This window comes from Streptomyces sp. NPDC042201, from assembly GCF_055582185.1.
The window spans coordinates 1-112,743 of record NZ_JBVJDS010000013.1 but is presented as its reverse complement, the minus strand read 5'-3'; the positions used below and the strand labels follow the sequence as shown (position 1 = coordinate 112,743).

The 112,743-nt window shown below is 70.7% G+C and carries 106 protein-coding genes, 2 pseudogenes and 2 riboswitches (1 of these 110 only partly in view); of the genes and pseudogenes, 54 read left to right on the top strand and 54 right to left on the bottom strand.

Annotated features, from left to right (window positions below; translation table 11 throughout):
* On the top strand, positions 1 to 941 hold the 3' portion of the coding sequence (locus ACZ6MZ_RS28130; RefSeq protein ID WP_469355112.1) for a DUF8017 domain-containing protein. 103 nt of this gene lie to the left of the window's left edge; only the last 941 of its 1,044 coding nucleotides appear in the window; its start codon lies off the left edge, out of view; it ends in the stop codon at positions 939 to 941.
* Positions 942 to 1,026: 85 nt separating this feature from the next.
* Positions 1,027 to 2,352: an MFS transporter gene (locus ACZ6MZ_RS28125; protein ID WP_386878884.1), complete on the top strand. Its 1,326-nt coding sequence runs from the start codon at positions 1,027 to 1,029 to the stop codon at positions 2,350 to 2,352.
* Here ACZ6MZ_RS28125 and ACZ6MZ_RS28120 read toward each other — a convergent pair.
* The 3 genes from ACZ6MZ_RS28120 to ACZ6MZ_RS28110 form a co-directional block, all read right to left on the bottom strand.
* Positions 2,314 to 3,159 (bottom strand): spermidine synthase, encoded by an 846-nt coding sequence (locus ACZ6MZ_RS28120; protein WP_469355110.1) that lies wholly within the window; start codon positions 3,157 to 3,159, stop codon positions 2,314 to 2,316. The two genes, ACZ6MZ_RS28125 and ACZ6MZ_RS28120, sit on opposite strands and share 39 nt — an antisense overlap.
* 140 nt (positions 3,160 to 3,299) lie before the next feature.
* Entirely contained in the window at positions 3,300 to 4,484 is a 1,185-nt protein-coding gene (gene tuf / locus ACZ6MZ_RS28115) for an elongation factor Tu (protein WP_384180729.1), read from the bottom strand.
* 89 nt (positions 4,485 to 4,573) lie between these two features.
* Positions 4,574 to 4,765 (bottom strand): hypothetical protein, encoded by a 192-nt coding sequence (locus ACZ6MZ_RS28110; RefSeq protein ID WP_469355108.1) that lies wholly within the window; start codon positions 4,763 to 4,765, stop codon positions 4,574 to 4,576.
* A 190-nt stretch (positions 4,766 to 4,955) separates the two neighbouring features.
* Here ACZ6MZ_RS28110 and ACZ6MZ_RS28105 point away from each other — a divergent pair, with 190 nt between their 5' ends.
* Positions 4,956 to 5,660 (top strand): TVP38/TMEM64 family protein, encoded by a 705-nt coding sequence (locus ACZ6MZ_RS28105; protein WP_469355106.1) that lies wholly within the window; start codon positions 4,956 to 4,958, stop codon positions 5,658 to 5,660.
* 7 nt (positions 5,661 to 5,667) lie between these two features.
* Here ACZ6MZ_RS28105 and ACZ6MZ_RS28100 read toward each other — a convergent pair whose 3' ends face one another.
* Positions 5,668 to 6,750 carry an enoyl-CoA hydratase/isomerase family protein gene (locus ACZ6MZ_RS28100; RefSeq protein WP_469355104.1) on the bottom strand — a complete coding sequence of 361 codons (1,083 nt, stop codon included), beginning with the start codon at positions 6,748 to 6,750 and terminating at the stop codon, positions 5,668 to 5,670.
* 258 nt (positions 6,751 to 7,008) lie between these two features.
* Positions 7,009 to 7,216: riboswitch (cobalamin riboswitch) on the top strand.
* 170 nt (positions 7,217 to 7,386) lie between these two features.
* Between ACZ6MZ_RS28100 and metE the strand changes: the two genes are divergently transcribed.
* Entirely contained in the window at positions 7,387 to 9,699 is a 2,313-nt protein-coding gene (gene metE, locus ACZ6MZ_RS28095; protein WP_469355102.1) for a 5-methyltetrahydropteroyltriglutamate--homocysteine S-methyltransferase, read from the top strand.
* An 81-nt stretch (positions 9,700 to 9,780) separates the two neighbouring features.
* Here metE and meaB read toward each other — a convergent pair whose 3' ends face one another.
* From meaB to ACZ6MZ_RS28080, 3 genes are read right to left on the bottom strand one after another with little or no spacing between them, the layout of a single operon-like run.
* Entirely contained in the window at positions 9,781 to 10,767 is a 987-nt protein-coding gene (meaB, locus tag ACZ6MZ_RS28090) for a methylmalonyl Co-A mutase-associated GTPase MeaB (RefSeq protein ID WP_384180739.1), read from the bottom strand.
* Between the two features lie 4 nt (positions 10,768 to 10,771).
* Positions 10,772 to 12,973, bottom strand: a complete 2,202-nt coding sequence (gene scpA / locus ACZ6MZ_RS28085) for a methylmalonyl-CoA mutase (protein WP_469355101.1) — start codon at positions 12,971 to 12,973, stop codon at positions 10,772 to 10,774.
* Positions 12,973 to 14,850, bottom strand: coding sequence for a methylmalonyl-CoA mutase family protein (locus ACZ6MZ_RS28080; RefSeq protein ID WP_469355099.1), 1,878 nt, complete (start codon positions 14,848 to 14,850; stop codon positions 12,973 to 12,975). Before ACZ6MZ_RS28080 ends, scpA begins: the two co-directional genes overlap by 1 nt.
* Before the next feature lie 323 nt (positions 14,851 to 15,173).
* Here ACZ6MZ_RS28080 and ACZ6MZ_RS28075 point away from each other — a divergent pair, with 323 nt between their 5' ends.
* From ACZ6MZ_RS28075 to ACZ6MZ_RS28050, 6 genes are all read left to right on the top strand, one after another.
* Positions 15,174 to 16,046 (top strand): undecaprenyl-diphosphate phosphatase, encoded by an 873-nt coding sequence (locus ACZ6MZ_RS28075; RefSeq protein ID WP_389785412.1) that lies wholly within the window; start codon positions 15,174 to 15,176, stop codon positions 16,044 to 16,046.
* Positions 16,047 to 16,152: 106 nt separating this feature from the next.
* On the top strand, positions 16,153 to 16,323 hold the full coding sequence (locus ACZ6MZ_RS28070) for a hypothetical protein (protein WP_384180747.1): 171 nt from the start codon (positions 16,153 to 16,155) through the stop codon (positions 16,321 to 16,323).
* A gap of 263 nt (positions 16,324 to 16,586) precedes the next feature.
* A complete protein-coding gene (locus tag ACZ6MZ_RS28065; protein WP_469355098.1) occupies positions 16,587 to 17,741 on the top strand; it encodes a polyprenyl synthetase family protein in 1,155 nt (384 codons plus the stop codon).
* The gene (locus ACZ6MZ_RS28060) at positions 17,738 to 19,276 is read left to right on the top strand and encodes a phytoene desaturase (RefSeq protein WP_469355097.1); all 1,539 of its coding nucleotides are present in this window, start codon (positions 17,738 to 17,740) and stop codon (positions 19,274 to 19,276) included. The genes ACZ6MZ_RS28065 and ACZ6MZ_RS28060 overlap by 4 nt, the downstream gene beginning before the upstream one ends.
* The gene (locus tag ACZ6MZ_RS28055; protein WP_469355095.1) at positions 19,273 to 20,274 is read left to right on the top strand and encodes a phytoene/squalene synthase family protein; all 1,002 of its coding nucleotides are present in this window, start codon (positions 19,273 to 19,275) and stop codon (positions 20,272 to 20,274) included. Before ACZ6MZ_RS28060 ends, ACZ6MZ_RS28055 begins: the two co-directional genes overlap by 4 nt.
* On the top strand, positions 20,271 to 21,290 hold the full coding sequence (locus ACZ6MZ_RS28050) for a DUF5914 domain-containing protein (protein WP_469355093.1): 1,020 nt from the start codon (positions 20,271 to 20,273) through the stop codon (positions 21,288 to 21,290). The genes ACZ6MZ_RS28055 and ACZ6MZ_RS28050 overlap by 4 nt, the downstream gene beginning before the upstream one ends.
* Before the next feature lie 9 nt (positions 21,291 to 21,299).
* On the opposite strand, the gene ACZ6MZ_RS28045 is transcribed toward ACZ6MZ_RS28050, so the two are convergent.
* From ACZ6MZ_RS28045 to ACZ6MZ_RS28010, 8 genes are all read right to left on the bottom strand, one after another.
* Positions 21,300 to 22,829, bottom strand: a complete 1,530-nt coding sequence (locus tag ACZ6MZ_RS28045) for an FAD-dependent oxidoreductase (RefSeq protein WP_469355092.1) — start codon at positions 22,827 to 22,829, stop codon at positions 21,300 to 21,302.
* 101 nt (positions 22,830 to 22,930) lie between these two features.
* A complete protein-coding gene (locus tag ACZ6MZ_RS28040) occupies positions 22,931 to 24,118 on the bottom strand; it encodes a lycopene cyclase family protein (protein ID WP_469355091.1) in 1,188 nt (395 codons plus the stop codon).
* 216 nt (positions 24,119 to 24,334) lie between these two features.
* Complete coding sequence (locus tag ACZ6MZ_RS28035; RefSeq protein ID WP_384180760.1) at positions 24,335 to 24,610, bottom strand: hypothetical protein; 276 nt, start codon at positions 24,608 to 24,610, stop codon at positions 24,335 to 24,337.
* A 145-nt stretch (positions 24,611 to 24,755) separates the two neighbouring features.
* Positions 24,756 to 25,481 carry a glycosyltransferase family 2 protein gene (locus tag ACZ6MZ_RS28030; RefSeq protein ID WP_469355089.1) on the bottom strand — a complete coding sequence of 242 codons (726 nt, stop codon included), beginning with the start codon at positions 25,479 to 25,481 and terminating at the stop codon, positions 24,756 to 24,758.
* Entirely contained in the window at positions 25,478 to 26,095 is a 618-nt protein-coding gene (locus tag ACZ6MZ_RS28025; protein WP_469355087.1) for an SAM-dependent methyltransferase, read from the bottom strand. Before ACZ6MZ_RS28025 ends, ACZ6MZ_RS28030 begins: the two co-directional genes overlap by 4 nt.
* Positions 26,092 to 26,871: a PIG-L deacetylase family protein gene (locus tag ACZ6MZ_RS28020; RefSeq protein WP_469355085.1), complete on the bottom strand. Its 780-nt coding sequence runs from the start codon at positions 26,869 to 26,871 to the stop codon at positions 26,092 to 26,094. The genes ACZ6MZ_RS28025 and ACZ6MZ_RS28020 overlap by 4 nt, the downstream gene beginning before the upstream one ends.
* Positions 26,872 to 26,942: 71 nt before the next feature.
* Entirely contained in the window at positions 26,943 to 27,977 is a 1,035-nt protein-coding gene (locus tag ACZ6MZ_RS28015) for an acyl-CoA dehydrogenase (RefSeq protein WP_389785454.1), read from the bottom strand.
* Positions 27,978 to 28,114: 137 nt separating this feature from the next.
* Entirely contained in the window at positions 28,115 to 28,894 is a 780-nt protein-coding gene (locus ACZ6MZ_RS28010; RefSeq protein ID WP_469355083.1) for an Fpg/Nei family DNA glycosylase, read from the bottom strand.
* Between the two features lie 179 nt (positions 28,895 to 29,073).
* Between ACZ6MZ_RS28010 and ACZ6MZ_RS28005 the strand changes: the two genes are divergently transcribed.
* Positions 29,074 to 30,279 (top strand): cysteine desulfurase-like protein, encoded by a 1,206-nt coding sequence (locus ACZ6MZ_RS28005; protein WP_469355081.1) that lies wholly within the window; start codon positions 29,074 to 29,076, stop codon positions 30,277 to 30,279.
* Between the two features lie 130 nt (positions 30,280 to 30,409).
* Here the strand turns inward: ACZ6MZ_RS28005 and ACZ6MZ_RS28000 are convergent, their stop codons facing one another.
* Positions 30,410 to 30,796, bottom strand: a complete 387-nt coding sequence (locus ACZ6MZ_RS28000) for a hypothetical protein (protein WP_389785388.1) — start codon at positions 30,794 to 30,796, stop codon at positions 30,410 to 30,412.
* Positions 30,797 to 31,057: 261 nt separating this feature from the next.
* Between ACZ6MZ_RS28000 and ACZ6MZ_RS27995 the strand changes: the two genes are divergently transcribed.
* Positions 31,058 to 31,654 (top strand): flavin reductase family protein, encoded by a 597-nt coding sequence (locus ACZ6MZ_RS27995; protein WP_469355079.1) that lies wholly within the window; start codon positions 31,058 to 31,060, stop codon positions 31,652 to 31,654.
* Positions 31,655 to 31,687: 33 nt separating this feature from the next.
* Here ACZ6MZ_RS27995 and ACZ6MZ_RS27990 read toward each other — a convergent pair whose 3' ends face one another.
* Together ACZ6MZ_RS27990 and ACZ6MZ_RS27985 are read right to left on the bottom strand one after the other, a co-directional pair.
* The gene (locus ACZ6MZ_RS27990) at positions 31,688 to 32,128 is read right to left on the bottom strand and encodes a pyridoxamine 5'-phosphate oxidase family protein (protein ID WP_469355219.1); all 441 of its coding nucleotides are present in this window, start codon (positions 32,126 to 32,128) and stop codon (positions 31,688 to 31,690) included.
* Positions 32,120 to 32,518 (bottom strand): annotated as a pseudogene (locus tag ACZ6MZ_RS27985) (arsenate reductase ArsC); the annotation flags it as partial. The gene ACZ6MZ_RS27990 and the pseudogene ACZ6MZ_RS27985, both read right to left, overlap by 9 nt.
* Positions 32,519 to 32,653: 135 nt before the next feature.
* Between ACZ6MZ_RS27985 and ACZ6MZ_RS27980 the strand changes: the two are divergent.
* Positions 32,654 to 32,968: an ArsR/SmtB family transcription factor gene (locus ACZ6MZ_RS27980; RefSeq protein WP_469355077.1), complete on the top strand. Its 315-nt coding sequence runs from the start codon at positions 32,654 to 32,656 to the stop codon at positions 32,966 to 32,968.
* Positions 32,965 to 34,080 carry an ACR3 family arsenite efflux transporter gene (arsB, locus tag ACZ6MZ_RS27975; RefSeq protein ID WP_469355075.1) on the top strand — a complete coding sequence of 372 codons (1,116 nt, stop codon included), beginning with the start codon at positions 32,965 to 32,967 and terminating at the stop codon, positions 34,078 to 34,080. Before ACZ6MZ_RS27980 ends, arsB begins: the two co-directional genes overlap by 4 nt.
* A gap of 4 nt (positions 34,081 to 34,084) precedes the next feature.
* On the opposite strand, the gene ACZ6MZ_RS27970 is transcribed toward arsB, so the two are convergent.
* Both ACZ6MZ_RS27970 and ACZ6MZ_RS27965 read right to left on the bottom strand, forming a co-directional pair.
* Positions 34,085 to 34,591, bottom strand: coding sequence for a GNAT family N-acetyltransferase (locus ACZ6MZ_RS27970; RefSeq protein WP_469355073.1), 507 nt, complete (start codon positions 34,589 to 34,591; stop codon positions 34,085 to 34,087).
* A 73-nt stretch (positions 34,592 to 34,664) separates the two neighbouring features.
* Entirely contained in the window at positions 34,665 to 35,018 is a 354-nt protein-coding gene (locus ACZ6MZ_RS27965; RefSeq protein ID WP_384180788.1) for an ArsR/SmtB family transcription factor, read from the bottom strand.
* A 133-nt stretch (positions 35,019 to 35,151) separates the two neighbouring features.
* Between ACZ6MZ_RS27965 and ACZ6MZ_RS27960 the strand changes: the two genes are divergently transcribed.
* The 3 genes from ACZ6MZ_RS27960 to ACZ6MZ_RS27950 all read left to right on the top strand — a co-directional run bounded on the left by ACZ6MZ_RS27960 (position 35,152) and on the right by ACZ6MZ_RS27950 (position 38,864).
* Positions 35,152 to 36,522: an NAD(P)-binding domain-containing protein gene (locus ACZ6MZ_RS27960; protein WP_469355071.1), complete on the top strand. Its 1,371-nt coding sequence runs from the start codon at positions 35,152 to 35,154 to the stop codon at positions 36,520 to 36,522.
* A gap of 135 nt (positions 36,523 to 36,657) precedes the next feature.
* On the top strand, positions 36,658 to 37,671 hold the full coding sequence (locus ACZ6MZ_RS27955) for a sporulation protein (RefSeq protein ID WP_469355069.1): 1,014 nt from the start codon (positions 36,658 to 36,660) through the stop codon (positions 37,669 to 37,671).
* Positions 37,672 to 38,051: 380 nt separating this feature from the next.
* The gene (locus ACZ6MZ_RS27950) at positions 38,052 to 38,864 is read left to right on the top strand and encodes an eCIS core domain-containing protein (RefSeq protein WP_469355067.1); all 813 of its coding nucleotides are present in this window, start codon (positions 38,052 to 38,054) and stop codon (positions 38,862 to 38,864) included.
* Between the two features lie 67 nt (positions 38,865 to 38,931).
* Here the strand turns inward: ACZ6MZ_RS27950 and ACZ6MZ_RS27945 are convergent, their stop codons facing one another.
* On the bottom strand, positions 38,932 to 40,266 hold the full coding sequence (locus ACZ6MZ_RS27945) for a COG1470 family protein (protein ID WP_469355065.1): 1,335 nt from the start codon (positions 40,264 to 40,266) through the stop codon (positions 38,932 to 38,934).
* A 214-nt stretch (positions 40,267 to 40,480) separates the two neighbouring features.
* On the opposite strand from ACZ6MZ_RS27945, the gene ACZ6MZ_RS27940 reads away from it, so the two are divergent.
* From ACZ6MZ_RS27940 to ACZ6MZ_RS27925, 4 genes are all read left to right on the top strand, one after another.
* Positions 40,481 to 41,110, top strand: a complete 630-nt coding sequence (locus tag ACZ6MZ_RS27940) for a helix-turn-helix transcriptional regulator (RefSeq protein WP_384180798.1) — start codon at positions 40,481 to 40,483, stop codon at positions 41,108 to 41,110.
* A gap of 263 nt (positions 41,111 to 41,373) precedes the next feature.
* Positions 41,374 to 43,365 (top strand): HYR domain-containing protein, encoded by a 1,992-nt coding sequence (locus ACZ6MZ_RS27935; protein ID WP_469355063.1) that lies wholly within the window; start codon positions 41,374 to 41,376, stop codon positions 43,363 to 43,365.
* Between the two features lie 34 nt (positions 43,366 to 43,399).
* Complete coding sequence (locus ACZ6MZ_RS27930) at positions 43,400 to 44,191, top strand: Pvc16 family protein (RefSeq protein WP_469355061.1); 792 nt, start codon at positions 43,400 to 43,402, stop codon at positions 44,189 to 44,191.
* Positions 44,188 to 46,335 carry an ATP-binding protein gene (locus ACZ6MZ_RS27925; protein WP_469355058.1) on the top strand — a complete coding sequence of 716 codons (2,148 nt, stop codon included), beginning with the start codon at positions 44,188 to 44,190 and terminating at the stop codon, positions 46,333 to 46,335. The genes ACZ6MZ_RS27930 and ACZ6MZ_RS27925 overlap by 4 nt, the downstream gene beginning before the upstream one ends.
* A 124-nt stretch (positions 46,336 to 46,459) precedes the next feature.
* Here the strand turns inward: ACZ6MZ_RS27925 and ACZ6MZ_RS27920 are convergent, their stop codons facing one another.
* A complete protein-coding gene (locus ACZ6MZ_RS27920) occupies positions 46,460 to 48,091 on the bottom strand; it encodes a serine/threonine-protein kinase (RefSeq protein WP_469355056.1) in 1,632 nt (543 codons plus the stop codon).
* A gap of 141 nt (positions 48,092 to 48,232) precedes the next feature.
* Here ACZ6MZ_RS27920 and ACZ6MZ_RS27915 point away from each other — a divergent pair, with 141 nt between their 5' ends.
* The 6 genes from ACZ6MZ_RS27915 to ACZ6MZ_RS27890 all read left to right on the top strand — a co-directional run bounded on the left by ACZ6MZ_RS27915 (position 48,233) and on the right by ACZ6MZ_RS27890 (position 52,365).
* Positions 48,233 to 48,877, top strand: coding sequence for a dihydrofolate reductase family protein (locus ACZ6MZ_RS27915; protein ID WP_384180810.1), 645 nt, complete (start codon positions 48,233 to 48,235; stop codon positions 48,875 to 48,877).
* Positions 48,878 to 49,098: 221 nt separating this feature from the next.
* Entirely contained in the window at positions 49,099 to 49,278 is a 180-nt protein-coding gene (locus tag ACZ6MZ_RS27910) for a hypothetical protein (protein WP_469355053.1), read from the top strand.
* Positions 49,278 to 49,808: an HAD family hydrolase gene (locus tag ACZ6MZ_RS27905; RefSeq protein WP_469355051.1), complete on the top strand. Its 531-nt coding sequence runs from the start codon at positions 49,278 to 49,280 to the stop codon at positions 49,806 to 49,808. The genes ACZ6MZ_RS27910 and ACZ6MZ_RS27905 overlap by 1 nt, the downstream gene beginning before the upstream one ends.
* 320 nt (positions 49,809 to 50,128) lie before the next feature.
* Entirely contained in the window at positions 50,129 to 51,013 is an 885-nt protein-coding gene (locus ACZ6MZ_RS27900) for a hypothetical protein (RefSeq protein WP_469355049.1), read from the top strand.
* An 81-nt stretch (positions 51,014 to 51,094) separates the two neighbouring features.
* Positions 51,095 to 51,715 carry a hypothetical protein gene (locus ACZ6MZ_RS27895; protein WP_389785451.1) on the top strand — a complete coding sequence of 207 codons (621 nt, stop codon included), beginning with the start codon at positions 51,095 to 51,097 and terminating at the stop codon, positions 51,713 to 51,715.
* A 26-nt stretch (positions 51,716 to 51,741) separates the two neighbouring features.
* A complete protein-coding gene (locus ACZ6MZ_RS27890) occupies positions 51,742 to 52,365 on the top strand; it encodes a hypothetical protein (protein ID WP_469355047.1) in 624 nt (207 codons plus the stop codon).
* Between the two features lie 151 nt (positions 52,366 to 52,516).
* On the opposite strand, the gene ACZ6MZ_RS27885 is transcribed toward ACZ6MZ_RS27890, so the two are convergent.
* The 3 genes from ACZ6MZ_RS27885 to ACZ6MZ_RS27875 form a co-directional block, all read right to left on the bottom strand.
* On the bottom strand, positions 52,517 to 52,882 hold the full coding sequence (locus ACZ6MZ_RS27885; RefSeq protein WP_469355045.1) for a hypothetical protein: 366 nt from the start codon (positions 52,880 to 52,882) through the stop codon (positions 52,517 to 52,519).
* Between the two features lie 738 nt (positions 52,883 to 53,620).
* Positions 53,621 to 54,079: a GNAT family N-acetyltransferase gene (locus ACZ6MZ_RS27880; protein WP_469355043.1), complete on the bottom strand. Its 459-nt coding sequence runs from the start codon at positions 54,077 to 54,079 to the stop codon at positions 53,621 to 53,623.
* Positions 54,080 to 54,168: 89 nt separating this feature from the next.
* The gene (locus tag ACZ6MZ_RS27875; protein ID WP_469355217.1) at positions 54,169 to 54,675 is read right to left on the bottom strand and encodes a transposase; all 507 of its coding nucleotides are present in this window, start codon (positions 54,673 to 54,675) and stop codon (positions 54,169 to 54,171) included.
* 121 nt (positions 54,676 to 54,796) lie between these two features.
* On the opposite strand from ACZ6MZ_RS27875, the gene ACZ6MZ_RS27870 reads away from it, so the two are divergent.
* On the top strand, positions 54,797 to 55,141 hold the full coding sequence (locus ACZ6MZ_RS27870; protein WP_469355041.1) for a DUF6980 family protein: 345 nt from the start codon (positions 54,797 to 54,799) through the stop codon (positions 55,139 to 55,141).
* Between the two features lie 26 nt (positions 55,142 to 55,167).
* Positions 55,168 to 55,392 (top strand): annotated as a pseudogene (locus ACZ6MZ_RS27865) (IS5/IS1182 family transposase); the annotation flags it as partial.
* 111 nt (positions 55,393 to 55,503) lie between these two features.
* Here the strand turns inward: ACZ6MZ_RS27865 and ACZ6MZ_RS27860 are convergent.
* Together ACZ6MZ_RS27860 and ACZ6MZ_RS27855 are read right to left on the bottom strand one after the other, a co-directional pair.
* Positions 55,504 to 56,091 (bottom strand): hypothetical protein, encoded by a 588-nt coding sequence (locus tag ACZ6MZ_RS27860; RefSeq protein ID WP_469355039.1) that lies wholly within the window; start codon positions 56,089 to 56,091, stop codon positions 55,504 to 55,506.
* Positions 56,091 to 59,762 carry a phage tail protein gene (locus ACZ6MZ_RS27855; protein ID WP_469355037.1) on the bottom strand — a complete coding sequence of 1,224 codons (3,672 nt, stop codon included), beginning with the start codon at positions 59,760 to 59,762 and terminating at the stop codon, positions 56,091 to 56,093. The genes ACZ6MZ_RS27860 and ACZ6MZ_RS27855 overlap by 1 nt, the downstream gene beginning before the upstream one ends.
* A 233-nt stretch (positions 59,763 to 59,995) precedes the next feature.
* On the opposite strand from ACZ6MZ_RS27855, the gene ACZ6MZ_RS27850 reads away from it, so the two are divergent.
* From ACZ6MZ_RS27850 to lnt, 15 genes are all read left to right on the top strand, one after another.
* Positions 59,996 to 61,543, top strand: a complete 1,548-nt coding sequence (locus tag ACZ6MZ_RS27850) for a phage tail sheath family protein (RefSeq protein WP_469355035.1) — start codon at positions 59,996 to 59,998, stop codon at positions 61,541 to 61,543.
* An 82-nt stretch (positions 61,544 to 61,625) separates the two neighbouring features.
* Positions 61,626 to 62,069, top strand: coding sequence for a phage tail protein (locus ACZ6MZ_RS27845; protein WP_384180823.1), 444 nt, complete (start codon positions 61,626 to 61,628; stop codon positions 62,067 to 62,069).
* Positions 62,069 to 62,533 carry a hypothetical protein gene (locus tag ACZ6MZ_RS27840; protein WP_469355032.1) on the top strand — a complete coding sequence of 155 codons (465 nt, stop codon included), beginning with the start codon at positions 62,069 to 62,071 and terminating at the stop codon, positions 62,531 to 62,533. Before ACZ6MZ_RS27845 ends, ACZ6MZ_RS27840 begins: the two co-directional genes overlap by 1 nt.
* On the top strand, positions 62,530 to 62,673 hold the full coding sequence (locus tag ACZ6MZ_RS27835; RefSeq protein WP_389678131.1) for a DUF6760 family protein: 144 nt from the start codon (positions 62,530 to 62,532) through the stop codon (positions 62,671 to 62,673). The genes ACZ6MZ_RS27840 and ACZ6MZ_RS27835 overlap by 4 nt, the downstream gene beginning before the upstream one ends.
* A gap of 31 nt (positions 62,674 to 62,704) precedes the next feature.
* Complete coding sequence (locus ACZ6MZ_RS27830) at positions 62,705 to 64,483, top strand: hypothetical protein (RefSeq protein WP_469355030.1); 1,779 nt, start codon at positions 62,705 to 62,707, stop codon at positions 64,481 to 64,483.
* Positions 64,484 to 64,581: 98 nt separating this feature from the next.
* The gene (locus ACZ6MZ_RS27825; RefSeq protein ID WP_384180831.1) at positions 64,582 to 65,019 is read left to right on the top strand and encodes a phage tail protein; all 438 of its coding nucleotides are present in this window, start codon (positions 64,582 to 64,584) and stop codon (positions 65,017 to 65,019) included.
* A gap of 5 nt (positions 65,020 to 65,024) precedes the next feature.
* On the top strand, positions 65,025 to 65,816 hold the full coding sequence (locus tag ACZ6MZ_RS27820) for a CIS tube protein (RefSeq protein WP_384180833.1): 792 nt from the start codon (positions 65,025 to 65,027) through the stop codon (positions 65,814 to 65,816).
* A 6-nt stretch (positions 65,817 to 65,822) separates the two neighbouring features.
* Entirely contained in the window at positions 65,823 to 67,709 is a 1,887-nt protein-coding gene (locus tag ACZ6MZ_RS27815) for a VgrG-related protein (RefSeq protein WP_469355027.1), read from the top strand.
* Positions 67,710 to 67,791: 82 nt separating this feature from the next.
* Positions 67,792 to 68,073 (top strand): PAAR domain-containing protein, encoded by a 282-nt coding sequence (locus tag ACZ6MZ_RS27810; RefSeq protein WP_469355025.1) that lies wholly within the window; start codon positions 67,792 to 67,794, stop codon positions 68,071 to 68,073.
* A gap of 5 nt (positions 68,074 to 68,078) precedes the next feature.
* Complete coding sequence (locus ACZ6MZ_RS27805; RefSeq protein ID WP_384180839.1) at positions 68,079 to 68,489, top strand: GPW/gp25 family protein; 411 nt, start codon at positions 68,079 to 68,081, stop codon at positions 68,487 to 68,489.
* On the top strand, positions 68,486 to 70,438 hold the full coding sequence (locus tag ACZ6MZ_RS27800) for a putative baseplate assembly protein (RefSeq protein ID WP_469355023.1): 1,953 nt from the start codon (positions 68,486 to 68,488) through the stop codon (positions 70,436 to 70,438). Before ACZ6MZ_RS27805 ends, ACZ6MZ_RS27800 begins: the two co-directional genes overlap by 4 nt.
* Before the next feature lie 3 nt (positions 70,439 to 70,441).
* On the top strand, positions 70,442 to 71,020 hold the full coding sequence (locus ACZ6MZ_RS27795; protein WP_469355021.1) for a phage tail protein: 579 nt from the start codon (positions 70,442 to 70,444) through the stop codon (positions 71,018 to 71,020).
* Positions 71,017 to 72,201 (top strand): zinc ribbon domain-containing protein, encoded by a 1,185-nt coding sequence (locus ACZ6MZ_RS27790; RefSeq protein ID WP_469355019.1) that lies wholly within the window; start codon positions 71,017 to 71,019, stop codon positions 72,199 to 72,201. The genes ACZ6MZ_RS27795 and ACZ6MZ_RS27790 overlap by 4 nt, the downstream gene beginning before the upstream one ends.
* Positions 72,202 to 72,304: 103 nt before the next feature.
* Positions 72,305 to 72,763 carry a nuclear transport factor 2 family protein gene (locus ACZ6MZ_RS27785; RefSeq protein ID WP_469355017.1) on the top strand — a complete coding sequence of 153 codons (459 nt, stop codon included), beginning with the start codon at positions 72,305 to 72,307 and terminating at the stop codon, positions 72,761 to 72,763.
* 154 nt (positions 72,764 to 72,917) lie between these two features.
* Positions 72,918 to 74,525 carry an apolipoprotein N-acyltransferase gene (gene lnt / locus ACZ6MZ_RS27780; protein ID WP_469355016.1) on the top strand — a complete coding sequence of 536 codons (1,608 nt, stop codon included), beginning with the start codon at positions 72,918 to 72,920 and terminating at the stop codon, positions 74,523 to 74,525.
* Here the strand turns inward: lnt and ACZ6MZ_RS27775 are convergent.
* The gene (locus ACZ6MZ_RS27775; RefSeq protein ID WP_384180851.1) at positions 74,449 to 75,354 is read right to left on the bottom strand and encodes a Gfo/Idh/MocA family protein; all 906 of its coding nucleotides are present in this window, start codon (positions 75,352 to 75,354) and stop codon (positions 74,449 to 74,451) included. The genes lnt and ACZ6MZ_RS27775 overlap by 77 nt on opposite strands.
* Positions 75,355 to 75,558: 204 nt before the next feature.
* Between ACZ6MZ_RS27775 and ACZ6MZ_RS27770 the strand changes: the two genes are divergently transcribed.
* The gene (locus ACZ6MZ_RS27770; protein ID WP_469355014.1) at positions 75,559 to 76,077 is read left to right on the top strand and encodes a DinB family protein; all 519 of its coding nucleotides are present in this window, start codon (positions 75,559 to 75,561) and stop codon (positions 76,075 to 76,077) included.
* Between the two features lie 19 nt (positions 76,078 to 76,096).
* On the opposite strand, the gene ACZ6MZ_RS27765 is transcribed toward ACZ6MZ_RS27770, so the two are convergent.
* The 7 genes from ACZ6MZ_RS27765 to ACZ6MZ_RS27735 form a co-directional block, all read right to left on the bottom strand.
* A complete protein-coding gene (locus tag ACZ6MZ_RS27765) occupies positions 76,097 to 76,573 on the bottom strand; it encodes a hypothetical protein (RefSeq protein WP_384180855.1) in 477 nt (158 codons plus the stop codon).
* 116 nt (positions 76,574 to 76,689) lie between these two features.
* Positions 76,690 to 77,373, bottom strand: a complete 684-nt coding sequence (locus ACZ6MZ_RS27760; RefSeq protein WP_384180857.1) for a uracil-DNA glycosylase — start codon at positions 77,371 to 77,373, stop codon at positions 76,690 to 76,692.
* Positions 77,374 to 77,443: 70 nt separating this feature from the next.
* Positions 77,444 to 79,024, bottom strand: a complete 1,581-nt coding sequence (locus tag ACZ6MZ_RS27755) for an ABC transporter substrate-binding protein (RefSeq protein ID WP_384180859.1) — start codon at positions 79,022 to 79,024, stop codon at positions 77,444 to 77,446.
* Positions 79,025 to 79,130: 106 nt separating this feature from the next.
* Complete coding sequence (locus ACZ6MZ_RS27750) at positions 79,131 to 79,892, bottom strand: SDR family oxidoreductase (RefSeq protein ID WP_469355010.1); 762 nt, start codon at positions 79,890 to 79,892, stop codon at positions 79,131 to 79,133.
* Between the two features lie 18 nt (positions 79,893 to 79,910).
* On the bottom strand, positions 79,911 to 80,672 hold the full coding sequence (gene fabG, locus ACZ6MZ_RS27745; protein WP_389785325.1) for a 3-oxoacyl-ACP reductase FabG: 762 nt from the start codon (positions 80,670 to 80,672) through the stop codon (positions 79,911 to 79,913).
* Positions 80,673 to 80,853: 181 nt separating this feature from the next.
* Positions 80,854 to 81,237, bottom strand: coding sequence for a DUF3037 domain-containing protein (locus ACZ6MZ_RS27740; RefSeq protein ID WP_389785323.1), 384 nt, complete (start codon positions 81,235 to 81,237; stop codon positions 80,854 to 80,856).
* The gene (locus ACZ6MZ_RS27735; RefSeq protein WP_469355008.1) at positions 81,234 to 82,112 is read right to left on the bottom strand and encodes a HipA family kinase; all 879 of its coding nucleotides are present in this window, start codon (positions 82,110 to 82,112) and stop codon (positions 81,234 to 81,236) included. The genes ACZ6MZ_RS27740 and ACZ6MZ_RS27735 overlap by 4 nt, the downstream gene beginning before the upstream one ends.
* An 83-nt stretch (positions 82,113 to 82,195) precedes the next feature.
* Here ACZ6MZ_RS27735 and ACZ6MZ_RS27730 point away from each other — a divergent pair, with 83 nt between their 5' ends.
* Together ACZ6MZ_RS27730 and ACZ6MZ_RS27725 are read left to right on the top strand one after the other, a co-directional pair.
* A complete protein-coding gene (locus ACZ6MZ_RS27730) occupies positions 82,196 to 84,259 on the top strand; it encodes a prolyl oligopeptidase family serine peptidase (RefSeq protein ID WP_469355006.1) in 2,064 nt (687 codons plus the stop codon).
* Between the two features lie 75 nt (positions 84,260 to 84,334).
* Positions 84,335 to 84,781, top strand: coding sequence for a Rieske (2Fe-2S) protein (locus ACZ6MZ_RS27725; RefSeq protein ID WP_469355004.1), 447 nt, complete (start codon positions 84,335 to 84,337; stop codon positions 84,779 to 84,781).
* Between the two features lie 91 nt (positions 84,782 to 84,872).
* On the opposite strand, the gene ACZ6MZ_RS27720 is transcribed toward ACZ6MZ_RS27725, so the two are convergent.
* On the bottom strand, positions 84,873 to 85,778 hold the full coding sequence (locus ACZ6MZ_RS27720) for a LysR family transcriptional regulator (RefSeq protein WP_386878842.1): 906 nt from the start codon (positions 85,776 to 85,778) through the stop codon (positions 84,873 to 84,875).
* A gap of 38 nt (positions 85,779 to 85,816) precedes the next feature.
* On the opposite strand from ACZ6MZ_RS27720, the gene ACZ6MZ_RS27715 reads away from it, so the two are divergent.
* The gene (locus ACZ6MZ_RS27715) at positions 85,817 to 86,911 is read left to right on the top strand and encodes a DMT family transporter (protein WP_469355002.1); all 1,095 of its coding nucleotides are present in this window, start codon (positions 85,817 to 85,819) and stop codon (positions 86,909 to 86,911) included.
* Here ACZ6MZ_RS27715 and ACZ6MZ_RS27710 read toward each other — a convergent pair.
* Positions 86,902 to 88,233, bottom strand: a complete 1,332-nt coding sequence (locus tag ACZ6MZ_RS27710) for an aminotransferase class I/II-fold pyridoxal phosphate-dependent enzyme (RefSeq protein WP_469355000.1) — start codon at positions 88,231 to 88,233, stop codon at positions 86,902 to 86,904. The genes ACZ6MZ_RS27715 and ACZ6MZ_RS27710 overlap by 10 nt on opposite strands.
* 36 nt (positions 88,234 to 88,269) lie before the next feature.
* Between ACZ6MZ_RS27710 and ACZ6MZ_RS27705 the strand changes: the two genes are divergently transcribed.
* Positions 88,270 to 89,004: a pyridoxamine 5'-phosphate oxidase family protein gene (locus ACZ6MZ_RS27705; protein ID WP_469354998.1), complete on the top strand. Its 735-nt coding sequence runs from the start codon at positions 88,270 to 88,272 to the stop codon at positions 89,002 to 89,004.
* Positions 89,005 to 89,078: 74 nt separating this feature from the next.
* On the opposite strand, the gene ACZ6MZ_RS27700 is transcribed toward ACZ6MZ_RS27705, so the two are convergent.
* The 4 genes from ACZ6MZ_RS27700 to ACZ6MZ_RS27685 all read right to left on the bottom strand — a co-directional run bounded on the left by ACZ6MZ_RS27700 (position 89,079) and on the right by ACZ6MZ_RS27685 (position 92,609).
* The gene (locus ACZ6MZ_RS27700) at positions 89,079 to 90,011 is read right to left on the bottom strand and encodes a DMT family transporter (protein ID WP_469354997.1); all 933 of its coding nucleotides are present in this window, start codon (positions 90,009 to 90,011) and stop codon (positions 89,079 to 89,081) included.
* Positions 90,012 to 90,205: 194 nt separating this feature from the next.
* Positions 90,206 to 91,195: an EamA family transporter gene (locus ACZ6MZ_RS27695; RefSeq protein WP_469354996.1), complete on the bottom strand. Its 990-nt coding sequence runs from the start codon at positions 91,193 to 91,195 to the stop codon at positions 90,206 to 90,208.
* 37 nt (positions 91,196 to 91,232) lie between these two features.
* Positions 91,233 to 91,787, bottom strand: a complete 555-nt coding sequence (locus ACZ6MZ_RS27690; RefSeq protein ID WP_469354995.1) for a peptidase — start codon at positions 91,785 to 91,787, stop codon at positions 91,233 to 91,235.
* Between the two features lie 216 nt (positions 91,788 to 92,003).
* Positions 92,004 to 92,609: a PadR family transcriptional regulator gene (locus ACZ6MZ_RS27685; RefSeq protein ID WP_384192734.1), complete on the bottom strand. Its 606-nt coding sequence runs from the start codon at positions 92,607 to 92,609 to the stop codon at positions 92,004 to 92,006.
* A 233-nt stretch (positions 92,610 to 92,842) separates the two neighbouring features.
* On the opposite strand from ACZ6MZ_RS27685, the gene ACZ6MZ_RS27680 reads away from it, so the two are divergent.
* Positions 92,843 to 93,607, top strand: coding sequence for an SDR family NAD(P)-dependent oxidoreductase (locus tag ACZ6MZ_RS27680; protein ID WP_469354993.1), 765 nt, complete (start codon positions 92,843 to 92,845; stop codon positions 93,605 to 93,607).
* Positions 93,608 to 93,802: 195 nt separating this feature from the next.
* A complete protein-coding gene (locus ACZ6MZ_RS27675) occupies positions 93,803 to 94,624 on the top strand; it encodes a PhzF family phenazine biosynthesis protein (protein ID WP_469354992.1) in 822 nt (273 codons plus the stop codon).
* Positions 94,625 to 94,697: 73 nt separating this feature from the next.
* Here the strand turns inward: ACZ6MZ_RS27675 and ACZ6MZ_RS27670 are convergent, their stop codons facing one another.
* Both ACZ6MZ_RS27670 and ACZ6MZ_RS27665 read right to left on the bottom strand, forming a co-directional pair.
* The gene (locus ACZ6MZ_RS27670; protein WP_389792495.1) at positions 94,698 to 95,519 is read right to left on the bottom strand and encodes a CPBP family intramembrane glutamic endopeptidase; all 822 of its coding nucleotides are present in this window, start codon (positions 95,517 to 95,519) and stop codon (positions 94,698 to 94,700) included.
* Between the two features lie 109 nt (positions 95,520 to 95,628).
* A complete protein-coding gene (locus ACZ6MZ_RS27665; RefSeq protein WP_389792497.1) occupies positions 95,629 to 97,182 on the bottom strand; it encodes a glutamate-cysteine ligase family protein in 1,554 nt (517 codons plus the stop codon).
* A 496-nt stretch (positions 97,183 to 97,678) separates the two neighbouring features.
* Here ACZ6MZ_RS27665 and ACZ6MZ_RS27660 point away from each other — a divergent pair, with 496 nt between their 5' ends.
* Both ACZ6MZ_RS27660 and ACZ6MZ_RS27655 read left to right on the top strand, forming a co-directional pair.
* Positions 97,679 to 98,266 (top strand): hypothetical protein, encoded by a 588-nt coding sequence (locus tag ACZ6MZ_RS27660; protein WP_384192744.1) that lies wholly within the window; start codon positions 97,679 to 97,681, stop codon positions 98,264 to 98,266.
* A gap of 312 nt (positions 98,267 to 98,578) precedes the next feature.
* Complete coding sequence (locus ACZ6MZ_RS27655) at positions 98,579 to 98,785, top strand: DUF5999 family protein (protein ID WP_384192747.1); 207 nt, start codon at positions 98,579 to 98,581, stop codon at positions 98,783 to 98,785.
* A 103-nt stretch (positions 98,786 to 98,888) separates the two neighbouring features.
* Here ACZ6MZ_RS27655 and gcvP read toward each other — a convergent pair whose 3' ends face one another.
* On the bottom strand, positions 98,889 to 101,774 hold the full coding sequence (gene gcvP, locus ACZ6MZ_RS27650; RefSeq protein ID WP_389792501.1) for an aminomethyl-transferring glycine dehydrogenase: 2,886 nt from the start codon (positions 101,772 to 101,774) through the stop codon (positions 98,889 to 98,891).
* 177 nt (positions 101,775 to 101,951) lie between these two features.
* Positions 101,952 to 102,050: riboswitch (glycine riboswitch) on the bottom strand.
* A gap of 113 nt (positions 102,051 to 102,163) precedes the next feature.
* Between gcvP and ACZ6MZ_RS27645 the strand changes: the two genes are divergently transcribed.
* The gene (locus tag ACZ6MZ_RS27645; RefSeq protein ID WP_384192753.1) at positions 102,164 to 102,562 is read left to right on the top strand and encodes a PRC-barrel domain-containing protein; all 399 of its coding nucleotides are present in this window, start codon (positions 102,164 to 102,166) and stop codon (positions 102,560 to 102,562) included.
* Here ACZ6MZ_RS27645 and ACZ6MZ_RS27640 read toward each other — a convergent pair.
* The 10 genes from ACZ6MZ_RS27640 to ACZ6MZ_RS27595 form a co-directional block, all read right to left on the bottom strand.
* Positions 102,526 to 103,974, bottom strand: coding sequence for a DNA polymerase IV (locus tag ACZ6MZ_RS27640; protein WP_389792503.1), 1,449 nt, complete (start codon positions 103,972 to 103,974; stop codon positions 102,526 to 102,528). The two genes, ACZ6MZ_RS27645 and ACZ6MZ_RS27640, sit on opposite strands and share 37 nt — an antisense overlap.
* Positions 103,975 to 104,063: 89 nt before the next feature.
* On the bottom strand, positions 104,064 to 104,633 hold the full coding sequence (locus ACZ6MZ_RS27635) for a MerR family transcriptional regulator (protein ID WP_384192757.1): 570 nt from the start codon (positions 104,631 to 104,633) through the stop codon (positions 104,064 to 104,066).
* Between the two features lie 180 nt (positions 104,634 to 104,813).
* Entirely contained in the window at positions 104,814 to 105,287 is a 474-nt protein-coding gene (locus ACZ6MZ_RS27630; protein ID WP_006123076.1) for a bifunctional nuclease family protein, read from the bottom strand.
* A gap of 53 nt (positions 105,288 to 105,340) precedes the next feature.
* Positions 105,341 to 106,078: a transcriptional regulator FtsR gene (gene ftsR, locus ACZ6MZ_RS27625; RefSeq protein ID WP_389792505.1), complete on the bottom strand. Its 738-nt coding sequence runs from the start codon at positions 106,076 to 106,078 to the stop codon at positions 105,341 to 105,343.
* A gap of 17 nt (positions 106,079 to 106,095) precedes the next feature.
* Positions 106,096 to 107,058 carry an FHA domain-containing protein gene (locus ACZ6MZ_RS27620; protein WP_389792507.1) on the bottom strand — a complete coding sequence of 321 codons (963 nt, stop codon included), beginning with the start codon at positions 107,056 to 107,058 and terminating at the stop codon, positions 106,096 to 106,098.
* Between the two features lie 70 nt (positions 107,059 to 107,128).
* Complete coding sequence (locus tag ACZ6MZ_RS27615; protein WP_384337626.1) at positions 107,129 to 107,917, bottom strand: DUF881 domain-containing protein; 789 nt, start codon at positions 107,915 to 107,917, stop codon at positions 107,129 to 107,131.
* A 5-nt stretch (positions 107,918 to 107,922) separates the two neighbouring features.
* Positions 107,923 to 108,255: a small basic family protein gene (locus ACZ6MZ_RS27610; RefSeq protein ID WP_003970459.1), complete on the bottom strand. Its 333-nt coding sequence runs from the start codon at positions 108,253 to 108,255 to the stop codon at positions 107,923 to 107,925.
* Complete coding sequence (locus ACZ6MZ_RS27605; protein ID WP_469354990.1) at positions 108,252 to 109,181, bottom strand: DUF881 domain-containing protein; 930 nt, start codon at positions 109,179 to 109,181, stop codon at positions 108,252 to 108,254. The genes ACZ6MZ_RS27610 and ACZ6MZ_RS27605 overlap by 4 nt, the downstream gene beginning before the upstream one ends.
* 121 nt (positions 109,182 to 109,302) lie before the next feature.
* Positions 109,303 to 111,798 carry a sugar phosphate nucleotidyltransferase gene (locus ACZ6MZ_RS27600; protein WP_384192768.1) on the bottom strand — a complete coding sequence of 832 codons (2,496 nt, stop codon included), beginning with the start codon at positions 111,796 to 111,798 and terminating at the stop codon, positions 109,303 to 109,305.
* 112 nt (positions 111,799 to 111,910) lie between these two features.
* Positions 111,911 to 112,519, bottom strand: coding sequence for a CDP-alcohol phosphatidyltransferase family protein (locus ACZ6MZ_RS27595; RefSeq protein WP_384337622.1), 609 nt, complete (start codon positions 112,517 to 112,519; stop codon positions 111,911 to 111,913).
* Positions 112,520 to 112,743: the final 224 nt, after the last annotated feature.

Sequence of the window (112,743 nt, the reverse complement as noted above, 5' to 3'; positions counted from 1 at the left end):
AGCCCGGATATCAGCAGCCCGGTTACCAGCAGCCCGGATATCAGCAGCCGGGGTACCAGCAGCCCAACCCGTACCAGCAGCCGACGGTGCCGCAGTACGGCATACCGGGGCAACCCGGCGGACCCGGTCCTTCGCAGGACAAGAAGAAGACGACCGTCGTCGCGATCGTCGCGGCCACGGCGGTCGTGATCGCCGCCGGGGTCACCGGTTTCCTGGTGCTGAACAAGGACGACGACAAGACGGACCGGGCCGACGGTGACTCCAAGGCCTCCGCGTCCGCGAAGCCGACCGCGAAGCCGCCCGTCGACAACCCCCGGGACGGCTCGGAGAACAAGCCGCAGATCGCGGGCTGGAAGGTCGTGACCAATCCGCAGCACGGGACGCAGTTCGACGTCCCCGCGGACTGGGAGGTCGAGAACCCCGGCGTCATCTCCGGTATCGAGATCGAAGAGGAGGGGGACGGCAACCCCGTCCTCGCCTTCTCCGCCCCCGCCGCCTACAAGTCCGCGTGGTGCTCCGAGGACACCAACAAGGACGGGAAGATGGAGGACCACGGGCTGGGCCGCACCGGCACCAAGGGCGGCCAGGGCGCCACGGACACGGCGTCGGGATCGAAGAACGAGGCGGGCAGCTGGGCCTGGGCCGCGTACGCCCAGCAGGAGACCAAGGCCGTGGCCAAGCAGAAGGTGAAGGTCAGCGAGCCCGAGGCGTACACGACCACCTCCGGGCTCAAAGGACACTTCTCGACCGCCGAGACTACGGGTGTCACCAAGAGGACCAAGTGCGACACCGACGGCAAGTCGATCGCCTTCACCTTCACCAATGCCAAGGGTGACTACGCGACATGGGTGCTCTACACGAGCAGGGACGTGCCGGACGAGATCCCGGACACGACCATCAAGAAGATCCTGGGCACCGTCCGGCTGCTGGGGACCTCCTGAGACGGTCCCGCTGACCGTTTCGCTTTGAATCGGCCGGCGGCTTAACCGGTTGGCAACCAGGGGCGGCTGCGGCAATAGTCCACAGGTGACCTCTCCCACCGACGCCGGCCTCCGCCGCGCCCGTCGCCCCGCCTGGGCCGGCCGCAACTACACACTGCTGACCGCCGCGGCAATCGCCACCAACCTGGGCAGCCAGGGCGCGCTGATCGCCTCGGCGTTCGCGGTGCTGGAGTCGGGCGGCGACGCGGGCGACGTGGGGCTGGTGGCCGCGGCCCGTACGATCCCGCTGGTTCTCTTCCTGCTGGTCGGCGGCGCCTTGGCCGACCGGCTGCCCCGCCACCGGGTGATGGTCGCCGCCAACACCCTCAACTGCCTCTCGCAGGCCGCCTTCGCCGCCCTCGTCCTCACGGGCGACCCGCTGCTGTGGCAGATGATGGCGCTGGCCGCGCTGGGCGGTACCGGGCACGCCTTCTTCAGCCCGGCCTCCGAAGGCATGCTGATGTCCAGCGTCAGCGGCGAACAGGCCGGCCGGGCCTTCGCCCTCTACCGGATGTCCATGCACGGCGCCGGGATCGGCGGCGCCGCCCTGGGCGGCGCGCTCATCGCGGTACTCGGCCCCGGCTGGGTGCTCGCCATCGACTCCGCCGCCTTCCTGGTGGCGGGCTCCCTGCGCGCCTTCCTCGATGTCAGCCACATCCCGGCGCGCGCGCCCGGCGGCGGCATGCTCGCCGATCTGCGCGACGGCTGGCGGGAGTTCGTGGGCAGGCCCTGGCTCTGGACCATCGTCGTGCAGTTCGCGGTGGTCAACGCGGTGGTCGTGGCGGCCGAGGCGGTGTACGGGCCGCTGGTCGCGCGGGACGAACTCGGCGGGGCGGGGCCCTGGGGTCTGGCGCTCGCCGCCTTCGGCGCGGGCACCGTGGGCGGCGCGCTGGTGATGATGCGCTGGAAGCCGCGCCGGCTGCTGCTCGCCGGCACCCTCTGCGTGTTCCCGCTCGCGCTGCCGTCGGCCGGGCTCGCGGTGCCGCTGCCGGCCGTGGGGCTGGCGCTGGTGATGTTCCTGACGGGTCTCTCGGTCGAGGTGTTCGGTGTCTCCTGGATGACGGCCCTGCACCAGGAGATCCCGGAGGAGAAGCTCTCCCGGGTCTCCGCGTACGACATGCTCGGCTCCATCGGCATGATTCCGGTGGCCACGGCGCTGGCGGGACCGGCGGAGAGCGCCTTCGGGCGCTCCACCGCGCTGTGGGGCTGTTCCGCGCTGATCGTGCTGCTGACGGCCGCGGTACTGACCGTTCCGGACGTCCGCCGGCTGACCCGCAGAACAACGTCGAAGACGGAGCGGGCCTCGGTGGCCCCGGCCGCGGCCGCCGCCGTGTCAGCCGATGCTGAAAGCGCCGTCGGGCGGCCGGGGTGACGGCACCGCGCCGGTGTCCCGTACGACCGCCGCGTCCCCGATGAAGCGCCGCAGCGACGGGCCGTGCTGGACCCGGGCGGGAAAGACGTCCGAGGCGGTGCGGCGGGCCAGGGCCGGCGTGTCGATCGGGGTGTGCGAGGCGACCAGCACGGCGTTGCCGAAGCGGCGGCCGCGCAGTACGGCCGGCTCCGCGATCAGCGCCAGCTCCTCGAACACCTCGGCGAAGGTGGCCAGTTGGGAGCGGAGGAAGTCGAAGGGCGCCCCGTCGGCCAGATTGGCGGCGTAGACCCCGCCCGTACGCAGCACCCGCTCGGCCTGCCGCGCGTACTCGACGGAGGTGATGTGGGCGGGGATCCGGGAGCCGCCGAAGACATCGGCGATCAGGATGTCCGCCGAGCGGGCCGGGGCGGCTTCGAGCCGGTGGCGGGCGTCCGCGCCGTGCACGGTGATCCCGGCGCTCTTCGGTATCGGCAGCAGCTCGGCGACCAGCGCCAGCAGCCCCGCGTCGGCCTCCACCACCTGCTGTGAGGAGCCGGGCCGGGTGGCGGCGACATAGCGGGGCAGGGTGAACGCCCCGCCGCCGAGATGGAGCACGGTCAGCGGCTCACCCGCCGCGGCGGCGCAGTCGACGACATGGGCGAGGCGCCGCACGTACTCGAACTCCAGATGGGTCGGCTCGTCCAGATCGACGTACGACTGGGGCGCGCCGTCGACCGTCAGGAGCCAGGCCCGCTCCCGGTCCACATCGGGCAGCAATCTGGCGGTGCCGCGGTCCACGGCACGGATGACGGGGATGGGCTCGTTCACCGTCCCATTGTGCGCCGCGGGCCGGCCCGTCGCGGGCCGGGGTCGCGCACGGCCCGCGGCCCGCCCCCCTGGAGCGCGGGGAGACGGGCGCGGGCCGCCCTGGCGGGGGCGGGGTCACCCCGGGAGCGTCCCCCGGAGTGTCACAGCAGCGAGGTGACCGTGCCCGCGCCGACCGTGCGGCCGCCCTCACGGATCGCGAAGCCGAGCCCCGGCTCCAGCGGTACGTCACGGCCCAGCTCCACGGTCATGGTGACGGTGGTGCCGGGGCGCGCGACGGCCGCCTCACCGAGGTCGATGTCGCCGACCACGTCCGCCGTACGGATGTAGAACTGCGGCCGGTAGCCGCTGGCGACCGGAGTGGTACGGCCGCCCTCGCTCGCGGAGAGGACGTACACCTGCGCGGTGAAGCGCCGGCTCGGGACGACGCTGCCCGGCGCCGCCACCACATGGCCGCGCCGGACCGCGTCCCGCGCCATGCCGCGCAGCAGCAGCGCGACATTGTCCCCGGCCTCCGCGGACTCCATCGGCTTGCCGAAGGTCTCCAGACCGGTGACCGTGCTGGTCTGCGGACCCGCGTCGGCGCCGAGCACCTCCACCCGGTCGCCCACCCGGACCGTGCCGCGCTCCACGGCGCCGGTGACGACCGTGCCGCGCCCGGTGATGGTGAGGACGTTCTCCACCGGGAGCAGGAACGGCGCGTCCGTGTACCTGATGGGCATCGGCACATAGGTGTCGACGGCGTCGAGCAGCGCCTCCACGGCCGCGGTCCAGCGCGGGTCGCCCGCCAGGGCCCGCAGGCCCGACACCCGGACGACGGGCACCGCGTCGCCGCCGTAGCCGTGCCGGCTGAGCAGTTCGCGGACCTCCAGCTCGACCAGGTCGGTCAGCTCGTCGTCGCCCGCGTCGGCCTTGTTGAGTGCGACGACGATGTGGTTGACACCGACCTGGCGGGCGAGCAGGACGTGCTCGGCGGTCTGCGGCATGATCCCGTCGAGCGCGGAGACGACGAGGATCGCCCCGTCGAGCTGGGCGGCGCCGGTCACCATGTTCTTGATGTAGTCGGCGTGGCCCGGCATGTCCACATGCGCGTAGTGCCGGGTGTCGGTCTCGTACTCGACATGCGCGATGTTGATGGTGATCCCCCGGGCCGCCTCCTCCGGGGCCCGGTCGATCCGGTCGAACGGGACGTACGAGGTACCGCTGCCGGCGCGGTCGCTGAGAACCTTGGTGATGGCGGCGGTCAGGGTGGTCTTGCCGTGGTCGACATGGCCCATGGTGCCGATGTTCAGGTGCGGCTTGGTGCGCACGTATGCCGTCTTGGGCATGGTTCCTTCCAGGAACTCGAAGCGTGAGGTGGACCCCTGGGCCTTGCCGACCCTCCCCCTGTGGGGTCCGCCGGACGATCCGGGAAGGGTCAGCTTCGGGCGCCGCCGAAAGGCGCTGCCGCGGTGAATGCGGCTGCGGTGAACGCGGCAGTGGTGAGTGCGGCTGCGGTGAGTGCCGCTGTGGTGAACGCGGCTGTGGTGAACGCGGCTGTGGTGAACGCGGCAGCCTTCGGCGCGTCCGCGACTGCGGACGGCGCTGCGAGGAAGGCGTACCGGGACATGTCGCTGATCCTCGCCCACGGCCACCGTCGCGTCGAATGGTTTTCCGCGGCCCGGCGACCGGGGCGGAGGTTCTTCAAGGCGCCGCGGTTGTGGCCGGTCTGTGCGGAGAGCGTGGCGTCTTGCCGTGAATGACGGGGTTTCGCACGGTCGTCGGGACGATCACACACGCTTGTCGGTTAGTCTCCCCGAATGCTCGACACCGTCCCCAGGCCGTCCCCAGGCCTCGCTGTCCGCTGCTCCAGGGCGCTGCTCTCGCCCTGGTCGCGTCTGTCTCTGCTCGTGGTCGTGCTGGGCGCGGCGGCCGCGGCTGTGCTCCTGTACGAGCCGCAGAGACTGCTCTCGGACGGCTGGCCGACGCAGCTCAGCGGCGGCGCCGCCGTCGTGCTGTTCGCCGTGGCGTACGGGCTGTGTGCCGTCGCGTTCGTACCGCGTCCGCTGCTCAATCTCGCCGCCGGAGCGCTCTTCGGTTCGCAGCTCGGGCTTCCCGCGGCGCTCGCGGGGACGGTGCTGGGCGCGGGGATCGCCTTCGGGCTCGGCCGTTTCCTCGGGCAGGAGGCGCTGCGTCCGCTGCTGCGGGGGCGCTGGCTGAAGGCGGCCGACGGTCAGCTCAGCCGGCACGGCTTCCGGTCGATGCTGGCGGTCAGGCTCTTCCCCGGCGTGCCGTTCGCGGCGGCCAACTACTGCGCCGCCGTCTCCCGCATGGGGTGGACGCCGTTCCTGCTGGCGACGGGGATCGGTTCGATCCCCAACACCGGTGCCTATGTGGTCGCGGGCAGCCAGGCGTCGTCCCCGACCTCGCCGGCGTTCCTGCTCGCGATGAGCTTCATCGTCCTCACCGGTCTGGGCGCGGCGGTGCTCGCCTGGCGCAAGCGCCACCGCCTCGGCGGCCGCTGAGTCCGCGTCAGCCCGCGCCGAGCCCGAGGTCACCGCCGGGCGGCCGGGCGGAGAACCGCTCCACCTCCGCGTCCGTGACCTGCGCCAGCTCCTTCGGCGACCAGCGCGGCGTGCGGTCCTTGTCGATGACCTGGGCACGGATGCCCTCCAGCAGGTCAGGGGTGGTGAGCGCGGCGCACGAGGCGCGGTACTCCTGGTCGAGCACCTGCTCCAGCGTGGTCAGTCCGCGGGCCAGGCGCAGCGCGGCGAGGGTGGCCTTGAGGGCGGTGGGTGACCGGGTCAGGATCGTTTCCGCGGCCTCCTTCGACGCCGGCCGGCCGTCGCCGAGCAGCCGGTCGACGATCTCCTCCACCGAATCGGCCGCGTAACAGGCGTCGATCCAGCCCCGGTCCGCGGCGAGTTGGCCCTCCGGCGCGGAGCCCGCGTACCGGCGCACCGTCTCCCGTACGTCCGCGTCGGCGAGCGCGGCGCGCAGGTCGTCGAGCCGGTCCGAGGGGACGAAGTGGTCGGCGAGCCCGCACAGCAGCGCGTCCGCCGCGCCCACCGCCCTTCCCGTGAGCGCGAGATGCGTTCCCAGCTCGCCGGGCGCGCGGGACAGCAGATAGGTACCGCCCACATCGGGGACCAGGCCGATGCCGGTCTCCGGCATGGCGACGGCCGAGCGCTCGGTGACGATCCGTACGCTGCCGTGCGCCGAGACGCCGACTCCGCCGCCCATCACGATGCCGTCCATCAGGGCGACATACGGCTTGGGGTAGCGGGCGATACGGGCGTTGAGCCGGTACTCGTCGCGCCAGAAGGCGGTCGAGGCGTCCCCGCCGCCGGTGCGCGCGTCCTCGTGGATCGCGCGGATGTCACCGCCCGCGCACAGCCCGCGTTCACCCGCCCCGGAGATGATCACCGCGGCGACGCTCTCGTCCCGCTCCCACTCCGCCAGGGCCGCGGACATCGTCAGCACCATGGGGTGGGTGAGGGCGTTGAGGGCGCGGGGGCGGTTCAGCGTGATGTGGGCCGTGCGGCCCGCCCTGCCGGTCAGTACCGGTCCGTCCTGGCCCATGCTCTCGCTGGTTCCTTCCGTGATCCGACGCATGCGCCCCAGTATCGGACACGTCCGTTCCATGGATCTAGCTGGTCCCCGCCCCCTCCGTGGCTCTAGACGAGTCATTCCGAAGTCCCGTCTGCCCGGCGGCGCCCAGCACGCACGCACGCGGCGTTGCCGAAATGCCCTAGTAGCTCCGCTACGAGGGCACCTCGGCGCCTTGCGACCGCACGCACCGGACACCGCCGGGCCCGCCCTCCGGGCGGACGACGCTACTTCGGAACAACTCGTCTACGCTGGGGACGCAGCTGGTTCGCCCTGCCCGCCAGGCAGACGCGTCGTAAGAGGGAACCCGGTGGGAATCCGGGACTGCCCCGCAGCGGTGAGTGGGAACGACCGCCGTCATACGCACTGGACGCACCGCGTCCGGGAAGCGACGGCCAGTAGGAGCTTCGTACCCGTACGGATACGTACGGTCACGGCCACGAGGCGTGCCCATGAGTCCGAAGACCTGCCACTGCCCGTGTGCGAGCACCGCACACGGAGATCTCGGTGACCTCGTGGGCGGGTCGGCGGTTCTCGGGCGGGCATGCGCGCGACGCGGTGTGCTTCGCCCCGGCTTCCGTTCCTTCGCTTCCCACGGGTCGACCCGGGATCGTTCCCGCACGACTCGCGAAGGAGAGTCCCGTGACACCCAAGTCCGCAGCCGCGGCGTCCCGGTCCACCGTCCATGGCTACCCGCGCCAGGGCCCCGACCGTGAACTGAAGAAGGCCATCGAGGGCTACTGGAAGGGCCGGGTCACCGCGGAAGCCCTGCGGGAGACCGCCCAGGGGCTGCGCCGCGACAACTGGCGGCAGCTGGCCGGTGCCGGTCTCGGTGAAGTGCCCACGGGTGACTTCTCGTACTACGACCATGTGCTCGACACCAGCGTCATGGTCGGCGCCGTCCCCGCCAGGCACCGGGCCGCCGTCGAGGCGGACGCGCTCGACGGCTACTTCGCCATGGCGCGCGGCGCGCAGGATGTCGCGCCGCTGGAGATGACCAAGTGGTTCGACACCAACTACCACTATCTCGTCCCCGAGCTGGGCCCCGACACCGTCTTCCGCGCCGACTCGGCCAAGCAGGTCGGCGAGTTGCGCGAGGCCGTGGCGCTCGGCCACACCGCCCGGCCCGTGCTGGTCGGTCCCGTCACATATCTGCTGCTCGCCAAGCCCGCGCCGGGTGTGGCCGTCGGCTTCGAGCCGCTGACCCTGCTCGACCGGCTGCTCCCGGTGTACGCGGAGGTGCTGGCCGATCTCAGGGCCGCCGGCGCCGAGTGGGTGCAGCTCGACGAACCCGCGCTGGTCCAGGACCGTACGCCCGCCGAGCTGAACGCGACCGCGCGCGCCTACCGCGAGCTCGGGGCGCTCACCGACCGGCCCCGGCTGCTGGTGGCGTCGTACTTCGACCGGCTCGGCGAGGCGCTTCCCGTGCTGGCCAAGGCCCCCGTCGAGGGTCTCGCCCTGGACTTCACCGGTCCCGCCGCCGCCAATCTCCGCGACCTCGCGGCGGTCGGCGGTCTGCCCGGCAAGCGGCTCGTCGCCGGGGTGGTGGACGGCCGCAATGTGTGGATCAACGATCTCGCGGCCTCGCTGACCACTCTGGCCACGCTGCTCGGTCTCGCCGACCGGGTCGATGTGTCGGCATCCTGCTCCCTGCTGCATGTCCCACTGGACACGGCGGCCGAGCGGGAGCTCGATCCTCAGCTCGCGCGGTGGCTGGCCTTCGCCCGCCAGAAGACCGACGAGGTCGTCACGCTCGCGCGCGGTCTCGCCGGGGGCACAGGACCGATCGCGGCCCGGCTCTCGGCGAACCGCGCCGATCTGGCCTCCCGGGCCTCCTCGGCGATCACGCGTGATCCCGCGGTACGGGCCCGCTCCGCGGCCGTGACCGCCGCGGACGCCCGCCGGGACCAGCCGTACGCCGAGCGCACCGTCGCCCAGCGCGAGCGGCTCGGACTGCCGCTGCTGCCGACCACCACCATCGGCTCGTTCCCGCAGACCTCGGAGTTGCGCACGGCGCGCGCCGAGCGGCGGGCGGGACGGCTGGACGAGGCCGGTTACGACAAGCGGATCGAGGCCGAGATCCGTGAGGTGATCTCCTTCCAGGAGAAGGCCGGGATCGATGTCCTGGTGCACGGCGAGCCCGAACGCAACGACATGGTGCAGTACTTCGCCGAGCAGCTCACCGGCTATCTGGCCACCGGGCACGGCTGGGTCCAGTCGTACGGCACCCGCTATGTCCGTCCGCCGATCCTCGCCGGGGACATCTCGCGTCCCGCCCCGATGACCGTCGCCACGACCTCGTACGCGCAGTCGCTGACCGGCCGGCCCGTCAAGGGCATGCTGACGGGCCCGGTCACCATGCTGGCCTGGTCCTTCGTCCGTGACGACCAGCCGCTCGGCGAGACCGCGCGGCAGGTGGCGCTGGCGCTGCGGGACGAGGTCGCCGATCTGGAGGCCGCGGGGACGGCCGTCATCCAGGTGGACGAGCCCGCGCTGCGGGAGACCCTGCCGCTGCGCGCGGCGGACCGGCCCGGCTATCTGGAGTGGGCCACCGAGGCGTTCCGCCTCACGACGGCGGGCGTGCGTTCCGACACCCAGATCCACACGCACATGTGCTACGCGGAATTCGGCGACATCCTCACGGCCATCGACGACCTGGACGCCGACGTGATCAGCCTGGAGGCGGCCCGCTCCCACATGCGGGTCGCCGACGAGCTGGCCGCGGCCGGCTATCCGCGCGAGGTCGGTCCCGGTGTGTACGACATCCACTCGCCACGGGTGCCCTCGGCGGACGAGGCGGCGGCCCTGCTGGGCAAGGGACTTGAGGCGATTCCGGCGGAGCGGCTCTGGGTCAACCCCGACTGCGGGCTGAAGACGCGGGGCTGGGCGGAGGTGCGGGTGTCACTCGAGAACCTGGTGGCGGCGGCCCGGGCGACGCGGGAGCGTATGTCCTGACGCCGGTGGAACGCGGTGCCGGCGGACGGGAATCCGCCCGCCGGCACCGCGACCCGAACCGAGCGCCGGTGCCGGGGGGCGCTAGGAGAGATCCAGCGTCTCGATGATGCGTTCGGCGGCCAGGGTCGCGGTCAGCGTTCCTTCCCGTACCCGCTGTTCCAGCGCGGGCGCGACTTCCCGTACGCCGGGGTGCTCGCGCAGCCGGTCCAGGAGATGGTCACGGACCATCGACCAGGTCCAGTCGACCTGCTGGTCACGGCGCTTGCGCGCCAGCCGGCCGTCGGCTTCGAGGACCGCGCGGTGCTGTTCGAGACGCTCCCAGACGGTATCGAGGCCGCTGCCCTCGCGTGCGCTGCAACTGAGCACCGGCGGCGTCCAGGCGGCGTCCACCGGATGCATCAGCCGCAGCGCGCCCGCGAGTTCACGGGCGGCCGAGCGCGCGTCGCGTTCGTGCGGGCCGTCGGCCTTGTTGACGGTGATGACGTCCGCCAGCTCCAGGACGCCCTTCTTGATGCCCTGGAGCTGGTCGCCGGTGCGGGCGAGGGTGAGCAGCAGGAAGGAGTCGACCATGTTGGCGACGGTGGTCTCCGACTGGCCGACGCCGACGGTCTCGACGAGCACCACGTCGTACCCCGCGGCCTCCATCACGATGATGGTCTCGCGGGTCGCTTTGGCGACGCCGCCCAGCGTGCCGGCCGTGGGCGAGGGACGGACGAACGCCGCCGGGTCCACCGCCAGCCGCTCCATCCGGGTCTTGTCCCCCAGGATGGAGCCACCGGTCCTGCTGGAGGACGGGTCGACGGCCAGCACCGCGACCCGGTGGCCCAGCCCGGTGAGCAGCGTCCCCAGCGCGTCGATGAAGGTGGACTTGCCGACGCCCGGCACCCCGCTGATGCCGATCCGGCGCGCCTTTCCCGCGTACGGCAGCAGCTCGGTCAGCAGCCGCTGGGCGAGCGCCCGGTGGTCGGGCCTGGTGGACTCCACCAGCGTGATGGCACGGGCGATGTACGAACGGGAGCCGTCCAGAACGCCCTTGGCGTAGCTGTCGATGTCGATCCGTGACGGCACGCGCTCACCGCTCGTGGCCGAGGGCGGCGGCCAGCCCCGTCAGCAGGTCGTACGCGGCGTCCGGAATCACCGTGCCCGGCGGGAAGACCGCGGCGGCCCCGGCGCGGTGCAGCTCCTCGATGTCCTGCGGCGGAATCACCCCGCCGACAACGATCATGATGTCCTCCCGGCCCTCCGCCGCCAGCTCCTCGCGCAGCGCCGGTACGAGCGTGAGATGCCCGGCGGCCAGCGAGGAGACACCGACGATGTGCACGTCCGCCTCCACCGCCTGCCGCGCCACCTCGGCCGGCGTCTGGAACAGCGGGCCGACGTCGACGTCGAAGCCCAGGTCGGCGAAGGCCGTGGCGATCACCTTCTGGCCGCGGTCATGGCCGTCCTGGCCCATCTTGGCCACCAGGATGCGCGGGCGGCGGCCCTCGGCGCTCTCGAAGTCCCCGACCGCCGCGCGGGTGCGCTCCACGGCCGGGGAGGTGCCTGCCTCGTTCCGGTACACACCGGAGATCGTACGGATCTGCCCGGAGTGGCGCCCGTACACCTTCTCCAGGGCGTCGGAGATCTCCCCGACGGTCGCCATCGCGCGGGCCGCGTTCACCGCGAGATGCAGCAGATTGCCTTCCAGGCCGGGGCCCGGTCCCGCCTCCGCCGCGGCGGTGAGGGCGCGCAGCGCGTCCTGGCAGACGTTCTCGTCGCGCTCGGCGCGCAGCCGCCGCAGTTTCTCGATCTGCTGGGTGCGTACCGAGGAGTTGTCGACCTTGAGCACGTCGATCTTCTCGTCGGTCTCCACCCGGTACTTGTTGACGCCGATGACGGGCTGGCGTCCTGAGTCGATCCGCGCCTGGGTACGGGCCGCGGCCTCCTCGACGCGCAGTTTGGGGATACCGGCGTCGATGGCCTGCGCCATGCCGCCGGCGGCCTCGACCTCCTCGATGTGCTGCCAGGCACGCCGGGCGAGATCGTGGGTCAGCTTCTCGACGTACGCGCTGCCGCCCCAGGGGTCGATCACCCGGCAGGTCCCGGACTCCTGCTGGAGCAGCAGCTGGGTGTTGCGGGCGATCCGGGCGGAGAAGTCGGTGGGCAGGGCCAGCGCCTCGTCCAGCGCGTTGGTGTGCAGCGACTGCGTGTGGCCCTGGGTGGCGGCCATCGCCTCCACGCAGGTACGGGTGACGTTGTTGAAGACGTCCTGCGCCGTGAGTGACCAGCCGGAGGTCTGCGAATGGGTGCGCAGCGAAAGCGACTTGGCGTTCTTCGGGTCGAACTGCTTGACCAGCCTGGCCCACAGCAGCCGGGCCGCCCGCAACTTGGCGATCTCCATGAAGAAGTTCATGCCGATGGCCCAGAAGAAGGAGAGCCGGGGCGCGAACGCGTCCACATCGAGTCCGGCCCCGAGTCCGGCGCGCAGGTACTCCACGCCGTCGGCGAGGGTGTAGGCCAGCTCCAGGTCGGCCGTCGCGCCCGCTTCCTGGATGTGATAGCCGGAGATGGAGATGGAGTTGTAGCGCGGCATCTTCTGCGAGGTGTACGCGAAGATGTCGGAGATGATCCGCATCGAGGGCTTGGGCGGATAGATGTAGGTGTTGCGGACCATGAACTCTTTGAGGATGTCGTTCTGGATGGTCCCGGCCAGCTTCTCGGGCGGTACGCCCTGCTCCTCGGCGGCCACGATGTACAGGGCGAGTACGGGCAGTACGGCGCCGTTCATCGTCATCGACACGCTCATCCGGTCCAGCGGGATGCCGTCGAACAGCTGGCGCATGTCGTAGATCGAGTCGATGGCCACGCCCGCCATGCCGACGTCGCCCGTCACCCGGGGGTGGTCGCTGTCGTAGCCGCGGTGGGTCGGCAGGTCGAAGGCGACCGACAGGCCCTTCTGCCCGGCGGCGAGGTTGCGCCGGTAGAAGGCGTTGGACTCCTCGGCGGTGGAGAACCCGGCGTACTGCCGGATGGTCCAGGGCTGGTTGACGTACATCGTCGGGTACGGACCGCGCAGATACGGGGCGATGCCGGGGTACGTGGCGAGGAAGTCGAGGCCCGCCGTGTCCTGGGCGGTGTACAGGGGTTTGACGGCGATGCCCTCCGGGGTGTCCCAGACGAAGTCCCCGTCGGCCTTGCCGGTGTGCTCCTTGACGGCCGTACGCCACTGGTCCTCGGTGACCGCGGCCCCTTCGCCGGGTCCGAGGTCGATCTCGGAGAAGTCCGGGATCCGCATCACGCCACTCCCATCCGGTCGAGGACGGAGGTGAGAACGGCGACCGCGTCGCCGCCCGCGGCGACGAACTCGTCGACTCCGGCCCGTAGATATGTCTCACGCTGCTCGCCGGGGCGGCCGGCGAGGAACACCCGCCGGGCACCGGCGGACTTGAGTGCTTCCGCGACGGACGCGGCCCGCTCCGCGTAGAGCGCGTCGCTGGAGCAGAGGCAGGCGACGGTGGCGCCGCTGCGGGTGAAGGCGTCGGCGGCCGTGGACGCGTCGACGGACACCGGGTCATGGACCGGCTCGATCCCGCCGGCCTGGAAGAGACTGGCGGCGAAGGTGGCCCGCGCGGTGTGCGCGGCGGCCGGGCCGAGGGCGGCGAGGAAGACCCGTGGCCGCGCGCCGGTGGCGGCGAGATGGGCGTCGGAGCGGGCGCGGAGCACTTCGTACGCCTCGTCGCGGCGGACCGTGGGCAGTCCGCCCGCCGGGGCCGCCGGCGCCGCGTCGCGCTCCACCGGCGCCTGGCCGAGCTGCGGGAACTCACTGACGCCGGTGATGGGTTCGCGGCGCCGGGCCAGCTGTCCCGTACGCTCCTCCCAGGTCGCCGCGAGCCGCTCGCCGATCAGCCCGTCGCGCAGCGCGGCGCGCTGGCCTCCGGCGCGCTCGATCTCCTGGAACCACGCCCAGGCGGCGTGGGCGAGTTCGTCGGTGAGCCGCTCCACGTACCAGGAGCCGCCCGCCGGATCGATGACCCGGCCCAGGTGGGATTCCTCCAGCAGGATCGTCGAGGTGTTGCGGGCGATCCTGCGCGCGAACGCGTCGGGCAGCCCGAGGGCGTGGTCGAAGGGCAGTACGGTGACGGCGTCGGCGCCGCCCACCCCGGCCGCCAGCGAGGCGACCGTCGTGCGCAGCATGTTCACCCAGGGGTCGCGCCGGGTCATCATCACCGAGGAGGTCACCGCGTGCTGGCGCTGCGCGCCGGCCGCCGGATCCGCGCCGCAGACCTGCGCCACCCGGGACCACAGCCGCCGTGCGGCGCGGAGTTTGGCGATGGTCAGGAACTGGTCGGCGGTGGCGGCGTAGCGGAATTCCAGCTGTCCGCAGGCGGCTTCGACGGAGAGTCCGGCCGCGGTGAGGTCGCGCAGCCAGCCGACGCCGGTGGCGAGCGAACAGCCCAGTTCCTGCGCGTCCGAGGCGCCCGCCTCGTGGTACGGCAGCGCGTCCACCGTGACGGCGCGCAGGCCGGGATACTCCCGGTGACAGAGCGCGGCGAGTTCGGCGGCCTCTTCGGTGGAGCCCGCCGTTTCCCTTCCCGTACGGGCGAGTTGCCCGACGGGGTCCGCGCCGAGGGTGCCGCGGGCGTCCTGGCGCTCCACCCCGCGCTCGCGGTACAGCCGCAGCAACTCCCGCGCGGCGGGCCCGAACGCGTCACCGGCGTCGAGCGCGACGGGGGCCAGGTCGAGGTAGACCCCGTCCAGCACCGTGTCGAGAGCGGACACCGGCAGACCGCCGGCGCCGACGGTCAGCCACAGCGAGGTGGCCCCGTTCTCCAGGTCGGACAGGACGGCCTCATTGGTCCGCGCGGGATCCGGCCGCGTATGACGCTGCCGTACGTCCCAGGCGGCGACGGCGCCGCCCGCCGGTCTGCCGCCCCGGGTGAACGGCGGGAAGCCGGGGTAGCCGGCGTCGCCCGGGGCGTCGTCGGCGGTGTACAGGGGACGGGTGGCAAGCCCGTCCTGGAGCGTCGTGGAGAGCGCGTCCTCGGCCGCCGGCCCCGAGATGTCCCGACCCGACTTGCGCAGTACGCCTTCGACCAGGCTCTGCCACTGTTCGCGGGTCGCATCGGGGAACTCGGCGGCCAGGGAGAGCCCGTCGTCAGGCAGGACCGTCATGACCAGATGTTAAGACAGCTCACGGAACGAGCAGCAGGGCGCGTCCATGTGACCTTTCCCTCGCTGTACCGGCCCGGATTTAGGTCTTTCACGGCGCGTCATTCCCTACGCGACGCGCGCGCGACCCGTTGGTGGCAGGGGCCTGGCCGCAGTCGCGTCACCCGCAGACGCTACGCTGCCCACGACCGGCACGTGATCGCCATCGCTCTCGCACTGGGCACATCACCTTCGATCCCGCGCATCGACCGTCAGCCCTCAGTCCGCCACTGCGCCGGGGTTCCACCGGCCAGTGCATGATCATTCCTTGGATGGCGTAGCACCTCATGTCTTGGTTCGAATCTTTCATCCTCGGGCTCGTCCAGGGGCTGACCGAGTTCCTGCCCATCTCCTCCAGCGCGCATCTGCGGCTGACCGCGGCGTTCGCCGGCTGGCACGACCCGGGTGCGGCGTTCACCGCGATCACCCAGATCGGCACGGAGGCGGCCGTCCTGATCTACTTCCGCAAGGACATCGCCCGGATCATCTCCGCGTGGTCCCGCTCGCTGACGAACAAGGCGATGCGCGGCGACCACGACGCCAAGATGGGCTGGCTGGTCATCGTCGGCTCGATCCCGATCGGCGTGCTCGGCATCACCTTCAAGGACCAGATCGAGGGCCCGTTCCGCGATCTGCGCCTGATCGCCGTCACGCTGATCGTGATGGGCATCGTGCTCGGCATCGCCGACCGCCTCGCCGCCCGTGACGAGACCGGCGGCAAGCACCGCGCCGTCAAGGAGCGCAAGTCGCTCAGGGAGCTGGGCGTCAGGGACGGTCTGATCTTCGGCTTCTGCCAGGCCCTGGCCCTGGTGCCCGGTGTCTCCCGCTCGGGCGCCACCATCAGCGGTGGTCTGCTGATGGGGTACACCCGCGAGGCGGCGGCGCGCTATTCGTTCCTGCTCGCGATCCCCGCGGTCCTCGCCTCGGGTGTCTTCGAGCTGAAGGACGCGGGTGAGGGCCATGTGTCGTGGGGCCCGACGATCTTCGCCACACTCATCGCGTTCGCCGTGGGATACGCGGTCATCGCGTGGTTCATGAAGTTCATCACGACCAAGAGCTTCATGCCGTTCGTGATCTACCGGATCCTGCTCGGTATCGTCCTGTTCGTCCTGATCGGTACGGACACCCTGAGCCCGCACGCGGGCGAGTCGGGCGGCTGACCGACCCCGGCGGGGGCGGGGCGGGCGGCCCGGGAACGACGAGTGTGAGCAAGGACGCTCCTTGATCGGTCCTCAGAGACCCCTCCCTGCCCCTAGGGTTTGTCACATGTCCTTCACTTCCGGATCCGCTTCCTCGGCCTCCGGCGCCGTCGCGGCCAACGAACGGATCCGCGCCCTCGTCGACGCGGCCGACGGGACGTGGCCTGCCGAGGCGTACGAGGTGCTGCTCCTGGAGTGGGCCGCGGCCCTGCACGACGGCGTCGACGAGGCGGCCTGACCCTCGACGGCGGCCGCGCCTCCGCCGTACGGCTCGGCGACGACCGGGACCGGGACCGGGGCCTGACACTCACCACTTGGGCGTATCCGCCCGGACGCGCCCGCGTCGCGCGTGTCCCGCACCCATGATCGACTGAGCATGTGGTCGCAGGATCTACACATCCGGACAAATGCCCGCATCCGATCGACGCGGCGCGTGCACGCGCGACGCGCCGGACCGCAACGCCTCCGACGTGGTGTCCGGCCTGCTCCACACCGGAGACGGTGGATGTCGAAGTACCGGGCGCCGTAGGCCGCGTGCTCGACGGACTGCTGCACGGCCGGCTCGCCGAGGCCGAGGCGATCGACGCCACGTTCGCGCGCGATGTCGCCGAGCGGCTCGCCCGCTTCACCCTCGGCGGGGGCAAACGCACCCGGTCCCAGTTCCTGTGGTGGGGGCTGCGGTCCTGCGGCGACACGGCGGACGTGGACTCCGCGCTCCGGCTCGCCGCCGCACTCGAACTGATCCAGACGTGCGCGCTCGTACACGACGATGTGATGGACGGTTCCCCCACACGCCGGGGCGGACGCGCCGTACACACCGAGATCGCCGACCAGTACCAATCCGTTCCCGGCCGTCGCGAGCGCGAGTCCTTCGCCAGGAGCGCCGCCATCCTGGTCGGAGACCTGGCCCTGGCCTGGGCGGACGATCTCGTGGCCGACACCGTTCTCACCCCTGAGGTCCGCCGCCGGGTGCACGGGATCTGGCGGGCCATGAAGACGGAGATGGTCGCCGGCCAGTATCTCGACCTGCACGGCAAGGCCAACGGCTCCCGGTCGACGGCTCAGGCGATCCGTACCGCCTGTCTCAAGAGCGCCCTCTACTCGGTGGAACGGCCGCTGGCCATGGGCGCCGCCCTGGCCTCGGCCGACCGGCGCACCACCCGGGCGCTCCGCTCCGCCGGCCGCTGCGCCGGTATCGCCTTCCAGCTGCGCGACGACATTCTCGGCGTATTCGGCGACCCGGCGCGCACCGGGAAGCCGTCCGGCGAGGACATCCGCCAGGGCAAGCCCACCTATCTGGTGGCGGTCGCGCGGGCGCGCGCCGAGGCGAACGGGGACCGTGCTTCGGTCACCGTCCTCGAAAGCGCCTTCGGCGACGCGCGGTTGTCCGAGGACGGCCTCGCGCGGGTACGGTCCGTGCTCGTGGCGACCGGCGCACACGCCACGGTCGAGAAGAAGATCGCCCGGCTGCTGGCGAACAGCACCCGCCATCTGGACCGGGGCACCTTCGAACCCGCGGCTCTCCACCGGCTTCATGGACTTCTGTACACGGTCGCCGGTCTCCCCCCGGCCGTCCGCGCACCGTCCGGCCGGCTCGGCGACGGCCCGCCCGTGTCACCGCTCCTGGTCACGTCGACCGAGGCGGGGAAGCCATGAGAACGCTCACCGGACCCACCGACCACGTCGTGGTGGTGGGCGCGGGGCTCGCCGGACTGTCCGCCGCCCTGCATCTGCTCGGCGCGGGACGGCGGGTCACCGTCGTCGAACGCGGCACCCAGCCCGGGGGCCGGGCGGGCCGTATCGAGCGCAACGGCTACCGCATCGACACGGGACCGACCGTACTGACCATGCCGGACCTCCTCGACGAGGCGTTCGCGGCCGTCGGCGACTCGCTCCGCGACCGGGTGGAACTCCTCCCTCTTCACCCCGCCTACCGCGCCCGGTTCGCCGACGGCACCGCACTCGACGTGCACACGGACCCGGCGGCGATGGAAGCCGGGATCGAGCGGTTCGCGGGCGCCCGGGAGGCGATCGGCTACCGGCGGCTGCGGTCCTGGCTCGAAGAGCTGTACCGGGTCCAGATGCGCCGCTTCATCGACACCAACTTCGACTCCCCGCTGCGGCTCCTCCATCCCGACCTGGCCCGGCTGGCGGCCCTCGGCGGGTTCGGCCGCCTCGACGCGCGCGTCGGCCGCTTCCTCTCCGACGAACGGCTGCGCCGGATCTTCTCCTTCCAGGCCCTGTACGCGGGAGTGCCGCCCGCCCGCGCCCTCGCCGCGTACGCCGTCATCGCCTACATGGACACGGTCGCCGGTGTGTACTTCCCGCGTGGCGGCGTGCACGCCCTGCCACGGGCCATGGCGGACGCGGCGGCCGACGCGGGCGCCGTATTCCGTTACGGCCACGAGGTCACCCGGCTCGAACGGCGCGGCGACCGGATCACGGCCGTCGTCACCGGCCAGGAACGCGTCCCGTGCGACGCCGTGGTGCTCACCGCCGACCTGCCGGTGGCCTACCGGCTGCTCGGGCGCCGGCCGCGCCGCCCCCTGCCGCTGCGCCACTCGCCCTCCGCGGTGATCCTGCACGCCGGCACCGACCGCACCTGGCCCGGGCTGGCTCACCACACCCTCTCGTTCGGCGCCGCCTGGAAGGGCACCTTCCGCGAACTGACCCGTACCGGGCGGCTGATGACGGATCCTTCGCTACTCATCACCCGGCCGACGGCCACCGACCCCGCGCTGGCGCCTCCCGGCCGCCATGTGCACTATGTCCTGGCACCGTGCCCGAACACCGACATCGGGCCCAGCGCCCGTGACTGGCACGACCTCGCGCCCCGCTACCGCGACAGCCTGCTCGCCGAACTGGAGCGTCGCGGGCTCGCCGGCCTCGGCTCCTCCATCGAGGAGGAGTGCCTCGTCACGCCGGTGGACTGGACGGCCCAGGGACACGCCGCGGGTACGCCCTTCTCCGCCGCCCACACCTTCGCGCAGACCGGGCCGTTCCGGCCGCGCAATCTGGTGCGCGGTACGGAGAACGCCGTGCTCGCCGGATGCGGTACGACCCCGGGCGTCGGCGTGCCGACCGTGCTGATCTCCGGGAAACTCGCGGCGGCCCGTGTCACAGGGCTCCGGCCACCACGCTCCACGCCGGCCCGCGGCCCACGCTCCGCGTCGAAAGGCACCCCGGCATGACCGACCGCGAACTGGACGCCGCGGGCATCACCGAGCCCGCGCTGCGCGCCGCCTACGCACACTGCCGCCGGCTCAACGCGCGGCACGGCAAGACGTACTTCCTGGCCACCCGGCTGCTGCCGGTCGAGCGGCGGCCGGCCGTGCACGCGCTGTACGGCTTCGCCCGCTGGGCCGACGACATCGTCGACGACCTGGACAGCGGTGCGACCCCGGCCGGGCGCGCTCGCGCGCTCGACGCACTGCGACAGCGGCTGGACACCGGGCTGCGCGACGGCGTCAGCACCGAGCCGGTGGTCAGGGCGCTCGCCCACACGGCGCAGGCGTACCGCATCGATCACCGGCACTTCGCGGACTTCATGACGGCCATGCGCACCGACCTGGAGGTCACGGACTACCTGGACTACCCGGCCCTGCGCCGGTACATACACGGTTCCGCCGCGGTGATCGGCTTGCAGATACTGCCGGTGCTCGGCACGGTCGTGCCCCGGGAGGAGGCCGCCCCGCACGCGGCGGCGCTCGGCGTCGCGTTCCAGCTCACCAACTTCCTCCGGGACATCGGCGAGGACCTGGACCGCGGCCGCGTCTACCTGCCCGCCGATCTGCTCGGCTCCTGCGGGGCCGACCGCGAACTGCTGCTGTGGAGCCGGGTCACCGGGAACCGCGATCCGCGCATCACCGCCGCGCTGAAGGCCGCCGCCGCCCTCACCCGGGGCGTCTACCGGGAGGCTGTGCCGGGCATCCCGCTGCTCGATCCGGTGGCCCGGCCGTGCATCCGTACCGCGTGCGTCCTGTACGGGGGCATCCTCGACGCGGTGGAGGACGACGGCTACGCCGCGCTGCACCGCCGCGCCGTCGTACCCCGGCGGCGTCGTGCCGCCGTGGCGCTGGACGGCCTGGTGCGGGTGGCGGCGGCCAGGATGCGGGCGGGGCGGTCCAGTTGGCCGGCGCGTCATTGCCGGAAGCCGGTCACCGAGCCCGTACCGGAGGAGGCGGTATGACCGGCGGGGACCGCCGCCCGCGCCGCGGCCGCTACCCGGTGCGGCTGCGCCGCGGCCCCGTGGCCTGGGAGCGGCAGCGTCCCACCTGGCGCGAGGCGAGACCGGGCATCATCGCCGAGGCGCTGCAGCGCGCGCTGGCCCGCCCCTCCGGCAACTGGTACGTCATCGGTGCCGCGCGGGACATCACGGCCCGCCGGCCGCTCGGACGCACCGTCGCCGGGGTCGAGGTGGTGGCCTGGCGGGACGCGGCCGGTCGGCTCGTGGCCGGTCCTGGGGCCTGCCCGCACCTCGGCGCTCCGCTCAAGGACAGTCCGGTGCGCTGCGGCACGCTCGTCTGCCACTGGCACGGACTGGCCCTGGACGGTGCGCCGCTGGCCAACTGGAACCCCTTCCCGGCGTACGACGACGGAGTCCTGGCCTGGGTGCGCCTCGACCGGATCGGCGGCGAGGTGCCCCTCGAACGGCCGGTCGTCCCTGCCCGGCCGCGCCCCGCCGGGGCCGTCGAGGCCGTCTGCACGGCCGTCGGTGTCTGCGAGCCGGACGATGTGATCGCCAACAGGCTCGATCCCTGGCACGGCGCGTGGTTCCATCCGTACTCCTTCGTCGATCTCACCGTCCTCACAACACCGGACGGCGCTGCGACGGGGGACTGCGACGGCTTCACGGTCGATGTCTCCTTCAAGGTCGCCGGACGGGTGGTGGTGCCGGTCAGAGCGGTGTTCAAGGCCCCGGAGCCGCGCACGGTCGTCATGCACATCACCGAGGGCGAGGGCCGGGGCTCGGTCGTCGAGACCCATGCCACTCCGCTCGGCCCCGACGAACGCGGCAGACCGCGTACCGCGGTGGTCGAGGCGGTCGTCGCCGCCTCCGACCGCCCCGGGTTCGCTGCCGTACGCGCCGTGGCTCCTGTCCTGCGTCCCCTCATGCGCGCGGCGGCGGGACGCCTGTGGCGGGACGACCTCGCCTACGCGGAACGCCGCTGGGAACTGCGCAGCAGCGGCCGTTTCCCCGGCTGAGGACGCGCGTCAGTGCTCGCCCAGCCGTGCCAGCGCCCGCAGAGCGGCCGAACGGCCCTTCCCGGGCACCGTCCATAGGGCGTGGCCGCGTACTCCCCAGCGCTCCAGGAGAGCGTTCGCCGCGAGGAATCCGGTGGTCGCCGCGCGCTCCATCAGAGCGACCGGAAGGCCGGTGCGTACCAAGTCGCCCGCGAGCACCACGGACGGGTCCGGTGTGCGTACCGTGGGCCGGCCGGTGAAGCCTCCCACCGGGAACAGCGGGCAGTCGGCCCGCCACTCGTGCCGGGCGTCGATGATCCTCGCGTGGCGCGTCTCCGGGTAGACGCAGTGCAACTGGGCGACGAGGCGCTCCTGCTCGGCCCCGCGGTCCGCGCCCGGGTCGAGCGCGTAGGCGTGCAGTTCCACCACGGAGCCGCCGGTGCGGTGGGCCCAGCGGGCCGCCTCGCCCTCCCAGCGCTCCAGCACACTGACGTTGTCCAGCGACGCGTAGCCGCTGGTGCCGAGGAAGCCGGCCCGGTCCGGGGCCACCGGCCGGTCCAGCCACAGCCGCGACACCAGGAACGGCGGCGCGGTACGCAGCCGGGCGACGGCACAGCGCCATGGCGCGTCGCCCAATTCCGGCGAGGCGGCGACCAGCTGACGCAACCCGGCGGTGTCCAGGGCGAGGACGAGCGCGTCGTGGCGCAGTCGCCGGCCCTCGACGGTGACGGTAGGACCGCCGCCTTCGTCGGGCTCCACCCCGTCCACCGCCGTACCCAGGGCCAGCCGGGTGCCGTGCTTTTCCAGATAGCGGCCGAGCGGTTCCCACAGGGCCTGGGGGAAGGGCTCGGCCGGCACGTCGAAGAGGAGCCCCTCGCTGGATCCGAGGAAGTAGATATGGAACATCAGGACGAGCTCCGCGGCGGACAGTTCACGCGGATCGGCGAAGAAGCTGCGCGAGAAGACCTCGAAGGCCAGATGGTGGGCGGCCTCGGGGAAGCGGATCCTGGACAGGAACTCCGCGGCGCTCACCCCGTCGAGCCGCTCGTAGACGCGCGGCACCCGGACATCGAGCAGGGGCAGCGCGGCCGCCGGGTTCATCCGCAGCAGGTCCCGCCAGCCGAAGGCGGGGCTGAGGGCGACGAATCCCAGGGCGTTCCAGGGCGGAGTGCGCGGCACCCGCGCGAAACTGTCGTGCGTTCCCCCGCTGTGCCGCAGCGGGTAGTCGGGAACGCCGGTGAGCATACGCAGCTCGGGGTCCACCCGGCGCAACAGGCCCCGCAGGTTGTAGTACTGCCGGAAGAAGGCGTGGAAGCCCCGGCTCATGGTGGCCGGGGAGCCGTCGGCGAGCCGCACGGGCCAGCCCGCGAGCCGCCCGCCGAGGCTGTGTTCGCGCTCGTAGAGCGTGACGCGTACGCCGCGTTCCACCAGCGCGGTGGCGGCGGCGAGACCCGCGATGCCTGCGCCGATCACCCCGACGTGCGGCGCCGTGCCGGTGATGCGTTCCCGCCCGTACGGCGCGGGCACCCTGCGGGCCCGCCGGTCGCGTCCTCGTCTCATCGCGCCCCCTCCCCGGTCGACGCGTCGGACAGTTCATGAGCGCGCGGCAAGGTCATCCGGCCTTCTCTTCCCGGTCGGAGGGCAGGTGGAGGGGGGACTGGTCAGGGCGACGGACGCCACGGCAGGCGGGGCAGTTCCGCGACGGTGCGCAGCATGGGCGTCACCGGTGTGCGCAGGCCGATCAGGAGGTCCTCCGCTATCCGGGAGCGGCCGTCGAGGAACCGCAGCAGCCGTTTCGTCGGGACGTGCCGGAACAGCCCGGTGAAGAACTCCGCGCCGTCGACCCGCCCGGTGTCCAGGGCCCGGAGCAGGACCGCGTCCATGGCGCGGGCCCGGGCCGGATACGGCGGCCGGAGGCGGACCGGCCGGCCGGCCAGCAGATCGGCCGCCACCGCACGCGCCTCCCGCTGTACGGCGGCGAAGGTGTACCCGGTCGACGGACGGGTGGCGCCGCCCGCCGCGCCGACGCGGAACACGGACCGTCCGACGCGGCGTGGGAAGCGCGCGTCGGTCATCGGGATCACACCGTGTTCCGAGGCGGTGACGCGCATCGCGCCGAGGCCGAGGATCTCCTCGGTGTAGTGGCGCAGCGCCCTGTCGTATCCGGGCCCGTCGAGCACCTCGCGGGAGAATTCCGTGTACTCCACGAGCGCTTCGTCCTGGGCGAGGGGCAGGACATAGCCGAAGGAGAGGCCGTGCGCGGGCTGCGGTGTACGGAAGTCCATCAGGTCCGCGACCCCCGGGTCGAAGGACGGCCGTTCGGTGCGCACGAACCAGCCCCGGAAGTGCTGGAGCAGCGTCGTGCGCGCCGGCGGGAGGTGAGGCGGCGGCCGCGAGTCGAAGACCCAGCGAGCCGTCAGAGCGACCGGGCCGCCCGCCGCGTCGTGTCCGTACAGTGCGGCGCCGCCCGGTACATCCCGTACCCACTCCACCGCGGCCTCGATCCGGCGGCAGCCGTGCGGCCCGGACAGCCGCTCGCCGACCAGCGTCTCGAACGCGCGCGACCGGAGCATCTTGTACCGCAGCGGCGCGGTCCTCCCCACCGTCGTGTCCCCCCGTGGACCCCGTACGCGCAGCCGGTCCCAGGAGGCGGCCAGGACAGGGTCGTACGGACCGCCCGCCGCCTCCCAGAAGCACCAGGTGCGCTCCGGCGGCCGCAACGGGCCCCGGGGCGCGTCGACGAGAACGACCGTCAGCGCCCGGCCGCCGGGCCGCGGCTCGCACAGCCGGTACGCGAGCGACAGCCCCGCCGCGCCGGCGCCCACGATGACCACGTCCGCGTCCCGCACCGTGTCTCCTTAACCGCGCGACGGCCGGTTGCCACGTCCGCGTGGCACCGATCCTTCCGTAGTCCCCTCCCCCAGGGGGGTACGTGACGCGCGCGACGGGCCGGATTCCTTCGTGGCGGGGTGTGTCCTGAGGGCCTTCATGGCGTTCGGGGCTCCGGCTCGCTCCCGGACAGCGCGAGGCCCCCGCCTCTCGCAGGCGGGGGCCGCACGCTCAGGTCAGAGCGAGGACAGGTCGGACGGCACCTCGCTGCGCCGGGCCTCCTGCAGCGCGTCCTCCCGCTCGTAGTGGGACAGGGCAAGACCGAGGGCGAAGAACGTCGGCGCCCACTCGCCCACGAAGATTCCCCAGCGGTCGGCGCGGTCCACGCCTCCCCGGGGCTCGTACTTCAGGGAGCCCACCCATGAGACGACGGTGAGACCGATGGACGCGAAGGCGGCGGTGTACATGTGCTCGCTGCGGAGCCCTTTGCGGTGGAGCATTTTGACGATCATGACTCTCCCGGGGGATCGAGTGCACTCTCCCCTCCACGGTCACTCAGAGCGCGCCCGCCCGCATCCGGAGGTCGCGTGCTGGACGCGGCGGGTGCCGCTCAGGTGGGTGTCCGCTCAGCCAGGTGTCCGCTCAGCCGGGTTCCGCTCAGCCGGTGGTGGAGCCGCCGGCCAGGTCGCGGAGGTGGTCGCCGAATCCGCCGCGGGCCCGCGCGGCCAGCCGCGCCGAGGTGGTGACGGGGCACGCGTCGGTGCGCAGGATGCGGTGGCCGTGGCGTTCGAGCGCGGCGACCAGTGCGTGGTCCTCGCCGGTGGCGAGCGGGGGGAAGCCGCCGACGCGCACATAAGCGTGGGCGGCGACACCGAGATTGGCGCCGTGGACATGGGGGTGGCGCCACCGTCGGCCGTCGATCGGGCGCGTGGCGCCGTAGAGAGCGTGGAACCGGGCCGGGAGGCCGGGGCCGCCCTCGGCCGGCCAGCTGTCGACGGTGACGGTACCGATGACGGCGTCCCACCCCCGCCGCGCCTGAGCCTTCTGGTACGCGAGCCAGTGGGCGGGGACGGTGCCGTCGGCGTCGGTCGTCGCGATCCAGACCGACTCGGCCGGTACGCCGAGCAGGCTCAGTGCGTGTGCCGCTCCCGCGGCGCGGGCCAGGCCGGGGTTGCGGGCCGCAATCCTGATGACTCCCACTCCGGCCCGGCGTGCCACGGACTCCGTGTGATCGGTACAGGCGTCGGCGACCACGACGGTGATCACCCGCAGCCCGGCGACATCCGGATGGTGACGTGCTGTCCGCAAGGCGGCGAGCGCACGGGTCAGCAGAGGGGCGTCGTTGTGAGAGGGGACGACCACGGCCAGGGCCGCGGGCTTCACACCAGCCCCTCGGCCGCCGCCGGTGAGAGCGCGGGGGAGCCGTCCCCGTACTGACGGCCATGGATCTGGAGGACGAAGTCGGCGTCCCGCAGATCGGTCATCAGCGTCAGCCCGGGGAGCTCGGCGAGCATGCCGGCGATCTCGTCACCGGTTCGCAGATGCTCGGCCACGGGGTGATTCCAGTGAGCGGTCACCAGGGTGCCGCCGGGTTCGAGCGCGGACAGCGCGCGCTCCAGCAGCCGGTGCAGGTGCGGCTCGTCGAAGTAGTAGAGGAGCTCGGAGAGCACGATCAGGTCGAAGGAGCCGTCGGGCCACTGGTCGGGCACGACGAGCTCACGGACGCTGACGTGCGGGTGTGCGGCGTTGCGGTGGGCCGCGGTCGCCACCGGGCCGGGGATCCGGTCGCAGGCCAGCACCGCCTCGCAGCGGACGGCCAGCCGCGCGGTCAGTTCCCCGACCGAGCAGCCGGGTTCGAAAGCGGACCGGTAGCGCGGACGGGGCAGAGCGGCCAGGGTGAGGTCGTACTTGCGGTGTTCGTACCAGCGCTCACCGAGACCCCACGGGTCGGGGCCGCGGCGGTACATCTCCTCGAAGTAGGACGCCGCGGTGTTCATCGGAAGACCACCTCCATGTCCCGCGCGTGGTGGGCCAATTCCTCGGGCGGCAGCACGGCCGCGTCGGCAGCGCCGGGGCCGAGCGGGCGGATCTGGCTGGCGAACCGGTCCAGGGCGGCGGCCTTACGGGCGACGACGCCGGGCGGCAGGGGGATGCGAGCGGCTTCTTCCCAGGGGACGCGGGGGTCACCGGGCTGAGCCCAGTGCCACATCCACACGGGGTACAGATAAAGCGGCGTGCCCGTGCGGCGGGCCGCCGCACCGGCGGCGCGTCCGGCGGCTTCGTGGTCGGCGTGGACGTCTCCGGTCCAGGGGGCCACGCACAGTGCGGCGCCGGTGAGCAGCGGAACGAGTCGCGTGGTCAGCTCCGCTTCGCAGTCGGCGACGGCGGTGTCCGGCAGTCCCAGCCGGATCACTCGCGCGTGGGCGGCGCCCAGTTCGGCGAGGGCGTCGAGGGTCTCCTTGGCCCTGATCTCCGCCAGGCCGGCCGGGGTGACGAGCAGACTGCCGGGGTGTGACCTCTCGCCGTCGGTGACCGCGACGACAGTGAGGCGCACACCGGCGGCAGCCAGCAGCGCCATACCGCCACCGAAGCCCAGCACCTCGTCGTCCGGATGCGCCGCCACCACCACGACGTGGCCGCGCCGGGGCAGCACCGCCTCTGGCAGCGAGGGCAGCCCCGGCCACGAGCGCCACAGCCGCTCGTCGGTGCCCGGCGCCTCGATCGCGTTGGCGGCGTTCACCCGCGCGGGTGGCGAGGGCCGTACGGATGGCAAGGGTCGTACGGAGGGCGAAGGTCGCACGGAGGGCGAAGGTCGTACGGGTGGCGAGCACTGCTCGTCCGGCGTCATCGGCTGTCGCCTTCCGGTCCGGCGATCAGCGAGCCGAGTTCGGCCAGATTCCGTTCGGCGTGATGCTGACGGATGTAGACGGTCAGGTCGGCTACGTTGCGGGCGTGCCGCAGGTCGTGGCAGAGGGGGCCCGCCCCGGTGGCGCGGCCGACCCGTACGAGGGTGTCGGCGCAGACCGACTCGACCAGGGCCCGGACCCGGAGGCTGCGTACCCGTGCCTCGCCCTGCTGATCGAGTGGATCGCGGTCGATTTCCTGGGCCGCGCGCCGCAGAACGGTCTCGGCGGCGTGCAGCCGCATGTCGACATGGCCGAGGTGCGCCGCGAGGTGCGGGTCCGGCTTCCGTGTGTGGACGGCGCCCGCCAGGGTCCGGGCGACCGCCCTGGCACCGCCGTACCAGCAGGCGGCCACTCCGATGCCGCCGTGCTGGAAACCGGGCCGGCGCAGATACGCCTCCACGCCGCCGACCGGCTCGGCCGGCACCGCGTCGAACCGTACATCTGGTGTGTCGCTGCCGGCCATGCCGATCGCCTGCCAGCTCCCGGGCACCGGGCGGCACCGCTCCCCGGCCGCCCCGATGTCCACGGCGAACAGCCGGCGCCCGTCGTCGGCCACCGCCGTGGCCAGTACCCGGGTGCAGCTGCTCGCGCCCGAGCAGTACCGCTTCACCCCGCTGACCTGCCACGCGCCGCCCTTGCGGACAGCCGTCAGCCCCTCGCCCGGAGGCTCCGCCGCCCAGACGCCCCACCGCTCCCCCGGCCGCGGGGCCGGGCCCTTGAGCTCCGCGAGGATCGCCAGCGCGTCGGCGTGCCCCTCGGCGAGCCGTGCCACACACAGGTCCCGTTCTGCGACCGTACGCAGTGCCCGGAAACGCTCTTCGGTACGGCCCGAGCCGGGCAACGGCATATCGAGCGCACCCGACTCGGCCAACCGGGTGAACTCCTCGGCGGCCTCCCGCCGGGCGACCGCGGGAGTGAAGTCCCCCGCCTCATCGCGCCCGGGCGAGTCCCCCGCTGGTACGGCGCCAGCCATCTGCCCAACGATCTCGGACACCGGACCTCCAGATCAGCACAGGAACCTCAGGACCCTCAGCCATCGCTGAGACCGCACCGCCTCACTGTTACCGGCACGACGTGCTGACGCACCCGCGGAGCGGCGGCAAAACGAGGTCAGTCGGCCTGGCATCGGGGGCACCACACGGTGCCCCGCCCGGCGACGCGCTCCCGGCGCAGCCGCTCGCCGCAGCGCGGGCATCTCGCATCCGTGTCGTCGCGGTGTCCGGTGAGCCAGGTCCTGCGCGGGGGTACGCGGCCGGCCCGTACCGCGGAGCGCAGCGTCCGCCGCATGTCCGTGTACAGCTGTCCGCGCTGGTCCTCGGTGAGGCTGCCGGCGCGGTGGGCCGGGTACAGCCGGGCCCGCCAGAGGATCTCGTCGGCGAGCAGATTGCCGAGCCCCGCCAAGTGGGACTGATCGGTGAGGACCTTCTTGACGGTGCCGCGCCGCCCACTGAAAAGCGCGTCGAAGTCGCTTCTGTCGATCTCTGTCGCGTCAGGTCCCTGACCGTCCAGCAACCGGGCGACACCGGCTTCCCCGGCCAGCCAGAGGCCCTTGAGTTTGCGCTGGTCGCGGTAGCGCAGCTGGCGGTCGTCCCCCACCGTGAACACGACACGGTCATGAGCGTGGAGCGCGTCATCGGGCCGGCAGCAGACGAGCAGTCCGGTCATGCCGAAATGCAGGAGCAGGGTGGGCCCGTCCGTGCGTGCCAGCAGCCACTTCCCGTGCCGCTCGGGCTCGGTGAACCTCCGCCCCTCCAGATCGCGGCTCAGCCGTCGCGGGCTCACCCCGTGCAGGACACCGGCGTCGTACACCTCGACCCGCTGGATCCGTCTGCCCCGCGCGCAGGACGCGAGGGTCTTCCGGAACGCTTCGACGTCAGGCAGCTCGGGCATACGGCCCCTCCTCCGCGGCGCGGGGCATCCGCCGCCACCGCTTCCACCGCTCGGCATCGTTCATGATCCGGAAACGTCCGTTTCTCTCTTCGTCACTTCCCATGACGCCCCGCCCCGGGTGAGGCTGAGCCCAGCAGCAGGACCCGTATCCGAAGGGACTCATCAGCATGGCCTTGGACATGGCAGCGATCCGCGCGGCGTACCCCGCACTGCGCGACGGCGTCGCCTATCTCGACGGAGCGGCGGGCACCCAGACGCCGGAGACGGTGATCGAGGCCATCGCGGCCGCGTACCGCGCCGGGATCGGTAACGTCGGCGGCACCTTCCCGGCGAGCCACCGCTCGCAGGCCGTCGTCGACGCGTGCCGCCTCGCGGTCGCCGACCTGGTCGGCGGCCGGCCGGAGGGCGTGGTCCTCGGAGCCAACACCACCACGCTGATCTACCGGTTCTCCCAGATCCTGGCGGCGACATGGCGGCCGGGGGACGAGATCGTACTGTCGCGGCTGGACCACGACTCGAACGTCCGCCCCTGGGTGCAGGCCGCGGAGCGGGCGGGCGCGGTCGTGCGATGGGCCGAGGTCGACCTGGAGACCGGGGAGCTGCCGGCCGGCCAGTACGACACCCTGCTGAACGAGCGCACCCGTCTGGTGGCCGTCACCGCCGCCAGCAACGTACTGGGCACCCGTCCGGACGTCGCCGCGATCACGGCCAAGGCCCACGCGGTGGGCGCCCTGACCTACGTGGACGGGGTGCACGCCACCCCCCATGTCCCGGTCGACGTCGCCGCGCTCGGCGCGGACTTCTACGCGACGAGCGCCTACAAGTGGTCCGGACCCCACGTCGGCGCGGTCGTCGCCGACGTGGCCCTGCTGGAGACGCTGCGCCCCGACAAGCTGATCTGCTCTCCCGACGAGGTGCCCCAGCGGTTCGAGACCGGAACCGCCCCGCTGGCGGACCTGGCCGGTGTCACAGCCGCCGTGGAGCATCTGGCCTCGCTCGACGGTGCCGGCGCCGACGTCGGCACCGGTTCGCGGCGGGAGCGGCTGCTCGCCTCGATGACGGCCGTGGAAGCCTACGAGCAGCGGCTCTTCCGCACACTGCTGGGCGGACTTGAGGAGATGGCCCACGTCACCCTGTACGGAAAGCCCGCCCATCGCACCGCGACCGCCTACTTCAGGGTGGCCGGCCACACTCCCCTGGAGGTCGCCGGGCACCTCGCGGCCCGGGGCGTCAACGTCTGGAGCGGCCACAACTACGCGTGGGAGCTGACCGGGGCGCTGGGCCTGCGCGACACCGGCGGCGCGGTCCGCGCCGGGCTGGTCCACTACAACGACTCCTCGGACGTGGACCGGCTGCTCGCCGGGGTCGCCGAGCTGGCCGACTGACGGCGAAGGCGAGGGCGAGGGCGACATCGACGGCGAGGGTACGCACGCGGCTCTCGCACCGCGGCCAGGGGTGCGAGCCGACCACTCGGTGCGAGCCGCCCCCGTCATGCGGTGCCGGGAGCCGGCCGGCTCAGTGACCGGACCGGCTGGGGGGCGGGTCCTGTGGGTCCACTCCGGTGCGAGCGGAGGCGTCCTTGCTTCCGCTGGGCCGTTGCGAGCGGCCCTTGGGTCCGGTGTCGTGCATGCCTTCGCCCGGGGACTTCTTCGCCTGGTCCTCACCGCGTCGCGTCGTGCTCTCCACCGGCGTGCCCGCGGTCGACTTCTTCTTGTCCTCGTCGGAAGGGGTACGACTCGCGTCCGGCTCGGGAGCGTGCTTGTCCGGGTGGAAGGAACGATGCGCGCTGGGATTGGGCCGCTGGGACGTCTCGTCCACATCCGGCGACCACCCGTGCTGATCGGATCCTTCGAACCGGCTCGGGCCTTCACCCTGCGGCGGCTGACTGCGCTTCTTCGTCATCAGGAAAACCTTCCTGGTATGCCTCGCCGACGGCGTACGTATGCGAGGCCGCATAGTCCTCATGATACGCAAATCACCTCATAACCCCGACCCCGGCGCCGTACCGATCACTCTCAACAGAGCCCTGTACGAGAGCGGTACACCGGCGGCGACCCCCGCTTCCGCACCGCCATGCCGGAGCATCGCGTTGCGGGTCCGGTATTCCGCCGGCCTGGATCCCGCCGCTCAGAGCCGCGCCCACCGGTGGGGATACTGAGCCGTATGCGTATCGACTTCGATCCCGCCCAGTGCGACCGGGATGTCTTCTACCGGCTGCTCACCGCCACCGTCGTGCCCCGGCCGATCGCCTGGGTGTCGACGACCAACCGGGACGGCTCGTGCGACAACCTCGCCCCGCACTCCTTCTTCACGATCTCGTGCGTGTCACCGCCCGTCGTGCAGTTCACGTCGGTGGGCCGCAAGGACTCGCTGCGCAATATCGAGGACACCGGTGCGTTCGTGGTGAACCTCGCCCCCGAACCGCTCTTCGAGCAGATCAACGCGACCGCGACCGACTTTCCGCATGGGATCAGCGAGTTCGACGCGGTGGGCGTGGCACGCGAGCCGAGCGTGCGGGTCAAGCCGCCGCGCGTCGCCGCCTCGCCGGTGGCCCTGGAGTGCGAGCTGCACAGCACGCTGCGACTGGGGGACTCCACCGTGGTGTTCGGGCGGGTGGTGCACGCGGCGGTCGACCGCGCGGTCCTGACGGACGGTCACCCCGACGTGACCGCGATGCGCCCGCTGTCGAGGCTCGGGAAGGACGAATGGGCCACGATCGGCGACCTGCGGGAGATCGCCCGGGTTCCGTACACGGAGTGACAGGGCGGCGAAGCAGGGGCGCCGACCGGCTGATCAGGAAGAGCGGCGCGCCTTGACCGTGCCCATGGTCCTGGTGACGGTGATCTCGATGACGACCCGCTCGGGGTTGACCCGGGGCGGCCGATAGCGCCGGGTGTACCGCTCGACGGCGTCGGCAACGGCCTCCGGGTCCTCGTTGACGACGGCCGTCCCCTCCAAGGTCGACCAGCGCGCCCCGTCGACCTGGCTCACCGCGGCGACCGCGCCGGGGCCGCCGGCGATGATGTTGCGAGCCTTCTTGCTCGTCCTGCTGGTGATGACACGGGCGATGCCGGCCGCGTCGTCGTAGGTGACGCCGACGGGGACGAGATGGTGCGTACCGTCCGGCCGCGTCGTGGACAAGAAACCCACACGGCGCTCCTGCCAGAAGGCGAGGAACTCCGGGTCGGAGCGCGGCTGGGGCGCTGCCCGCTCGGGCCCGGACGTGGGCGCGATCTCGGCGATCAGCCTCTCGACCCGCTGCTTGATCTCGTCACGGATCGGGCGTACGGCCTCGACGCCCCGCCCCGCCGGGTCCTCCAGCGTCCAGTCGAGGTAGCGCTTGCCCGGAAAGACCGGGCACGTGTCGCCGCAGCCCATCGTGACGCAGACGTCCGACTCCTTGACCGCGTCCACGGTGAGGATCTTCGGGATCTCGGCGGAGATGTCGATACCGACTTCCCGCATCGCCTCGACCGCGGCCGGGTTCACGGCGTCGCCGGGGCTGGATCCCGCCGAGCGGACCTCCACGCGGTCTCCGGCCAGGTGGGCCAGCCAGGCGGCGGCCATCTGGGAACGCCCGGCGTTGTGGACACAGACGAACAGCACAGAAGGCTTGTCGGGCATCAGACGGTCTCTCTTGTCTCTCTGTTGTCTCACGTGTCTCACGTGTCTCACTGCGGATCAGGTGCCGGCGGCGGCAGCACCCAGGACGTCGACATCCAGTGGCATCAGCCGCCAGTGATGTGACAGTATCAGCCCATGATGACGTCAGTCGACGCTGATCTGATCCGGGTGCTGGCCGACCCGCTCAGGCTGCGGATCGTGACCCTGCTCGCCCACGAGACGCTCTGCACGACGCACCTGGTCGAGGAGACCGGCGCCAAGCAGACGAACCTCTCCAACCATCTGCGCGTGCTGCGCGAGGCCGGGGTGGTGGACACCGAGCCGTGCGGGCGGTTCACGTACTACAAGCTGCGGCCCGAGGTCCTCGAAGCCGTCGCCGGTTCCTTCAGCGGTCTCGCCGCGACCGCCCGTGCCGCGCAGGCCGCCGACGCGAAGCGGAGCTGTCCATGACCGGCACAGAACCGGCCACCGCCTCCCCCGCCAGGCCGGGAGACGACTCGGTCGTCGCGAAGCTCTCGACACTCGACCGCTTCCTCGCCGTGTGGATCCTGCTCGCGATGGGGCTCGGCCTGGGCCTCGGCCGGCTGATCCCGGGCCTGAACGACGCGTTGGCCACGGTGGAACTCGGTGGCATCTCACTGCCGATCGCCGCCGGTCTGCTGATCATGATGTACCCGGTCCTGGCGAAGGTCCGGTACGACAAGCTCGACGCGGTCACCGACGACCGCAGGCTGATGGCGTCCTCACTGGCCATCAACTGGATCATCGGCCCGGCCGTGATGTTCGCGCTGGCCTGGATCTTCCTGCCCGACCTGCCCGAATACCGCACCGGCCTGATCATCGTCGGCCTCGCCCGCTGCATCGCCATGGTGATCATCTGGAACGACCTGGCCCGCGGCGACCGCGAAGCCGCCGCCGTCCTCGTCGCCCTCAACTCCGTCTTCCAGGTCATCGCGTTCGGCCTGCTCGGCTGGTTCTACCTCGACCTCCTGCCGAACTGGCTCGGCCTCGGCGACGGCCAGAGCCTGGACATCTCGATGTGGAAGATCGCACTGAACGTGGCCATCTTCCTCGGCGTCCCCCTGCTGGCCGGCTTCCTCACCCGCCGCCTGGGCGAGCGGACGATGGGCCGCGAGAGCTACGAGGCGACCTTCCTGCCGAAGATCGGCCCATGGGCCCTGTACGGCCTGCTCTTCACGATCGTCATCCTCTTCGCCCTCCAGGGAAAGACGATCACCTCGCAGCCGCTGGACGTCGCCCGGATCGCGCTGCCGCTGCTCGTCTACTTCGCGGTCATGTTCTTCGGCACCTTCCTGCTCGGCAAGGCGCTCGGTCTCGCGTACGACCGGACCGCGACGCTCGCCTTCACCGCCGCCGGCAACAACTTCGAACTGGCCATCGCGGTCGCCATCGCCACCTTCGGGGTGACGTCGGGACAGGCGCTCTCCGGAGTCGTCGGCCCCCTCATCGAGGTGCCGGTCCTGGTCGGGCTCGTGTACGTATCGCTCGCCTGGCGCAAGAAGTTCGCCGCCACGGCCCTCACCACCCCGGTGAGGGAGTGACGGGTCACGCGACAGGGATGACCAGTTCGGGACGGTCCCACATCACGGCCGGCGGATTCGCGCTCTCGGTGCCGATCCGCTGGGCACCCACGCTGCGGTAGAAACCCTCGGCGGGCGGGTGCGCGACCACCCGCACACGGTCGAGCCCGGCGCCCCGCGCCCGGCTCACCATGTGCTCGACCAGCCGACGGCCGATGCCGAGCCCCTGCGCCTCGTCAGCGACGAACATCAGGTCGAGTTCCGGCGGAGCGAGCACGAGGGCATAGAAACCGAGCGGCCGGTCATCGGCATCAGCGGCCACGAAGACCTCATGGGCCTCGATGTAGTCGGGCCCCACCCGATACCCGGCGATCATCGGGGCGTACTGGCCCTCGTAGGCGCTGGAGCGCTGGATGATCCTGGTGAGCCGCTTGGCATCCCGCGCGGTCGCCCGCCGTATCCATACGGCCCCGCTCAGCACGACCCCGCCCCGCGCCCTGCCGCCGCCCGCACCCGTAATACGCGAAGTCATGGGGCGAGTATTACGTACACCACGGGCCACCTCGCGGCGCGGGGCCGCCCCATGACACCCCCCGTTCCGGAGCTCACGCCGCGACGCGCCCCAACAGCTGACCCATGGCGGCGAGCACGGAGGCCTCCACGCGGTAGTACACCCAGGTCCCGCGGCGTTCAGAGGTGAGCAGACCGGCCTCGCGGAGCTTCTTCAGATGGTGGGAGACGGTGGGCTGGGACACCCCGACGTCCGAGATGTCACAGACACACGCCTCGCCACCCTCGTGCGAGGCGACCAGCGAGAACAGCCGCAGCCGTACGGGGTCGCCGAGCGCCTTGAACATCGCGGCCGTCCGTACCGCTTCCTCGGCCGTGAGCGCGCGTTCGGACAGTGGCGGGCAGCAGGGCGCCACCTCCGACTCCAGCGGCACCTTCGTATTCGACATCCGTCTATGTTGACACGCATCGAACCAATGAGCGCCCTTGATTCGATGACTGTCTATGTTGACGCTTGTCGAATCAGGTGTGATCCTGGCCGGGCAAGCCATCGACAGACGTCGAATCAAAAGGGGATCCACCGTGATCGTGCCGCGTGCCGATGTACCCGCCACCGCCCTGCCCACCGTGGTGATCGGAGCCGGCCCCGTCGGGCTGGCCGCCGCCGCCCACCTCGTCGAGCGCGGCATCGAGCCCCTGGTCCTGGAGGCCGGCCCCGACGCGGGCAGCGCCGTACGGGAGTGGAGCCATGTGCGGCTGTTCTCCCCCTGGGCCGAGGTGATCGACCCCGCCGCCGAGAAGCTGCTCGCCCCCACCGGCTGGACCGCGCCCGACGGCGCCACGTACCCCACCGGCGGCGACTGGGCCGCGCGCTACCTCCAGCCGCTGGCCGACGCCCTCGGCGACACGGTCCGCTTCGGCGCTCGCGTCACGGGCGTCTCCCGCCTCGGACGCGACCGGGTCGTGGACGCCGACCGCGAGCGGCAGCCGTTCACCATCCACGTCCTGAACGCCGACGGCACCGAGCAGCGGCTGACGGCCCGCGCCGTCATCGACGCCTCCGGCACCTGGTCCACCCCCGGCCCGATCGGCGGCGACGGACTCCCCGCCCTCGGTGAGCGCGCCGCCGCTGATCGCGTCTCCTACCGCGTCCCGGACCTCAAGGACCCAGCGGTACGGGCCCGTTACGCGGGCAAGCGCACGGCCGTGATCGGCTCAGGAGCCTCCGCGTTCACCGCGCTCGCCCACCTGGCCGACCTGGCGGAAGAGGCCCCCGGCACACACGCGGTGTGGATCCTGCGGCGGGGCATCGGCGGTGCCACCTTCGGCGGCGGCGAGGCCGACCAGCTTCCCGCCCGCGGCGCGCTCGGCCTCGCGGCCAAGGCGGCCGTGGACGAGGGACACGCCGACGCCGTCACCGGTTTCCGCACCGTTTCCGTCGAGTGGGCCGGCGACCAACTGGTGCTCGTCGCCGAGGACGGCCGCAGCCTCGACCCGGTCGACGAGGTCATCGTCCTGACCGGTTTCCGCCCCGACCTGTCCTTCGTCTCCGAGCTGCGCCTCGGCCTGGACGAGCGACTCCAGGCCCCCGTCGCACTCGCCCCGCTGATCGACCCGAACGCCCACTCCTGCGGCACCGTCTACCCGCACGGCGTCAACGAGCTGGCACACCCGGAACAGGACGTCTACCTGGCCGGCATGAAGAGCTACGGCCGCGCGCCCACCTTCCTCGCCATGACCGGCTACGAGCAGGTCCGCTCCATCGCCGCCGCCCTCGCCGGAGACCGGGACGCCGCGGAACGCGTCGAGTTGACCCTCCCGGAGACCGGCGTGTGCGGCGGTTCGGGCCTGTTCGACGAGTCCGACGCCGACAAGACCCAAGAGACCACTGCCGGTTGCTGCACCGCCCCGGCCGCGCTGCCCGATATCGCACGCCGCACCGCGGGTGGCTGAAAAGGTACGAGTCCGGACCGTCCCGATGGATCTTGGGAACTCCTTTACCCTCCGCGGTAGTTCTGGCGTCGTCCCCCATCCCCTCGGGGATCAGCACAGCGAACGACAGAACCATGTGAAGGAGTGAACGCCACGATGGTGTTCAAGAAGCTGCTCGGAGCCCTCGGGGTCGGTGGCCCCTCGGTCGATACCGTGCTGGACGGCGGATCCGTGGTACCGGGTGGCACCCTGTCCGGTCATGTGTACCTGCGCGGCGGTCAGGCTGACGTGCACATCGACGAGATCACGCTCGATCTGGTCGCCCGCGTCGAGGCGGAGGGGCACGACGAGGAAACCGAAGGCACGGTCGTCTTCGACCGTCTCCTGGTCGGTGGCGGTTTCCGGCTGGCCGAGGGTACGGAACACAGCGTTCCGTTCTCGCTGACCGTGCCGTGGGAGACACCGCTGACCGAACTGTACGGCCAGCCCCTGGGTGTGGTGCTGGGGGTACGCACCGAGCTCGCGGTGGGCGGGGCAAAGGACAAGGGAGACCTCGACGCGCTCCAGGTGTCGCCCCTGCCGGCCCAGGAAGCCGTCCTGGAGGCGTTCGGGCAGCTGGGCTGGGGCTTCGCGTCGGCCGATCTGGAGCTCGGTCGCATCGGTGGCACCGGCCAGCAGCTCCCCTTCTACCAGGAGATCGAACTCACCCCGCCGGCGCGGTACGCGCACGCGGTGAACGAGATCGAGGTGACGTTCCTCGCCACGGCCGGTGGGATGGACGTCGTCATCGAGGCCGACAAGCGCGGCGGGTTCTTCTCCGAGGGGCATGACGCGCTCAACCGGTTCACCGTCTCGCACCACGACGTCCGGCAGACGGACTGGAACGCCGAGGTGGGCTCCTGGGTCGAGCGACTCGTCGCCGGCCACGGCTCACGGGCCGGCCACGACCCCGACCCGTACGGACATCGGTCCCCTCACGAGGACGGGCACCACGACGGGCATCACGGCTCCGGTCCTGGCACCGGAGCGGTAGTGGCCGGTGCCGCCGCGGGCGTGGCGGTCGGTGTGGTGGGCGGCATGGTCGCCGCCGAGGTCGTCGACGAGATCGGTGACGCCTTCGAGGGCGAGGAGGACGAAGCCGGCGAGGAGGAAGCCTTCGAGGACGAGTGACCCGCTCGGTTCCCGCGCGGTGGTTCAGGAGGTGACGGGCCGACCGGCACGGCACTCCATGTGAGTGGCCGTGCGCGGCCGGCCGGTTCGTGACGGCGGCCCCGCCGCCTTCACCACGTCCTCCCGAGCGGCTCGGGTTGCCCCAAGAGGCAGGACGCAATGCCCCTCGTCCGTGGGGCCGGGGGCTGGACGGCCCACGGGGCACGGCGCGAGGGTGGAGGGTGGAGGCCCGGGCCGTCCCGCCGCCGCGTCGTCGCCGCCGCGTCGCCGCCGTCGTACGGCCAGGGCCGGCGCGGTGCCCGGCCGGGCGGGGCGAGCGGCACGGACGGCTTCGGACAGGGCTTCGGACAGGGCGAGCGGCACGGTCAGGGGAGACGGAGATGCGCGGACACCACCATGAGCACGAGCACGACGAGTCCTTCCGGCCCGCGAAGGCAACGGACGCGCGGGAGTCCGCCGAGACCTCGCATCTCTTCAAGGCCGCGGCCGCGGGCCGGCCCGATGTGGTCGGGACGGCCGGGATGAGCAGCCTCCAGCGCGCCGTCGGGAACAGCGCCGTCGGATCGATGCTCGGCAGGGAACCGGAAGCCGAGGCGGAGCCGTCTCCCGCCACGCCGGCGGAGCGCTCACCCGTGCACGATGTGGTCTCCTCCGGGGGCGGTCAGCCCCTGGACACCGACACCCGCGCCGACATGGAGAGCCGGATGGGCGCCGACTTCTCCGACGTACGGGTGCACACCGACTCCGCCGCGCACGAGTCGGCGAAGGATGTCGGCGCGCATGCGTACACCGTCGGCAATCATGTGGTCTTCCAGCGGGACAGCTACGACCCGTCCTCGTCCGGCGGCCGTACGACACTGGCGCACGAGCTGACCCATGTGGTCCAGCAGCGCAGTGGCCCCGTCGACGGCTCGGAGGCACCGGGCGGCATTCGCGTGAGCGATCCGTCGGACCGCTTCGAGCAGGAGGCCGTCGCGAACGCCGACCGGGTGCTGTCGCAGCCGAGCCCGGCCGCCCCCGCCCCCGTCTCCGAGCCCGCGCCGGCAGCCGCCGCACCGGCCGCGGTGACTGCTCCCGCCGTACAGCGCGAGGCGGCGGAGGACGAGGACGAGGAACCGGCCGCGGTGCAGGGTTCCTTCGTCCAGCGCGCGGAGGAGGGGGCCGAGGAGGAGGAAGAGGCTCCGCCCGCCTGACCTACCGCGCGCCTGACGTACCGCTCGCCTGACCTACCGCTCGCCTGACCTACCGCCCGCCCGCGCGCTACTGCGCGTCCGCGCGCAGCGTCCCGCCCAGGAACAGCGACTGCGCGCAGCCCGACGGGGTCGGGGCCTTCACCGGCTTGCCCACCTGCCGGCAGTCGACGGTCATCGTGATCTCGCCGCCGGCCGGCACCAGGATGGGGGTGACGACGTGATAGTCGTAGTCGCGGAAGTTCTCCAGGGCCAGCCGCATCACCGGGGCGTCCTGGCTGGAGACCACCAGCGTTCCCGCGTCGCCCTGTGGGTTCTGGACCAAGATGTCGGTGAGTTCGAAGGTGCTGCCGGCCGGCACCTTGTAGGCGGATCCGCTGCCGGCGCCGCCGCCGACCGCGTCCCTGACCTCGACCCGGGCGCTGGTGGGGGCGCCCGCGCCCCGCGCCGTGCCGGATCCCGATCCGGAACCGGACCCGTTCTCCCCGCCCTCGCCGGATGCCCCGCCGTCGGCGCCGGCCGACGCGCCACCGCCGTTGGAGGCTCCCCCGTTGGCGCCACCGCCGTTGGCGCCACCGCCGTCCGGAGTCTTCGCCGCGGCGGACGCGACCACATCCGGAGTGATCGCCTCCCGGGCCGCCGACTTCACCGCCGGCCGCAGCAGCGCGTACCAGAGTCCGACCAGCGCGATCAGTACGACCGCCGCGAGGATGAGCGCCCGCGGCAGCCAGCTCGGCAGGATGGCCTGCTGCTCGTACGAGCCGTCGAGGACGACCGGCTCGTACGGCTCCTGACCCTCCGTCACCACCGGTGCCACGAAGACCTGGAACGGGTGGGTCACCGGGGTGCCGCGCCACAGCCGCTTGGCCGGCCGCACCCGTACCTTCCCGAAGTCCGCGTGCCCCGGCGGGATCACCAACTCGGATGCGACGAAGTCGACCCGGGCCCGCTCGGTGCCCGTACGGCCGCTGAGGCGCACGGTCACCGGGGCGTTCCCCCGGTTGTCCACGGCGAGTTGGTGCGTGCCGCGCCGGACACCGTTCGAGCTGCGGGGCACCAGCTCCGAGGTCACCTCGGTGAAGGGCGCTACGGTCACCTGCCCTTCGGGGACGACGGCCGCGCTCTGATCGCTCGTCGGCACCACCCGGATGCCGAAGGGCGTCTCGCCCGCGGGCACCGACGGGTCACGTGGCGGGCTCAGCCGGAGGGTGACGGTTCCGGAGGCGCCCGGGTAGAGGGACAGTGTCGCCGGCTCCACCGCCGCCCAGGCGGCGCAGGCTCCGACCACCTCGAAGCGGTACTCCTCGACCGTGCTGCCGGAGTTCAGGATCTGTAGGGGTACGTCCGTCTCCCCGCCCGGCTCGGCGGTGACAGTCGATGCGTCGAGGCTCGCCGTAACACTCATACGACGCACCGTAGGTCCGCGCATTCCTGGGAACAGCGGCCGGACAGGAACACTTTCGGGCAGATGTCGTGCCCATCGAGGGGCAATGGATTTCGCGTCCGGGCTTGTTGGGAATGGAGTAACTGCCGATGCGTGAGGCGCCGAGACCAGGCTGCCCAGGTCCATTACGGCCCGTGATGATGCCATCGGTTCGCATATGCGGAGGGGGAAATTCATGACAGACCGTACGATCGTCGGTTTACGCGCGCAAGATCCGATCTCCCAGGCCGGGGTGGCCAGCCAGCTACGGACCCGACCGGAGGTGACGCTGACCGGCTGGGACGAGGGGGAGCTCGATCCGCAGGTCGTCGTGGTGGTCGTGGACGTCATCGACGAGGAAGCACTGCGGATGCTGCGCAACATCCAGCGCAGCGGTAACGCCCGCGGTGTGCTGGTCGCCACCGAGATCGACGAGCAGAAATTGGTCAGCGCGGCGGAGTGCGGTGTCGCGGGCGTGGTCCGGCGCTCGGAGGCGACACCTGACCACCTGGTACGGGTCATTGTCGCCGTGGCGAACGGGGAGGGCCATGTGCCCGCCGACCTCCTCGGACGGCTGCTTGAGCAGGTGGGGAAGTTGCAGGGCCAGGTGCTCGGGCCGCGTGGCCTGCACTTCACCGGCCTTTCCTCGCGGGAGATCGACGTACTGCGGCTGGTCGCGGAGGGGTACGACACCGCCGATATCGCGACCAAGCTCGCCTATTCCGAACGCACGATAAAGAACGTTCTGCACGCGGTTATGACCCGGCTCCAATTGCGTAATCGCTCTCACGCGGTGGCATACGCACTGCGCCAAGGGCTGATTTGAGGCACGGTCGCCGGACCCGCTCTCCCGCTTTCGGTCCGGCTGCCCGAAAGGGCAGAACTCGGTTCCCGCAGGACTGACTCGCGCCCCGCTGTCCGCGGGGCGCGAGCAGGGGATGGTGAGGGCCGGTGTGCCGATCTGGGGAGGGTTCCGTGCCACGGTCTCAGCGATTCCGGCGCTCGGCGCGGACATGGTTCCGGCGCTCGGCGCGGACGCGGTGGAGGGCGGAGCGGACGACGCGGCGGACGGCCCGTACAGCCCTGCGTGTGCTGCCCTTCGCCCTGCTGCTCCTGGCCATGGGCGGCCTGCCCAGCTCGGCCGCCGAGCCGGACGTGGCGGCCGCCGCCCCCGAACCGTCCGTCACACCGGCCGTGGTGACGGAGAAGCTCAACCCGGGCGCGTCCACCGCCGTGGACAAGCTGGTCCGCACGCCCGCCATCCCGCCGAAGCCCGACATCGTGCTGCTGGTGGACGGCACGTACAGCATGGCTTCGTCGATCGAGAGAATTCAGCGGGACCTCCCCAAGATCACCTCCAGGGTGATCGAGGAGCAGCCCGAGTCCCGCTTCGCCGTGGCCACGTACGGCGACCAGGAGGTCGACGCCGACAACGGTGAGGTCTACACCGTCCTGCAGTCGCTGACGGACGACCTCGGCAAGGTGCAGGACGGCGTCGACCTGCTCGACACGCACCGCGGTGAGTTCAGCATGGGCCCCTCCGAGGACTGGATCAACTCGCTCTGGCAGATCGCCAACGGCAGCGATGGACAGACCGTTTTCCGTGCGGACGCGAGCCCGGTGGTCGTCCTGGTCGGCGATGCCTCGAGCCACGATCCCAGCATGGGCCACTCCCTCACCGACACGATCTTCGCGTTGCAGGCCCGGGGCGTCCGCGTGCTGGGCGTGGACATCGCGACCGAGATCGGCGACGGGCTCAACGGAAACGGTGACGCCGGCTACCCCGGCCAGATAGAGGACCCCCTGCACGAGCCGGGCCAGGCCGACAAGGTCATCGAGGCGACCAAGGGCAGACTGCTCCCCGATGTCGCCCCGGACGCGGTCGTGGACACGATCATCGACGGTCTCAGCAATCTGCGCACAACGGTCGGTTACCAACTGGACGACTGCGACCCCGCCCTCACGGTGACCCTCGACCCGCCCACGCGTGACGTCACCAGCGGCGACATCGCGGCCTTCGACGAGACGATCGAGGTCTCCGAGGACGCTCCGCAGGGTACGAGACTGACCTGCACGGTCCAGTTCCTGCTGGGCCCCGGTGTGCCCGCTGCGGGAAGCGCAGGCCCGGGAGCGGCGGCCGATCCGCAGCTGACGGAGACGATCAACATCGACGTCAATGACGTCGACGCGCCGGTGGTCACCGTGGACGACCGTACGGTGGAGACCAGCGACCCCGACGGTGCGCGCGTCGGCTTCACCGCCACCGCGGAAGACGCCAACGACGGTCCCCTGGCGGTACGTTGCACCCCGGCGTCGGGCTCGCTCTTCCCGGTCGGCAGCACCGAGATCAGCTGCTCCGCCACCGACGCGAACGGCAACACCGGCACCGACACGGCGACCGTCGAGGTGCTGGAGGCTCCGGTGCCGCCGGCCGCCGATGTCGCGGTGGATGTCCAGGTCACACCGGAGCGCACGTACACCGGTCGCGACGCGCGCGTCCGCTTCACCGTCACCAACGCCGGCCCGGACACGGCTACCGGTGTCATCCTCACCTCCGCCTGGCCCAGGACGCCCGACGCGGGCAAGCGCACCCTGGCCGGACTGTCACGGTGTACCCCGACCGCGCCGTGCACCGTCCCGGCGGGGGGCAGGATCGAGGTCACCCAGACGGCCACGTACCGGCAGGCGATCAGCGGAGACGTCCATGGGACCGTCGTCGCCACGCTGCCCGACCTGCGGGCGGACGACAACAGGGACCGGGACCGGCTCCGCGTCCTTCAGCCGAAGCTGACCGTGACCCCGGAGGTCGCCACACCGGGGCAGGTCGTCCTGGCGCGGGGCTCGGACTTCCCGCCGGGCGTGAACGTCCGGCTGAGCTGGAGCGCGGGCATCACTGCCACAGGGTCGCCGGTGGCAGTCGGCCGCGACGGCACCTTCGAGACGCAGGTACCGGTGCTGCGCAAGGACGTGCTCGGACCGCGCAGACTCCGCGCGGACGGCAGCGATCTCGACCGGCTGGAGAAACCGGTCCTGGTCGTCCAACGCAAGCTCCAGCCACCGGACTTCGCGGGGCGCGGATGAGCCCGCTCGCGGAGCCGAGGGCGGAGAAGCGGCTGTGATCCATGAGGTGGACGACGCACTGCGCGTGCTGCTCAGGGCCGAGGTCCTCGAAGGCGTCCAGATCGCCGTGGTGTTCGACGCGCCGACCCGCGATTGGGCGGCCAAGGTCAACGCGCCCACGGTCAATCTGTACCTCTACGACATCCGCGAGGACATGCGGCGGCGGGAACGCGGTCTGTACAACGAGTACGACGAGGGAGGCACGGTCGTCGCCCGCCGCCGGCCGCCGCGTTTCTTCAAGCTCTCGTATCTGATCACCGCATGGACCAAGCGCCCGGAGGACGAACACCGGCTGCTGTCCTCGCTCCTGGGCTGCCTGCTGCGGTACGAGGCGCTGCCGCCGGAGCGGCTGACGGGGACGCTCCAGGACATCGGGGTCGCCGTACCGATGACCATCGCGCTGCCGCCGCCGGAGGACCGCTCCTTCGCCGATGTCTGGAGCGCGCTCGGTGGCGAACTGAAGCCGTCGCTGGACCTGGTCATCAGCGTGCCGGTCACGGCGTCGCCGACCTATCCGGCGGGCCCGCCGGTGGGCGACGAGGGACTGCACGCCCGCTTCGGCGACCACCCGCCGCAGGACCGCGCGCGGCGGCAGACGCGGCGGATGCCGGGCGGCGCGGCGCTGCCGGTGTACGGATCCGGTCCCGCCGCACCGGACGGTACGGAGCGTCCCGGCGTACCGGACGGAACGGAGCGTCCCGCTGCACCGGACGGTACGGACACCGCGTCCGGACCCGCGCGACGGCCCGGTCTGTCGCTGCGCATCACGGAGAACCGAGGGGAATGACGAGCGCCACGGGACACGAGGGGCCGGACCGGGATCCGAATCGGGAGCCAAATCGGGATACGGAGCGGGATGCGGACCTGGATTCGCAGCGGGATCCGACCCGGGATGCGGACCTCCGCCATCTGCTGGCCCGCGCCGTCCTCGTCGAGCAGCGCGTCCGCCGCGCGGTCGAGGCCAGGCAGCTCACCGACCCCCACCCGGACGACGCTTTCCGCGGCCTGTATCTGACCGAGGAGACGATCACCCGGCTGCTCGACGAGGGCCGTACGTTCCCCGTACCCGACGAGAGCGACGCGGCCCGGCTGGCTGAGGCCGAGACCCTCACCGGCGGCGATCACCCGTCCCGACTCGCCCTGCTGGCCGAGGAGTTCGGCCTCAGCACCCTCGATGTCGAGATCCTGCTCATCGCGCTCGTACCGGACCTGGACGACCGGTTCGAGGCGTTCTACGGCTACCTCAACGACGATGTCACCCGCCGCCGCCCGACCACCGGCCTCGCCCTCGGCCTGTGCGGACTCTCCCCCGCGGACTCCGCCGCCCGCGCCCGTCTCGGACCCCGAGCGCCGCTGCGGTCCGGCGGACTCCTGCTGGTGGAGGAGGCGGACCGGCCGTTCCTGGGACGTGCGTTGCGGGTACCTGACCGGGTCACCGCGCACCTCCTCGGCGACGACACCCCCGACCCCCGGCTGGCCGATCTGCTGGCCCCGTGGCATGCCGTACCGGGCGTGGGCGACCCCGCGCCGCTCGCCCGTATCCTCGGCTCGGCCGTCCACCTGGCGTATCTCCGCGAGGACCAGGGCGGCGCCGGTACGGCGCTGGCCGCCACCGCGCTGAGCCTCGCGGGGCGCGGCGTACTCGGTCTCGACCTGTCCCGGCTGGCGGAGGACCCGACGCCGGCCGAAGCCGTACGCGCACTGGTACGGGAGGGCCGGCTGACCCGATCGGGCCTGGTGTGCGCCCCGCTGGACGCGCTCTCCCGCGACCACCCGCAGACGCTGCGCCTGCTGACCGACACCCCGCTCCCCACGGTTCTGGTGGGCCGCGCCCCGTGGGACGCCGCCTGGTCGGTCCGCCCGCCGCTGCTCCTGCACGCGCCCCGGGTGGAGCCCGCCGTACGGGCCGCGCTCTGGCACGACGCGTACGCCGCCCCCGTCCCTGCCGGTCTCGATGTCGGCGTACTGCTCTCCCCGTTCCTCCTCACCCCCGGCCAGATCGAGGGAGCGGCCCGCAGCGCCGCCCAGACGGCGCAGCTGGACGGCGGAGTTCTCGGATCCGACCACATCCGCCAGGGCGCCCGCGCCCAGAACGCCGCGGGCCTCGACCGGCTGGCCCGCCGCATCGAACCCTCCGTGACCTGGGACGACCTGGTTCTCCCCCCGGATGCCCACGCCCAACTCCGCGAACTCACCGCCCGCGCTCGCTACCGGGACCAGGTCCTGGGCGAGTGGGGCATGCGCCCCGGCGGCGGCCGCGGCCGGGGCGTATCGGCCCTCTTCGCGGGCGACTCCGGCACCGGCAAGACGATGTCGGCGGAGGTGATCGCGGCCGACCTGGGCCTCGACCTCTACACGGTCGACCTCGCCACGGTCATCGACAAGTACGTCGGCGAGACGGAGAAGAACCTCGAACGCATCTTCTCCGAGGCGGCCGGTGTGAACGGCGTCCTGCTCTTCGACGAGGCGGACGCCATCTTCGGCAAACGCTCGGAGGTGAAGGATGCCCACGATCGCTACGCCAACGTCGAGAGCGCCTATCTCCTGCAACGTATGGAGTCCTTCGACGGCCTCGCCATCCTCGCCACCAACCTCCGCGCCAACCTGGACGACGCCTTTACCCGCCGCCTCGACCTGGTCGTCGACTTCCCCATCCCGGACGCCGGACAACGCCGTCTCCTCTGGGACCGCTCCCTGGGCCCGCTCCTCCCCCGCGGCTCCGGCCTCGACCTGGACTTCTGCGCCACGTCCTTCGAACTGGCCGGCGGCAACATCCGCTCGGTGGCCGTAACCGCGGCCTATCTGTCAGCGGAATCCGGCACCCCGGTGACCATGCCCACCCTGATCCACGCGATCCAACGGGAGTACCAGAAACTGGGCCGCCTCACCCTGGCGTCGGAGTTCGGCCCGTACCTCGGCCTGCTGACCTGAGCCCTCGACCTGCTGACCTGAGCGCGGTGCGCGCGACGAGGCCGCAGGCCGTACCGCCGGGTCGGGGGCCACCGTGGCGCCGTGCCCGGGGCCAGCGTGGCGCCGGGTCGGGGGCCACCGTCGTTCAGGACCTGGGCCGGAAGTTGCTCCTGCTCGTCTCTTCCCCGGCGACCGTGGCCACACAGCGAAAGACGCGTGAGCCCCGATCGAACTCCGCCTGAGAGGGCGGGAGTACATCGACGGTCCAGCGCTCCGGTGCGACGTCGAGCGCCGCGCCCCGCCTCGACTCGGCCATCACTTCGCGGGAACACAGCCTGCGGACCACGGGGTGCTTCGCCAGTTCCTTCTGGTTGTTCGTCATGCCGTCCAGCGGCAGCGGCGCGATGGCGAAGGTCTCCCAAGGGTGCTGGACCGTACAGTCCGACCGGTTGATGGTGATGAATCCCGAGATCACCACCATGCCGCCCCAGCACTCCGCGGTCGTGGGACAGCGCGCGTCCGCGCCGGCGACGGAGGCGGCGGAACAGCCCTCAGTGACCGTCGGCACCGTGAAGTCGTGCCCGGCGGCGGCCTGCGAACCCTTGGCCGAGACGGCTGCGTCCTTCTCCGGGGAATCTTCCCCCTTGCCGAAGTCGAGGAGCGCGACGGCACCGACCGAACCGAGGCCGATCACCGCCAGCGCGGCGGCCGAGGCAATCCACAACGTGCGCCGGGTGCGCGGAGTGCGCCGGGTGCGCGGCGCGCGCGTCGTCGGCGGACCTTCCGTGGTCTGCTGCCGCACGGTGGCTCGTATTACGTGCTCTCGTACCGTCTGCGGGACGGTGTTCAGCGTGGGCAGCTCGACAGCGGCGAGGGCGTCGCGCAGCGCCGCGGCGCTGGGCAGGCGTTCGGCCGGATCGGCCGCCAGAGCTGACCTGAGTACGTCCATCAACGCGGCTGGCACACCGGGCAGATCGGCAATGGGGTCGGTGTGCCGGACGATCAGTTCCGTGACGCTGAGCTCGCCCACGTCCGGGTAGTGCGGCGGAAGGCCACGCAGCAGGGCGTAGAGGGTCGCGCCGAGCGCGTACACGTCCCCGACCGGGGTGGGATCCTCCAACCGGAACGCTTCGGGCGGTGCGTACGCCGGGGTCAGCGCCTCCCTCGTCGCGGAGAGCTCATGGCCGGGACGGGGCATCGCGGCCAGCCCGAAGTCGGCGAGGGCGACCGCGCCGAACTGATTGATCATAATGTTGCCGGGCTTCACGTCCCGGTGCAGCACCCCGGCACTGTGCGCCGCGGCGAGCGCGTCGGCGATACGCACCCCGATGTCCCGCGCCGCCTCCGGCGTGAACGCGCCGTGCTCACGGAGCCGGTCCGCGAGCGAACCGTTGGAGCACAACTCCAGCACCATGTAGGGCCGGCCGTCCCCGAGCACTCCCGCGTCGTACAGCGCGACGACATGCGGATGTCCCGACAACTGCCCCGCCGCGGTGACCTCGCGCATGAACCGCCGACGGCTCCGCTCGGACGACAGCACCCGGTCATCGATCTTGAGCGCGACCTCCCGCTGCACGGACAGCTGACGCGCCCGGTACACAGTGGCGAAGCCACCCTCGCCGAGCACGTCGGCAACCTCATACCCCGGCACTTCGGTCCGTCCGGCCCACATCGCGCTGCGTTCCCCCAGGTCCCCCTGGCTCCCCCAGGAAAGCCCGCCCAGCCGGCAGGCGAGGGCCCGACTGTAGCCCACGGTGAGCAGGGGCGGCCCGCTCACCCCAGGAGCCTGCCCAAACCGCACAAGCTCAGAGGTCAGGGCACTAGGTAGCCCAATTTTTGACCAGTCAGGGACGCAGCGATGAGTTTTCCCGGCCCGGCAGGTCTCACCACCGTTGTCGCCCCATCACAGGAGGAACGCGTGGCTCAGTTGCTGAGAGTCCAGAATTTCAATGTCTCGAGTGACGGAATCGGTGCCGGTGAGGACCAGACCCTCGAGAGGCCGTTCGGTCATGTCGAGCCGGAGAGGCTGTTCGCCTGGGCCGGCGCCACGGCGAGCTGGCCCATGCGCACCGACCCCGGGGGGAGCCGGGGCCTGGACGACTACCTCACGCGGGACTACGCCCGCAACATCGGCGCCGAGATCATGGGCCGCAACAAGTTCGGGCCCCAGCGCGGGCCCTGGCAGGACCATGAGTGGCAGGGCTGGTGGGGCGACGAGCCCCCGTTCCGCACCCCGGTATTCGTCATGACCCACCACAAGCGTCCTTCGCTCACGCTGTCCGACACCACGTTTCACTTCGTCGACAGCGACCCGGCCACGGTCCTCGAACAGGCCCGGGAGGCCGCGCAGGGCAAGGACGTCCGACTCGGCGGCGGGGCTACCACCATCCGGCAGTTCCTCGACGCCGACCTGGTCGACACCCTGCACGTGGCGGTCTCACCGATGAAGCTCGGGTCCGGAGTACGACTCTGGGAGTCCCCCGATGAACTGCTCGACCGGTTCCACCTGGATGTCGTTCCCAGCCCGAGCGGGGTGACACACCACCTGTTCTGGCGAAAGTAACCGATCCTCAGGGCTACCCCCGGGCCGGCTGTTTCGCCTCCGGGGGCTGCCCTGAGGCGGTCCGTCACCCCACCCGCCAACTCGTCGCGAAGGAAGCGAACGGCTTCCGCAGCCAGACCCTCGCCGCAGCGCCCGCCTCGTTGACCTGGTGAACACGATGGACCCCAAGCTCGTCGCCGCGGCCTTCGGAATGGACCCGCCGGCCACCCTGATCTATCTCGTTGACCACGTCGATCCGGGCCGTGAAACGGCTCTGCCAACGCGCCACCGGGCGTGATCTACTGCCGGATATGCCGCTGCTGATGCTTGACCTCGACAACACTCTGGTCGATCGCGATGCGGCCTTCCGGGACGCGACGGCCGCCTTCTTGGCCGAGCACGCACTGCCTGAATCCGAGTGATGTCCGTCGATGCCAGCGGATACACACCCAGGCAGGTTGTCGCCCAGGCCATGGCAGAGCGTTACGGAGCGTCTCTGCCAGAAAGCGCCATCCGTATCCTTCTCGATACTGGCGCCGCAGATCGGGTTGTCCTCCCCGAGGCCATCCGCGGCGCGCTCGGAAAAGCGGTCGCCGATGGCTGGACCTGCGCGATTGTCACCAACGGCCCCACTGCGCAGCAGGAAGCGAAGATTCGGAACAGCGGACTCGACAAGCTCGTCCACGGCTGGGCGATCTCCGAGGAAGTCGGCCAGAAGAGGCCTGCACCGGAGATCTTCAGAGCAGCAGCGGCAGCCGTCGGAGCGTCCCTCCATGGCGCCTGGGTAGTCGGCGACTCGCCCCAAGCCGACATCGCTGGTGCGAACGGACTGAATCTTCGAAGCATTTGGGTGTCGAGCGGTCGTCCTTGGACCGAGACGTCATACCGCCCCACCCTTGTCGCTGACGATGCCGCATCCGGGATCAACTTCATCACCAGCATGCCGACATAGCCAGCACCGACCGAGCCAACCAGCGTGTTCCAGGCCGAACTTGTAAGATTTCGATGCGATCTGGCACAGGTTCACCGGAACAAGTGCGCCTTGCCGAAGGACTCGTTGGACGCGATGGCCCTCCACACCCTCGCCCCAGGCATCGACCGCGACCGCGACGCCGTCATCGCCGGCCTGACCCTCCCCCTGGAACTCCGGCGTCGTCGAAGGCCATGTCAACCGGATCAAGATGCTCAAGCGCCAGATGTTCGGGCGCGCAGGTCTGTCAGTTCCTCCGTTCTCATGGTCTGCTCATTGATGATCCGGACCGCCGCCAGGACGTGAATCTCGCATGGATCCAGGTCGCGATCAGTGTCCTCCCGGACCCGCTCGCCAGCGAGATCCATGCATGGGTGACCCTTCTGCGCAGCCAGGGGCGCCGCGAGGGCGAGGTCCGCGATTACCGCAGCATTCGCCGTTACCTCGCTCACATTGAACCCGTCCTCACCACGTGGACTGCCGCCGACGTGACCACTCTGCGAAAGATCACGACTGACCACATTGAGGCGGTGGTATCGGGCCTGTCGGGACGAGAGCGCCAGCAGGTCGCGGTCAGCCTGCGCAGCCTGTTCAAGGCGCTCAAGCGGGAACGGATGGTGTTCCGGGATCCGACTCGCCAGCTGTCGGTCGGCCACCTCAAGGGCCTTCCGCAGTCCGTGCGCAGCGACCTCCTGGCCGGATTGATGGGTCACGCGAAGTCTCCGCTAAGCCGCCTGGTCATCGCCTTGGTGGCCGTTCACGCTCTGCCTGGTGAAGAACTTCGCACGGCTCGGACAACCGATCTCAACCTTGCCCGCAGCACCCTCGAAGTCCGCCGCGGCTTGCTGCGGCACACCCTCTACCTGGAGGAATTCAGCCACCGACTCGCCAGCGAGTGGCTCGCCTACCGCTACCACCGCTGGCCAGCATCGACGAACCCCTATCTTCTCGTCAGTCAGAAGACGGCCCTCGACCCGGATCATCCGGTGGTCAGCAGAACATTGCTTCGCAGGACCCTCCCCAAGAACGTCACGCTCGTCGGCCTGCGGCAGGACCGCATGCTCAACGAGACGTTTGCCACTGGTGATCCCCTCAAGCTGATGCGGCTTTTCGGGATCACCGCGCAGACCGCCATGCGTTATGTCGGCGCCGCCTGCCCGGAGCGCACCGCGAAACTGCCCAGGTAGCGGGCCTGCTCCGAGCCCGATGCCAGCTGAAAGCCCGTGGCGGTGTAGCAGTGGGTCCGGCATCATCCCCATGTGATTGTGATGCAACCCGTTCTGGAGATCTCCGCCGCCGACGACTTCGCGCTCTGGCCGGTTGGCGAGCAGGAATCGTATGGCTACCTCGTGCTGAACGGGGAGCTGACTCCGGCGGAGGTCGGCACGGCGGTTATGCGGATCGCCGACTGCAACGACTTCGAGCCGGAGGAGGAGCACGGGCTGTGCCCGACCGACCCGCTCGGCATATTCCTGCACGGGCTGCTCACCATGCCTGATCTGTTCGCCGCCGGAGGGTTCCGGGTGACCGAGAATGCCACCGACACCGTCTTCGTCGAGCCGGGCTGCTGCAACGGCCTGGAGACCTGGCGGGACTGGCTGGAGGTGCTCGACGGCGCCGGCTGCTCCTACTTCGGCCACGATCCGTCGTCGGTGGCCGAACGCGTTGGCGACATTGTCCGGCTGACGTTCGACGCTTACGGGACGGACGGCAGCCCGGTGATCGAGCTGTCGGTAGACCAGGCACGCAGACTCGTCGCGGGCGCCCAGCAGGATTTGCAGGACTTCCTCGGTCTTGCCGGAATCTGGGCTGAACAACACCTGCCGGCACACGCCGCCGCCGTCACTGCCGCCCTGGCACGGGCACTGGATCTGGCGCCCACACAATGACCAGCTTCCTGACCCACCGATCGCACGTGCACGACGCCCGTCTCCCCCTCCGCCGGCGGCACAGCGCGCTGCGGACCTGCATCACCCTTTTTGCTCCGTACGGCTTCCGGGCGACGTACCACCACCTCACGCTCAGCGCCGCGATCCCCCGGCGGCTGGAGGCGGACCCGGACGCGCTGGTGCGGGCGGTGGAGGAACTGCATGAGGCGCGGGTGCTGTGGCTCGCGCGAGCGGAGGAGTACGCCGCGCAACGCCGGGCGGAGAAGCGGGCGGGGCGGCGGGCTGTAGTGAACCCGCGACCGTGGTGGCTGCGGAGCTGGTGGGAGGGCCCGAACCGCGCCTGGTACGAAGACCCGTTTCGCCATCCGTCGCTGCGGCTGCCTGAGTACGTCCGGCGACAGAACGCGATTCTGGACGGCGCCGATCTCCCCGGCTGCCCCGCCTGCGGGGACGAGAGACCGCTGGTGTCGAACTCGACCGGGCACGGCTGGGTGGAGCTGTGCCGTGGGTGTGCGTGGGTGCCGGCGCCATGTCCGTGCGGGCAGCGGCACCGGTTCGTCCCGGAGACGCCGTTCAACTGGAAGGGGATCTGGCAGCGGGCGCACATGAGCGATGACGGCATGCCGAACCCACATTGGCCTGCGGGCTAGCCGGTTGGATGCGGCACGGGGGGCTTGAGTGTGGCTGATCAGCGGGGTGGCGCGCGCTCTTCAGATCGTTGCCCGCCGCGCAGGTGATCGTTGCCCGGCGCTCCTCGTAGCGAAGAGATATCGCGGACGCTGCTGGGAGGTCGCCGGCTGGTCACCACACGTCGATGGACCAGACGTCGCCCCTCTGATGTCCGTCTGGATCTGGGTCGCCTGACCCGTACGGGTCAGGGTCAGCGACGACGTGGATGCGGGCGGCGGACGCGGATACGCGGTAGTAGTCCATGTCACTCGACGTGTTGTGCTTGTCGAGTTCGATCGTGTGGCCGAGGGCCAGGATGGCGGTCTGCAGTTCCTTGAAGGGGACTCTGGGTGCGAATTCCCCGTATTCCCGCGAGAGCGGGGACGGCACGGTGCTCGGGGACTGGTCGTACAACAATCGTTGGATCTTCACGCCGAAGCCGAAGCACGACATCTGCCCTTGCCGCCCTGGCTGGTCCGGCGAGAAGTTGATTTCCACGAGCCCGTAGTCCCGCCGCAGTAGGCCACCACCGGGAACATCGAGGCACGTCGCCCCCGGGCAGCTTCCCAGGCTTCCGGGTCGGCATCGAGGCCAACTCCCAGGACCTCACCGCAAACGGCGACGTGAGCGTAGAAGTCCAAAGCGGACACCCGCCAACTCCCTCAACTATCCGGACAGGGCACCACTTGCTGATCTCCGCACAGGACAGGCGGACCAGCGCCCAGTATTCGGTGATCGTACAGAGCAGCCAGTCAGGGCAGTCGCCGGGTGAGTTCGTCGCCGTCGTCGAAGTCGAAGTCCCAGGCGGGATGTGTCTTTCAGATCAGCCGTGGTCTTCCCAATCCTCCTGGCAGAACGGGGCTTTGCTCACCATGTCCCGTCAGCTAAGCCGGAACCCGCGCGTGGGACTGCCGCAGCCATCAGCTGGCATGCAGGTTCTGGCTTACCAACGTTCAGGATTCCGGGAACCTGCGCGCTTCCGAGGCCGACCGCCCCAAGGTCCTGGCCCACTTGTCCGGCCGCCGCGGCGCCCGCCAGGCAAGGGAGTGGCTGCCTCTCGCGGACAGCCGCTCGAAATCCCCCTTGCAAACCCGGGTCCGCCTCATCTGCCTGGACGGCGGACTCCCCCGCCCCTGCTCCAGTGGCGCGTCCCGGACACGATCCCCGTCCCCCTACACCAGTCACTCCAACGCCCATGATCCCCACGACCGCACCAACGCGCCCCATGCGAGGCCCTCACCCCGCCCCAACATCACACTCGATGTACCGACGGAATCCCTGGGCAAGGGGCTGAAATTCGCACGCTTCGTAAAAGGTATGCACGTACTCATCGTCGGCTGCCAGTAGCTGCGCCTTGTAGCAGCCGGAAGACCGGCCGAGCGCGACGACAGCGTCCATCAGCTGCTTCCCGACGCCATGGCGCCGGGCGGCGCCCGCGACCACCACGTTCTCCACGAAAAGGATCGACCGGCCGCCACGCGTGAGGTTCGGCAGGACGACGCAGTCGGCAGTGCCGACAACGACGCCACCACGCTCAGCAACCAGCACAGTCCGCCCCTGCTGCGCAGCGATGGCCAACCAGACCGCCCCCGCGGTCTCGGCGGGCAACGGCGCGTCGTCGGGATTCAACTCACGGTAAAGGCCCAACAAAAACGGCAGATCAGCCCTACCAGCCGAACGCACAGTGATATCCACAGTCCGGAGCCTAAGGGGCTTCCCATAACCTCTGGTCACGGGTGAGATGTGACCGAGCGTTCCAGTTGGCCAGGCGAGTGCTCATGGCCCTAGGGAGCGTTGAAGGTGCTGACCACAGCCACTCGTTGATGACGGCGACGGTTACGGTGGCCTCGTAGCGGACGGCGAGCCTGTCGTATCGAGTCGCGACGGCACGGTGGCGTTTGGGTGGCTGCCCACCGTGGGAGCCGGGCTTCTTGCGGTTGCGGACCTGGTCGCTCTTCTTCCGGGATGGTGCAGCGGATCCCGCGTCTACGCAGGTAGGAGCGGTCCCCTCGGAAGCCGTACGCCTTGTCGGCACGAACCTTGTCGGGCTGACGTTGGCGTGGGACGCGAATGCGGTCCAGGAGGGGCTGAAGCTGGGGTAAGTCGCCGCGCCGGCCAGCCGTGACGATCAGCGATAGCGGCTTCTGCCCCTGTTCCCACCGCCAGATGGATCTTGGCGGTAGGCCGGCTGGCGCGTCTCGCCAAGGCGCGCAGGTCCGGGTCCGCCACCGTATGCCGTCGATCAGCTGCCGCTTGGGCCAGACCGGAGGCCGTCCCGGTTTCTTGCCCACCGGCAACAGCGTTTCCAGCCTGGCCCACTGCGTGCCCGTCAGATCCCCGCGTCCCACACGGTGATCATCCCTAAGCTTGATCCACTTCTCTGGGCCAGGTCGCTTGCGAGAGCATGCGCCAATGACTCAGCACTGTTGTGAAGCGATGACACGCCAGACGAACTGGCACTGCGACCAGCACCCCGACCCGTTCGACTGCCCCGATGCGCTCATCCACTTCACGGCGAAGTTCCAGGAGTACGGACTAATCATTCACGATGGCGGCACCTCAACGATCGGCATCGAGTTCTGCCCATGGTGCGGTCAGCGGCTGCCCGAGTCTCAACGTGACCGCTGGTTCGAGGATCTTGAGAATCGCGGGATAGACCCCTGGACAGATGGCGTACCTGTCGACTTCCAGGACGGTCGCTGGCTGCGGACCGACGCCATAGCACCAACTCAGACGCCTCCTGCTAACAACTTTTGAAACGCTCCCTAGTACTGGCTTGGGGTCAGCAGTCGAAGAACTGCCGGTACTCCACCAACTACCAAGTAGTCATCGACGCCGACACCCGCTTTGTCGTGGCCGTCGGCCGGCCGGTGCCCCGCAACTGTGGGGGCTGCAGGGCATGGGAGGAATCTGGAGCTAAAGCCACCGTCGGGAAGACCACCACGATCGCGGATCGCGGCTACCGAGGCACCGGCCTTGTCATCCCACACCGTCACAAGCCCGGGCGCCCACACGAACTGCATCCGTGCTCGGTAAGACCCGCCCGAGCAACCCTCCGCGAGCCATCCTCCCCGCCGTACGTGGACAGACCTCCCACGCAAAAATGAGACGCAGAGTCCTCAACTGCCCCTGAGCACTCTGGCCTCATATGTTGCAAGATAAGCAGAAAGCAAGATCGGCAGCGAAGAGTAGAAATCGTGCCGCATAAGACAATAGTGTTCGGTCTCCCAGAGACCGGGACTCGTCCACGACGCACCGATTTCAATCGCGACGTCTTTTCTCCCGAAAACGCCACCACCGGGATCATCTGCGCGCTCGGTACGCCAAGCGCGATATCGCATACTCTCAATCGCACCGGCCGAACCCGAGGACTCAACTTTTCGCGCAACCTTGGGACCACGCCCAACATTGAAGAGAAAAACCCGAGGCATTATAGCCTTCACATCGATTGAGCAGTGCCCGGAAAGCAACTCGACAACACTTTCCTCGCAGATGAAAACGTTCGCGGTTAAATTCTGCTTGAGCTCGTCCGCGTAGCAGACTTCCGTTCGCCGCCGATCATACCGAGACATAGCGTCCGCAAAGAGATCAATCTCCTCGAATTCGCGCAGCGTTACATCTCGCGTTTCATCATCCACAACATGGCGCCAGTCCGGATGCAAAACAATCGACAAGCCGCTCGGTTCCGAAAGGACGCCGGACGACATCACGGCGAACCAAAGGGCTCGATATTCAACTTCACGTCGAAGTTCATCAGAACTTTTTCGCTACGCGTAACACCGTATTGCCTGAGTAGCTGCTCATGATACGCACGCACCTCTTCTTTTCGGCGCTTGCTGGCTGCCTCCTCATAGTGTCGCATCAACTCGCCGATCGTGCGCGATTCGCCGCCGATTACTTCTGCAGACTTTATCCGTCCGCCAGCTTGAATGATAATAGTATCAACATATGTTACGGAATGAGTAGATAGAATGACCTGATTTAGATCAGCCCCGGGCCTGACATTGAGCTGGTCGTGCAGCTGTAGAATTGCCGGGATATTTTCCACATTATCCAGAGTGATGCTCTTTATCGCACCGTATAGGCTTCGACTTTCTCGCAACTCCCGCTCAGCTTCGGGCTCAAGCCCTGGCATATTTTGGCGCCTGAGTTCCGCCTTCACCCCCTTCACAGCAAGGTTGCCGGAATAATTCTCGAACCTACGCATCTGCCGGAGGTTCACATAAGTGACCAGCGGCGTACCCTTTCCGGGGCGCAGTGGAACACCCGGGGATTCAATCCACCGCTTATTCGAGGGTATGGCATCAAGGAAATGCTCCTTCATGGTGATGTCATTCGTCTTGACATCAAAAGAATTCTTAACATGCCCCGTCGCCTTCACGGACTTGACGTCCATCAGACGCACTTCTGTAGTAATTTCCACTTTGTCGTTCCTGGGTGGAGCAGGCTGTCCATCTCCCTTAAATATGAACGACTCGCGCCCCTTTTCACTCGGGTCGATACTCTCGTAGAGCCCCGGTATCGGCTGAGTCACCCGCTGCCCAGAAGGGTTCACCGCACCCTTGACGTGAACCAGTTCTTTCGTTCCCTGCTTTCCGTCGTGAACGAGAGTGAGCTCTCGCATTCGATAACGGCGGCGAATTTCCGGAAGCTTTGGGAGTATTTCCTTCCGTGTGAGTCCTTGCTTCACCAGGGAATCCGCTGCATCCAGACCGGCATCTAGATCATTTTCTTTCTGCTTGCGGTTCCTACCATCCCTCCCCTTCTCTCTGCTGAGTCTGCTCCAGAGTTTTTTGCCGGCGTTGGCTATTTTGTTGACTATTTTGTCTATGGCGCGGGTGACGGGGCGGGAGGCTTTTTGGAAGGCTTGTTTGACTCGGTTGGCCAGGCCGCCGATGCCTAGGAGGGAGGCCAGGAGGCCGATGAGAAGGGGGATGCTGGTGGCTAGGGCGGTTTCTATTAGCTTGGGGACGCCGGCTTGGGCGCCGTTGGCTATGGCTATGACCGCGTCGAGGCAGGCGTTGACGAATTCGATGATCTGGGCGCCCTGGGTCACGATGAACGTGACGATGTCGATAATTCCCTTGACCGCGCGGATGAAGGCCGAGGCGGGGTTGAGGAGGGAGAGGATCCAGGTGATGCCCGCCATCAGGACGGTGGGGATCAGGTAGGACTTCAGGTCGTCGAGAATCGTGGACTTGAGGTCGCCCGTCTCGGCGGTGATCTCTTGGGCGGCGCCTGCCGGGCCCTCGCGGGCCAGGGCGCCGGCTACCGGGACGGATTGTTCGACCTTGGTCATCGCCTCGTCCGGGACGCCCTTGCGGGTGACGCGGGCGCGGATGTTGTCCCAGGTCAGGCCCAGCAGGGAGGCGATGAGCTGGATGATGCCCTTCAGGTCGAACTTGGCGGGGATTTCCAGGCCCGTGCTGACCGCCGTGCCCAGGAGCCAGGAGACCAGGCCCTTTTTGAGGTGCTCGGGGATATTGCCGATGAACAGGTTCAGACCCGCGCCGACCGCCGAGGCGAAGCTGCGGAGGAAGCCGATCGGGCCCTTGATGATCTTCATGGCGACGCCGGCCGCCTTGGCCAGGACGCCAAGAAGCAGGTTCTTCAGCTCGTTGATGGTCTGGATGACGCCGACGACCGCGTCCATGACCGCGGCGATGAGGCCCTTGTTCTCTTCTTCGAGCTTCTTGATCTCCTCGTCGACCGAGTTGAGGGCCTCGGTGTACTTCTGAGCCAGGTCCTGGACCAGCTGGGTGGACTTGTCGTTGACCTCGGATTCGAGGTCGTCGAATTTGCCCGCGAAGTCGGCCGCCGCCTCTTGGCCGAACTGCTTCAGGTCCGCCGGGAGTCTGTCGACCTCGGCCTTCAACTCCGTGCGGCCCTCAGCGATGCGGGTCTTCGCCCGGCCCAGTTCCGTGCCGATGGTGTCGGCGATGGACGCGATGACCGTCTGCATGGTGCTGACATAGAGCTCGCGGGACTTCTTGAAGATGTCCAGACCCGCTTGCGGCAGGCCCTTGAACTTGTCCCTGATCCAACGGCCCTTGCCCGTGAACCCTGAGTAGCGCTTGTCCTTGTAGTCCTTCATCCGGCGCTTGTGGTCGGCCGTGAAGTCGCCGCGCGCCTTCTTCTCGCCGTCCGTGAACTGCTTGTCGACCTTGCCGTCCAGGTCGCCGAGGATCTTCTCGACGTCCTTCTGGGTGGTGTCGAAGACCTTCTGGAGCTTGGCGGTGACCTGCTCGCGCTTCTTCTCGTCCGCCGACTTCGTCTCGCCCTTGCCGCTGTCGACCGCCTTGCCCGCGGCGTTACGGTCGGCGGTCATGGCGTTCATCGCCTGGGCGCCGGAGACCGCGGCGCCCGCCTGCGCGGCGGCGAGTTGCTTGCCCTCGGCCGCGCGGCCCTTGGCGGGGGCGGCGGCGGTGTTCTGCTCGCCCTTCTTCTTCTCCGAGAGCGCCTTGTCGAACTGGGGCTCATTGCCCTTGGCGAGCTGCTCCTCGGTGACCTCGGAATCGGCCAGCTGCTGGTCGACCTGCTGGTTGCCCTCGGAGAAGTCCAGGACCTTGTCCGGCTGCTTGGCCGGGACCGCGTCCGCGGCGCTGGGCGCGCCCGGATTGCCCGGAGGCTGGTCCGGCCCCATCGGGGTGACCTGCTTCTCCTTGGCCTGGGACAGGTCCGGGGCGGCCGTGGTGGCGGTCTCGATGTCTTCGGCGGAGGATTTCTTGCCGTCCTTGACCTTGCCGTCGACCGAGTCCTTGATGTGGTCGGCCTTGCCGGAGTCGGCGAAGTTGTCGGCCTCGTCGAGATTCTTCGGCGCCTGGGCCGAGATCGCCTCGTTGACCGCTCCGATGAACGCGTTCTTGTCGAACTCCCCGGGCTTGGCCGCGTTCATCTTCTCGGCGTTGGCCGCCTTGCCCTGCGCCTGCTTGTCGTCCGGCGGAGCGACGGCCGCGTCCTGGGCCGACTTCGACTCGGCCGCCGCGGGCTTGTGCCGCTTGGTGTTCTGCTTCTTCGCCGCGACGTCCTGCTGGACCTTGCGGAAACCGGGCGCCTGGGCCGGCGGGGGCTTGACCACATCGGCGTACCGCTGCGCCACCAGCCGCGACACGGCCGCGTTTCCGGCGCGGGCCTGGAGCCGCTGCACGCTCCGGGCGTCCAGTCCGGGGCCGGCCGCCGGAGAAGCCTCGGGAGTGGAATGCGCTTCCTGGGCAGGCGTCGAGGACCGGGGAGCGGCGGCGTGGGTGGACGCGGCGGCGTGGGCGGACGCGGTGTGGTCGGGCGCGGCGTGGTCGGAAGCGGCGTGGTCGGGCGCAGCATGGGCGGACGCGGTGGCGTGCGTGGGCGCGGCGGCGCGCTTCTCCTGAGCCGCCTTCACCGTCGCCCCTGGCCACAGGTCCCCGACATACCAGCCAGGGTGCGGGCCGGGTCCGTACGCCGAGCAGTGCGAGCGGGGCAGTGCCGGGGGCAGCGTTCGTTGCCCGATCAGATGACCGGCCGTGCCTGCCTCTTCGGGCAGTGGGTTCGGTACGACGAGGCGGCCGTACGCCCGTTCCCGATGATCTCTCCCCCGGCGAGAATCGCCCACGTTCCCCGGTCAAGGAGAGTCGCATGCCGTCGTATCTGTCCCCGGGCGTCTACGTAGAAGAGGTCCAGTCCGGCTCACGCCCGATCGAGGGCGTGGGCACGTCCGTCGCCGCCTTTGTCGGCTTCGCCCAGCGAGGGCCGTTCAACGAGCCGACCCTGATCACGAACTGGACCCAGTTCACGAGCCGGTTCGGCGAGTTCGTCGAAGGTACGTATCTCGCCTCGTCCGTCTACGGCTTCTTCGCCAACGGCGGCGGCACCTGCTACGTCGTCCGGATCGGCGGACACCGGGACGGCGGCGGTGACGAGACGGCCGGTACGCCCGGTGAGCTGGAGGCCGGCGCGGAGGCGCGGCTCGGCCCGTACACCGTACGGGCGTTGCCCGGGGTGACCGGTGAGATCACCGTCGAGGTGACGGAGCCGGAGGGCGAGGATCCGCCGCAGGATGTGTTCACCCTGGTGGTGACGCAGGACGGCAAGGTCGTGGAGACCTATCCCGCGGTGACGACGAAGCGCAGCAAGGACAATGTCGCCACGCAGGTGAAGGCGCGGTCGCGGCTGATCGAGGTACGGGAGCCGGGCCGCGGGGCCGCGCCGGTCAGGCCCGAGGCGCAGACGGTCACGCTCGGCCCCACGCCCGACGCGGGTCCGCTGGACGGACCCCTGTCGGCGGACGAGTACGTGGGTGACGCGGATCAACGCACCGGCTTCGGCGGGCTGGAGGCGATCGACGAGGTCACCATGGTCGCCGTGCCGGATCTGATGAGCGCGTACGAGCGCGGGGTGCTGGATCTGGAATCGGTGGTCTCGGTGCAGCAGGGCCTGATCGGCCACTGCGAGCTGATGGGGGACCGGATCGCGATCCTCGATCCCCCGCCCGGTCTGAGCCCACAGCAGATAAGGGCCTGGCGGATGGAGACAACCGGCTTCGATTCAAAGTTCGCGACGCTGTACTACCCGTGGATCAAGGTGTTCGACCCGGCGGCCGGCCGCCATGCGTTTGTGCCGCCGAGCGGGCATGTCGCGGGAGTATGGGCCCGTAACGACGCCTCGCGCGGGGTGCACAAGGCCCCGGCGAACGAGGTCGTACGCGGCGCGGTGTCGCTCCAGACCCAGCTGACCAAGAACGAACACGATCTGCTCAACCCGATCGGCCTGAACTGCATCCGCGCCTTTCCCGGTCGCGGTATCCGCGTCTGGGGCGCGCGGACGCTGGCCGCCGATTCCGACTGGCGTTATCTGAATGTGCGACGGCTCTTCAATTATCTGGAGGAGTCGATTCTGGCCGGGACGCAGTGGGTGGTGTTCGAGCCGAACGACGACGCGCTGTGGGCGCGGATCCGGCGCACGGTCTCGGCGTTCCTGGTCAACGAGTGGCGCAGGGGCGCGCTGTTCGGGCTGACACCGGACGAGGCCTTCTACGTCAAGTGCGACCGCGAGACCAACCCGCCGGAGAGCATCGACGCCGGTCAGGTGATCTGCGAGATCGGGGTGGCGCCGGTCAAACCCGCGGAGTTCGTGGTGTTCCGGCTGTCCCAGCTGACCGGCGGCACCGGCGCGGTCGACGAATGAGGACGGGCGGCAAAAGCAAACGGGGACGGACGGCGGACGAGGGACAGCCGGTGACGGACAGCGAACGCATAGGAGGCTGGTAGTGCCACTTCCCGATCTCGACAGTTCCGTCGGGCATTCCTTCGGTCTGGAATTCGACAGCGTCCTCATCAAGCAGATCACCGAGGTGAGTGGTCTGAAGATGGAGCAGGACGTCATCGAGCTGAAGCAGAACACCGCCGACGGCAAGTACGCCATCAAGAAGCTGCCGGGCCGCCCGAAGGCGGGTGAGGTCACGGTCAGCCGCGGTCTCACCGAGGACAACAGCTTCGAGGAGTGGATCAAGGACTCCCGGTTCGGACGGATGACGAACGCCCGGCGCAACGGCGCGATCATCGTGTACGACTACGAGGGCATCGCGATCAAGCGCTACAAGCTGATCAACGCCTGGCCGAAGTCGCTGGAGATCGGCACGCTGAAGGCGGGCGACACGTCCGTCCTCACGGAAAAGCTGGCGATCACCTACGAGAGCATGGAAGTCGACTGATGCGGCGCGTGCTGTCCCCCTCCGCCCGGCCGGACGACACCGCGCCCGGCCGGTCCGGCGGTGAGGAGCGGGGGCGCGAGGCTCGCGAGAGCCTGCGGACCGAGTTCCCCTTCGAGCTGCCGCGCGGGTACGTGGACGAGTCCGGCACCGTGCACCGTACCGGGGTGATGCGGTTGGCCACCGCCCGCGACGAGCTGGTTCCGCTCCGGGACGATCGCGTACGGGAGAACGCCGCCTACCTGTCGGTCGTGCTGATCGCCCGGGTGGTGAGCAGGATCGGCACCGTCGAGGACATCCACCCGGGCGTCATCGAGGACCTGTTCGCCTCCGACCTCGCCTTTCTGCAGGACTTCTACCGCCGGATCAACGCCGAGGGGCATACCCGGGCCGCCGTCACCTGCCCGTCCTGCCAGGAGAACTTCGCCGTGGATCTCGCCGGGGGTGGTCGCCCGGGGGAATCGTGACGTACGCGGCCGACCTGCTGTACGAGGAAGTCGCGTACCTCGCCTATCACTTCCACTGGCCGCTCGATCAGCTGCTCGATCTGGAACACGCCGAACGGCTGACGTACGTCGCACAGATCGCCCGGCTCACCGGGCAGTAGGACAGGGAAAGCCGAGGGGGGCGAGGGGATCATGGGACTGCTGTCCTGGCTGCGCGGCGACCGGGCGGACGGGCCGGACGGGGCCTTGTCCGGCGCGCCCGACGGGTCGTCCACCGCGTCAGCGTCGTCCGGAGCGGCGGCCGGCTGGCGTGAACTCCCGCCGGTCCAGCGCACCCTGACCGCGCCGGGCCTGGTCACGGACCCGGACGGCTTCCGCAGCTCACTCGGTACCTGGCAGGACACGACACTCAGCACTCCCCTCGGCCATCTGGTCAGCCCGCAGGCGCCCTCCGGGCTGGTGCACGGGCTTGTCGCGTCCAGTGGGCCCACGACGGTGAGCCGTCAAGTGGAGGGCGGCCGGGGCGAGGACAGCCGGGACGAAGGCAGCCGGCGCGAGGGGATGGTGGCCTCCTGGCCATCGGCCGAGGGCCAGGTGCACCCCAGGGCCGTACCGCTGCAACGGAGCGCGTCGGAGGGCCAGGAGACGATGGTCTCGGCCGGGCCGTCGCCCGACGAACTGCCCGTACGGAGGCTCGTGGGCGAGCGGCCCGTCGAGTCCGCCCTGCCCGCGCCTCCCGCGCCTCCCGCGCCTCCCGTGCCGCCCCCGTCCGCCATGCCCGTACGGGACAGCGCCCCCACCTCCGGCGGGCCACCAACCGGCGCCGTGCCTGCGCCCGTTCAGCGGTTTACCGCTCCACAGCCGCTGTCCCGTCCGCACCCGCCCGGCCTGGGGGCGCCGCTGGCCGGTCTGCCTCCCACCGCCCAGCGGGAGATCGCGGCTCGCACGTCCGGCCCGATGGCGGAGCCCGGCGGACCGGAGTCTCCCCCGGATACGGACGCCCCCGTGGACACACCCGCTGTCACCCCCGTGGACACACCACCGGACTCGCCGACGGGGCCGCTGCTCGGCGACGCCCCGCCCCTCGTACAACACCATCCGCACCAACACGTCCAGCGGGCACGGGAGTCCGAGCCTGAGCGACCGGCCACACCGGCGCTCGGCGCTGTCCCCGTACCGGTCCAGCGGTTCAACGCCCCCCACGCACTCCCCCGGCTCCCAGAACCGGCGTCCGGTCCGGTGGTGCCGCTCCTCGCACAACGGGCGGTCCCCCTCTTCGCCACCGGTCCGGACGCCCCCATGGCGCCCGCCCCCAGAGGCGCGACCCCGGAGCCCCCCGCCGTGCCGGTACGGTGGTCCGCCCCCGGCCCGGAAGCGGCGGTCCAGCGCTCGTACGCCGCCGGTCCGGTCACCGTGGCGAGGGAAGCGGCGGGGACAGGTACGGGTGCGGCGGCCGGGACAGCACCCGCCTCGCTCGGCGCGGCCCCCGGCTCCGTACCACCGAGAACAGCCCAGCGGCACGCGCTCGGCAGCCCGCCGGTGCCCCGGTCGGTGTCCTCAGGAACCACCGCCTCCTCCCCGGCCTTCCGCGACGCCGGTTCCGTCGCCGTAGCGGCCGGAGTGGCCCAGCGGATGGCCGACGGCAGCGTGGTCTTCGGCGGCGCCCACGTGGTGCAGCGCGCGGCGGAAAGCAGCGAGCCGCCGCCCCCGGATCCCCTCCCCGAAGCCGAAGCCCAACCGGAGCCGGACCCGGGCCTCGATCCCGACCCCGCCTTCCCGGACGCGGCCGACGGCGGGGCGCCCGGAGGCGCGGAGTCCGCCACGGCCGGCTCCCCGGGCAGGGGCACGGGCACACCCCCCGTCACCGATGAACTCGTACGAGCCCTGTACGCACCCCTCAGCCGGCTCCTCAAGGCGGATCTCCGGCTCGAACGCGAACGCGCCGGATTCCTGATCAACACCAGGCACTGACACGACCGACCGCTGCCGACCACCCACTACCGAGACACCCACTGCCGACAGCCGACAGACGACAGCGGACAGCCGATGGAGAGGGAGAGGTACGTGCCATGGCACCGACCGACAACGACGATCCGGCCGTCAGCGTCTGCTTCGTCGTCACGATCGACGACATCGAGCTCGGCTCGTTCAACACCTGTGACGGTCTCGGCTGCGAAGTGGTCCTCGAAGCACGCGAGGAAGGCGGCAACAACGGCCACATCTGGCAGTTGCCCACCCGGCTCAAGTACTCGAACGTGAAGCTGTCGCGGCCGCTGACCCGGGAGACGGAGAAGGTCGCCAAGTGGTTCGCGAGCATGACGACCGGGTTCAGCCGTAAGACCGCCCATATCGAAGCCCGCACGGGCGACGGCCGCAAGGTCGCGCAGTGGGGCCTGCTGGAGGTCGTGCCGGTGCGCTGGACCGGCCCGTCATTCACCCCCGAGTCCCCCAAGGTGGCCATCGAGACCATCGAGATCGCCCACCACGGTTATGTGATGGAGGGCTGAGCGCCATGAGCGGACCCATCGCGTTCAGCGCCGCAGGCACCTCCGGCACGGCCTCCGCCCGCGCGCCGGGCTCGGCGCGGCCCAAACTGGAGCACGCCTATCTGGAGCTGCGTACGCCTCCGCCCGGCGGCAGTCTCACCCCCGGCGGGCCGTGCGGCCGTATCGACTTCCAGTTCAACCCCAAGGAACTGAGCCTGACCAAGGCGGCGTCCTGGAAGCGCACCCCCGCCAAGGGGGCGAAGAGCTCCGGGCCGCCCGAATACCAGGGGCCGCAGCCCAGCAAGCTCACCGTGGAGATGTTCTTCGACGCGAGCGACACCCAGGACAGCAGCGTGGTGACCTCGGTGGAGAAGCTGTTCGCCTGCTGCGTGCCGACCAGCGAGACCCGGCAGCAGCAGCGGTCGTCACCGCCATGGGTGGTCTTCCACTGGGGCGGGCTCACCGGCTTTCCCGGCTATGTCAGCCAAGTGCAGGCGAAGTACACCCTCTTCACGACCTCCGGCGTGCCGATCCGGGCGCTGTGCCAGGTGACGATGGAGGAGATCAGCGGGGAGACGCCCGGCCAGAACCCGACCTCGGGCGCGCTGGCCGCGCGGCGCGTGCACCGCGTGCGCGCCGGGGACTCGCTGCAGGGTCTCGCCCACCACGAGTACGGCGACCCGGCCGCCTGGCGGGTCATCGCCGAGGCGAACGGGATCGACGACCCCATGCGGCTGACCAATGGCCAGGAGCTGCTGTTGCCCGCTCTGGACGAGCTGGGGCGGCTCGAGGACTCCGAGCGGGAACGGCTGAGGTGAGGGCGGATGGCCCAGCAGAGTGTCGCCAAGGCGCTGGTGGTCGAGTTCGGTGGCACACCGCTGCCGCCGGCCCTCGCCAACACGCTGGTCGAGGGGTACGTGGACGACAGCCGTACGCTGCCCGATCTCTTCGTGCTGCGCTTTCGCGATCCCAGCCGGGTCCTGCTGGAACAGACCGGTCTCAAGATCGGCAGCGAGGCCAGGCTGCTGGCCCACGCCGGCGGCGGCCCGTCCGCCACGCCGCTGCTGACCGGGGTCGTGACCGCGCTGGAGGTCGAGATCGACGACACCGGCACCTTCACGGTGGTGCGCGGGCTCGACGAGTCGCACCGGCTGTTCCGGGGGCGTCGGGTCGTCGGCTACCAGAACATGACGCTCGCCGACATCTGCGCGCAGGTGGCGCAGCGGGCCGGGCTGCGCCCGGGGACGGTGGATGTCGCGGGCCCGGTGCTGGAGCACGTCGCCCAGCCGAACATCAGTGACTGGGAGTTCGTACGGGGGCTCGCGGAGGACGCGGGCGCGCAGGCGTACGTCCTGGACGGCCGGCTGCACATCACCAGGCCCGCCGAGGCCAGTGGCGCTCCTGACAGTTCGGCGCGGGCCGAACAGAACCCGCTGGTGCTGGAGATGGGGAGCAATCTGATCCGCTGCCGGGCGGGGGTGTCGGCGGCCGAGCAGGTGTCCGAGGTGGAGGTGCGCGGCTGGGATGTGGCGGCCAAGCGGCCGCTGGTGGGCCGGGCGCCGGCGGGCACCACGTCGACACTGGACCTGGGGGTGACGGCGGCCGAGGTGTCGGCGCCCTTCGGCGAGGCGAGTTTCGTCGTCACGGACGCCTCGTACGGGACGCAGGCGCAGGTGGACCAGGCGGCGAAGGCGCTGGCGGAGCGGATCGCGGGCTCCTTCGCCGAGCTGGAGGCGGTGATCCGGGGCAATCCGGAGGTACGGGCGGGCAGCGCGGTGGCGCTCAACGCCGTGGGGGCGCCTTTCGAGGGGCGCTATACGGTCACCTCCTCGCGGCATGTCTTCGACGCCGTGCGCGGCTACGAGACCTGGATCACCGTCTCGGGGCAGCAGGAGCGCTCGCTGTTCGGCCTGACCGGCGGCGGCGCGGGCGCGGCGGGCCGTGGCCCGGGGGCGGGCGGGCGCTGCTCGGGCCTGGTCAACGGGACGGTGACGGACACTCAGGACCCGGACGGCCTGGGGCGGGTGAAGGTCAGGTTCCCCTGGTTGTCGGACGAGTACGCGAGCGACTGGGCGCGTACGGCGCAGTCCGGCGGGACGAGCGGCGGTGAGGCGTTCATCCCCGAGGTGGGGGACGAGGTCCTGGTCGGTTTCGAGCAGGGTCATCTGGACCGGCCGTATGTCCTGGCCGGTCTGTACAACGGTCAGGACAAGCCGGCGCAGGGCGGCGGGGAGAGCGGCGCGGGCGGTGAGCTGGTCGATCCGACCAGCGGCGCGGTCAACCGGCGGGCCTTCGCCTCCAAGAGCGGCAATCAACTGGAGCTGCTGGACACCGCGAACGGCCCGCAGGGCGTACGGCTGGTCACCGGCGACGGGAAGCTGAAGATCGACCTCGACCGCAAGGGGACCACCATCGTCATCAACAGCGACGGCAGTGTGGAGATCGAGGCCGGGGAACAGGTGTCGATCAAGGCAGGCCGCGGGGTGGCGATGGACGCCGGGCAGGGCGTGCTCGAACTCAGCGGCGACTCGGTGAAGCTGACGGCGCGTACGGGAGTCCAGGTGGACGGCGGGACGGGCCGGCTCCGGCTGGCCACGGGCGGTGCGCTGGATGTGCAGGGCAGCCAGGTGGCGGTCACCGGGACCTCACGCACGGAGATCAAGGGCGGCAGTTCCTGCTCCATCAACGCACCACTGGTCAGGATCAACTGATTCCGCGGACGCGGAGCGAACGGATTCCGCGAAGGCGGAGCCAACCGATTCCGCGGACGCGGAGTGAGAGGAGCGCGGAGAGATGTCGGTAGCCGCACGCGTCGGCGACCCCACCGGTCACCCGGGTACGGTCGGCCCGCCCGGCGTCCCGTCGGTGCTGATCGGCGGCAAGCCCGCCGCCACGGTCGGCACCCCGCACCAGTGCGCCGTCCCGCCGCCGGCCGTCCATCCGCCGTCCGCCCTCGCAGGACCCGGCAGCTCCAGCGTGCTGATCGGTGGCAAGCCCGCCGCCCGGGTCGGCGACCGGGCGGCCTGCGGCTCACCCGTGGTGTCCGGCTGCCCGACCGTGCTGATCGGGGGCTGAGCGGTATGGGAGAGCAGTTCATCGGCGCCGGCTGGGCCTTCCCGCCGCGTACGGACGCCACCGGCAGCATCGCCCTGGTGGGCGGGGAACGCGCGCTGGAGGAGTCGATCCGGCTGATCCTGGCGACCTCGCCCGGCGAGCGGCCGATGCGGCCCGAGTTCGGCTGCGCCGTCAACGACTATGTGTTCGCCCCGGCGGACGCGGGTACGGCGGGGCAGCTCGCGTACGAGGTGCGCCTCGCGCTGGAGCGGTGGGAACCGCGGATCGAGGTGGCCGAGGTGACCGTCCGGTTCGACGAGGCGGACAACGGGGTGCTCTACATCGACATCGGCTACACGGTGCGCGGCTCCAACGACCCGCGGAACCTGGTTTTCCCGTTCTATGTGATCCCGCAGCACGAGGAGGACGGCGCGTGACGCTTCCCAGCCCCGATCTGGACGACCGTCGTTTCCAGAGCCTGGTGGACGAGGCCAAGCGCCTGGTGCAGCAGCGCTGTCCGGAGTGGACCGACCACAATGTCTCCGATCCCGGGGTGACGCTGATCGAAGCCTTCGCCACCATGGTCGACCAGCTCGTCTACCGGCTGAACCGGGTGCCGGAGAAGAACTATCTGACCTTCCTCGACCTGATCGGGGTACGGCTGTACCCGCCGACGGCGGCCCGTACCGAGGTCACCTTCCGGCTCTCCGCGCCCCAGCCCGAGCCGGTACGGGTGCGGGCGGGCACCGAGGTCGCCACGGTCCGCACCGAGACCGACGAGGCGGTGGTCTTCACCACCGCCCAGGACCTGTCGATCGTGCCCTGCGCCTTCGGGCACCTGGCCACCCGGTTCGCGGACGGCGAGGGGGTCGACCGGTCCGAGGAACTGGCGCTCGGCCGCGACGTACCGTGCTTCGGCCCCACCCCCAGGCCCGGCGACACGCTCTATGTGGGCCTCTCCAACGCGGTGCCGACGGGGGTCGTCGTCCTGCGGCTCGACTGCCGGGTCGAGGGCGTGGGCGTCGACCCGCGGCGGCCGCCGCTGCGGTGGGAGGCGTGGGACGGCACGGAGTGGCGGGCCTGCGAGATCGAGAAGGACGACACCGGCGGCTTCAACAAGTCCGGCGAGCTGATCCTGCATCTGCCCCGTACGCACACCGCCTCGACCGTCGTACGGCGCACCGGTGGCTGGCTGCGGTGCAGGCTGGTGGAGCCGGAGCCCGGTCAGCCCAGCTATGTGGCGCCGCCGACCGTCCGCAGGATCACGGCCTTCACCATCGGGGGGACGGTCGAGGCGACGCACGCCGAGACGGTACGGGAGGAGATCCTCGGGCCGGCGGAGGGCGTACCGGGCCAGAGCTTCCGGCTCGCCCGACCGCCCGTGGTACCGGGTGACTTCGTGGTCGAGGTGGCGGATGTGGACGAGGGATCGGGCTGGTCCGACTGGATCCGCGTCGACGACTTCGCCCACTCGGGCCCTGACGACCGGCACATCACCCTGGACCCCAACTCGGGCCGGGTGGACTTCGGCCCCGCCGTACGGGAGCAGGACGGCGGGCTGCGGTACTACGGCGCGGTGCCGCGCAAGGGCAGCCCGGTGCGGGTACGCAGCTACCGCACCGGCGGCGGCCGGCGGGGCAATGTCGCCCGGGGCGCGCTGCGGGTGCTGCGCAGCTCGCTGCCGTTCGTGGCCCGGGTGGAGAACCGGCGTCCCGCGCTGGGCGGCGTCGACGGCGAGACGGTGGAGAGCGCCCGGGTGCGCGGGCCGATGACACTGCGGACGCTGCACCGCGCGGTCGTACCGCACGACTACGAACTGCTGGCCCGCGAGGTGGCTCCGGACGCGGCACGGGTGTACTGCGTACCGGCGGGCAGGGACGCGGACGCCGGCGGGGTGCGGCTGCTGGTCGTACCTGCGGGGCGCAGTGACGCACAGGGCCGGATCCACTTCGACGAGCTGACCCCGCCGCCGGACACCCTGGCGCAGATCAGGAACCATCTGGACGAGCGGCGCCCGATCGGCGCCCGGCTGATGGTGGAACCGCCGTTCTACCAGGGAGTGACCGTCGTGGCCTCCGTGCAGGCTCGCCGGGGCGCCGTGGCCGAGCGGCTGCGTGAGGCCGCGCTCGCCGCGCTCTACGGCTACTTCAATCCGCTGACCGGCGGCCCCGACGGGCAGGGCTGGCCGTTCGGGCGGCCCATCCAGTCCGGTGAGGCGTTCGCGGTGCTCCAGCGGGTGCCGGACGTGGACCTGGTGGAGGACGTACGGCTCTTCCCGGCCGACCCGATGACCGGGCAGCGCGGCGAGGCGACCACCAGGATCGCGCTCGACCGGCACGCGCTGGCCTTCTCCTACGAACACCAGCTGCGGATACGGGAGGCCTGAGCGATGCGCGGAACCGTGACCGGACTGCCCTCACCGCACCCGCTGGTCGAGCTGCTGCCCGCGCTCTATCTGGAACAGGACTTCCTGGGGCGGTTCCTGTCGGCGCTGGACGACGTACTCGCGCCGATCCTGCTGACCCTCGACAACCTCCCGGCGCACCTCGATCCGCGCAGCGCGCCCGAGGACTTCCTCGACTGGGTGGCGCAGTGGGTGGCCGTGGAGCCGCACGGGGACGTACCGGCAGCGGCACGGCGGGCGGCGGTGACGGAAGCGGTGGCCCGGCACAGCCGCCGGGGGACGCGCGGCGGGCTGGCCGAGGCGATCCGCCGGCAGACCGGCGTGGAACCGGAGATCGCCGAGAGCGGCGGTTCCGGCTGGTCGCCGACCCCGAACACGGAGCTGCCGGGCGAGGAACGCCCCTGGGTGGTCGTACGGCTGCGGGTGCCGGAGCCGGAGGCGGTGGACCGGGTCGGGGTGGAGGAGCTGATCGAGGGAGAGATCCCGGCCCATATCGGCTACGAGCTGGAGATCCTTCCGACCGGTGACACTCTTGCCGGTGGCGCGTCCAGGGAGCGGCCATGATCTGTCCGGAGTGCGGGCACCGCAACGCGCCGGGCACGGCGTTCTGCACGTCCTGCGAAACCTTCCTGGAGTGGGGTGATCCGCAGCAGCCCGAGGGCAGGGACACGGCTCAGGACACGGGCGGGGACACGGGTGGGGGTGCTGGCCGGCCTCAGCCGGAACCGTCTCCTGTGACACCGCACGGCCCACAGACGGCAGAGGCAGGGGTCCAACCGGACGAACGGACCGGTCAGGACGGCCGAGGCGGCCAGGACGGCCAGGGCAGTCAGGGCAGTCAGGGCAGTCAGGGCAGTCAGGACCAACGCGCCGGGCAGGAGAGCCGGCGCGGGCAGACGCCGGCCGGCCCGCGGCGGCCCGGCGACCGGCTGGACGCGCCCGTACCCGGCCCCCCGGAAGAGCCGCCGGCGCAGCCGCCCGGCCCCGCGGTCCCGCCACCGCTCAGCCGAGGCGCCGTCCGCTGCCCCAACTGCCGGACGGAGAACGCGGCGGAACGCGTCCTCTGTCTGCGCTGCGGCCTGCTCCTGGACCCCGGCCCGCCCCCCGACGTACCGCCGCCGTGGTGGCGCCGGATCCTCGGGCGGCGACGGCGTTCGCTGCCGGCCGCCGGGGCCCGTCCCAAGCGCCGCTTGTGGCGCCGCCCCAGCCTGGCCATTCCGATCACCCTGGCGGTGCTGGTCTGCGCGGCCTGGTTCGCGCGCCCGTATCTGTCCGAGGCGTACGACTTCGCCCGGGACAGGACCGCCACCCCCGAAGAGCTGCGCCCCAGCCAGGTGCGCGGTTCCAGCGCCATGCCGGACCACCCGGCGCGGGCCGCCTTCGACACCTACACCAACCGCTACTGGGTGCCCGCCGAGGCGGGACCGGGTATCGGCGAGTTCCTTGAATGCGAGTTCGAGAAGCCGGTGCGTGTGCTGAAGCTGGCCGTCTTCGCCGGCCGGTCCGCCAACGGGGACGCCTTCCTCTCGCAGGCGCGGCCCGCGGCGCTGACGGTGACGATGCGCTCCGCGGACGGCGAGGTCGTCGACAAGAGGATCACGCTCAAGGACCAGCCAGGACAGCAGACATTCGACATCCGGGGCACCGAGGTCGTCCAGGTGCGACTGACGGTCGATGACGTCTACGGCAACCGGGAGGGCCGCCGGCCCGCCATCGCCGAGATCGATTTCTTCGGCCGGCGCTGAAGGGCGGACGGCGCCCCTCGGACGGTGCCGTCGCCCGCCGACCGGTGATCGCCGCGTGTGCGCGGCTCTTGGCCTGAGGCTCCCACTGCCGGAGACTGAGTCGATGACGCAGCGTGTGGATCTCGCGACCGTGATGGACCGTCTGGCCATCGATGAGGTGATCACCGGTTACGCGGTGGCCGTGGACGACGCCGACTGGCCAGGGTTCCGGGCCCTGTTCACCCCGGAGGGCCGCGCCGACTACACCGCGGCGGGCGGGATCGAGGGGCCTGCCGGGGAGGTCGCCGACTGGCTGGCCGGCACCCTGCGGCCTTTCACCGTCCGTCAGCATCTGATCGTCAATCGCCGGCTGCGCATCCAGGATCTCGGGGGCTATCCGGGTGACCGCGCCGAGGTGCGGGCCGACTATCTCAGCCCGCTGCGCCATGAGTCCGGCAAGGAGCTCATGTGCGGCGGCCGGGGCGTGTTCGGTCTGCTGCGCGGCGACACGGGCTGGCAGCTGCGTACCGTGGTCGTCCAGGAGAAATGGCGGCACGCCACCGGCTCTTCCAACGGCGGCTGACGCCCCGTCCGGGGCCGGCCGCTCCCCTGCTCCGGCTCCGCTCCGGCCCTGCTCCCCGCCTGCTTCGCTCCTGCTCCCTGCCTGCTTCGGTCCTGCTTCGGTCCCTCACATTCGGGGAAGGGACTGCGGAATGAGCAGGGCGAGGAGGCGCGGTATGGGGATCCCGGTCGGCCGGCAGGCACCGTTCGGCCGGCGGCTGGCGTCGCCGTGGCGGGGCGCGGCCGCGGTGGGCGCCGGCGCGCTGCCCGCCCTCGCTTTCCCCCAGCCGTCCCTCTGGTGGTTCGCGTACGGCGCGCTGGTGCCCTGGATGCTGCTCGTACGGAGCGCCCCGACGGGCCGTCGCGCGGCGCTGGACGGCTGGCTGGGCGGCCTCGGTTTCATGGTCGCCGTACATCACTGGCTGATGCCGAGCCTGCATGTGTTCATCGTGGTGCTGGCGGCGCTGCTCGGGCTGCTCTGGGCGCCCTGGGGGTGGCTCGTACGGTCCATGCTCGGCGGTGCGCCGTCCGCGAAGCGCGCCCTCGCCGCACTCGCCGTGGTCCCCTCGGGCTGGCTGATGGTCGAACTGGTCAGGTCCTGGCAGGGACTTGGCGGACCGTGGGGGCTGCTCGGCGCCAGCCAGTGGGAGGTCTCCCCGGCGCTGCGGCTCGCCTCCGTGGGCGGGGTCTGGCTGGTGAGCCTGCTGGTGGTCGCGGTGAACACCGCGCTCACCCTGCTGGTGTCGGTCTCCGGGGCGCGGATCACGGCGGCCGTGGGCATCGTGGTGTGCGCCGTCACGGTGGGATCCGTGTGGACGTGGGCGCCGGAGCCCGAGCAGTCGGGGCGGGTACGGATCGCGGTCGTCCAGCCGGGTGTTGTCGAAGGACCCGACGCTGTCGAGCGCCGGTTCGCGCGCGGCGAGGCCCTGACCCGCACCCTGGCGGGCCGGGATCTCGATCTGGTGGTGTGGGGCGAGAGCAGTGTCAGTACGGATCTCGCGGAGCGGCCCGATCTGGCGGCGCGGATCGCCGCCCTCTCCCGCGCGATCGGCGCCGAGGTGCTGGTCAATGTGGACGCGCGCAGCACGGACGCGGCGGGCCGGGCCGGGATCTACAAGCGCAGTGTCCTGGTGGGGCAGAACGGCCCGACGGGTGACACGTACGACAAGATGCGGCTGGTGCCCTTCGGTGAGTACGTCCCGGCCCGCTCGGCGCTGGGCTGGGCGACCTCGGTGGGCAAGGCCGCGGGTGAGGACCGCAGGCGCGGCACCCGGCAGGCGGTCATGGTGCTGCCGGGCGAGGGACGGGGCGGGCTGCGGTTCGGGCCGCTGGTGTGCTTCGAGTCGGCGTTCCCCGATATGAGCAGGCGCCTGGCCAAGGACGGCGCCCAGGTGCTGGTGGCGCAGTCCTCCACCTCGTCGTTCCAGGGCAGCTGGGCGCCGGAACAGCATGCCTCGCTGGCGGCGCTGCGGGCCGCGGAGACCGGCCGCCCGATGGTGCACGCCACGCTCACCGGCGTCAGCGCGGTCTTCGGGCCAGGCGGAGAGCGGGTCGGCGCCGGGGTCGGCGCGGACCGCGGTACCGCCGCCGTGTTCGACATTCCGCTGGCCCGGGGCACGACCGCGTACGTCAGGTTCGGCGACTGGGCGGTCTACGCCGCCTTCGCCGTGCTCGCGGCGCTCGGCGCCGTGGCGGCCGCCCGGTCGCTCAGGCGGCCTGCTCAAGCGCCGCGCGTACCACCCGCTCGCACAGCTCGTGAGTCCGCAGCGCATCCCGCGCGCTGAGCGGCTTTCCCGCTCGTACGGCGTCGAGGAAGGCCAGGACGCACTGTTCGATCCCGCGCTGGCGGGCCACCGGAACCCAGTCGCCGCGCCGTCGCACGCTCGGCTGTCCCTTGTGGTCGATGACGGTCGCGAGGTCGTGCACGGCCCGCTTGGTGTCCTGGCCGGACACTTCGAGGATCTCCTCGGTGGAGCCGTTCAGCCGGTTCATCATGCCGATGGCGGTGAACCCGTCGCCGGAGAGCTGAAGGACGACATGGTGCAGCAGCCCGTCCCGGATCCGCGCCCGTACGTCGGTGTGCTCGACCGGTCCGGGGAGCAGGAAGCGCAGGGTGTCGACGACATGGATGAAGTCGTCCAGGACGAAGGTGCGCGGGTCCTCCGGCAGCCCCACGCGGTTCTTCTGCAGCAGGATCAGCTCGCGCGGATGCTCCAGGCACTGGGCGTAGGCGGGTGCGAAACGCCGGTTGAAGCCGACGGCGAGGCTGACGCCCCGCTCCTCGGCGAGGTTCACCACGCGCTCCGAGTCGGCGAGTTCGTACGCGATCGGCTTGTCGACATAGGTCGGCACGCCCGCCTCCAGCAGACGGGTGGCGATCTCGGCGTGGACGCCGGTCGGGGCGTGCACGAAGGCCGCGTCGAGGTCCTGGCCGAGCAGTGAGTCGAGGTCGGTGTGGCACTGCGCGGCCGGGATACGGTGGGCCTCGGCGGTCCTCGTCAGGGTGGCGGGGGTGCGGGTCTGCAGATGCAGTTCGACCCCGGGCAGCGTGGTGAGCACCGGCAGATACGCCTTCTGCGCGATGTCGCCGAGCCCGATGCAGCCGACCTTCACGAGGCCTCCCCAGCGTGTTGTGAAATGATCTCGCGCCTCAGTTCGCTCACTTGTTCGCCTACTGACGCGCTGTCCGGGAAGCATACGTGCGCTGCGGAGGGTGCCGGTCCGCGATCCGCTGCCGCGCGGCCTGCTCGGCGAGCGCGGCGGGCCGGTCGGATAAACCTTGGCGGCGGTCCCTCTCGGTACGTGAGGATGGCCGCCATGACCACACCTGAGCGCACCGAACCCTCCACCGTCGCCGGCGAACGCGAAATGCTGGACGGCTGGCTGGACTACCACCGCGAGACCCTGGCCGTGAAATGTGCCGGCCTGGACGACAAACAGCTGCGAGAGGCGTCCGTACCGCCCGCCGAGCTGACCCTGCTCGGTCTCGTCCGGCACATGGCGGAGGTCGAGCGTGGCTGGTTCCGCCGGACGCTCTCCAACGAGGAGGCCGGACCGATCTACTACACCGACGACGACCCGGACGGCGATTTCCATGTCGGCGAGGGCGACACCTGGGACGAGGCGTATGCCACCTGGCAGGCCGAGATCGCCCGCGCCCGAGAGCTCTCCGCGCCGCTCTCCCTCGACGACGTCGGCGCGGGCCGCCGGCACCGGCAGACCGGCGAGCCGTACAGCCTGCGCTGGATCTACACCCACATGATCGAGGAGTACGCCCGGCACAACGGCCATGCCGATCTCCTGCGCGAGCGGATCGACGGCGCGACCGGCGACTGATCCGGCAGCGGCCGGGGGCTCAGCGCTCCCGCAGCCGCCGCTCCAGCCGGTCGATCCCCGCCCGGACTCCGTTGCCGTATCCGTCCTCGCCCAGGGCGTCCGCCGCGTCGCGCGCCCGGTCGAGATGGATCCGCGCCGAGTCCGGCCGCTGGAGCTTCACATAGTCGGCGGCGAGATTGAGATGGAGCGAGGGGTAGAAGGCGCGCACGGCCGGTGAGGTCTCGGGCCACGCCGGCCGCTCCTCGCCCCCGCCCAGCCCGTCCGCGGCGGTCAGCGCCCGCAGATCCCAGGCCAGCTCGTCGCCGGGGTCGTCCTGGGTGTCCGCCATGTAGTGCGCGAGCGTGCAGCGGTGGAGCGCGTCACCCGCCTCCCCGATCTCCGTCCAGAGCTCGCCGAAGCGATTGCGCGCCTCCTCGCGGTCGCCGCCGTGGAGAAGCATGGCCGCCTGCCCGATCCTGGTCATGAAGGCGTCCCCCGACGTTTCCCGCTGCTCCATCGCTGCCGCCTTCGCTGCCCGTACGGTGAATCCGACGGACCAGACGCTAGCCGCCGTTACGGACAATCCCCCTCAGGCTCGGGCACACGGCCCGAGCCTGTCGGACGGGTGGCGGATCAGCCGAGGTCGGGGATGCGCCAGTCGATGGGGTCGTGTCCCTGCGCGGCGACGGCCTCATTGATCTGGGTGAACGGACGCGACCCGAAGAACTTCTTCGCCGACAGCGGCGACGGGTGCGCGCCCTTCACCACCACATGGCGCTCCTCGTCGATCAGCGGCAGCTTCTTCTGGGCGTAAGCGCCCCAGAGGACGAAGACCGCCGGGTCGGGCCGCTCGGCCACCGCGCGGATCACCGCGTCCGTGACCTTCTCCCAGCCCTTGCCCTTGTGCGAGTTGGCCTCGGCCTCGCGGACCGTCAGCACCGCGTTGAGCAGCAGCACCCCCTGCTCGGCCCACGGCATCAGATAGCCGTTGTCCGGCACGGGGTGTCCGAGCTCCTCCTTCATCTCCTTGTAGATGTTCCGCAGAGAGGGAGGGGTCTTGACCCCCGGCCGGACGGAGAAGCACAGACCGTGCCCCTGGCCTGCCCCGTGGTAGGGATCCTGGCCCAGGATCAGGACCTTGACCTTGTCGTACGGAGTGGCGTCGAGCGCCGCGAAGACCTCGTCACGCGGGGGGTAGACCGGCCCCTTCTCCCGCTCCTCCTCGACGAACTCGGTCAGCTCCTTGAAGTAGGGCTTCTGCAGCTCGTCGCCGAGGACGCCGCGCCAGGACTCGGGCAGCATGTCGGTGTCGGTCACGTCAACAACCTCCGGTAAGCGATCACTTGTATCAGTGAATGAACCTACCGGTGCCCACTGACAACGGCCGCTACCAGCTGGCCTTGCGGTACAGCTCCCACAGCTGCATGACGGTCTGCGGGTCGAGCGCCCGCTCGCCGCCCGCGATGTCCTCGGTCGAGGCGACGTACAGCTTGCCCTGCCACAGCGGGAGGAGCCGGACATCACCGACGAAGATCTCCTGGGCTCGCTCGAACTGACGAGCGACTGCGGCGCGGTCGCTCACCTTGCGCGACTCGGGCAGCAGCTGCTGGGTGATCTCGTTGCTCTCGTACGGCGTGCTCAGGGCGTTGTTCTTGCCGACGAAGGGGGCGATGAAGTTGTCCGGGTCCGGGAAGTCGGGGAACCAGCCGCGGCCGAAGACGGGATACTCCCCCTTCTGGTAGCCCGCCTGGAACTCCTTCCACGGCTTGCTCCGCAGCGTGACGTCGAACAGTCCCGACCCTTCGAGCTGGCGCTTCAGCTCGGCGAACTCGGCGGCCGTCCCCGATCCGTAGCGGTCCGTGGTGTACCAGAACGTGAGGGCCACCGGCTCGGTGATGCCCGCCTCTTCGAGGATGGCTCTCGCCTTGTCCACATCCGGGTCGCCGTACAGGTCGAAGAAGCTGGTGGCGTGGCCGGCGATGCCCTTGGGGACCATGGAGTACAGGGGCTCGGCCGTGCCCTGGTAGACCTTGGCGACCAGCGCGTCACGGTCCACGACCTGCGCCACCGCCTGCCGTACGGCGAGCTTCCCGGCCGCCGGGTCCTTGGGGTTGAAGACCAGGTAGCGGATATCGGCGCCGACGGTCTCGACCAGCTGGAGGTCCTCGTTCTCGGCCTTCTTCTCTTCGAGCTCGACGACCTGCTCCGAGGTCAGACCTCGGTAGATGGCGTCGATCTCCTTCTTCTTCAAGGCACCGAAGAGGGTGTCGGAGTCCTTGAAATACTCGATGGTGACGGACTTGTTCCTGCGGTTCGCGAACCCGTCGTAGTGCTCGTTGCGGGTCAGCTCCGCCTTCTCGCCGCCGGCGTACGAGTCGAGGACGTACGGGCCCGAGCCGGTGAGCTTGCCGTCCTCCCGGAGCTTGTCCATCGGGTACTCCGCCGGATCGACGATGGACATGGCGGGCGTGGCCAGGATGAAGGGGAACGTCGCGTCGGGCTTCTTCAGACGGAAGATGACGGTGTCGTCCCCGCTCGTCTCGACCTCCTGGAGGGACTCCAGCAGACCGGCGGGACCACCCTGCACGTCGATCTTCCGGATGCGGTCGAAGGAGTGCTTGACGGCCGCCGCGTCGAGCTTGTCCCCGTTGGAGAACGTCAGGCCCTCACGCAGTACGCACTCGAAGACCTGGTTGGACTTGTCGGCGAACTTGCAGCTCCGCGCGGCGTCGGGCTGTGGATACGTGCTGCCGGTGGGGAAGCTCACCAGAGTCTGGAAGACATTGCGGAACATCTCCCAGGAGTTGTCCCACGACGCCGCCGGATCCAGCGTGCTGGGCTCGCTCGTCGAACCGACGACTATCTTCTGCTCGGCTTCGGCGTCTTCGTCCGAGAACAGACCGCATCCCGCGAGCAGGGATATGGATGCGAGGGCCGCAGCGGTCTGCCGACTGGTCCGGTTGAACACGTGCACGCTCCTTGCTCAGCCATGGATCGGCAGACCATACCGCAGCACCCTCCGGATCAATATGGAGATCCGGAGGGGCTTTTGCGGCGGTCGCCGGTGGAGGGTGTCATCCGACGCCGGCGTTGAGGAAAATACCCCCGTCAACCACGAGTGTCTGACCGGTGATCCAGTCCGACTGGTCGGAGGTGAGGAACGCCGCGGCGCCGCCGATGTCCGCCGGGACTCCAAGCCGGCCCAGCGGGTACGCGGCCGCGGCCTCGGCCTCCCGGCCCTCGTAGAGCGCCTGCGCGAACCTGGTCTTGACCACGGCGGGCGCGATGGCGTTGACCCGTACACCCGGGGCGAACTCATGGGCCAGCTGGAGGGTCAGATTGACCATCGCCGCCTTGCTCATGCCGTAGGCGCCGATGAACGGGGACGCCGAGACCCCGGCGATCGACGCGATGTTCACGATCGCGCCGCCGTTCTCCTTCTGCCAGGCCCGCCAGGTCTGCTGGGCGAAGCCGAGCGCCGAGATGACATTGGTCTCGTACACCTTGCGGGCCACATTCAGGTCCAGCTCGGCCATCGGGCCGAAGACCGGGTTCGTCCCCGCGTTGTTGACCAGGAAGTCGACCCGGCCGAACGCCTCCATGGTGCGCTCGACGGCGACCGCCTGGTGCGCCTCGTCGTGCGCCTTGCCCGCCACGGCGATCACCCGGTCGGAGCCGAGCTTCTCCACCGCCTCCTTGAGCGCGTCCTCACCCCGTCCGGTGATGCACACCCGGTCGCCGCGGGCGACGAGCGCCTCGGCGACGCCGTATCCGATGCCCCGGCTCGCGCCCGTGACCAGGGCGACCTTTCCGCTGTCCCGCGTCTGCTGCGTCATGTCCGTCATCCCCCGGCTTCAGTTGAGCGGTCCGCCGGCGACGTACATGACCTGGCCGGAGACAAAGCCGGCCGCCTCGCCGGTGAAGAAGGCGATGGCGTTCGCGATGTCCTCCGGCTTCCCGACGCGCTGGACCGGGATCTGGGTGGCGGCCGCGGCCTGGAACTCCTCGAAGCCCATGCCGATACGGGCGGCGGTCTGGGCGGTCATCTCGGTGACGATGAAGCCGGGCGCGACGGCGTTGGCGGTGATGCCGAACTTGCCGAGCTCCTTGGCGAGGGTCTTGGTGAAGCCCTGGAGGCCGGCCTTGACCGCCGCGTAGTTGGACTGGCCCCGGTTGCCCAGCGCGGAGCTGGAGGAGAGACAGACGATACGGCCGAACTGGGCGTCCACCATGTACTTCTGGCAGGCCTTGGACATCAGGAACGCGCCCTTGAGGTGCACGTTCATCACGGTGTCCCAGTCGGACTCGGTCATCTTGAAGAGCAGATTGTCCCGGAGCACACCCGCGTTGTTGACGAGGATCGTCGGTGCTCCCAGCTCGGCGGCGACCCGCGCGACGGCGGCCTCGACCTGCGCGCCGTCGGAGACGTCGCAGCCGACGGCGAGGGCGGCGCCGCCGGCCGCGGTGATCTTCTCGACGGTGTCCTTGCAGGCCGCCTCGTCGAGGTCGAGTACGGCGACGGCGCGGCCCTCCGCCGCCAGTCGTACCGCGGTGGCGGCGCCAATGCCCCGCGCCGCCCCGGTCACGATGGCTACGCGCTGCTCGGTGGTGGACATCCCTGTTCTCCTCGCCCTAGGAACCGCGGCTCTCGATTGCTGAGCAACCGCTTAGTAGCTTCAGCAGTCGAGACGCTAGAAGCCCCGGCACGCGGTGTCAACGGCCCACGGGACCGACAGGAGGATCAGCAGCCGAAGTCACACCGGGCGGCCGTCTGCCGGTGACCCGGCGGGCGGCCCGTCAGCGGACCAGCAGGTCGAGCAGCCGTGCGGCCTCGGCCTTCGGATCGGCCGTCAGACCGGTGTGTACGGGACCGGGCTGAACGACGGTCGAACGCGGCGCGATCAGCCAGCGGAAGCGCCGGCCCGGGTCGTCGCCGGCGGCCTGCCCCGCCGCCTCGCCGCCGTGGCAGACGCTCTCGACGGCGCGCAGCGCGGCCCGTACCCCCACGACGTCCGCCGACGGGTCGAGGGCGCTCAGCTTGGCCTCGTCCAGATGGGTCATGGCCGCGACATAGGACTGGGCGCGGCAGTACACCAGCACCCCCGCGTTGAAGCACTCGCCGCGCTCCACGCGCGGCACCACCCGCAGCAGCGCGTACTCGTAGACGTCCCTCTTGCTCACTGGCCGCCGTCCTTCTCGTCCTTCGCCTGCTGAGCCGGTTGCGGTTGCCCCGTCGTACGGGTGCGGGGGGTGAGGCGGTCGGCCAGCCAGCCGGGAGCCCGCGAGGGCCCGCTCTCGGTGGGCGCCTCGATGGTGACGCGCTCATGGATCGTCGCGGCGCGCGCCAGCAGCGGTGCCACATACGCGCGGCGCAGCGCGTCCGTCGAGTCGAAGCCGGGCTCGTCGACCAGCCACTCGTCCGGCACCTCGGCGGCGACCTCGGTCAGCAGCTCCTCGGTGACCAGCGGCGCCAACTCCGCGGCGGCCGCCGCGATGTCCGGGCCGAAGGGCGCGAGCGCGTGGTCGGAGGCGTTGTACGGCTTGGCAGCGGACGCCTGGGCGCCGGGCCAGTTGTGGTGCCAGATCATGGTGGCGCCGTGGTCGATCAGCCACAGATCGCCGTGCCAGACCAGCATGTTGGGGTTGCGCCAGGACCGGTCGACGTTGTTGATGACCGCGTCGAACCAGACGATACGCCCCGCCTCCTGAGCCCCCACTTGGTAAGCTAGCGGGTCGAAGCCGAGCGATCCCGGCAGATAATCCATGCCGAGGTTCAGTCCGCCGCTCGCCTTCAGCAGCTCCTGTACCTCCTGGTCCGGCTCGGAGAGCCCGATGACGGGGTCGAGCTGCATCCGCGCCAGCACCGGGACGCGCAGGCCGAGCCTACGCGCGAGTTCCCCGCAGATCACCTCCGCGACGAGGGTCTTGCGGCCCTGTCCCGCGCCGGTGAATTTCATGACGTACGTACCGAGATCGTCGGCCTCGACGATCCCCGGAAGCGACCCGCCCTCGCGCAAGGGCGTCACATAGCGGGTCGCGATGACTTCGGTGAGCATTGCGCCAGGTTACTGCCGGGGGCCGGGGCGGTCCGACGTGTTGTCCGCAGGTCACAGTGCCCCCTACCAAAGCCGTGGAGACCATGGAAACGAACGCATTTCCCCGTCAGTTCGCCCGGACCCGCCGCTTCTCACTCGGTGTCCCCCGGCAGTTCACCGTCTCACCTGACGGCGACCGTGTGCTGTTCGTACGGTCCGTCTCCGGCTCCGGTCCGCGCGGTCTGCTGTGGCAGTACGAGCACGGGGCGGAGCGGCTTCTCGTCGACCCGGCGGCGCTCGGCGGCGGTGCCGAGGCGTCCGCGGGAGTGGTGGCGTACGCGACCGACCGCGCGGCGCGCGTGGTGGCGTACGCGCTGGACGGTGCGCTCTGGGTCGTGCGGACCGACGGCGGCGCCCCGCGGCGTATCCCCACCGCGGGGCCGGTGACCGACCCGCGGCCCTCCCCCGACGGGGCGCTCATCGCGTACGTCACCGGGGGTGCCCTGCGTGCCGTACGGGCCGACGGGACACAGGACCGGCCGCTGGCGGAGCCGGAGGGCGCCGAGGTGACCTACGGCCTGCCCGACCACGCCGCGGCGGAGTCCATCGGCAGGTCGCGCGGCTATTGGTGGTCGCCGGACAGCGACGCGCTGCTCGTGGCCCGGGTCGACACATCGATGGTGGAGCGCCGGTACATCAGTGACCTGTCGGACCCCGGCCGGCCGCCTCGCTCGATCCCCTATCCGGCGGCCGGCACGGCCAACGCGGAGACCTCGCTGCGTCTTGTCACCGTCGAGGGCGGGCACACCCCGGTCCGGCTGCCGCGCCGGGCGCCCGAGGAGGACGCGCCGGCCGGCGTGTGGCAGGACCTCGCGTTCGAGTACGTCGTCAGCGCGGGCTGGCAGAGCGCCGGCCCGGTGATCAGCGTGCAGACCCGCGATCAGCGCACGATGTGGGTGGTCCGCGCCGACCCGGCGACCGGCGAGGTCGAGCCGCTGTGCCGGCAGACGGACGACTACTGGGTGGAGTTCCCGCCGGGCGCTCCCCTGCACACCGCTTTGGGGACGGCGGTGCTGCCGTGCGTGCGCGGCGACGACCGCACCATCCGGATCGGGGGTGTGCCCGCGCCGGCCGGGCTACAGGTCCGCGCGGTGCTGGGCGCGGTGGGTGAACAGGTCTTCTTCACGGCGAGCGAGGATCCGGCGGAGGTCCATGTCTGGTCGTACGAACCGGAGCGCGGCTTCGTCAGGCTGACGGACGAGCCCGGGGTGCACACGGCCGGTGTCGGGGGCGACACGGTCGTCCTGGACAGCAGAACGCCGGCCGGTCAGACGGTGACGGTGGTGCGCGGCGGGAAGCCGGCCGGCCGGATCACGGTGCTCACCGAAGAGCCGCTGGTCACCCCGAGGCCGGTCCATCTGGTGCTCGGGGAGCGGGAGTTGCGCAGCAGGCTCCATCTGCCGTCCTGGTACGCACCGGGCTCGGGCAGGCTGCCGGTGCTGCTCTGCCCGTACGCGGGCCCCGGCATGCAGGTCGTGACCAGGGCGCGCGGCTGGTACACCGCGGTGGCGCAGTGGTACGCCGAGCAGGGCTTCGCCGTGCTGGCCACGGACGGGCGAGGCACCCCCGGGCGCGGGGTGGAGTGGCAGCGGGGCATCGTCGGTGACCGGCTGGGGCCCGTCCTGGAGGACCAGATCGACGCGCTGCACGCGGCGGCCGAGCGGTACGACGCCCTGAACCTGGCACGCGTGGGCATCCGGGGCTGGTCGTTCAGCGGTTATCTGGCGGCGGGCGCCGTGCTGCACCGTCCCGATGTGTTCCACGCGGCGGTCGCGGGCGCGCCGCCGACCGACCGGCGGCTGTACGACACGTACTGGGAGGAGCGCTTTCTCGGGCACCCGGACGTCCAGCCCGACGCCTACGAGCGCTGTTCGCTGCTCCCGGACGCCGGCAAGCTGACCCGCCCACTGATGCTCGTCCATGGACTCGCCGACGACAATGTGGCCCCGGCCCATACGCTGCGCCTCTCGGCGGCGCTGCTCGCCGCGGGCCGGCCGCACACCGTATTGCCGCTGTCCGGGACGGGCCATCTCGTCAACCGGGAAGGGGTGGCGGACAGCCTTCTCCTCCTGGAACTCGACTTCCTCAAAAAATCTCTGAATGCTTGAACGTTGCAGTGTCTGTCCCCGTATCCCTTCACGAGCCGGCCGACGGAGAGCCGGCCGTGGAACGGGAGCTGGCTCATGACGGGAACGCAGGGGACCGCACGGATCGTGGCGCGCAGGACCGTGGTCGCCGCGGCGGGCGCGGTGGGACTGGGCGCGGCGCTCGTCGCGTGCGGCGACTCGGAATCGGGCAGCCCGGCGGGCTCCGCCGCCGAGAAGCCCGCGGCCGGCGGGAAAGGCGACGTCCTCGCGAAGACTACCGACATCCCCGAGGGGGGCGGAAAGGTCTTCGCCGATCAGGGTGTGGTGGTCACGCAGCCGGTGGCGGGCGAGTTCAAGGCCTTCTCGTCCAAGTGCACGCACCAGGGCTGCGCGGTGAAGGACGTCGCCGACGGGATCATCCACTGCCCGTGTCACGGCAGCCAGTTCAGCGCGGCGGACGGCAGTGTGAAGACCGGGCCCGCGACCCAGCCGCTGCCCGCCGCGTCGATCAAGGTGGCGGGGGACGCGATCACGCTCGCGTGACCGGGCGTCGCGTGACCGGGCGTCGAGAGATCGGGCGTCCGGAGAAGCTGAAAACCGGCTGACGGAAACGGCTGACCGGCGGCGCGGCCGGTCAGCCGTTGACCGTCAGGGCCGCCCCGCCCAGCGCCTCGACCGCCGCCCTGATCGAAGGACGGCGGTCCGCGTCGGTCCGCCAGACGGCGTAGATGTGCCGGCGCATCTTCTGCCGTACGGGGACGACCGCGACGCCCTCGGGCACCGGGCCACGCCCCAGCCGGGGCGCCACACAGACACCGAGTCCCGCCGCGATCAGCGCCAGCTGGGTGTGATGCTCCCCCGCGAGATGCCCGATCCGTGGTTCGAAGCCCTTCGAGCGCAGCGTGAACATCAGCCAGTCGTGGCAGAACTCACCCTCCGGCCAGGACACCCACTCGTCGTCGGCGAACTCCTCCAGATCCACTTCCGGCCGCTCGGCGAGCCGGTGGTCGACGGGCATCGCCACATCGGCCGCGTCGTCCAGCAGATGCGCCGTGGCCAGGCCGCCGGGCACCGGCAGCCGTTTGTTGCTCCAGTCCAGCACCACCGCGAGATCGAGATCGCCCCTGATCACCCCGCGGATCCCGGCCTCGGGCTCCAGCTCCCGCGAGCTGACCCGCAGCTCGGGATGGCTCGCCCGCAGCGCGCGGAGCGCGACGGGGAAGAGCCCGCGGGCAGCCGTCGGAAAGGCCGCGATCCGCACCTCACCCACCACCCGGCCGCGCTGCGCCTCGATGTCGGACTGGGCGACCTCGACCTGGGAGAGGATCCGCGCGGCGTGGTCGGCGAGCAGCCGCCCCGCGTCGGTGAGCCGGACTCCGCGCCCGTTCCTGGCCAGCAGCTGCTGGCCGACCTCGCGCTCCAGTTTGGCCAGTTGCTGGGAGACCGCCGAGGTGGTGACATGCAGCCCCTCGGCTGCGCCGCTCACCGAACCGTGCCGGGCGAGGGCGTCCAGGGTCCGCAGCCGCTCCAGATTCAACATGTAAGCAATACTAATCAGAGTGGTGGACAAAGTCTCGCTTGTCCTACGAGATGGTCCGGGTCATCGTTACCCGTATGAGCACCGCCACCCCGCCCCGTCCCGGGCCGGCCTCCGCGCCCCTGTCTTCCTCCGCCCCGGACCCGACCCCGGACCTGACCACGGGCCTGACCACGGGCCTGACCACCGATCCGGCCCCGGCCCCGGCTCCGCCCCCGGGCGCCGCTCAGCCCCGTACCCGTCCCGCTCTCGACTGGCGCATCCGGTTCGCGGCGCTCTCGCTCATCTGGGGCTTCAGCTTTCTGCTGATCAAGGTCGGTACCCACGGCTTCGCCCCCTTCCAGGTCACCTTCGGCCGGCTGTTCTTCGGCACGGCGGTGCTGGCCGTCGCGATGGCGGTCAAGCGCGATCGGCTGCCCCGCGGTCTGCGCACCTGGGGCCATCTCACCGTCGCGGCGTTCATCCTCAACGCGCTGCCCTTCTCGCTGTTCGCCTACTCCGAGCTGACGATCCCCTCGACCCTCGCCGGCATCTGCAACGCCACCTCCCCGCTGTGGGGCATGGCGCTGTCCATGGTCGCCCTCTCCGAGGACCGGCCCACCCGCCGCCGGGTCGCCGGGCTCGGTATCGGCTTCCTCGGTGTGCTGACCGTGCTGGGCGCCTGGCAGGGCTTCTCCGGGCTGGACTTCACGGGCACGGCCATGGCCCTCCTCGCCTCGCTGAGCTACCCGATCGGCTGGATCTACGTACGCCGCACCCTGGCGGGCAGCAGCAGCTCGCATCTCTCCCTGACCGGTGCGCAGCTCTTCCTCGGGACGGTCCAGCTGGCGGTGGTGACGCCGCTGTTCACCACCCTGCCGACCTCCTTCCCGGTCGGCCCGCTGCTCTCCGTGATCGTGCTCGGCGCGCTGGGGACGGGGCTGGCGATCCTGATCCAGTACGGACTGGTCGCCGAAGTCGGCCCGACGACCGGCCAGATGGTCACCTACTTCATCCCGGTCATCGCCACCGCGGCCGGTGTCACGCTGCTCGGCGAGCAGCTGAGCTGGAACACCCCGGTCGGCGCCCTGATCGTCCTCGCCGGGGCCGCACTGACCCAGAGCAGGGCGAAGCGGCCCGCGAGCCGTCAGCCGTAGCTGCGCGCGGTCGCCGGGCCGGCCGCCGATGCCACCGCGTCGGCGACCGGCCCGATGTCGTCGGCCGTCAGGTCCGACACCGTCAGCCGTACGCCCTGCGGCGCGGACATCCGGAAGCGGGCCCCGGGTGCGACCGCCCAGCCCGCGTGCAGCAGCCGCGCCACCGCCCCGGTCTCGTCGGCCACCGGCACCCAGACATTCATCCCGCTGCGGCCGTGCGCCGTGACACCCCGTTCCGCCAGGGCCTGTACGAGCGCGTCCCGCCGCTCCCCGTACGCCCGCGCGACGGCTCGCGGGTCCACGGCCCCCGAGGTCCACAGCTCGACGACGGCCCGCTGGAGGAGCCGGCTGACCCAGCCGGGGCCGAGCCGCTGCCGTCCCGTCACCCGGTCCACGGTGATCGCGTCCCCGGTCAGTACGGCGAGCCGCAGATCCGGTCCGTACGCCTTCGCGGTGGAGCGGACGAGCGCCCAGCTGTCCGTGACGCCGGCGAGCGGGTGCAGCGGCAGGTCCACCATGCAGTGGCCGTGGTCGTCCTCGATGAGCAGCACCTCGGGACGGACGGCGAGGAGGGCGCGCAGTTCCCCGGCGCGGGCCGCCCCCACCGAGGCGCCCGTCGGATTCTGCGCGCGGTCGGTGATGATGACCGCCCGGACGCCCGCCCGGAGCGCCCGGTCCAGTTCGGCGGGGAGCGGCCCGTCGTCGTCGAGCCCCACGGGCACGGGCCGCAGCCCGAGCGCGGGCACGAGGTCCAGCAGGCTGCTCCACCCCGGGTCCTCGACGGCGACCGCGTCGCCCGGTTTGAGGTGCGCGGCCAGCACGCGTTCGATCGCGTCCAGCGATCCGGAGGTGACGGCGACCGGTCCCGGAGGCACCCCGTCGGCGTCCAGACCGGCGCGGGCGAGCCGCGCGAACTCCGCGTCGACGGGCGCCTGTCCGTACAGCCCGGGCCGTTCCGCGTTGTGCCGCGCGGCGGCCGCGAGGGCGTCGTGCAGCGGAGGCAGCAGGGCCGGGTCCGGGTTGCCCTCGGACACGTCCCGTACGCCGGGCGGCGCGTCGACACGGATCGAGCCACGGGCCGTACTGGCCGGGCGCGGTCGCACCCGGCTCCCCCTGCGCCCCGCCGTCTCGATGACCCCGCGGTCGCGCAGGGTGCGATAGGCGGCCGCGACCGTGTTCGGGTTGACCCCGAGGTCGGTCGCCAACTCCCTCATGGGGGGCAGCAGTTGCCCCGGGGCCAGCTCGCCGGAGCCGACGGCGCGCTCCACATTCGCCGCGATGTCGACCGCACGCCGGCCCGCGATCCGATACTCTCCTAGCACAAAGAACACTATGCACTAGTGCAATGGAGGACGCAAATGCCGGAGAGGGCAACGCCGGAGACCGCACCACGGGGGAACACCACCGCCTACCGGCCGACCGCGCGCACCGTCCCCACCCGCGCCCGGGACCGGGCCGGCTACGACCGTGAACTGGTGCACGGCATACTCGACGAGGCGTACGTCTGCCATCTCGGTTTCGTCCGCGACGGCGCCCCGGTCGTCCTTCCGACGCTCTACGGACGCGTGGACGAGCGGCTGTACGTCCACGGCTCGACCGGCTCGCGCCCGCTGCGCATGGCGAGCGGTACGGGCACGGACCACAGCGGTACGGAGGGGACGGAGGGGACGGACCCCGGCCTCGCCGTCTGTCTGACCGTCACCCATGTCGACGGGCTGGTGCTGGCCCGCTCCGCCTTCCACCACTCGATCAACTACCGCTCCGTCGTGGTGCACGGCATCGCCCGCCAGGTGACCGACCCCGAGGAGCGGCGCAGCGCCCTCGACGCGATCGTCGACCATGTGGTCCCCGGCCGTTCCTTCGACTCGCGCCCCGCCAACGACCGTGAGCTGGCCGCGACCGCCGTGCTCCGCCTCGATCTCGACGAGGTCTCCGCCAAGGTCCGCACCGGCGGCCCCAACGACGAGCCCGAGGATGTCGGGCTCCCCCACTGGACGGGAGTCGTACCGGTCGTGCACGGCTATGGCGCACCCGTCCCGGCCGACGATCTCGATCCGTCCGTCGCCCTGCCCGACTACCTCTCCGTGCTCTAGCGCCTCTCCCGCACCAGATCCTTTCCGGCGTCGGCGTCGGCGGGCGCGGGCCGTGCGGCCCGCGCCCGCGCACATCAGACGAGCGCCGCCGCCCTGCGGCGGACCGCCGCGGTCCTGGCCTCGGCCACCGCCAGACCGCCCACCGCCGCGAGCAGCAGCAGGGTGCCCGCCACGGTGGCGGTGGTCAGCCGCTCACCGAGCAGACCGACCGCGATGACCGCCGCGCTCACCGGCTCCAGCAGCATGATCACGGAGACCGTGGCGGCACGTACCATCGCGGCCCCCGCGAAATAGAGGGCGTAGGCGAGCGCGGTCGGCACCGACGCCACGTACACCAGCAGCCAGATCACCTGGGCGGGTTCCGTGGTGTGCGGCAGCAGTCCCTCGCCCACGGCGAGCGGCAGCAGCAGGACCGAGCCGATGCCGAAGGCCCAGGCGGTCGTGGACACCGCGTCGGCTCCGCCGCCGTCGCGCCCCAGCCACCGGGTGAGCAGCGTGATCCCCGCGTACCCGGCCGCCGACAGGACCGCGAGCGCGACCCCGGCCGGGCGTACGCTGCCGCCCTCGCCGCCCAGGACCAGCACACCGAGCCCGGCCAGCGCGCCGGTCACCGCGACCAGACCGCCGCCGCCGAGCCGCTCGCCCATGGTGAATCGCGCGCCGAGCGCGATCAGGACGGGGCCCGCGCCGAGGGTGACGACCGTGCCCACCGCGAGACCGGTCGCCTCGACCGCGGCGAAGTAGGCGCTCTGGAAGAGGGTGAGGCCGACACCGGTCACGGCGATACGGACCAGCCGCCGACGGCGCGGCTCCACGAGGGCGGGCTCACGGCGCGGCCGCAGCGCGAGCACCCCGAGCAGCAGGACGAGGCCACCGACGCAGCGCCAGAAGGAGAGCGCGAGGGGGCCGAGGTCGCTGATCCGGTAGACCAGTGAGCCGGCGGCGCCGGCGGTCCCCCAGGCGACCCCGGCGACGATCAGAAAGAGGAGGCCCCGTCCGACAGGCATGCCGGAAGCAGGGGCGGAGGAAGGATTCGACACGTGACGTCTCCGTGTGAAGAACGGGTGGGTGGTCGCTCAGCTCCGTCACGCGGGCAGCGACGAGCCGCTCGGGGACTGCCCGAGCCCGGTCTTCGTCAGCGGATGGCCGCCCGCGCTAAGCGGCGGGAGGCGGCAGTACGGTCAAATGCATGATCAGCACCCTAGGTGGTGGTGCGGTCGGCGGACAACCGCGCCGTTCCGGCGGCCTCGTCCCCCAGGCCGCCGGCCACCGGCCCTGAGGGCGCCTTCGGTGTGGAGGACTGCGCGATGAAGGCACCGATGAGCACCACCGCGCCGCCGAGGATCTGCGGCGCCGAGAGATGCTCGCGCAGCAGCACCCAGGCCAGTACGGTCGCGATGACCGCCTCCAGACAGGCGACCACGCCCGCCACCTGCGGGGAGAGCTTGCGTACGGAGATCACTCCGGTCACGTAGGCGAGCACGGTCGCGATCAAAACGATCCAGCCGAGCAGCAGTCCAGCGGCCACCTGTGTGCCGCCCAGGTCGGCGCTCCCGCCGAGCAGGGACCAGTCCATTCCCCAGGGACGGGCGGCGACGGTCAGTACGACGGCGCCGACGAGCAGGCCGTACGCGATCACCCCCAGCGGGTCGGCCGCGTCGTCCGCGTCGCCGCCCTGGTCGGACAGGACGAAATAGCCGACCTGGCAGCAGGCCGCGGCGAGCGCGAGCAGTACTCCGACCGGGTCGAAACCCACTCCGGCCCAGACCTCGACCACACAGGCGAGACCGCCCACCGCCAGGACGACCCCGACCGCGGCGGCGCGGGTGACGGGCCGGCGCTGGACGAAGCGGACCCAGAGCAGGACGAGCGCCGGGGCGAGATATTCGATGAGCAGCGCGACCCCGACGGGGATACGGGAGATCGCGGCGAAGTAGCAGGCCTGGACGCCCGCGACGGCGAGCAGGCCGAACCCGGCGAGCAGCGCGGGCTTCCGGCGCACCAGCGCGCGGTGGCGCCAGGCCACCGGGAGCATGACCAGGGCGGCGCCGGTGACCCGCAGCCAGACCACATGGAGCGGGTCGAGGCCTGCTTCGATCAGTGGCTTGGCCGCGACTCCGGAACCGCCGAACGCGAACGCCGACGCCAGGGCGAGTCCCAGGCCGGCGCTCCTCCGCTGAGACGCGTGCATGGCGTCATCATGACAGCTGGCGTCAGGAGCGTCATCCTCATGACGCCTGTCGAGATGCGGCGGACAGCCGCCCGGCCAGCGACCGGGTGTCCACCCCGGCGCGCTCCAGCACCTCGACCGCGCGGCAGACCCGGTCGGCGGCGAGCGCGGCGAGCAGATCCGGTCCGCCGGCCCGCGGTTCGCCCCGTACCGCCGCACGGTTCAGCGCGTGCCCCATGGCGGCGACGGCCGGCGGGGACCAGCCGGTCACGGCTTGCTTCCGCACCAGGGGAACGGCCCCGGAGTCCTCCACCGTCCCCTGCCAGCGCAGGCCGTAGCCGATGCTGCGCTGGACGAGGTAGCCGAGCACCCGGGCCACCTGGGCGCCGCTGTCGAACGCGGCCCGCACCTCGGGGTCCGTTTCCAGCAGCGAGTGCAGCAGATGCGCCGTGTCGATCTGCGCGTCACCGTCGCGGTGTGCCCTTCGGCGTGCGCCCGCGACGACCGAAGCCAGCTCCGTGGTGAGCCGGGCTTCGATTTCGGCGCGGCGCGGTACGGAATCGGCGGGGGTCGCGGCGGGCTGTTCGGGCACCCGCGGGAGAGGGCTTTGCACCCTCCCACCCCATCAGCCCCGCCCTGCCTGTGGCATCACCGGTGGGAAGCATCTTGCCGTCCCACCGGAGTTGGGCACATCTGGACGGGTTCTCCTCCTTACGAATGAGATCACCCCCCTTCTCCCCCGAGGCGCGCGCGCCTCCTTGCCTTCCCGGGACGCGAAAGGGCCCCGCGGCGATGGCCGCGGGGCCGTTTCGTGTCCTTCCGGTGAGGGTCAGTCCTCATCGGCGAGGATCAGATAGAGCTTCTTGCGCGCTTCGTTGATGACCGCGAGGGCCTTCTGCCGCTGCTCGGACGTGCCGGTCTTCCAGACCTGCCCGAACGCCTCCATCAGCCCGAAGCCGGCCTGACGGATCTCGTTCATGGTGTCCCAGTCGATTCCGCGACCGGCCTCTTCCCACGGCGCCTCGGGCCCCGATTCCGCTTCCGTACGCCCGGTCTCGGTGAGCGTGAACAGCTTCTTGCCGCCCTCGCTCCGGCTGGTGATCAGCCCCTCGTCCTCGAGCAGCTGGAGCGTCGGGTAGACCGAGCCGGGGCTGGGCTTCCAGGCCCCGCCGCTGCGCTCGCCGATCTCCTGGATCATCTCGTAGCCGTGCATCGGCCGGTCCTTCAGCAGCGCCAGGATCGAGGCGCGCACGTCACCGCGGCGTGCCCTGCCCCGGCCGCCACCGCGACCCCTGCCGCCACCACCGAAGGGTCCGCCAAAGGGGGGACCGAACGGCCCGAAAGCCCCGCGTCGCCCCTCGAAGTCGCCCCGGCCGTGATGGCCCGGCCCGCAGTGACCGGAACCCGGTCCGTGCTCATGTCCATGTGAACGCATCGCTACGCTCCTCTCATCGTTGATCTGTCGCGATGCGTCAACGATATATCGGAACCCATCGTTTGACAAACACCCTGGTCCGACCCAGGACCGCCATTTTTGGACTTGCGGGTCCATTTTCGTTGTCGCACAGTGGCACTGCGCCCTGGCTTTCCAGGGCCCTGTCCGGTCGACCGCGGCACGCGGTCCGGCCGTTCGGGTTCGCGGTGCAGAACCGAGCAACGGAGTGGACCATGTCAATGCGACTTGAGGGCCGGACCGCCCTGGTGACCGGAGCGACCAGCAACATCGGGCGGGCCATCGCGGAGGCTTTCGCCGCCGAGGGGGCGTACGTCGTCGTCTCGGGCCGCAGCGCCGAGCGCGGCAAGGAGGTCGTCGAGGGGATCCGCGCACGCGGCGGGCGCGCCGACTTCGTGCGGGCCGATCTGGACGGAAGTGCCGCCGCCTCGCAGGCCTTGGCCGAGGAAGCGGCGCGGGTTCTCGGCGGCCGTATCGACGTCCTGGTCAACAACGCCGGCATCTACCCCGGCGATACCACGGCGGCCACGGACGAGAGGACCTTCGACCGGGTCTACGCGGTCAACGTGAAGGCCCCGTTCTTCCTGACCGCGGCCGTCGCACCCGCCATGGTGGAGGCCGGCGGCGGAGTGATCATCAACCTGGGCTCCTGGATCGCGCGACTGGGCATTCCGATCGGCGCCCTCTACAGCTCCACCAAGGGAGCCATGGAGACGCTGACCCGAGCCTGGGCAGCGGAGTTCGGGCCGCGGGGCGTTCGGGTGAACGCGATCTCCCCTGGCGTGGTCCAGACGGCCGCCCCCGGAGAGGTCCATCCCGCCGAGATCATGATGAAGGGCACGCCCGCCGGACAGATGGGCACCCCCGATGCCATCGCGAACGCCGCCGTGTACCTGGCCGGTGACGAGTCCTCATTCGTGCACGGCATCGTGCTCGATGTCGACGGCGGCCGCACCACCGCCGCCGTCATCGCCGGCTGACGCATGGCACCGCCCCCGAGAGCGCCCAGGGGGCAGGCGGTTTCGGTGCGGCCGCCCCGACCCGTGAGCTGCGCACCAGGAAGGTGTCTGGCCCGCGCCAAGACCGACGTCGGCCCTGCCCCCGTGGTCGAATCCGGGCCGCCGGTCCTGGATTGGCCTTGGTCTGCGGCTTCGTGGCTCTCCTACGCTCGGGCCATGCGGATTCGAATCGTCGACGCCTTCACCGACCGCCCCTTCGCCGGCAACCCCGCCGGGGTGCTGCTCCTGGACTCCGGGGGCTTCCCCGACGACACCTGGCTCCAGCAGGTGGCGACGGAGGTGAACCTCTCGGAGACGGCCTTCGCCCATCCCCTGCCGCCCGGCGGCGAGGCCGACTGGGCGCTGCGCTGGTTCACCCCGGCCACCGAGGTGGACATGTGCGGCCACGCCACGCTGGCCACCGCTCATGTGCTGCACTCGACGGGGCGGGCGAGCGGGCCCCTGCGCTTCGCGGCCCGCCCGGGAATCCTCGGTGCCACCGCGTGCGAGGACGGCACGCTCACCCTCGACTTCCCGACGTCCACGCTGACCCCGCTGACGATCCCGGACGGGGTTCAGGCGGCGCTGGGGGCCGATCCGGTCTCGGTGCACGACACCTCGGAGCACATCGGCGATCTGCTGGTCGAACTGGCCGACGAGCGGACCGTACGGGGCCTCGCACCCGACTTCGCCTCACTCGCCGCCCTCTCCCGGCGCGGCATCATCGTCACCGCGGCCGCCGAGGACCCGGGCCGCGGCTACGACTTCGTCTCGCGGGGCTTCTTCCCCGGGGTCGGGATCGACGAGGACCCGGTGACCGGCAGCGCGCACACCGCGCTCGCCCCGTTCTGGTCCGCGAGGCTGGGCCGTACCGAGCTGACCGGCCTCCAGGTCTCCGCCCGCACCGGGCTCGTCCGGACCTCGCTGCGCGGCGAGCGGACCCTGCTCACCGGCCGGGCGGTGACGGTCATCGACGGGGAGCTGCTCACCTCGCCCTGACAGCGGCGCGCGCCGACAGCGCTGAGGGGCGTACGGACACTTCCGTACGCCCCTCGATGCTGTCGTGCGGCGACTACCCCGTGGGCAGCCAGTCCACTTTGCCCGCCAGCAGCGCGTATCCGACGAACGCACCGATGTCGAGCAGCGCGTGCGCCGCCACCAGCGGGCCGACCCGGCCCCAGCGCCGGTACAGGAGCACGAACACCACACCCATCACCATGTTGCCGAGGAAGCCGCCGATCCCCTGGTACAGGTGGTACGAGCCTCGCAGCACGGAGCTGGCCACCAGGGCGGCCATCGGTGTCCACCCCAGCTGTCCGAGCCTGCGCAGCAGATACCCGACGACGATGACCTCCTCCAGGACGGAGTTCTGCACCGCCGAGAGGATCAGCACCGGGAACTTCCACCACACGTCGGGCAGCGATTCCGGCACCACCGTCAGATTGAATCCGACCGCCTGCGCCACCAGATAGAACGCGAGCCCGGCACTTCCGATGCCGGCCGCCACCAGCGTTCCGCGGCCCAGGTCCGGCCAGGGCCGCCGGCCGTCGAAGCCGAGGTCGCGCATCCCACTGCCTTCCCTCAGCAGAAGATGCGCCACGAGCGCGACCGGCACCAGGGCGGCGCTGATGCCGAACAGCTGCCAGGCGAGATCGAGCCAGGGCCGCCCGGGAGCCGCCGACGAGTTGAGCGTGGCCGCCTGGTCACTCAGCGCCCCGGGCTTCGTCAGCGAACCGACAAAACTGATCAGCGCCGATACGCCACTCGCGCCCAGCGAGAGCGCCAGCACGATCACCGTCTCGGACCGCAGGGTCCTCCGTGAGAGGGCCTCCTGAGGAAAAGAACCGGCCTCCCGGCCCGCCTCCGCCTGCACACCTGCCTCCAGTCGCCTCATCCCCCACCGCCATGGGACGTCACAGCTTGCCCCACGTGTACACGATGGGCGCGGGCGGGCCCCCTCGGTCCGCCGTCGGACCGTCAGCGCTCAGCCCGTACGGCACACCTCATCCCGGACCTCCGGCGGACCGGTCTCCGGCGGCCCTGCCTCCGGCGGACCGCGCGGGGAACCCCACCGGCCAGGTGTGCACCGGCTCGCCCTGGTGCATCAGCTCGCAGTAGCGACGCGTGGTGGCCGCGAGCGCCGCGTCCCGTTCCAGGCCGGCCTCCAGCGCCCGGTGGAAGGTGTCCACCTGCCACGAGGCCCCGTTCACCCGCCGGTTGCACCGCTGCTCGATCACCCCGAGATAGAAGTCGCGGTCCGCGGGCTCGACATTCCACGCGTCGAGTCCGGCCGCGGCGAGCGGCAGCAGCTCGTCACGTACGAGCTTCACCACCGGCACCGTGGTGATCCCGGCGGCCCGCCCCGGCCGCGGCCAGCGCAGTTCGGCATCGATGCCATGACGGCAGGCGATCTCGAAGTTCTCGGCGGCCTCGGCGAAGGGCAGCCTCCGCCAGACCGGCCGCGCGTCCTCGGCGAGCGCGCGCACCAGGCCGTAGTAGAAGGCGACGTTGGCGATCACATCGGTGACCGTGGGGCCCGCGGGCAGGACGCGGTTCTCCACCCGCAGATGCGGTACGCCGTCGGTGACCTCGTACACCGGCCGGTTCCATCGGTAGACCGTGCCGTTGTGCAGCACCAGCTCCTGGAGGCTGGGCATCTCGCCGGCGTCGAGCATCCGCAGCGGATCCTCGTCGTCGCAGATCGGCAGCAGCGGCGGGAAGTAGCGCAGATTCTCCTCGAACAGGTCGTACGCGGAGTCGATCCAGCGCTCGCCGAACCAGGTCCGGGGGCGCACCCCCTGCGCCTTCAGCTCCGGCGGCCGGGTGTCGGTCGCCTGCTCGAAGAGCGGCGGCCTGGACTCCCGCCACAGTTCCCTGCCGAACAGGAAGGGCGCGTTGGCACCCAGTGCCACCTGCACGGATGCCACCGCCTGGGCCGCGTTCCACACATCCGCGAAGCGGTCCGGGGTGACCTGGAGATGCAGTTGTACGGAGGTGCAGGCCGCTTCCGGAGTGATGGACGACGACGTACACCTGAGCCGCTCCACGCCCTCGATGTCCAGGGTGAAATCCTCGCCCCTGGCCGCGACCATCTGCTCGTTGAGCAGCGTGTAGCGGTCGACGTCCGAGAGATTCGCGGGCACCACGTGATGCCGGCCGAGCGTCGGCAGAATTCCGATCATCACGATCCCGGCGTCGACCTCGCTCGCTTTGCGGTGCGCATATCCGAGGCCGGTGCGCAGTTCCTCCGCGAGCTGATCGAGCACCCGGCCGCTCAGCCGGTGCGGCGCGACATTCACTTCCAGGTTGAACATTCCGAGTTCGGTCTGGAAATCACCGCTCGCGATGCGGTTCAGCACCTCCGCATTCATCATGCGGGGCATCCCGTCGGAGCCCGCCAGATTCAGTTCGATCTCCAGACCCATCAGGTTCCTGGGCCGGTCGAACCTGTCCTCCGCCAGGAGTCGCTCCAGCACCGCGAGGCACTGCTGCAGCTTCCTGCGGTACTTCTGCCGATCGGACAGGCCTGAAGCGCCTGACTCGACCTTCTCCCCCATCGAAGTGTCCCTCCTCGAGTGGGCAGCCAACGGCATCGGCCGCTCGCGTCACGATCGATAATGCCCAGACTGGCTGATCCGTAACGTCCCACGGGCACCCCGTGCCCGCTACAGTGGCCCCAACGGTCGTGCGGCACATTCCTTTGGCATGGCGTGGTCCTCTGTTACCACTGCCCGACCGGCGCGAAAAACGCCGACGAGTTTCGGCCGTCCCCGCCGGACGAATCGCCCCAGGCCAGACGCCTGCGTTCACGGTTTATCAACATAAACTCCGCAGGAGATGGACCTAATAGTGCCTTGCCTGCAATATCCATGACCGCTAGAAGAAACATGGTGTGAACACGTGTCGTATAAACTCCGCCTACGAGGCAGAGAGTCGGCGTCCGGCGTACAGCCCTGAGCCCACCTCTGACCCCGCACGCTGACAGCGACGTCCGCACCCGCCCCGGCTCCATTTCACGCATCACCCTGTCTCCTGAGTGAGAGGCAACCCACCATGCCGCTGCATGTCCCACCGGCCCCCGCGCCCGCCCTGCGCAGCGTTCTCGCGGCACTCGGTTCCCCCACCGCCGTGCGCGATGCCCGCACCCCCGCTCTGCAGTCCGTCCAGGGACCGCTGAGCCCCGAACTCCCGCTTCCTCTTCATGTGCTCGACCAGGTCACCCCGGCCGGCCGCACGCCGCGCACCCGGCTGGTCGGCTGGCGTTTCCTGATCCGCAGCGGCGACCGCGCCGTGGCCGCCGCCGACACGATGCTCACCGCGGACGGCTGGACCTTCTCGCGCTTCTTCGAGGGCCCGTACATCACCGCGACGGAGCGGGCGGTACGCCAGGCGGAGACCCTGGGGACCTCGTACCAGCCCCGGCTGCTGTCGGTGCCCGAGCTCTACATGCTCACGCTCTGGCTGCACGGGGACACGGAGGCCGACGCCTCCACCGGCTCGCCCGCACCGGATGATGTCCTGGTGCCCCTCGCGCCGGCCCCGCCCGGCATCGCCGCCCACCGTCCGCACCGCGTCACGGAGCTGCTGCCGATGATCGGACTGCGGCTCGCCCCGGCGCCACTCCTGCGCACCCCGGCCTGAACCGCCCGCGGCGACTCGTCGGTCCTGCCCCACTCCGCCTGTGCCCCGCGGCCCCCGTGGTCGCGGGGCACAGTTCTGCCCATCCGGACTAGTCCGGTCCGGCCACCCCGAACCACCCGAAGAGACAGAGAAGTTGAACTGAACCGTCCGGCTGGGTGACACGTCCTAGTGCAGAAGGAAGAGCTGCCGCGAAATACCTGCGGATTGCCGTCCGTAGGGCAACACTAGGACTGGACCAAACATAACCGGGGGGCGACCTTGACCACATCGAGGCCCAGGACACCCGCCACGACACAGCGAAAGAACCCACCCATGTGCCAGCATCAACCCGCCTGCCCGACAGCCGACTCCGCCGACCGCGATGCCGCCCGACTGATGGCACACCACCCTGAACAGGGCTGGAGTCTGCTGTGCAACGGCGTCCTGATCTTCGAGGACACCGGCGAACTGCTGCCGGACGGAAAGATCATCGCCCCGCACCGGCCGCTGCGCACCGAACAGGTGGTGACAGCGGCCTGATGCGTTCCGGCGCGCTTGTTGCCGTTGTTCTGACTGGGGCCGGCCCGGAGACCTCCCTCCGCACCGGCCCCGACGTGTGCGCCGAGGCGTTCCCCGGCCCGCGTCAGTGGTCGTAGGCGTCCAACGGCGGGCAGGAGCAGACCAGATTGCGGTCGCCGAACGCGCCGTCGATACGGCGCACCGGCGGCCAGTACTTGTCCGCGGCCGAGACACCGGCCGGGAAGACCGCCTCGGCGCGGCTGTACGCGTGCTCCCACTCCCCGCCCAACGCGGCCGCCGTGTGCGGGGCGTTGCGCAGCGGGTTGTCGTCGGCGGGCCACTCGCCCGACGCGACCTTCTCGATCTCCGTACGAATCGCGATCATCGTCTCGCAGAAACGATCGATCTCGTTCAGGTCCTCGCTCTCGGTGGGCTCGATCATCAGCGTGCCCGCCACCGGGAAGGACATCGTCGGCGCGTGGAAGCCGTAGTCGATCAACCGCTTCGCGATGTCGTCGACGCTGACGCCCGTGGCCTTGGACAGCGGCCGCAGATCCACGATGCACTCGTGGGCCACCAGTCCGTTCGGACCGGTGTAGAGCACCGGGTAGTGCGGCTCAAGGCGCTTGGCGATGTAGTTGGCGGCCAGCACGGCGACCTGTGTCGCCCGCTTGAGGCCCTCGCCGCCCATCAGCCGGACATACGCCCAGGAGATCGGCAGGATGCCGGCCGAGCCCCACGGCGCCGCCGAGATCGGGCCGACGCCCGTCGCGGGGCCGGCGGCGGGCTGGAGCGGGTGGTTGGGCAGGTACGGGGCGAGGTGCGCCCGCACCCCGACAGGACCGACGCCGGGGCCACCGCCGCCGTGCGGGATGCAGAACGTCTTGTGCAGATTCAGATGGGACACGTCCGAGCCGAACTTGCCCGGCCGGGCCAGCCCCACCAGCGCGTTGAGGTTCGCGCCGTCCACGTACACCTGGCCGCCCGCGTCGTGCACGGCCGCGCAGATGTCACCGATGTGCTCCTCGAACACGCCGTGCGTGGACGGGTAGGTGACCATCAGGACGGACAGTTCCTCGCGGTACTGCTCGATCTTGGCGTGCAGGTCCTCGACGTCGACGTCGCCGTCCTCGCGGGTCTTGACGACGACGACCTTCATCCCGGCCATCACCGCGCTCGCGGCGTTCGTGCCGTGCGCGGAGGACGGGATGAGGCAGACGGTGCGCCGCGTGTCGCCGTTGGCCCGGTGGTAGGCGCGCACGGCCAGCAGACCGGCCAGCTCGCCCTGCGAACCGGCGTTCGGCTGGAGGGACACCGCGTCGTAGCCGGTGACCTCGGCGAGCTGCTCCTCCAGCTCCCTGATCAGCGTCAGATAGCCCTGTGCCTGGTCGGCCGGGGCGAAGGGGTGCAGCGCGCCGAACTCGGGCCAGGTGACCGGCTCCATCTCGGTGGTCGCGTTCAGCTTCATGGTGCACGAGCCGAGCGGGATCATGCCCCGGTCCAGCGCGTAGTCACGGTCGGCGAGCTTGCGCAGATAACGCAGCATCGCGGTCTCGGAGCGGTACTGGTGGAAGACGGGATGCGTCAGGTACTCGCCGGTCCGCAGCAGGGCCTCGGGCAGCGCCTCGGCCACCACCGCGTCCAGCGCCTCGATGTCGCACTCGACGTCGAAGGCGGTCCACACGGCGGCCAGCTGGGCGCGTCCGGTGGTCTCGTCACAGGCGAGGGAGACATGGTCGCCGTCCACGAGATGGAGGTTGACCCCGCCCTCGCGGGCGGCGGCGACCACCCCGGCGGCCCTGCCGGGAACCCGCACGGTCAGCGTGTCGAAGTACGCGCCGTGGACGACCTCGACACCGCCCGCACGCAGGCCCTCGGCGAGCAGCGTCGCGTACCGGTGGGTGCGCCGCGCGATGCCGCGCAGCCCCTCGGGGCCGTGGTAGACGGCGTACATCCCGGCCATGACGGCCAACAGCACCTGCGCGGTACAGATGTTGCTGGTGGCCTTCTCGCGGCGGATGTGCTGCTCACGGGTCTGGAGCGCCAGCCGGTACGCCTTGTTGCCGTCGGCGTCCACGGAGACCCCGACGAGCCGGCCCGGCAGGCTGCGCGCGAACCTGTCGCGTACGGCCATGAAGCCGGCGTGCGGTCCGCCGAAGCCCATCGGCACCCCGAAGCGCTGCGTGGTGCCGACCGCGATGTCCGCGCCCAGCTCACCGGGCGAGGTGAGGAGCGTCAGCGCGAGCAGGTCGGCGGCGACCGTGACGATCGCGCCCAGCTGGTGCGCCCGCTCGACGACGGGCCTGATGTCCCGGACGGCCCCGGAGGCGCCCGGGTACTGGATCAGCACACCGAAGACACCGCGCTCGGCCACCTCGGCGGGGATGCCCTCGCTCAGGTCCGCGACGACGACCTCGACGCCGGTCGGCTCGGCGCGGGTCCTGATCACGGCGACGGTCTGCGGCAGGGCGTCGGAGTCGACCAGGAAGACACCGTCCTTGACCTTGCCGACGCGGCGCGACAGCGCCATCGCCTCCGCCGCCGCCGTGCCCTCGTCCAGCAGGGAGGCGCCCGAGGTCGGCAGGCCGGTCAGCTCGGCCACGACGGTCTGGAAGTTGAGCAGCGCCTCGAGACGGCCCTGGGAGATCTCCGGCTGGTACGGCGTGTACGCGGTGTACCACGCCGGGTTCTCCATGACGTTGCGCAGGATCACCGGAGGGGTGAACGTGCCGTAGTACCCGAGACCGATCATCGGCGCCAGCACCTGGTTGCGGTCCGCGAGGGACCGCAGCTCGGCCAGGACCTCGGCTTCGGTACGGGCGCCGGGAAGCCGCAGGGCCTCGGCGCTCTTGATCACGTCCGGCACCGCGGCGGCGGTCAGCTCGTCGAGCGAGCCGTATCCGACCTGCGCGAGCATCTTCGCCTGCGCCGCCGCGTCGGGCCCGATGTGGCGCTGCTCGAAGGGGATCCCTCGCTCCAGCTGTGCGAGCGGAATGCGGTTGGGGGTCATGCGGAGGCCTCCTGGTCTGACACGACCTGCGAGGGGCACCAAGACGCGGGTGCCCGGACGGCCTCCCCCTCTGTCATCTCGACCTGAGAGCTTCACCGGCCCGCCACGAGGCGGCCCGGCTTTCACCGTCGGTGAGAGCGGATGCCGTCCGACGCCCGCCCTGCTTTCCAGAGTGACCTCGTCCGCGCGGTACGGGGGCCTGAGAGATTCCGGGGAGGATTTGCTCCTTCGGCGCCCCCGGTTGTTCTCACCGGAGGACTCTCCCGCACGGGGTCAGCAGCCGTTCGCCAGCCTACCAGCGAGGTCTTGCGGACAACTTTCGAGTGGCCGACGTCTCATATCTGCACTTTTGTAGTATTTACCAGCAGTTGCGACCAGTTGGAGGGACCGTGGAGACCGATATCGATCCGCGCAGCCTGATCGGCCGCAAGGCATTCGACCGACATGGCCACAAGCTCGGCACGGTGGACGAGGTGTATCTCGACGACGCCACCGGGATCCCGGAGTGGGCGGCCGTCCGCACCGGGATCTTCAGCCGCGATGCCTTCGTCCCTCTCGCACCCAGCACGCTGACGAACAACGCACTGCAGGTCCCGTTCGAGCGCGCCCTCATCAGGGATGCCCCCGACTTCGGCGTGGGCCGCCATCTCTCCCCCGAGCAGGAGCTCCAGCTCTACCACCACTACGGACTCACCCTTCCCGAGCCCGAGCCGCCGGAGGGGGCCGCGTCCCTCTCCGAGCGTGACTCCGATCACAACTTCGGACGGCTGGCCGGCCAGGACGACTGATCCGCCGCCGGTACCAGAGGCAGCGGGTCGGACAGCTCCAGATCCGGATCGTCGACCCAGAACGTCCGCACCCGCCCCGGCTCGGACCCCGGCTCCTCGAACCGTACGGTGACCCTCCGCAGCCCGCTGCCCTGTACCCAGCCCGCTCCGAACTCGGTGTGGCGCACATCATGTCCGGCCGGGAAGCGCCGCTCGGCGGGCGCCTCCGACGCCACCGCCGGCGCGCTCCCGGGCTCCTGCTCGGCCGCCCGTTCGGCCTCCCGCTCCGGGCCGCCCTCGGCGGCCCGGTCGTCGGCCGGCTCAGGCGCGACGACGGGCCCGTGACGGGCGGACTCGTCGGCCGCGGCCTGGGCGAAGAGATCCTCCTGGGTGAAGTCCGCGAGCCCCGTCACCCCCACCCCCAGCAGCCGCACCCCGCCCATGGTGTCCACCGACTCCAGCAGCCGCCCCGCCGCCTCCCGCACCACTCCCGGGTCGTCCGTGGGACCGCGGAGCGTCTCCGAACGGGTCAGCGTGGAGAAGTCGTACCGCCGGACCTTGAGCACGACCGTCCGTCCCGAGCGCCCGGCCGCCCGCAGCCGCTCGACGCACCGGTCGGCGAGCCGGTCCACCTCCGTCCTCACCCGGGCCCGGTCGTGCAGATCGACATCGAAGGTGTCCTCGACCGACACGGACTTGGCATCGCGGTCCGACACCACGGGCCGGTCGTCGTGCCCGCGCGCCATCCGGTACAGCGAGGCACCGTGCGCCTTCCCCAGCAGCCGTACGAGCTCGTCCTCACCCGCCCCGGCCAGTTCGGCGACGGTGGTCATCCCGGCCCGTCTCAGATGCTCTCCGGTAGCCGGCCCCACCCCGGGCAGGATCCGCGCGGACATCGGCCCCAGCAGCTCGCGCTCCGTGCCGGGCTCGATGAGCACCAGACCGTCCGGCTTGGCCTGCTCCGAGCCGATCTTCGCCAGCATCTTGGACCCCGCGAGCCCGACGGAACCGGTGAGGCCGGTGACCGCCCTGATGTCCCGGCGCAGCCGCTCGCCCGCCGCCCGCGCGGAAGCCGAGTCATGCGCGGAGCCGCCCGCCTCCAGGTCCACGAAGGCCTCGTCCAGGCTGAGCGGCTCCACCAGCGGGGAGAGCCGCCCCAGCAGCTCCATCACCTGCTCGCTGATCGCGCGGTAGACGGAGAAGCGGGGTACGAGGTAGGCGGCGTTCGGAGCGAGCCGTCTCGCCTGGCCCATCGGCATCGCCGAATGCACCCCGAACCGTCTCGCCTCGTACGAGGCCGTCGAGACCACCCCGCGCGGACCCAGACCGCCGACCACCACCGGCTTTCCGCGCAGACTCGGCTTCGCCGCCTGCTCGGCGGCGGCGAAGAAGGCATCCATGTCCAGATGCAGGATCGTCGGCGCGGATCTCACCCCACCGATGCTCCCTCACACCACTGACAATCGGCCGCAGGAGCGGCGCGGGACAGCGCCCGGAGGGGCCGGAAGGGCCGGCGGAGGGGTCAGACGGCGCGGTCCCGGCGCCGCCGGGCCAGTTCGTCGGCGGGATTGTTGCCGATCAGCGTCTCGCCGGTGTCGATCCGCTCCCCGTGGAGCTGCGACAGCGCGGCCTCGACATCCCGCCACACCACGCCGACCGCGATCCCGAAGATGCCCTGGCCGCCCTGGAGGAGGTCCACGACCTCGTCGGGCGAGGAGCATTCGTAGACCGTCGCGCCGTCGCTCATGAGCGTCATCCGCTCAAGATCCTGGAAACCCCGGGCCCGCAGATGCTGGACCGCCGCCCTGATGTTCTGCAGAGCGACCCCGGTATCCAGGAACCGCTTCACGATCTTCAGGACGACAACATCCCGGAAGCTGTAGAGCCGCTGGGTGCCGGAGCCGTACGCAGAGCGCACGCTCGGCTCGACCAGCCCCGTACGCGCCCAGTAGTCCAACTGGCGGTAGGTGATGCCCGCCGCCGCGCACGCGGTCGGGCCCCGGTATCCGACGGTCTCGACACCGGGGTCGGCCGCACTGCCGTGAAGCGGATACGGCCCGCCCGCCGCCGTACCGTCGCCGCTGCTTCTCACGCCGACCCTCCGTCCTTGACCTGCCCTGTCGAAGGTAGGCAGTCACCCGGGGTGCGTCAACGATCGCCACACTCGCCACGCCGAGTGATAATCACCCTGAGTGTGGTTTCCCGTGCCCGCTTTCGGGGAAGGGCTGCTCGAATGCGCTGACAAAAGCCCGGTGCAGCGCTCACCGGCCGCTCACTGGCTGTTGGTTCCGAAGTCCTCCGGAGAGATCTGGTCGAGGAACTCGCGGAACTTCTCCACCTCGTCCTCCTGCTCGTCCGGGATGGCGATGCCGGCATCGTCCAGAACCCCGTCACTGCCGTAGATCGGCGTACCCGTGCGCAGCGCCAGCGCTATGGCGTCGGACGGCCTGGCGCTCACCTCGACCCCGCTGGCGAAGACCAGCTCCGCATAGAAGACCCCTTCACGCAGATCCGTGATGCGGACCTCGGTGAGCTCCTGGCCCACCGCCTCAAGGACGTCCTTGAAGAGGTCGTGCGTCAGCGGCCGGGCCGGGGCCATGCCCTGCTGGGCGAAGGCAATAGCGGTAGCCTCCCCCGGTCCGATCCAGATGGGGAGGTACCGGTCGCCTCCCACTTCACGCAGGAGCACGATCGGTTGGTTGGAGGGCATTTCCACCCGGACACCCACAACGTCGAGCTCGTTCACACAGCAACCCTAGGACGTGCCCGGCCGGTTTGGGTAGTCGGACATCCCCATGATCAGTGCTGCCGGACCCCGAGAGCCGTCCGCACCAGCGCCGCGTGCAGCCGTACGGAGAGCGCGGCGAGTTCATTCGTGGTCGCCTCGGCATGGGCCCTGGTCTGCGGATTACGGTGCCGCCGCAGCGGCGCCACCACCTGCTCGACCAGCCCCGCCTCACGCTCGGCGGCCGCCTTCATGGCTCGCAGATGCCGGGGCTCCAGGCCGAATCTCCCCAGATCCGCGATGAGTTTCGCCACAGTGACCGACTCCGGGTCGTATCCACCGTCCGGCAGCGGACCGATGAGGCCGTACGACTCCCACTCGTCGAGCCGGCTCTCGGCGACCTCGGCGGCGGCGAGCAGCTCCTCGCGGCCGATCCTCGCCGCGGTCGGAACCTCGCTCCCGGCCTCCCAGGCGCCGCCCAGCGGCTCCCGCTGCGGGCCGGGCAGCTGAACGCGCTCGCCGCGTCCCTGGGCGTCCAGATGCTCTCTGATGACCTTCAGCGGAAGATAGTGATCGCGCTGCATCCGCAGCACGCGGGCCAGCCGCTCGACGTCCTCGGAGCTGAACTTGCGGTAGCCGGAGGCGGTTCTGCGCGGCTCGACCAGCCCCTCCGCCTCCAGAAAACGGATCTTGGAGATGGTGACCTCGGGAAACTCGTCCCGCAGCCGGCTCAGCACCGCGCCGATGCTGACCAGCGGGTCGCCCGTGGGGGCGGTGCCGTGACCGGCACCGCCCGACGGTGTTCGCAGCATGGACCTTCCCTGAGGGGTCACACGCCCCGCTGGCTCCCGTAGAAGACCAGCCGGTACTTTCCGATCTGGACCTCGTCGCCGTTCGCCAGCAGGACCGAATCGATCCGCTCACGGTTGACGTACGTGCCGTTGAGGCTGCCCACGTCCGAGACGGTGAAGTGACCGTCGGCGCCCCTGCGGAACTCCACATGGCGGCGCGACACGGTCACGTCGTCGAGGAAGATGTCGCTCTGGGGGTGACGGCCGGCCGTGGTCAGCTCGCTGTCCAGCAGGAAGCGGCTGCCCGAATTCGGACCGCGGCGCACCACCAGGAGCGCCGAGCCCAGTGGCAGGGCGTCGACGGCGGCCTGCGCCTCCGGAGAGAGCGACGGAAGCGCCGTCTGACCGGTCACTTCGGAGTCGTACGCTTCGAGGCCGGAGATGGAGATCGTCGAGGTCGTCTCCGAAGCGCGCTCCGCGGGCACCCCGGGCCGCAGCGGCGCACCACAGTTGGAGCAGAACCGACTGGCCTCGGCGTTTCGGTGTCCGCACCTCGTGCAAACCGGCAAGGCCGACATGGCGGGGTCCTCCTGCCGCGACTGCCCCGTGGGGGCATCGGATGCGTACGGGTCCGAGGAAAACCCTCCACCCGTACCTGAGGCTGATGACTCCCCGAAACCTATGCGGCCGGGACCGGCAGGGTCAACAGACGACGCGCCCCGCCCCTCGGGTGCGGCGCCACCCTGACCACCCACCTCGTCACGGAAGAGCGGGCGCTCGCCGCCCGGCTCCTCGCTCTGGCCCTGGCGCGCCGCGCGATGGCGAGCGGAGCCGCCGTCCTCGCGTGCGCTCTTGCCGAACAACTTCGCAAACAACTTCACGGGCGATTCCCCTTGACCGATACAGACCCGCCCGTGGGGCAGGACGAACCCTGAATGAACACACCTGCCGACCCGGACATCTTGACAACGTCCGTATCCACCGGACAGTTTCCACCACACACCACGCTGTTCGTGCGCCGACCCCCCGCAACCTCATGCCCGCGTCCGGCAGCTGCCATGCACCGCCGGCTCACGGCGATGACGACCGAGCGTAGTCAGGCCGCTGCGCCGGTCGCAAGGCGTCCACGGTGATCTTCTCAGCCCGGGTCACCGTGGCTGTGGCCTGCTCCTTCTCCAGCGTCTGCACCACGCCGCCCGGAATGTTGAGAGCGGGCTCGAGATCCTGCGGCTTGCCGATGACCTTGAAGCGGTACGGCGCCGTCACCGCCTTGCCGTCCACCTGTACGTCACCTCCCGTACCCGAGAAGTAAGTATCCGCGATCACCCGCATGTCATTGACCTGAATCGCCTCGGCGCCCGCGGCCCGCAGCTCCTGGAGGGCGTCGAGCAGCATGTCCGGCTCGACCGTGCCGCTCGGGTCGTTGATGGTGAGGGTGATGCCGGGCCCCTGAGCGGCGACCGTGCCGGCCAGGATGCCCAGCTGCTGTTCCTTCTCCATCGTCTGCTTACGGGCCTCCTCGGCCTGGTCCGAGCTGGTCTCCAGCTCGGTGCGCTGGTTCACGAGACGCTGCTTCTCGTCCTCCAGCCGCTGAGTGCGGTCGTCGAGCTCGTCGAGGATGCGCACCAGGTCCTCCTGACGGGCGCCCCGCAGCGCGCTGTCGTCATTGTTCGACCTGACCTGGATGGCGAGCCCGAGCCCGAGCACGAACAGCAGGACGGCGACGATGAGTTGAGCCCGGGTGACACGCGGCGGCCACAGCCCCGCCGCCAACCGCTGACGACCGGTCAGCTGTTGCGGCTCGGCGGCCGGCGCAGTGTCCGCGGATCCCTCGTTCCTGGGGGTCTCTTCGCTGCTCATCGGCCTCACGCCCGGAACACGTGCCGCCGGATCGCGGCAGCGTTGGAGAAGATCCGGATACCCAGCACGACGACCACGCCGGTGGACAGCTGGGCGCCCACGCCCAGCTTGTCGCCCAGGAAGACGATGAGCGCGGCCACGACGACGTTCGACAGGAAGGAGACCACGAACACCTTGTCGACGAAGATCCCGTCGAGCATGGCCCGCAGGCCACCGAAGACCGCGTCCAGAGCGGCGACGACGGCGATCGGGAGATAGGGCTCGACCACCGCCGGCACCTCGGGCCGGACCAATAGCCCGACCACGACTCCCACGACGAGGCCCAGTACGGCGATCACGATGTGCCCTTCCCGGTGTCGGCCGTGCCCTGCCCGTTGCTCTTCCCGGCGTCGGCGGCCTGCGGCTCTGCGGTACGTACGATCAGGCTCGGCGCGGCAGGCAGACGCACCTCTTCCTGGTCGGAGATGCTGGTGCGGATACCGAAGCTCTCCTGCAGCGAATGCAGATACTGGCCGTCGGCACTGTTCTCGAATGTGGTGCTCAGCTTTTTCCCGTCCCCCACCGCGAGCACCGTGTACGGCGGCACCAGCGGCCTGTTGTCGACCAATATGGCGTCGCCCGCGGCCCGGATCGCGGACAGTGAGGTCAGCCGCTGTCCGTTGATGGCGATGGCTTCCGCGCCCGATTCCCACAGGCCGTTGACGACCAGCTGCATGTCCCGGTCGCGTACCCGGCCCTTGTCGGAGAAGCCGCTGCTCTCCCGCGGCCCGCCGCCGCCCGATTGGGTGTCTTTGGCGTCATCGACCACGAGCTTCACACCGGGACCGTGCACCGCCGTGGCACCGGCGACCAGCGCGACCCGTGCGCCCTGATCGCCGCCGAGGGAGCGCAGCGCCGCGCGCTGCCGCTCGCCGACCTCACCACGGAGTTTCTCGACCGTCTGTTCCAGCGCGTCCGCCGCCGAGGTCTCGTCGTTGATCCGGTCGATGAGCTCCTCGCGCTCCTTGGCCACGACCGGCGCCGAGATCCGCGCCTGGGCCGCACCGACGGTGACCACCATGGCGGCCAGCACCAGACCCGCCGCGAGCCCGAGCTTCGCCCGGAGTGTGCGCGGCAGTCCGCCCTCCTCGGCGTCCCTGCGGGCCGCCGCCTCCGCATAGCCTTCGTCGAGGCTGTGGTCCATCACATTCGTCAGCAGCGACATCGAAGCATCGGGGCGCGCGGGTGGAGAAGCGGTACTCCGAATGGGGGGCTGCTGCGACATGCCGCACATCGTCGCACGTCGCACGCGCTACCGCCGAATGGCCCCACCGGTGCGCCGGACGGCGTACGAAGACACCGCCCGGCACACCGGTCCCACCTGGCTGACCTGCCCTGAACCTGCCCTAGTGGCCTGCGCTGTCCACGACGGACGACCACTCGTCCAGCAGCGCCTGCGCCGACGCGTCGTCGGGGCCTTCCGCCCACAGATGAGTGACGGCCTCGGAGGGGTCGGGCAGCACCATGACCCAGCGCCCGTCGGCCTCGACCACCCGTACGCCGTCGGTCGTGTCCACCTGCCGGTCGCCCGCCGCCTCCACGACGGTGCGCATCACCAGACCCTTGACGGCCCAGGGGGTCGCCAGGTCCCGCCGCAGCACATGCGCACGCGGAATACGGGCGTCGATCTGGCTCAGCGTGAGCTGTGTACGCGCCACAAGCCCGAGCAGCCGCACAAAGGCCGCCGTACCGTCGAGGACACTGCTGAACTCCGGCACGATGAAGGCGCCACGCCCGTCACCACCGAAGATCGTGGTCTCCTCGCGGCCCACCCGGGTCAGATCGTCGGGTGACGTGGTCGTCCACTCCACCTGAGTCCCGTGGTACGCGGCGACCTGCTCGGCGATCCTGGTGGTCGTCACGGGCAGTGCCACCCGCCCGCTGCGCCGCTCGGCCGCGACCAGATCCAGCAGCACCAGCAGGGCCCGGTCGTCCTCGATGATCCGCCCTCGTTCGTCGACGAGCGACAGCCGCTCACCGACGGGGTCGAACCGCACCCCGAACGCGGCACGCGCCGAGGCGACGATCTCCCCGAGCCTGACCAGACCGGAGCGGCGCGACTCGGCCGTCTCGGTCGGCCGCGCCTCGTCGAGACCGGGATTGATGGTCAGCGCGTCGACACCGAGCCGGCCCAGCAGGCTGGGCAGCACCAGGCCGGCGCTGCCGTTGGACGCGTCGACCACGACCTTGAGCCCGGCCTCGGCGATCCCCGAGGTGTCGACATTGCGGAGCAACGAGCCGGTGTACGAGTCGAAGACGCTGGCGGGGAAGTGAAGGTCCCCGATCTCCCCGGGGAACGCGCGACGGTACTCCTGGCGTGCGTACACCCGGTCCAGCTTGCGCTGACCGGCCTGCGACAGGTCCGCTCCCCGCTCGTCGAAGAACATGATGTCCACCGAGTCGGGCACGCCCGGCGACGTACGGATCATGATGCCGCCGGCGCTGCCCCGGGCGGTCTGCTGACGGGCGACCGGCAGCGGTACGTTCTCCAGGTCCCGCACGTCGATGGCGCTGGACTGCAGCGAGGAGATCACGGCCCGTTTGAGGGCACGCGCGCCACGTGAGTGATCACGCGCCGTGGTGACCGTGGACCCCTTCTTCAGGGTGGTGGCGTACGCTCCGGCCAGCCGCACCACGACTTCCGGTGTGATCTCGACGTTCAGGATGCCGGAGACTCCGCGGGCTCCGAAGAGATTCGCCTGCCCCCTGGACTCCCAGATCACCGAGGTGTTGACGAACGCGCCCGCCTCGATGGTCTTGAACGGGTAGACCCGCACATTGCCCTGGATGATCGATTCCTCGCCGACGAGGCACTCGTCGCCGATGACCGCGCCGTCCTCGATCCGGGCCGCTCGCATGATGTCGGTGTTCTTACCGATCACGCAGCCACGCAGATTGCTGTGCTGCCCGATATAGACGTTGTCGTGGACGACCGCCCGGTGGAGGAACGCACCGGTCTTGATGACGACGTTGGACCCGACGACGGTGTGCTCGCGGAGCTCCACGTCGGCTTCGACCTTGGCGTAGTCACCGATGTACAGCGGACCGCGCAGCACCGCGTCGGGGTCGACCTCGGCGCCTTCGGCCACCCATACGCCGGGAGAGATCTCGAAGCCGTCGATGTCCACATCGACTTTGCCCTCGAGAACATCGGCCTGGGCCTTCACATAGCTCTCGTGCGTGCCGACGTCCTCCCAGTAGCCCTCGGCGATATAGCCGTAAATGGGCTTGCCTTCCTTCATCAGCTGAGGGAAGACATCGCCGGACCAGTCGACGGAGACATCGGCCTCGACGTAGTCGAAGACCTCGGGCTCCATGACATAGATGCCCGTATTCACGGTGTCCGAGAAGACCTGGCCCCAGGTGGGCTTCTCCAGGAAGCGTTCGACCTTTCCCTCTTCGTCCACGATCGTGATGCCGAATTCCAGCGGATTCGGCACCCGGGTCAGGCACACCGTCACCAGTGCGCCCTTCTCCTTGTGGAAGGCGATGAGGTCGGTCAGGTCGAAGTCGGTGAGAGCGTCTCCGGAAATGACGAGGAAGGCATCGTCCTTCAGGGCCTCTTCGGCATTCTTGACGCTCCCGGCGGTGCCGAGCGGCTTCTCCTCGTTGGCGTAGGTGAGCTCCATACCGAGCTCTTCACCGTCGCCGAAGTAGTTCTTGACGAGGGAGGCGAGGAATTGCACGGTTACGACGGTCTCGCTGAGCCCATGACGCTTGAGCAACCGCAGCACATGCTCCATGATCGGCCGATTCACCACCGGCAGGAGCGGCTTGGGCATGCTCGAGGTCATGGGGCGAAGTCGAGTTCCTTCGCCACCAGCCATCACGACGGCCTTCATGTCGGAAGCGTCCTCCTTGAAGAGACGGACTCGCCGACTTCACCCGTCTGGACAGAGGCCTCATGGCGTCAGGCGCGGGCCGGCGACTCTGCACGGCACCACTTCGACGAGCTCAATCGGCCGCGTTGTCCGCCTTGACGAGCCGGCGGACCTGGACCACATACAGGATCCCTGCCCACCAATACAGGGTTGTACCCCATCCGGCGAACGCCCATCCGAAAACTTCGGCGAGTGACGCAAGCCATCCGTTCCCGTCACTGAGGAGCAGGAGCGGGAAGGCGTACATCAAGTTGAAGGTAGCCGCCTTCCCCAGGAAGTTCACCTGGGGAGGCGGATAGCCGTGCCGGCGAAGGATTCCCACCATCACCAGAAGCATCAACTCTCGCGCCAATAGCGCCGCGGTGAGCCAGAGGGGCAAGATCTCTCGCCAGGTGAGCCCGACCAGGGTGGAAAGGATGTACAGCCGGTCGGCGGCGGGGTCCAGGAGCCGTCCCAGGCTGCTGATCTGGTTCCACCGGCGAGCGAGCTTTCCGTCGAGATAGTCGCTGACACCGCTCAGCATCAGCACCAGCAATGCCCAGCCGTCGCTCTTGGGTCCTCCGAACTCGGGGCGGAGGATCAGCCACAGGAAGAGCGGCACACCGACGAGGCGAGCCATGCTGAGGATGTTGGGGATGGTGAGCACCCGGTCCGTCTGAACGCGAGTCTCCTGGACCTCCACCCGGGGGCCTCCTGTGTGGAACGTGCCAACGATGCCTCCTGACCTTACCCTCAGCCTCGGCCGGCGAGTGCAAGGGGGTAACCGGACATCCCTGAAACGGTCTTGAAACCGGGCCAATGAAAATGGTCGTGAACGCAGAAATGCCCCGCACCATACGGTGCGGGGCATTCCCACAAAGGTTGTTCGGCGGCGTCCTACTCTCCCACAGGGTCCCCCCTGCAGTA

Coding starts and splice junctions, on each gene's coding strand:
- tuf (WP_384180729.1), bottom strand. CDS start 4,484: ATGCCCAAGACGGCATACGTGCGCACCAAGCCGCACCTGAACATCGGC.
- ACZ6MZ_RS28110 (WP_469355108.1), bottom strand. CDS start 4,765: ATGTCCCGGTACGCCTTCCTCGCAGCGCCGTCCGCAGTCGCGGACGCG.
- ACZ6MZ_RS28105 (WP_469355106.1), top strand. CDS start 4,956: ATGCTCGACACCGTCCCCAGGCCGTCCCCAGGCCTCGCTGTCCGCTGC.
- ACZ6MZ_RS28100 (WP_469355104.1), bottom strand. CDS start 6,750: ATGCGTCGGATCACGGAAGGAACCAGCGAGAGCATGGGCCAGGACGGA.
- scpA (WP_469355101.1), bottom strand. CDS start 12,973: ATGCGGATCCCGGACTTCTCCGAGATCGACCTCGGACCCGGCGAAGGG.
- ACZ6MZ_RS28080 (WP_469355099.1), bottom strand. CDS start 14,850: ATGACGGTCCTGCCTGACGACGGGCTCTCCCTGGCCGCCGAGTTCCCC.
- ACZ6MZ_RS28075 (WP_389785412.1), top strand. CDS start 15,174: ATGTCTTGGTTCGAATCTTTCATCCTCGGGCTCGTCCAGGGGCTGACC.
- ACZ6MZ_RS28070 (WP_384180747.1), top strand. CDS start 16,153: ATGTCCTTCACTTCCGGATCCGCTTCCTCGGCCTCCGGCGCCGTCGCG.
- ACZ6MZ_RS28060 (WP_469355097.1), top strand. CDS start 17,738: ATGAGAACGCTCACCGGACCCACCGACCACGTCGTGGTGGTGGGCGCG.
- ACZ6MZ_RS28055 (WP_469355095.1), top strand. CDS start 19,273: ATGACCGACCGCGAACTGGACGCCGCGGGCATCACCGAGCCCGCGCTG.
- ACZ6MZ_RS28050 (WP_469355093.1), top strand. CDS start 20,271: ATGACCGGCGGGGACCGCCGCCCGCGCCGCGGCCGCTACCCGGTGCGG.
- ACZ6MZ_RS28045 (WP_469355092.1), bottom strand. CDS start 22,829: ATGAGACGAGGACGCGACCGGCGGGCCCGCAGGGTGCCCGCGCCGTAC.
- ACZ6MZ_RS28035 (WP_384180760.1), bottom strand. CDS start 24,610: ATGATCGTCAAAATGCTCCACCGCAAAGGGCTCCGCAGCGAGCACATG.
- ACZ6MZ_RS28025 (WP_469355087.1), bottom strand. CDS start 26,095: ATGAACACCGCGGCGTCCTACTTCGAGGAGATGTACCGCCGCGGCCCC.
- ACZ6MZ_RS28015 (WP_389785454.1), bottom strand. CDS start 27,977: ATGGCTGGCGCCGTACCAGCGGGGGACTCGCCCGGGCGCGATGAGGCG.
- ACZ6MZ_RS28010 (WP_469355083.1), bottom strand. CDS start 28,894: ATGCCCGAGCTGCCTGACGTCGAAGCGTTCCGGAAGACCCTCGCGTCC.
- ACZ6MZ_RS28005 (WP_469355081.1), top strand. CDS start 29,074: ATGGCAGCGATCCGCGCGGCGTACCCCGCACTGCGCGACGGCGTCGCC.
- ACZ6MZ_RS28000 (WP_389785388.1), bottom strand. CDS start 30,796: ATGACGAAGAAGCGCAGTCAGCCGCCGCAGGGTGAAGGCCCGAGCCGG.
- ACZ6MZ_RS27995 (WP_469355079.1), top strand. CDS start 31,058: ATGCGTATCGACTTCGATCCCGCCCAGTGCGACCGGGATGTCTTCTAC.
- ACZ6MZ_RS27980 (WP_469355077.1), top strand. CDS start 32,654: ATGATGACGTCAGTCGACGCTGATCTGATCCGGGTGCTGGCCGACCCG.
- arsB (WP_469355075.1), top strand. CDS start 32,965: ATGACCGGCACAGAACCGGCCACCGCCTCCCCCGCCAGGCCGGGAGAC.
- ACZ6MZ_RS27970 (WP_469355073.1), bottom strand. CDS start 34,591: ATGACTTCGCGTATTACGGGTGCGGGCGGCGGCAGGGCGCGGGGCGGG.
- ACZ6MZ_RS27965 (WP_384180788.1), bottom strand. CDS start 35,018: ATGTCGAATACGAAGGTGCCGCTGGAGTCGGAGGTGGCGCCCTGCTGC.
- ACZ6MZ_RS27955 (WP_469355069.1), top strand. CDS start 36,658: ATGGTGTTCAAGAAGCTGCTCGGAGCCCTCGGGGTCGGTGGCCCCTCG.
- ACZ6MZ_RS27950 (WP_469355067.1), top strand. CDS start 38,052: ATGCGCGGACACCACCATGAGCACGAGCACGACGAGTCCTTCCGGCCC.
- ACZ6MZ_RS27945 (WP_469355065.1), bottom strand. CDS start 40,266: ATGAGTGTTACGGCGAGCCTCGACGCATCGACTGTCACCGCCGAGCCG.
- ACZ6MZ_RS27940 (WP_384180798.1), top strand. CDS start 40,481: ATGACAGACCGTACGATCGTCGGTTTACGCGCGCAAGATCCGATCTCC.
- ACZ6MZ_RS27925 (WP_469355058.1), top strand. CDS start 44,188: ATGACGAGCGCCACGGGACACGAGGGGCCGGACCGGGATCCGAATCGG.
- ACZ6MZ_RS27905 (WP_469355051.1), top strand. CDS start 49,278: ATGTCCGTCGATGCCAGCGGATACACACCCAGGCAGGTTGTCGCCCAG.
- ACZ6MZ_RS27895 (WP_389785451.1), top strand. CDS start 51,095: ATGCAACCCGTTCTGGAGATCTCCGCCGCCGACGACTTCGCGCTCTGG.
- ACZ6MZ_RS27870 (WP_469355041.1), top strand. CDS start 54,797: ATGACTCAGCACTGTTGTGAAGCGATGACACGCCAGACGAACTGGCAC.
- ACZ6MZ_RS27860 (WP_469355039.1), bottom strand. CDS start 56,091: ATGTCGTCCGGCGTCCTTTCGGAACCGAGCGGCTTGTCGATTGTTTTG.
- ACZ6MZ_RS27850 (WP_469355035.1), top strand. CDS start 59,996: ATGCCGTCGTATCTGTCCCCGGGCGTCTACGTAGAAGAGGTCCAGTCC.
- ACZ6MZ_RS27840 (WP_469355032.1), top strand. CDS start 62,069: ATGCGGCGCGTGCTGTCCCCCTCCGCCCGGCCGGACGACACCGCGCCC.
- ACZ6MZ_RS27830 (WP_469355030.1), top strand. CDS start 62,705: ATGGGACTGCTGTCCTGGCTGCGCGGCGACCGGGCGGACGGGCCGGAC.
- ACZ6MZ_RS27825 (WP_384180831.1), top strand. CDS start 64,582: ATGGCACCGACCGACAACGACGATCCGGCCGTCAGCGTCTGCTTCGTC.
- ACZ6MZ_RS27820 (WP_384180833.1), top strand. CDS start 65,025: ATGAGCGGACCCATCGCGTTCAGCGCCGCAGGCACCTCCGGCACGGCC.
- ACZ6MZ_RS27815 (WP_469355027.1), top strand. CDS start 65,823: ATGGCCCAGCAGAGTGTCGCCAAGGCGCTGGTGGTCGAGTTCGGTGGC.
- ACZ6MZ_RS27810 (WP_469355025.1), top strand. CDS start 67,792: ATGTCGGTAGCCGCACGCGTCGGCGACCCCACCGGTCACCCGGGTACG.
- ACZ6MZ_RS27805 (WP_384180839.1), top strand. CDS start 68,079: ATGGGAGAGCAGTTCATCGGCGCCGGCTGGGCCTTCCCGCCGCGTACG.
- ACZ6MZ_RS27795 (WP_469355021.1), top strand. CDS start 70,442: ATGCGCGGAACCGTGACCGGACTGCCCTCACCGCACCCGCTGGTCGAG.
- ACZ6MZ_RS27790 (WP_469355019.1), top strand. CDS start 71,017: ATGATCTGTCCGGAGTGCGGGCACCGCAACGCGCCGGGCACGGCGTTC.
- ACZ6MZ_RS27785 (WP_469355017.1), top strand. CDS start 72,305: ATGACGCAGCGTGTGGATCTCGCGACCGTGATGGACCGTCTGGCCATC.
- lnt (WP_469355016.1), top strand. CDS start 72,918: ATGGGGATCCCGGTCGGCCGGCAGGCACCGTTCGGCCGGCGGCTGGCG.
- ACZ6MZ_RS27770 (WP_469355014.1), top strand. CDS start 75,559: ATGACCACACCTGAGCGCACCGAACCCTCCACCGTCGCCGGCGAACGC.
- ACZ6MZ_RS27765 (WP_384180855.1), bottom strand. CDS start 76,573: ATGGAGCAGCGGGAAACGTCGGGGGACGCCTTCATGACCAGGATCGGG.
- ACZ6MZ_RS27750 (WP_469355010.1), bottom strand. CDS start 79,892: ATGACGCAGCAGACGCGGGACAGCGGAAAGGTCGCCCTGGTCACGGGC.
- fabG (WP_389785325.1), bottom strand. CDS start 80,672: ATGTCCACCACCGAGCAGCGCGTAGCCATCGTGACCGGGGCGGCGCGG.
- ACZ6MZ_RS27735 (WP_469355008.1), bottom strand. CDS start 82,112: ATGCTCACCGAAGTCATCGCGACCCGCTATGTGACGCCCTTGCGCGAG.
- ACZ6MZ_RS27730 (WP_469355006.1), top strand. CDS start 82,196: ATGGAAACGAACGCATTTCCCCGTCAGTTCGCCCGGACCCGCCGCTTC.
- ACZ6MZ_RS27725 (WP_469355004.1), top strand. CDS start 84,335: ATGACGGGAACGCAGGGGACCGCACGGATCGTGGCGCGCAGGACCGTG.
- ACZ6MZ_RS27720 (WP_386878842.1), bottom strand. CDS start 85,778: ATGTTGAATCTGGAGCGGCTGCGGACCCTGGACGCCCTCGCCCGGCAC.
- ACZ6MZ_RS27705 (WP_469354998.1), top strand. CDS start 88,270: ATGCCGGAGAGGGCAACGCCGGAGACCGCACCACGGGGGAACACCACC.
- ACZ6MZ_RS27700 (WP_469354997.1), bottom strand. CDS start 90,011: ATGCCTGTCGGACGGGGCCTCCTCTTTCTGATCGTCGCCGGGGTCGCC.
- ACZ6MZ_RS27695 (WP_469354996.1), bottom strand. CDS start 91,195: ATGCACGCGTCTCAGCGGAGGAGCGCCGGCCTGGGACTCGCCCTGGCG.
- ACZ6MZ_RS27685 (WP_384192734.1), bottom strand. CDS start 92,609: ATGCGTTCACATGGACATGAGCACGGACCGGGTTCCGGTCACTGCGGG.
- ACZ6MZ_RS27680 (WP_469354993.1), top strand. CDS start 92,843: ATGTCAATGCGACTTGAGGGCCGGACCGCCCTGGTGACCGGAGCGACC.
- ACZ6MZ_RS27675 (WP_469354992.1), top strand. CDS start 93,803: ATGCGGATTCGAATCGTCGACGCCTTCACCGACCGCCCCTTCGCCGGC.
- ACZ6MZ_RS27670 (WP_389792495.1), bottom strand. CDS start 95,519: ATGAGGCGACTGGAGGCAGGTGTGCAGGCGGAGGCGGGCCGGGAGGCC.
- ACZ6MZ_RS27665 (WP_389792497.1), bottom strand. CDS start 97,182: ATGGGGGAGAAGGTCGAGTCAGGCGCTTCAGGCCTGTCCGATCGGCAG.
- ACZ6MZ_RS27660 (WP_384192744.1), top strand. CDS start 97,679: ATGCCGCTGCATGTCCCACCGGCCCCCGCGCCCGCCCTGCGCAGCGTT.
- ACZ6MZ_RS27655 (WP_384192747.1), top strand. CDS start 98,579: ATGTGCCAGCATCAACCCGCCTGCCCGACAGCCGACTCCGCCGACCGC.
- gcvP (WP_389792501.1), bottom strand. CDS start 101,774: ATGACCCCCAACCGCATTCCGCTCGCACAGCTGGAGCGAGGGATCCCC.
- ftsR (WP_389792505.1), bottom strand. CDS start 106,078: ATGCTGCGAACACCGTCGGGCGGTGCCGGTCACGGCACCGCCCCCACG.
- ACZ6MZ_RS27615 (WP_384337626.1), bottom strand. CDS start 107,917: ATGAGCAGCGAAGAGACCCCCAGGAACGAGGGATCCGCGGACACTGCG.
- ACZ6MZ_RS27605 (WP_469354990.1), bottom strand. CDS start 109,181: ATGTCGCAGCAGCCCCCCATTCGGAGTACCGCTTCTCCACCCGCGCGC.
- ACZ6MZ_RS27600 (WP_384192768.1), bottom strand. CDS start 111,798: ATGAAGGCCGTCGTGATGGCTGGTGGCGAAGGAACTCGACTTCGCCCC.